This window comes from Chitinophaga sp. 22620, from assembly GCF_052044405.1.
Classification (GTDB): domain Bacteria; phylum Bacteroidota; class Bacteroidia; order Chitinophagales; family Chitinophagaceae; genus Chitinophaga.
Genome location: NZ_JBQEMV010000001.1, coordinates 2190742 through 2306084 on the forward strand (window position 1 = coordinate 2190742; position 115343 = coordinate 2306084).

At 53.1% G+C, this 115343-nt stretch carries 104 protein-coding genes and 2 riboswitches (2 of these 106 only partly in view); of the genes, 64 read left to right on the forward strand and 40 right to left on the reverse strand.

Annotation, left to right across the window (positions count from 1 at the left end; all coding sequences use genetic code 11):
* The 7 genes from murQ to ACTJIK_RS09005 form a co-directional block, all read left to right on the forward strand.
* On the forward strand, positions 1-297 hold the final stretch of the coding sequence (gene murQ, locus ACTJIK_RS08975) for an N-acetylmuramic acid 6-phosphate etherase (RefSeq protein ID WP_440646023.1). 516 nt of this gene lie to the left of the window's left edge; the window shows 297 of its 813 coding nt (coding positions 517-813); the start codon falls outside the window, past its left edge; its stop codon occupies positions 295-297.
* A 20-nt stretch (positions 298-317) separates the two neighbouring features.
* A complete protein-coding gene (locus ACTJIK_RS08980) occupies positions 318-881 on the forward strand; it encodes a hypothetical protein (RefSeq protein ID WP_440646024.1) in 564 nt (187 codons plus the stop codon).
* Between the two features lie 110 nt (positions 882-991).
* The gene (locus ACTJIK_RS08985; protein WP_440646025.1) at positions 992-1678 is read left to right on the forward strand and encodes a succinate dehydrogenase cytochrome b subunit; all 687 of its coding nucleotides are present in this window, start codon (positions 992-994) and stop codon (positions 1676-1678) included.
* A gap of 14 nt (positions 1679-1692) precedes the next feature.
* On the forward strand, positions 1693-3666 hold the full coding sequence (locus ACTJIK_RS08990) for a fumarate reductase/succinate dehydrogenase flavoprotein subunit (RefSeq protein ID WP_440646026.1): 1974 nt from the start codon (positions 1693-1695) through the stop codon (positions 3664-3666).
* 29 nt (positions 3667-3695) lie between these two features.
* Positions 3696-4445, forward strand: a complete 750-nt coding sequence (locus ACTJIK_RS08995; RefSeq protein ID WP_440646027.1) for a succinate dehydrogenase/fumarate reductase iron-sulfur subunit — start codon at positions 3696-3698, stop codon at positions 4443-4445.
* A gap of 227 nt (positions 4446-4672) precedes the next feature.
* Positions 4673-6055, forward strand: a complete 1383-nt coding sequence (locus ACTJIK_RS09000) for a Gfo/Idh/MocA family protein (RefSeq protein ID WP_440646028.1) — start codon at positions 4673-4675, stop codon at positions 6053-6055.
* Positions 6056-6134: 79 nt separating this feature from the next.
* Entirely contained in the window at positions 6135-8264 is a 2130-nt protein-coding gene (locus ACTJIK_RS09005) for a S9 family peptidase (RefSeq protein ID WP_440646029.1), read from the forward strand.
* A gap of 121 nt (positions 8265-8385) precedes the next feature.
* On the opposite strand, the gene ACTJIK_RS09010 is transcribed toward ACTJIK_RS09005, so the two are convergent.
* Entirely contained in the window at positions 8386-8937 is a 552-nt protein-coding gene (locus ACTJIK_RS09010) for an HdeD family acid-resistance protein (protein ID WP_440646030.1), read from the reverse strand.
* Between the two features lie 137 nt (positions 8938-9074).
* Between ACTJIK_RS09010 and ACTJIK_RS09015 the strand changes: the two genes are divergently transcribed.
* Positions 9075-10715 (forward strand): ABC-F family ATP-binding cassette domain-containing protein, encoded by a 1641-nt coding sequence (locus ACTJIK_RS09015; RefSeq protein WP_440646031.1) that lies wholly within the window; start codon positions 9075-9077, stop codon positions 10713-10715.
* Positions 10716-10812: 97 nt separating this feature from the next.
* Here ACTJIK_RS09015 and ACTJIK_RS09020 read toward each other — a convergent pair whose 3' ends face one another.
* Both ACTJIK_RS09020 and ACTJIK_RS09025 read right to left on the reverse strand, forming a co-directional pair.
* Complete coding sequence (locus ACTJIK_RS09020) at positions 10813-11208, reverse strand: response regulator (RefSeq protein ID WP_440646032.1); 396 nt, start codon at positions 11206-11208, stop codon at positions 10813-10815.
* A 264-nt stretch (positions 11209-11472) separates the two neighbouring features.
* Positions 11473-12438 carry a hypothetical protein gene (locus ACTJIK_RS09025; protein ID WP_440646033.1) on the reverse strand — a complete coding sequence of 322 codons (966 nt, stop codon included), beginning with the start codon at positions 12436-12438 and terminating at the stop codon, positions 11473-11475.
* Between the two features lie 101 nt (positions 12439-12539).
* On the opposite strand from ACTJIK_RS09025, the gene ACTJIK_RS09030 reads away from it, so the two are divergent.
* Both ACTJIK_RS09030 and holA read left to right on the forward strand, forming a co-directional pair.
* Positions 12540-13265 (forward strand): 3'-5' exonuclease, encoded by a 726-nt coding sequence (locus ACTJIK_RS09030; protein ID WP_440646034.1) that lies wholly within the window; start codon positions 12540-12542, stop codon positions 13263-13265.
* Positions 13266-13280: 15 nt separating this feature from the next.
* Positions 13281-14279: a DNA polymerase III subunit delta gene (gene holA / locus ACTJIK_RS09035; RefSeq protein WP_440646035.1), complete on the forward strand. Its 999-nt coding sequence runs from the start codon at positions 13281-13283 to the stop codon at positions 14277-14279.
* A gap of 6 nt (positions 14280-14285) precedes the next feature.
* Here holA and ACTJIK_RS09040 read toward each other — a convergent pair whose 3' ends face one another.
* Positions 14286-15218 (reverse strand): bifunctional riboflavin kinase/FAD synthetase, encoded by a 933-nt coding sequence (locus tag ACTJIK_RS09040; RefSeq protein WP_440646036.1) that lies wholly within the window; start codon positions 15216-15218, stop codon positions 14286-14288.
* 98 nt (positions 15219-15316) lie between these two features.
* Here ACTJIK_RS09040 and ACTJIK_RS09045 point away from each other — a divergent pair, with 98 nt between their 5' ends.
* Complete coding sequence (locus ACTJIK_RS09045) at positions 15317-16495, forward strand: AIR synthase related protein (RefSeq protein WP_440646037.1); 1179 nt, start codon at positions 15317-15319, stop codon at positions 16493-16495.
* Positions 16496-16760: 265 nt separating this feature from the next.
* Here the strand turns inward: ACTJIK_RS09045 and ACTJIK_RS09050 are convergent, their stop codons facing one another.
* Together ACTJIK_RS09050 and ACTJIK_RS09055 are read right to left on the reverse strand one after the other, a co-directional pair.
* Complete coding sequence (locus ACTJIK_RS09050; protein ID WP_440646038.1) at positions 16761-18437, reverse strand: TonB family protein; 1677 nt, start codon at positions 18435-18437, stop codon at positions 16761-16763.
* On the reverse strand, positions 18434-18805 hold the full coding sequence (locus ACTJIK_RS09055; protein ID WP_440646039.1) for a BlaI/MecI/CopY family transcriptional regulator: 372 nt from the start codon (positions 18803-18805) through the stop codon (positions 18434-18436). The genes ACTJIK_RS09050 and ACTJIK_RS09055 overlap by 4 nt, the downstream gene beginning before the upstream one ends.
* 149 nt (positions 18806-18954) lie before the next feature.
* On the opposite strand from ACTJIK_RS09055, the gene ACTJIK_RS09060 reads away from it, so the two are divergent.
* From ACTJIK_RS09060 to ACTJIK_RS09070, 3 genes are all read left to right on the forward strand, one after another.
* Positions 18955-19647 (forward strand): cell division ATP-binding protein FtsE, encoded by a 693-nt coding sequence (locus ACTJIK_RS09060; protein ID WP_440646040.1) that lies wholly within the window; start codon positions 18955-18957, stop codon positions 19645-19647.
* A gap of 114 nt (positions 19648-19761) precedes the next feature.
* Positions 19762-20034, forward strand: a complete 273-nt coding sequence (rpsO, locus tag ACTJIK_RS09065) for a 30S ribosomal protein S15 (protein WP_209148380.1) — start codon at positions 19762-19764, stop codon at positions 20032-20034.
* Between the two features lie 87 nt (positions 20035-20121).
* Positions 20122-22455 (forward strand): polyribonucleotide nucleotidyltransferase, encoded by a 2334-nt coding sequence (locus ACTJIK_RS09070; RefSeq protein ID WP_440646041.1) that lies wholly within the window; start codon positions 20122-20124, stop codon positions 22453-22455.
* Between the two features lie 157 nt (positions 22456-22612).
* Here the strand turns inward: ACTJIK_RS09070 and ACTJIK_RS09075 are convergent, their stop codons facing one another.
* Positions 22613-23206 (reverse strand): hypothetical protein, encoded by a 594-nt coding sequence (locus tag ACTJIK_RS09075; protein WP_440646042.1) that lies wholly within the window; start codon positions 23204-23206, stop codon positions 22613-22615.
* Between the two features lie 117 nt (positions 23207-23323).
* On the opposite strand from ACTJIK_RS09075, the gene prmA reads away from it, so the two are divergent.
* The 3 genes from prmA (at position 23324) to ACTJIK_RS09090 (ending at position 25852) form a co-directional block, all read left to right on the forward strand.
* Positions 23324-24145, forward strand: a complete 822-nt coding sequence (gene prmA, locus ACTJIK_RS09080) for a 50S ribosomal protein L11 methyltransferase (RefSeq protein WP_440646043.1) — start codon at positions 23324-23326, stop codon at positions 24143-24145.
* 118 nt (positions 24146-24263) lie between these two features.
* Positions 24264-24917, forward strand: coding sequence for a glycerol-3-phosphate 1-O-acyltransferase PlsY (plsY, locus tag ACTJIK_RS09085; protein WP_440646044.1), 654 nt, complete (start codon positions 24264-24266; stop codon positions 24915-24917).
* A gap of 131 nt (positions 24918-25048) precedes the next feature.
* Positions 25049-25852 carry a M48 family metallopeptidase gene (locus tag ACTJIK_RS09090; protein WP_440646045.1) on the forward strand — a complete coding sequence of 268 codons (804 nt, stop codon included), beginning with the start codon at positions 25049-25051 and terminating at the stop codon, positions 25850-25852.
* Between the two features lie 114 nt (positions 25853-25966).
* Here the strand turns inward: ACTJIK_RS09090 and ACTJIK_RS09095 are convergent, their stop codons facing one another.
* Together ACTJIK_RS09095 and topA are read right to left on the reverse strand one after the other, a co-directional pair.
* On the reverse strand, positions 25967-26836 hold the full coding sequence (locus ACTJIK_RS09095) for a transglutaminase-like domain-containing protein (RefSeq protein ID WP_440646046.1): 870 nt from the start codon (positions 26834-26836) through the stop codon (positions 25967-25969).
* 89 nt (positions 26837-26925) lie between these two features.
* The gene (topA, locus tag ACTJIK_RS09100; protein ID WP_440646047.1) at positions 26926-29274 is read right to left on the reverse strand and encodes a type I DNA topoisomerase; all 2349 of its coding nucleotides are present in this window, start codon (positions 29272-29274) and stop codon (positions 26926-26928) included.
* Between the two features lie 220 nt (positions 29275-29494).
* Between topA and ACTJIK_RS09105 the strand changes: the two genes are divergently transcribed.
* From ACTJIK_RS09105 to ACTJIK_RS09130, 6 genes are all read left to right on the forward strand, one after another.
* Positions 29495-30304: a Rossmann-like and DUF2520 domain-containing protein gene (locus ACTJIK_RS09105; protein WP_440646048.1), complete on the forward strand. Its 810-nt coding sequence runs from the start codon at positions 29495-29497 to the stop codon at positions 30302-30304.
* Positions 30305-30378: 74 nt separating this feature from the next.
* Positions 30379-30900 (forward strand): KdsC family phosphatase, encoded by a 522-nt coding sequence (locus tag ACTJIK_RS09110; RefSeq protein WP_440646049.1) that lies wholly within the window; start codon positions 30379-30381, stop codon positions 30898-30900.
* 23 nt (positions 30901-30923) lie between these two features.
* Entirely contained in the window at positions 30924-31868 is a 945-nt protein-coding gene (locus tag ACTJIK_RS09115; RefSeq protein ID WP_440646050.1) for a geranylgeranylglycerol-phosphate geranylgeranyltransferase, read from the forward strand.
* 1 nt (position 31869) lies between these two features.
* A complete protein-coding gene (locus ACTJIK_RS09120; protein WP_440646051.1) occupies positions 31870-32439 on the forward strand; it encodes a Maf family protein in 570 nt (189 codons plus the stop codon).
* A 138-nt stretch (positions 32440-32577) separates the two neighbouring features.
* Positions 32578-33405, forward strand: a complete 828-nt coding sequence (locus tag ACTJIK_RS09125; protein WP_440646052.1) for a hypothetical protein — start codon at positions 32578-32580, stop codon at positions 33403-33405.
* A 32-nt stretch (positions 33406-33437) separates the two neighbouring features.
* Complete coding sequence (locus ACTJIK_RS09130) at positions 33438-34289, forward strand: hypothetical protein (protein WP_440646053.1); 852 nt, start codon at positions 33438-33440, stop codon at positions 34287-34289.
* A 56-nt stretch (positions 34290-34345) separates the two neighbouring features.
* On the opposite strand, the gene ACTJIK_RS09135 is transcribed toward ACTJIK_RS09130, so the two are convergent.
* Both ACTJIK_RS09135 and ACTJIK_RS09140 read right to left on the reverse strand, forming a co-directional pair.
* Positions 34346-35536: a homoserine dehydrogenase gene (locus tag ACTJIK_RS09135; RefSeq protein WP_440646054.1), complete on the reverse strand. Its 1191-nt coding sequence runs from the start codon at positions 35534-35536 to the stop codon at positions 34346-34348.
* Positions 35537-35539: 3 nt separating this feature from the next.
* The gene (locus ACTJIK_RS09140) at positions 35540-36718 is read right to left on the reverse strand and encodes a trans-sulfuration enzyme family protein (RefSeq protein ID WP_440646055.1); all 1179 of its coding nucleotides are present in this window, start codon (positions 36716-36718) and stop codon (positions 35540-35542) included.
* A 202-nt stretch (positions 36719-36920) separates the two neighbouring features.
* A riboswitch (SAM riboswitch) is annotated at positions 36921-37031 on the reverse strand.
* 118 nt (positions 37032-37149) lie between these two features.
* Between ACTJIK_RS09140 and ACTJIK_RS09145 the strand changes: the two genes are divergently transcribed.
* Complete coding sequence (locus ACTJIK_RS09145; RefSeq protein ID WP_440646056.1) at positions 37150-38520, forward strand: DUF2851 family protein; 1371 nt, start codon at positions 37150-37152, stop codon at positions 38518-38520.
* Positions 38521-38907: 387 nt separating this feature from the next.
* On the opposite strand, the gene ACTJIK_RS09150 is transcribed toward ACTJIK_RS09145, so the two are convergent.
* The gene (locus tag ACTJIK_RS09150) at positions 38908-39315 is read right to left on the reverse strand and encodes an OsmC family protein (RefSeq protein WP_440646057.1); all 408 of its coding nucleotides are present in this window, start codon (positions 39313-39315) and stop codon (positions 38908-38910) included.
* Positions 39316-39509: 194 nt separating this feature from the next.
* Here ACTJIK_RS09150 and ACTJIK_RS09155 point away from each other — a divergent pair, with 194 nt between their 5' ends.
* The 3 genes from ACTJIK_RS09155 to ACTJIK_RS09165 all read left to right on the forward strand — a co-directional run bounded on the left by ACTJIK_RS09155 (position 39510) and on the right by ACTJIK_RS09165 (position 42306).
* On the forward strand, positions 39510-40307 hold the full coding sequence (locus tag ACTJIK_RS09155) for a hypothetical protein (protein ID WP_440646058.1): 798 nt from the start codon (positions 39510-39512) through the stop codon (positions 40305-40307).
* Positions 40308-40334: 27 nt separating this feature from the next.
* A complete protein-coding gene (gene lipA / locus ACTJIK_RS09160; protein ID WP_440646059.1) occupies positions 40335-41228 on the forward strand; it encodes a lipoyl synthase in 894 nt (297 codons plus the stop codon).
* Between the two features lie 145 nt (positions 41229-41373).
* Positions 41374-42306: a phosphodiester glycosidase family protein gene (locus ACTJIK_RS09165; protein ID WP_440646060.1), complete on the forward strand. Its 933-nt coding sequence runs from the start codon at positions 41374-41376 to the stop codon at positions 42304-42306.
* Here the strand turns inward: ACTJIK_RS09165 and ACTJIK_RS09170 are convergent.
* Positions 42290-42595, reverse strand: coding sequence for an SdpI family protein (locus ACTJIK_RS09170; protein WP_440646061.1), 306 nt, complete (start codon positions 42593-42595; stop codon positions 42290-42292). The two genes, ACTJIK_RS09165 and ACTJIK_RS09170, sit on opposite strands and share 17 nt — an antisense overlap.
* Before the next feature lie 149 nt (positions 42596-42744).
* A complete protein-coding gene (locus ACTJIK_RS09175) occupies positions 42745-45456 on the reverse strand; it encodes an AsmA family protein (RefSeq protein WP_440646062.1) in 2712 nt (903 codons plus the stop codon).
* A gap of 87 nt (positions 45457-45543) precedes the next feature.
* Between ACTJIK_RS09175 and ACTJIK_RS09180 the strand changes: the two genes are divergently transcribed.
* From ACTJIK_RS09180 to ACTJIK_RS09190, 3 genes are all read left to right on the forward strand, one after another.
* Positions 45544-46137: a TrmH family RNA methyltransferase gene (locus tag ACTJIK_RS09180; RefSeq protein ID WP_440646063.1), complete on the forward strand. Its 594-nt coding sequence runs from the start codon at positions 45544-45546 to the stop codon at positions 46135-46137.
* Positions 46134-46595 carry a redoxin domain-containing protein gene (locus tag ACTJIK_RS09185; protein WP_440646064.1) on the forward strand — a complete coding sequence of 154 codons (462 nt, stop codon included), beginning with the start codon at positions 46134-46136 and terminating at the stop codon, positions 46593-46595. Before ACTJIK_RS09180 ends, ACTJIK_RS09185 begins: the two co-directional genes overlap by 4 nt.
* A 161-nt stretch (positions 46596-46756) precedes the next feature.
* On the forward strand, positions 46757-47557 hold the full coding sequence (locus tag ACTJIK_RS09190; protein ID WP_440646065.1) for a hypothetical protein: 801 nt from the start codon (positions 46757-46759) through the stop codon (positions 47555-47557).
* Here ACTJIK_RS09190 and rluF read toward each other — a convergent pair whose 3' ends face one another.
* Complete coding sequence (gene rluF / locus ACTJIK_RS09195) at positions 47558-48301, reverse strand: 23S rRNA pseudouridine(2604) synthase RluF (RefSeq protein WP_440646066.1); 744 nt, start codon at positions 48299-48301, stop codon at positions 47558-47560.
* 251 nt (positions 48302-48552) lie between these two features.
* On the opposite strand from rluF, the gene ACTJIK_RS09200 reads away from it, so the two are divergent.
* On the forward strand, positions 48553-48717 hold the full coding sequence (locus ACTJIK_RS09200) for a hypothetical protein (protein ID WP_440646067.1): 165 nt from the start codon (positions 48553-48555) through the stop codon (positions 48715-48717).
* A 51-nt stretch (positions 48718-48768) separates the two neighbouring features.
* On the opposite strand, the gene ACTJIK_RS09205 is transcribed toward ACTJIK_RS09200, so the two are convergent.
* From ACTJIK_RS09205 to ACTJIK_RS09215, 3 genes are all read right to left on the reverse strand, one after another.
* Positions 48769-51144, reverse strand: coding sequence for a ribonucleoside-diphosphate reductase subunit alpha (locus ACTJIK_RS09205; protein WP_440646068.1), 2376 nt, complete (start codon positions 51142-51144; stop codon positions 48769-48771).
* 57 nt (positions 51145-51201) lie between these two features.
* Positions 51202-52173, reverse strand: a complete 972-nt coding sequence (locus ACTJIK_RS09210) for a ribonucleoside-diphosphate reductase small subunit (RefSeq protein ID WP_440646069.1) — start codon at positions 52171-52173, stop codon at positions 51202-51204.
* Between the two features lie 137 nt (positions 52174-52310).
* Positions 52311-52509, reverse strand: a riboswitch (cobalamin riboswitch).
* 323 nt (positions 52510-52832) lie between these two features.
* Positions 52833-54386 (reverse strand): hypothetical protein, encoded by a 1554-nt coding sequence (locus ACTJIK_RS09215; protein WP_440646070.1) that lies wholly within the window; start codon positions 54384-54386, stop codon positions 52833-52835.
* A gap of 159 nt (positions 54387-54545) precedes the next feature.
* Here ACTJIK_RS09215 and leuC point away from each other — a divergent pair, with 159 nt between their 5' ends.
* From leuC to ACTJIK_RS09245, 6 genes are all read left to right on the forward strand, one after another.
* A complete protein-coding gene (gene leuC / locus ACTJIK_RS09220; RefSeq protein ID WP_440646071.1) occupies positions 54546-55943 on the forward strand; it encodes a 3-isopropylmalate dehydratase large subunit in 1398 nt (465 codons plus the stop codon).
* A 9-nt stretch (positions 55944-55952) separates the two neighbouring features.
* Positions 55953-56552, forward strand: coding sequence for a 3-isopropylmalate dehydratase small subunit (gene leuD / locus ACTJIK_RS09225; RefSeq protein WP_440646072.1), 600 nt, complete (start codon positions 55953-55955; stop codon positions 56550-56552).
* A gap of 9 nt (positions 56553-56561) precedes the next feature.
* Positions 56562-57641 carry a 3-isopropylmalate dehydrogenase gene (gene leuB / locus ACTJIK_RS09230; RefSeq protein WP_440646073.1) on the forward strand — a complete coding sequence of 360 codons (1080 nt, stop codon included), beginning with the start codon at positions 56562-56564 and terminating at the stop codon, positions 57639-57641.
* A gap of 17 nt (positions 57642-57658) precedes the next feature.
* Complete coding sequence (locus tag ACTJIK_RS09235) at positions 57659-59164, forward strand: 2-isopropylmalate synthase (RefSeq protein WP_440646074.1); 1506 nt, start codon at positions 57659-57661, stop codon at positions 59162-59164.
* 93 nt (positions 59165-59257) lie between these two features.
* Positions 59258-59584, forward strand: coding sequence for a barstar family protein (locus tag ACTJIK_RS09240; protein ID WP_440646075.1), 327 nt, complete (start codon positions 59258-59260; stop codon positions 59582-59584).
* Between the two features lie 184 nt (positions 59585-59768).
* A complete protein-coding gene (locus ACTJIK_RS09245) occupies positions 59769-61475 on the forward strand; it encodes an HAD-IIB family hydrolase (protein WP_440646076.1) in 1707 nt (568 codons plus the stop codon).
* Position 61476: 1 nt separating this feature from the next.
* Here ACTJIK_RS09245 and ACTJIK_RS09250 read toward each other — a convergent pair whose 3' ends face one another.
* Positions 61477-62316, reverse strand: coding sequence for a 3-keto-disaccharide hydrolase (locus ACTJIK_RS09250; RefSeq protein ID WP_440646077.1), 840 nt, complete (start codon positions 62314-62316; stop codon positions 61477-61479).
* Positions 62317-62353: 37 nt separating this feature from the next.
* The gene (locus tag ACTJIK_RS09255) at positions 62354-63028 is read right to left on the reverse strand and encodes a M15 family metallopeptidase (RefSeq protein WP_440646078.1); all 675 of its coding nucleotides are present in this window, start codon (positions 63026-63028) and stop codon (positions 62354-62356) included.
* A 115-nt stretch (positions 63029-63143) separates the two neighbouring features.
* Between ACTJIK_RS09255 and ACTJIK_RS09260 the strand changes: the two genes are divergently transcribed.
* From ACTJIK_RS09260 to ACTJIK_RS09305, 10 genes are all read left to right on the forward strand, one after another.
* Positions 63144-63926 carry an SDR family NAD(P)-dependent oxidoreductase gene (locus ACTJIK_RS09260; RefSeq protein ID WP_440646079.1) on the forward strand — a complete coding sequence of 261 codons (783 nt, stop codon included), beginning with the start codon at positions 63144-63146 and terminating at the stop codon, positions 63924-63926.
* Positions 63926-64684: a hypothetical protein gene (locus ACTJIK_RS09265; RefSeq protein WP_440646080.1), complete on the forward strand. Its 759-nt coding sequence runs from the start codon at positions 63926-63928 to the stop codon at positions 64682-64684. Before ACTJIK_RS09260 ends, ACTJIK_RS09265 begins: the two co-directional genes overlap by 1 nt.
* A 45-nt stretch (positions 64685-64729) precedes the next feature.
* On the forward strand, positions 64730-65584 hold the full coding sequence (locus ACTJIK_RS09270) for a fumarylacetoacetate hydrolase family protein (RefSeq protein WP_440646081.1): 855 nt from the start codon (positions 64730-64732) through the stop codon (positions 65582-65584).
* Between the two features lie 5 nt (positions 65585-65589).
* Positions 65590-65919: an L-rhamnose mutarotase gene (locus ACTJIK_RS09275; protein ID WP_440646082.1), complete on the forward strand. Its 330-nt coding sequence runs from the start codon at positions 65590-65592 to the stop codon at positions 65917-65919.
* A 21-nt stretch (positions 65920-65940) separates the two neighbouring features.
* Complete coding sequence (locus ACTJIK_RS09280; protein WP_440646083.1) at positions 65941-66771, forward strand: amidohydrolase family protein; 831 nt, start codon at positions 65941-65943, stop codon at positions 66769-66771.
* Between the two features lie 13 nt (positions 66772-66784).
* Complete coding sequence (locus ACTJIK_RS09285) at positions 66785-67567, forward strand: SDR family oxidoreductase (RefSeq protein WP_440646084.1); 783 nt, start codon at positions 66785-66787, stop codon at positions 67565-67567.
* A 52-nt stretch (positions 67568-67619) separates the two neighbouring features.
* Positions 67620-68867, forward strand: coding sequence for an L-fucose:H+ symporter permease (gene fucP, locus ACTJIK_RS09290; RefSeq protein WP_440646085.1), 1248 nt, complete (start codon positions 67620-67622; stop codon positions 68865-68867).
* 88 nt (positions 68868-68955) lie between these two features.
* Positions 68956-69696 (forward strand): MbnP family protein, encoded by a 741-nt coding sequence (locus ACTJIK_RS09295; RefSeq protein ID WP_440646086.1) that lies wholly within the window; start codon positions 68956-68958, stop codon positions 69694-69696.
* Positions 69693-70736, forward strand: a complete 1044-nt coding sequence (locus tag ACTJIK_RS09300) for a cytochrome-c peroxidase (protein WP_440646087.1) — start codon at positions 69693-69695, stop codon at positions 70734-70736. Before ACTJIK_RS09295 ends, ACTJIK_RS09300 begins: the two co-directional genes overlap by 4 nt.
* A 109-nt stretch (positions 70737-70845) precedes the next feature.
* The gene (locus ACTJIK_RS09305; protein ID WP_440646088.1) at positions 70846-71259 is read left to right on the forward strand and encodes a septal ring lytic transglycosylase RlpA family protein; all 414 of its coding nucleotides are present in this window, start codon (positions 70846-70848) and stop codon (positions 71257-71259) included.
* Positions 71260-71335: 76 nt separating this feature from the next.
* On the opposite strand, the gene ACTJIK_RS09310 is transcribed toward ACTJIK_RS09305, so the two are convergent.
* The 5 genes from ACTJIK_RS09310 to ACTJIK_RS09330 all read right to left on the reverse strand — a co-directional run bounded on the left by ACTJIK_RS09310 (position 71336) and on the right by ACTJIK_RS09330 (position 82127).
* The gene (locus ACTJIK_RS09310) at positions 71336-71896 is read right to left on the reverse strand and encodes a DNA-3-methyladenine glycosylase I (protein WP_440646089.1); all 561 of its coding nucleotides are present in this window, start codon (positions 71894-71896) and stop codon (positions 71336-71338) included.
* Positions 71896-74103 (reverse strand): DUF4954 family protein, encoded by a 2208-nt coding sequence (locus tag ACTJIK_RS09315; RefSeq protein WP_440646090.1) that lies wholly within the window; start codon positions 74101-74103, stop codon positions 71896-71898. Before ACTJIK_RS09315 ends, ACTJIK_RS09310 begins: the two co-directional genes overlap by 1 nt.
* A 7-nt stretch (positions 74104-74110) precedes the next feature.
* A complete protein-coding gene (gene glmS, locus ACTJIK_RS09320; RefSeq protein ID WP_440646091.1) occupies positions 74111-75949 on the reverse strand; it encodes a glutamine--fructose-6-phosphate transaminase (isomerizing) in 1839 nt (612 codons plus the stop codon).
* A gap of 101 nt (positions 75950-76050) precedes the next feature.
* A complete protein-coding gene (locus tag ACTJIK_RS09325) occupies positions 76051-79668 on the reverse strand; it encodes a TraB/GumN family protein (RefSeq protein ID WP_440646092.1) in 3618 nt (1205 codons plus the stop codon).
* A gap of 104 nt (positions 79669-79772) precedes the next feature.
* Entirely contained in the window at positions 79773-82127 is a 2355-nt protein-coding gene (locus ACTJIK_RS09330) for a prolyl oligopeptidase family serine peptidase (RefSeq protein WP_440646093.1), read from the reverse strand.
* A 109-nt stretch (positions 82128-82236) separates the two neighbouring features.
* On the opposite strand from ACTJIK_RS09330, the gene ACTJIK_RS09335 reads away from it, so the two are divergent.
* Positions 82237-82779: a histidine phosphatase family protein gene (locus tag ACTJIK_RS09335; protein ID WP_440646094.1), complete on the forward strand. Its 543-nt coding sequence runs from the start codon at positions 82237-82239 to the stop codon at positions 82777-82779.
* 37 nt (positions 82780-82816) lie between these two features.
* Here ACTJIK_RS09335 and mgtE read toward each other — a convergent pair whose 3' ends face one another.
* Positions 82817-84193: a magnesium transporter gene (gene mgtE, locus ACTJIK_RS09340; protein ID WP_440646095.1), complete on the reverse strand. Its 1377-nt coding sequence runs from the start codon at positions 84191-84193 to the stop codon at positions 82817-82819.
* Between the two features lie 31 nt (positions 84194-84224).
* On the reverse strand, positions 84225-85124 hold the full coding sequence (locus ACTJIK_RS09345; protein ID WP_440646096.1) for a bestrophin family protein: 900 nt from the start codon (positions 85122-85124) through the stop codon (positions 84225-84227).
* 64 nt (positions 85125-85188) lie between these two features.
* Here ACTJIK_RS09345 and ACTJIK_RS09350 point away from each other — a divergent pair, with 64 nt between their 5' ends.
* The 8 genes from ACTJIK_RS09350 to ACTJIK_RS09385 all read left to right on the forward strand — a co-directional run bounded on the left by ACTJIK_RS09350 (position 85189) and on the right by ACTJIK_RS09385 (position 93205).
* A complete protein-coding gene (locus tag ACTJIK_RS09350; RefSeq protein ID WP_440646097.1) occupies positions 85189-85578 on the forward strand; it encodes an SET domain-containing protein in 390 nt (129 codons plus the stop codon).
* Between the two features lie 73 nt (positions 85579-85651).
* Entirely contained in the window at positions 85652-86158 is a 507-nt protein-coding gene (locus ACTJIK_RS09355; RefSeq protein ID WP_440646098.1) for a MarR family winged helix-turn-helix transcriptional regulator, read from the forward strand.
* Positions 86155-87723, forward strand: a complete 1569-nt coding sequence (gene hutH / locus ACTJIK_RS09360; protein WP_440646099.1) for a histidine ammonia-lyase — start codon at positions 86155-86157, stop codon at positions 87721-87723. The genes ACTJIK_RS09355 and hutH overlap by 4 nt, the downstream gene beginning before the upstream one ends.
* Positions 87698-89371, forward strand: coding sequence for a urocanate hydratase (gene hutU / locus ACTJIK_RS09365; RefSeq protein ID WP_440646100.1), 1674 nt, complete (start codon positions 87698-87700; stop codon positions 89369-89371). The genes hutH and hutU overlap by 26 nt, the downstream gene beginning before the upstream one ends.
* Before the next feature lie 23 nt (positions 89372-89394).
* A complete protein-coding gene (hutI, locus tag ACTJIK_RS09370) occupies positions 89395-90597 on the forward strand; it encodes an imidazolonepropionase (protein WP_440646101.1) in 1203 nt (400 codons plus the stop codon).
* Between the two features lie 22 nt (positions 90598-90619).
* Complete coding sequence (gene hutG, locus ACTJIK_RS09375; protein WP_440646102.1) at positions 90620-91609, forward strand: formimidoylglutamase; 990 nt, start codon at positions 90620-90622, stop codon at positions 91607-91609.
* A gap of 18 nt (positions 91610-91627) precedes the next feature.
* Positions 91628-92116, forward strand: a complete 489-nt coding sequence (locus ACTJIK_RS09380; protein WP_440646103.1) for a metallophosphoesterase family protein — start codon at positions 91628-91630, stop codon at positions 92114-92116.
* 30 nt (positions 92117-92146) lie between these two features.
* Positions 92147-93205: a DUF4421 domain-containing protein gene (locus ACTJIK_RS09385; RefSeq protein ID WP_440646104.1), complete on the forward strand. Its 1059-nt coding sequence runs from the start codon at positions 92147-92149 to the stop codon at positions 93203-93205.
* Here the strand turns inward: ACTJIK_RS09385 and ACTJIK_RS09390 are convergent, their stop codons facing one another.
* Together ACTJIK_RS09390 and ACTJIK_RS09395 are read right to left on the reverse strand one after the other, a co-directional pair.
* Complete coding sequence (locus tag ACTJIK_RS09390; protein ID WP_440646105.1) at positions 93206-93835, reverse strand: HD domain-containing protein; 630 nt, start codon at positions 93833-93835, stop codon at positions 93206-93208.
* 318 nt (positions 93836-94153) lie between these two features.
* Entirely contained in the window at positions 94154-96430 is a 2277-nt protein-coding gene (locus ACTJIK_RS09395; RefSeq protein ID WP_440646106.1) for an aconitate hydratase, read from the reverse strand.
* A gap of 179 nt (positions 96431-96609) precedes the next feature.
* On the opposite strand from ACTJIK_RS09395, the gene ACTJIK_RS09400 reads away from it, so the two are divergent.
* A complete protein-coding gene (locus tag ACTJIK_RS09400; protein WP_440646107.1) occupies positions 96610-96834 on the forward strand; it encodes a PspC domain-containing protein in 225 nt (74 codons plus the stop codon).
* Between the two features lie 118 nt (positions 96835-96952).
* Positions 96953-97759 carry a DUF4382 domain-containing protein gene (locus ACTJIK_RS09405; RefSeq protein ID WP_440646108.1) on the forward strand — a complete coding sequence of 269 codons (807 nt, stop codon included), beginning with the start codon at positions 96953-96955 and terminating at the stop codon, positions 97757-97759.
* A 58-nt stretch (positions 97760-97817) separates the two neighbouring features.
* Here the strand turns inward: ACTJIK_RS09405 and ACTJIK_RS09410 are convergent, their stop codons facing one another.
* Together ACTJIK_RS09410 and kdsA are read right to left on the reverse strand one after the other, a co-directional pair.
* Positions 97818-98219 (reverse strand): hypothetical protein, encoded by a 402-nt coding sequence (locus ACTJIK_RS09410; RefSeq protein ID WP_440646109.1) that lies wholly within the window; start codon positions 98217-98219, stop codon positions 97818-97820.
* 106 nt (positions 98220-98325) lie between these two features.
* The gene (gene kdsA, locus ACTJIK_RS09415; protein ID WP_440646110.1) at positions 98326-99189 is read right to left on the reverse strand and encodes a 3-deoxy-8-phosphooctulonate synthase; all 864 of its coding nucleotides are present in this window, start codon (positions 99187-99189) and stop codon (positions 98326-98328) included.
* Positions 99190-99420: 231 nt separating this feature from the next.
* Here kdsA and ACTJIK_RS09420 point away from each other — a divergent pair, with 231 nt between their 5' ends.
* Both ACTJIK_RS09420 and ACTJIK_RS09425 read left to right on the forward strand, forming a co-directional pair.
* Entirely contained in the window at positions 99421-100377 is a 957-nt protein-coding gene (locus tag ACTJIK_RS09420; RefSeq protein ID WP_440646111.1) for an NAD-dependent epimerase/dehydratase family protein, read from the forward strand.
* Between the two features lie 97 nt (positions 100378-100474).
* Positions 100475-102079 carry a hypothetical protein gene (locus tag ACTJIK_RS09425; protein WP_440646112.1) on the forward strand — a complete coding sequence of 535 codons (1605 nt, stop codon included), beginning with the start codon at positions 100475-100477 and terminating at the stop codon, positions 102077-102079.
* Between the two features lie 74 nt (positions 102080-102153).
* Here ACTJIK_RS09425 and ACTJIK_RS09430 read toward each other — a convergent pair whose 3' ends face one another.
* The 9 genes from ACTJIK_RS09430 to ACTJIK_RS09470 form a co-directional block, all read right to left on the reverse strand.
* Entirely contained in the window at positions 102154-103398 is a 1245-nt protein-coding gene (locus tag ACTJIK_RS09430) for a sulfate adenylyltransferase subunit 1 (protein ID WP_440646113.1), read from the reverse strand.
* Positions 103399-103421: 23 nt separating this feature from the next.
* On the reverse strand, positions 103422-104327 hold the full coding sequence (gene cysD, locus ACTJIK_RS09435; RefSeq protein ID WP_440646114.1) for a sulfate adenylyltransferase subunit CysD: 906 nt from the start codon (positions 104325-104327) through the stop codon (positions 103422-103424).
* 20 nt (positions 104328-104347) lie between these two features.
* Entirely contained in the window at positions 104348-105037 is a 690-nt protein-coding gene (locus tag ACTJIK_RS09440; protein WP_440646115.1) for a phosphoadenylyl-sulfate reductase, read from the reverse strand.
* A gap of 492 nt (positions 105038-105529) precedes the next feature.
* On the reverse strand, positions 105530-105946 hold the full coding sequence (locus ACTJIK_RS09445; protein WP_440646116.1) for an RrF2 family transcriptional regulator: 417 nt from the start codon (positions 105944-105946) through the stop codon (positions 105530-105532).
* Positions 105947-106041: 95 nt separating this feature from the next.
* Positions 106042-106758, reverse strand: coding sequence for a 4-hydroxy-tetrahydrodipicolinate reductase (gene dapB, locus ACTJIK_RS09450; RefSeq protein WP_440646117.1), 717 nt, complete (start codon positions 106756-106758; stop codon positions 106042-106044).
* A gap of 20 nt (positions 106759-106778) precedes the next feature.
* Positions 106779-107456, reverse strand: coding sequence for a DUF5683 domain-containing protein (locus ACTJIK_RS09455; protein WP_440646118.1), 678 nt, complete (start codon positions 107454-107456; stop codon positions 106779-106781).
* Positions 107446-108360, reverse strand: a complete 915-nt coding sequence (locus tag ACTJIK_RS09460; RefSeq protein WP_440646119.1) for a ParB/RepB/Spo0J family partition protein — start codon at positions 108358-108360, stop codon at positions 107446-107448. Before ACTJIK_RS09460 ends, ACTJIK_RS09455 begins: the two co-directional genes overlap by 11 nt.
* A complete protein-coding gene (locus tag ACTJIK_RS09465; protein WP_440646120.1) occupies positions 108344-109165 on the reverse strand; it encodes a ParA family protein in 822 nt (273 codons plus the stop codon). Before ACTJIK_RS09465 ends, ACTJIK_RS09460 begins: the two co-directional genes overlap by 17 nt.
* Before the next feature lie 45 nt (positions 109166-109210).
* Positions 109211-109891, reverse strand: coding sequence for a metal-dependent hydrolase (locus ACTJIK_RS09470; protein ID WP_440646121.1), 681 nt, complete (start codon positions 109889-109891; stop codon positions 109211-109213).
* Positions 109892-110151: 260 nt separating this feature from the next.
* Here ACTJIK_RS09470 and ACTJIK_RS09475 point away from each other — a divergent pair, with 260 nt between their 5' ends.
* From ACTJIK_RS09475 to lon, 4 genes are all read left to right on the forward strand, one after another.
* Positions 110152-111414, forward strand: a complete 1263-nt coding sequence (locus tag ACTJIK_RS09475) for a metallophosphoesterase (RefSeq protein WP_440646122.1) — start codon at positions 110152-110154, stop codon at positions 111412-111414.
* Between the two features lie 20 nt (positions 111415-111434).
* Positions 111435-112451, forward strand: coding sequence for a hypothetical protein (locus ACTJIK_RS09480; RefSeq protein WP_440646123.1), 1017 nt, complete (start codon positions 111435-111437; stop codon positions 112449-112451).
* A 185-nt stretch (positions 112452-112636) separates the two neighbouring features.
* The gene (locus ACTJIK_RS09485) at positions 112637-113248 is read left to right on the forward strand and encodes a porin family protein (protein ID WP_440646124.1); all 612 of its coding nucleotides are present in this window, start codon (positions 112637-112639) and stop codon (positions 113246-113248) included.
* A 158-nt stretch (positions 113249-113406) separates the two neighbouring features.
* Positions 113407-115343, forward strand: partial view of an endopeptidase La gene (gene lon / locus ACTJIK_RS09490; RefSeq protein ID WP_440646125.1) — the 5' portion only. The gene runs 466 nt beyond the window's last position; only the first 1937 of its 2403 coding nucleotides appear in the window; its start codon is at positions 113407-113409; its stop codon lies beyond the right edge, outside the window.

Sequence of the window (115343 nt, forward strand, 5' to 3'; positions counted from 1 at the left end):
CATGCGGACTTTCCCGTGGAAGTTGTGGTAGGCCCCGAATTCGTAACCGGCAGCACCCGCATGAAAAGCGGCACTGCGCAGAAGCTCGTGCTGAATATGATCTCCACCACCGTGATGATCCAGCTGGGAAGGGTGGAAGACAATAAAATGGTGAACATGCAGCTGAGCAACGACAAGCTGGTGGACAGGGGCGTGAAAATGGTGATGGAACAGCTGCAGCTGACGGACTACAGCGCCGCCAGGGAACTGCTGCTGGAATTTGGCAGCGTGAAGAAAGCGGTGGAAAGCCGGAAGTAAAAAATTATTAAATTGCCGTCATGCATGAGATAGAACCATTCTATAACTGGCGGCACCTGTACACAGCTGAAGAAGATGAGCTGTCGCCGTTCTATGGACGTGAATATAGCGAGTTTGAATTCTCCAATACGGTTTATAACTACTACATTCATCCCCAGTGGGATGACTTTGGCGCTCCCAATCTTTATATGAAGATCCTTTTCGCCGATTACCAGTTCAATTACGCGATCATTGAACTAATAGGCGAGTGGAACGATGCCGTGGAAAATAACATCATGACCCTGAAAAGGGACATCATCGACGTGCTGATCGGCCAGGGCATTTATAAATTCATCCTCATCGGCGAGAACGTGCTGAACTACTATTCCTCAGACGATTGTTATTACGAGGAATGGTGGGAAGACATCCGTGATGAGGGCGGCTGGATCGTGCTGCTGAACCTCCCTGTACAAACGCGGCAGGAATTTGAACGCTCCCGCCTGGAGCACTACGTAAACCTCCTCGATGAGCCTAAATGGAGAACTTTTCTCCCCCAGCACTTGTTTAATCTCGTGGATAACTGGATGATGCGGCGCCTGGAATAGGCCTTTTTCGTGATAAATATCATTTGGTTTTAATTTTTCATGTTATAAATTTGCCCGACATTTCACTTATTCTTATTTATTCATACTAAAGGAAGCTTAGAACGTATCTTATGAAATGGTCGCAATTCTTTAATACCTCCATTGGTAAAAAATTGCTGGTAGGCGCTACCGGTCTGTTCCTGTGCTCATTCGTGATCGTGCACCTGGCCGGTAACCTTGCATTACTGAAAGAGGACGGGGGAGAGGCTTTTAACACGTATGCCGCCTTCATGGGGCATAACGGTCTGATCCAGTTCATCGCCTGGGGGTTAAAAATCGTGATCCTTATCCACCTGGTAATCGCTCTCCAGCTCACTTTCCGGAACAGGGCAGCCCGTCCTGTCAAATACGCGGTGCATCCCGGCAACAAAACATCCTCCTGGTTCAGCCGGCAGATGGCCATCATGGGCAGCGTTCTCTTCATTTTTATCGTTATTCACCTCTCCCAGTTCTGGTGGGCCATGCACTACGGTGAGATCGGCAAGGTTAGCTACGGCGCTGTTACCGAAGTAGGCAACCTCTATGAAGTGGTATGGTTTGCATTCAAGGAACTCTGGATCGTAGCGCTTTACGTGCTCGGGATGGTAGCGCTTTCGTTCCACCTGATCCATGGCTTCAAGAGCGCCTGCCAGACCTTCGGCCTCAACCATCCAAAGTACAACGGGCTGATCAGCTTTATCGGGGTATGGTTCTTCGGGATCATCATTCCTGTTGGTTTTGCTGTGATACCGGTTGTTATTTACATTAAACAAATCTGATAAAGCAAGGATATATGTTGAACGCAAAGATTCCTGCCGGCCCCATCGAACAAAAGTGGAGCAAATATAAAAGCACCGTAAAGCTGGTGAACCCGGCCAACAAGCGGAAGCTGGAAGTGATCGTGATAGGGACCGGCCTGGCCGGCGCCTCCGCAGCCGCTTCACTCGGCGAACTGGGCTATAAAGTGAAAGCGTTTTGCTTTCAGGATAGCGCCCGCCGAGCGCACTCCATTGCTGCGCAGGGCGGCATCAACGCTGCAAAGAACTACCAGAACGACGGCGACTCCGTGTTCCGTCTCTTCTACGATACCGTTAAAGGGGGCGACTACCGCGCGCGTGAAGGCAACGTTTACCGTCTTGCCGAAGTGAGCGGCGCCATCATCGACCAGTGCGTGGCACAGGGTGTTCCCTTTGCCCGTGAATACGGCGGCCTGCTGAGCAACCGCTCATTCGGCGGTACGCAGGTACAGCGTACTTTCTACGCCGCCGGCCAAACCGGCCAGCAGTTGCTGCTGGGCGCCTATTCAGCCCTCCAGCGCCAGGTTTCCCTCGGCAACGTTAAGATGTACAACCGCCACGAAATGCTCGACATCGTGAAGATCGACGGCAAAGCGCGCGGCATTATTGCCCGCGACCTCGTTAGCGGAAAGCTGGAAAGGCATTTCGGCCACGCCGTGCTCATCTGCAGCGGCGGCTACGGCAACGTGTTCTTCCTCTCCACCAACGCCATGGGATCTAATGTAACGGCAGCCTGGAAAGCCCACAAACAGGGCGCTTACTTCGGTAACCCCTGCTTTACGCAGATCCACCCCACCTGCATCCCCGTTTCCGGCGACCACCAGAGCAAGCTCACGCTCATGTCCGAATCGCTCCGTAACGACGGCCGCATCTGGGTACCCAAAAAGAAAGACGATAACCGCAAGGCTACCGATATACCCGAAGAAGAAAGGGATTATTACCTCGAAAGAAGGTACCCCGCCTTCGGTAACCTCGTTCCCCGCGACGTGGCTTCCCGCGCGGCCAAAGAAAGATGCGACGCCGGCTATGGCGTAGGCGCTTCCAAAATGGCCGTATACCTCGATTATGCGGACGCGATCATGCGTTACGGTAAGATCGAGGCCAGCAAAAAAGGGCAGGACCATGCCAGCCAGGAAGAGATCATTGCCATGGGTAAAGAAGTCGTAAAAGAAAAATACGGCAACCTCTTCGACATGTACGCCAAGATCACCGGCGAAAACCCGTATGAAACCCCGATGCGCATTTACCCCGCGGTGCACTACACCATGGGCGGCCTGTGGGTGGATTACGAGCTGATGACCACCGTGCCTGGCCTGTACGCCCTCGGTGAGGCCAACTTCTCCGACCACGGCGCCAACCGCCTCGGCGCTTCCGCGCTGATGCAGGGCCTGGCAGACGGTTACTTTGTAATTCCCTACACCATCGGTAACTACCTGGCAGACGAGATACACACCAAAGCTGTTCCCCTCGACGATCCTGCTTTCGTAGCGGCGGAAAAAGCCGTGCAGGACCAGCTGGACAGGCTGATGAACATCAAAGGCAAACATTCCGTAGACCACTTCCACAAAGCCCTCGGCAAGATCATGTGGGATAAGTGCGGCATGGCCCGGAATGAAAAAGGCCTCCGGGAAGCGATCGCGGAGATACAGGCTTTAAGGGAAGAATTCTGGAGGGACGTGCGCATCCCCGGCCAGCAGAACGAGTTCAACCCCGAGCTGGAGAAAGCCGGCCGTGTGGCGGACTTCCTGGAGCTGGGCGAGCTGATGTGCAAAGACGCGCTGAACAGGAGGGAATCCTGCGGCGGCCATTTCCGTGAAGAGTCACAGGATAAGGACGGTGAAGCGCAACGTATAGACGAAGAGTTCTCTTACGTAGCGGCCTGGGAATACAAAGGCCCGAGCAGTTCCGAATTGCACAAGGAACCGCTTACGTTCGAAATCGTTCATCCTACGCAGCGTAGCTACAAATAAGTTGATAAGGGACATATAAATCTAAAATTATGAAGCTCACATTAAAAGTTTGGCGCCAACAGAACCCCCAGGATAAAGGACGTTTCGAAACCTACCAGGTTTCGGATGTTTCCAAGGATATGTCTTTCCTGGAGCTGTTCGACGTACTGAATGAGCGTTTGATCAACGAAGGCAAAGACCCGATTGCATTTGACCACGATTGCCGCGAAGGCATCTGTGGCGCTTGCTCCATGTATATAAACGGCCGCGCACATGGCCCCTGGCACGAAACAACCACCTGCCAGCTGCACATGCGCGCTTACAACGATGGCGATACCATCGTGGTGGAACCCTGGAGGGCCAAGGCTTTCCCGGTGATCAAAGACCTCGCGGTAGACCGCAGCGCTTTTGACCGCATCATCCAGGCCGGCGGTTTTATTTCCGTGAACACCGGTAATGCCGTAGACGCAAACGCTATACCCATCGATAAAACAGATGCAGACGCCGCGTTTGCCGCTGCTGCCTGTATTGGTTGCGGCGCCTGCGTAGCCGCCTGTAAGAACTCTTCCGCGATGTTGTTCACTTCCGCGAAAGTGTCGCAGCTGTCGTTGCTGCCGCAGGGCCTGCCCGAGCACAAACAACGCGCTGAAGACATGGTGGCGCAGATGGACAAGGAAGGCTTCGGCAGCTGCACCAACACCGGCGCCTGCGAAGCGGAATGCCCCAAAGGCATCTCCATCTCCAACATCGCCCGCCTCAACCGCGAGTTCATCGGCGCAGGGTTCACTTCCAAGGCATAATTTGTACTACAAGACGATACGTAAGCAACAGCCGGCCGTTTGGCCGGCTTTGTTGTTTTATGCTGGTTCTGATGCACGCCGGCGCCGTGTAAGTGTTTCGTCTGCATTTTACCTTTCATATCAGTCCCCGCGCTGCTAAAACAAGCGCAGCAAGGGTTTGGCAGCCATCTTCCCCCGCTCATACAAACCCCGTTGCATTTTCGACCCTGCTTTATTATCTTGGGCTTATGTCTACAAATTCCCGTCGCAAATTCATTAAGCAACTGGGCAGCACCGCAGCATTGCTGGGAGCAGCGCCCCTCAGCGGCCTGGCAGCAGACCCGGCCATTATCCTGCAACCCGAAAAACGCATCAGCCCGAACGACAAGATCCGCATCGCCGGCATCGGCATGGGCATCATGGGCTTCGGCGATGTGAACACCGCTTTGAAAGTTCCGGGCGTAGAGCTCGTAGCCGTGGCCGACCTGTACGAAGGCCACCTCGAAAAAGCGAAATCCGTTTATGGCAGCCAGGTATTTACCACCCGCGATTACCGGGAGATACTGGAAAGAAAAGATATAGACGCGGTGGTGATCGCCACCCCGGACCACTGGCACGACACGATCTCCATTGCCTCTATGGAAAAAGGTAAGCACGTGTATTGCGAAAAACCGATGGTGCAGCAGATAGCGGAAGGCCACCAGGTGATCGCCGCCCAGCAGAGGACCAAAAAGGTATTCCAGGTGGGCAGCCAGCGCGTGAGCAGCGTGGCCCTCGCGGAAGCAAGGAAACGTTACCTCGCGGGCGACATCGGCCGGCTGAACCTCGTGGAAGCCAAGATAGACCGCCATAGTGCGCTGGGCGCATGGCAATATTCTATCCCCACCGATGCCTCTCCAAAAACAATAGACTGGGACGCATTCCTGAAAGACACCGCGAAGATGCCCTTCGATCCCGTGCGTTTCTTCCGCTGGAGGAATTACCAGGCCTACGGTACCGGCGTTCCCGGCGACCTTTTTGTGCATCTCATTACCGGCCTGCATTTCATGATCGGTTCCAAAGGCCCCAGCCGCATTTACAGCACCGGCAACCTGGTGCAGTGGAACGACGGCCGCGACGTGCCGGACGTGATGGTAGCCATCTTCGAGTATCCTGAAACAAAAGAACATCCTGCTTTCCAGATGCAGCTGCGCGTGAACTTCGCGGACGGCGGCGGCGGCTCAGAATTCACCCGCCTGATAGGCACAGAAGGTGTGATGGAACTGGGCTGGAATGATTTTAAGATCAAACGCCACAAGCTGCCGAAAGCCCCGGGCTATGGCGGATGGGATACTTTCAACACCTTCACCAAAGCCCAGCAGGAAGCCTTTATCAAAGACTATAACGCCAAATACAGCGAGGCGGACCGCGCCCAGGTGAAAGCAGAAGAATCCGCCTACAAAGCGCCGGCAGGTTACGACGACCGCCTGGACCATTTCGCGAATTTCTTCGAGTCCATCCGCACCGGCAAACCCGTGATAGAAGACGCTTCCTTCGGCCTCCGTGCCGCAGGGCCGGCCCTGGCTGCGAATGAAAGTTATTTCCAGAAAAAACTGATAGACTGGGATCCGGAGAACATGAAGATCCGCTAAATAATTATACGACCGGGGCCACTGGCCCCGGTTTTTTTAGCCCTATATTCCTTACATTTATTAAGCCTAAACCTGTATTATGAAATCCAATACCCTCCCCTTGCTGGCCTTAGTGATACTAACAGCCTGTAACAGTAAAACAGAAAAAAAGACCGAGAAAATGAACGTGACACCACCAGTGGCAGAAAAGATCAGGAAAGAACTCGCGATCCACGGCGATACCCGGGTCGATAATTATTACTGGCTCAACGAAAGGGACAATCCCAAAGTGATTGCTTACCTGGAGGCCGAGAATAAGTATACCGATACCGTGCTCAGCCCCGTGAAAAAGCTGCGCGAAGACCTGTTCGGAGAGCTGAAAGGAAGGATCAAGGAAAAAGACGAAAGCGTGCCCGTGCTCACCAACGGCTACGTGTACTATACCCGTTACGAGGAAGGGAAGGAGTATCCCATCTACTGCCGTAAAAAAGGCTCCGAATCAGCGCCCGAAGAAATATACCTGAATGTGAACGACCTGGCGCAGGGGCATGAATATTTCCAGGTGGCGGGCACGGCCGTGAGCTTCGACAACAAGCTGCTGGTATACGGTGTGGACACCGTAAGCCGCCGCCAGTACGATCTTTATGTGAAAAACCTGGAAACAGGCGAAGTATACCCGGATGTGATCAAAAACACGACCGGCGGCGCCGTTTGGGCGAAAGACAACAAGACTTTCTTCTACACCTTCAAAAACGCCACCACACTGCGTTCTGAAAAGATATTCCGCCATACCCTGGGTACGCCGGCAGACAAAGACGCGCTGATCTTCCATGAAAAGGACGAAACGTATTCCACTTACGTGGGCCGCACCAAATCTAAAGACTACATCCTGATCGGAAGCGGCAGCACCTTGTCTTCGGAATTCCGCTACCTCAGGGCCGACGATCCGAACGGTACCTTTAAAGTGTTCCACCCGCGTGAGAAAGATATGTTGTACGACATCGATCACCGCGGCAATACCTGGTACATCGTGACCAATTACGAGGCAAAGAACTTCCGCCTGATGACCGCCCCGCAGGATAAGACCGCGAAATCCGGCTGGACCGAACTGATCGCCCACAGGCCCGACGTGCTCGTGGAAGGTATCGACCTGTTCAAGGATTTCCTCGTGGTGTCTGAACGGAAAGGCGGCCTTACCCAGCTGCGTATCATCAACGACGTCACGCACCAGGAGCATTACCTCGATTTCGGCGAACCTGCGTATGTAGCCTACAGCACGAGCAATCCCGAAATGGACACCAAGAACCTCCGTTATTCCTACACTTCGCTCACCACGCCCAATTCCACCTACGATTACAACATGGATACCAAAGCGAAAGAGCTGAAGAAGCAGCAGGAAGTGATCGGCGGATACGACGCGAAAAACTATGTGACGGAACGCATCTTCGCCAAGGCGAAAGACGGCACGATGGTGCCTATCAGCCTGGTGTACAAAAAAGGTTTTGAAAAGAACGGCAAGGCGCCGCTGCTGCTGTATGGCTATGGTTCCTACGGCGCCAGCATGGACCCGTATTTCAGTTCCAACCGCATCAGCCTGCTGGACCGCGGTTTCTGCTACGCTATCGCTCACATCCGCGGCGGGCAGGAGCTGGGAAGGCAGTGGTATGAAGACGGGAAGATGTTCAAGAAGAAAAATACCTTCACCGATTTTATTGATTGCGCGGAGTTCCTGATCGCGAACAAATACACCGTTAAAGAGCACCTCTACGCCATGGGCGGCAGCGCAGGCGGCCTGCTGATGGGCGCTGTGGTGAATATGCGGCCGGAACTGTTCAAGGGCGTGATTGCCGCTGTGCCTTTCGTGGACGTGGTAACCACCATGCTCGACGAAAGCATCCCGCTTACCACCGGGGAATTCGACGAATGGGGCAATCCCAAGAACAAGGATTCCTACGAATACATGAAGTCTTATTCCCCGTACGACAACGTGGAAGCCAAAGAATACCCCAACATGCTGGTTACCACCGGCCTGCACGATTCCCAGGTACAATATTTCGAGCCGGCCAAATGGGTGGCCAAGCTGCGCGAGCTGAAAAAAGGAGACCAGGTACTGCTGATGGAAACAAACATGGAAGCGGGCCACGGCGGCGCCAGCGGGCGTTTCAAGGCACTGAAGGACGTTGCCCTGCAATATGCCTTCCTGTTCTACCTGGAAGGGATTGAGAAATAACAAGAGCCTTCAACATAAGCAAGGGCTGCTCCACGGAGCAGCCCTTCTTTTTCAATCATAAGCATAATTCAGAAATTCGTCGAACTTCCGGGCCGTTTAGACGGTGGCCTGAACGAGAAGTTTAAGTATGTTTAAATTCTTTGGCAACCTTTTTCAGCCTGAAACCCACGGATATCAGGAATATTCCCAGGAAAAGCGCGTAAATCCCTAACCACCAGGATATCACCACCACTCCTGCCACCGGCTGCATGAACAGCAATATCCCGAATACCACCGAAAATATCCCCGCCACGATCAGCATCCATTCCCCCGTGATCTCCTTCCGCAGGCGGATGGCGATGATGATCTCCAGGATGCCCGTTACCACAGACCACAGGGCCACCAGCGTAACAAGGAACAGGGCCGTGACGCCCGGCATAAACAGGGCAATGAGCCCGGCCGCAATACCCGCCAGCCCTACCAGCAGGAATCCCCACCAGCTGCTGTCCGTTTTCATAACCCTGAACCCGTGAACCATGGCGAAAATGCCGTCCACAAAAAGGTAAGCCCCCAGGAAAATGACCAGGATAGACAGCGTAATGGCGGGCCAGATGAAGGCCATTGCGGCGAAAAGCACGGCCAGTACGCCCCTGAGCACCACCAGCCACCAGTATTTCGCAAGTTCATGGATCATGTGGGTTATTTTTGGTTGTAATTGATAACAGTACATATCGGAAAATTGTTCAATAATGGTTGTTAAATGCCGGGCAGGAATAGATGGAGTTATGCCCGGGATTTCGTAACTTTGCGGCTTCAAATTCACAGCCAGGTATGATCAGTGTTAAAAACGTCACGCTTTCTTTCGGCAAACGGGTGTTGTTCGATGAAGTAAATCTCAACTTTACAAAAGGGAACTGCTATGGTGTTATCGGCGCCAACGGGGCAGGTAAATCCACTTTCCTGAAGATCCTTTCCGGCGAAATAGAGCCGAACAAGGGAACCGTGGAGATCACCCCCGGCGAACGCATGTCCGTTCTGAAGCAGAACCACTATGAGTTCGACGAGGTGACCGTGCTCAATACGGTGCTCATGGGCAATAAAAAGCTCTGGGAGATCGCGCATGAAAGGGACTCCATTTATGCGAAAGAAGACTTCACCGAAGATGACGGTATGCGCGCGGGCGAACTGGAAGCGGAATACGGCGAAATGGGCGGCTACACGGCCGAAAGCGACGCCGGTGTGCTGCTGGGAGACCTGGGTGTGAAAGAAGACCTGCACCAGACGCTGATGAAAGACCTGAGCGGCGCCCTCAAAGTAAGGGTACTGCTGGCACAGGCCCTCTTCGGCAATCCTGATATACTGCTGCTGGACGAACCGACGAACCACCTTGATGTGGAAACCATCGGGTGGCTGGAGAACTTCCTGGCTGACTATGAGAACATCGTGATCGTGGTGAGCCACGACCGTCACTTCCTGGACGCTGTTTGTACCCACGTGGCAGACGTAGACCGTGCCAAGATCAAGATCTTTACCGGTAACTACACCTTCTGGTACGAATCAAGCCAGTTGATCGCCCGCCAGATCAGCGATAAGAACAAAAAGATGGAAGACAAACGTAAAGACCTTATGGACTTTATCGCCCGCTTCTCCGCGAACGCTTCCAAATCCAAACAGGCTACTTCCCGTAAGAAAGCCCTTGAAAAACTGGTGATCGAAGATATCGAGCCCTCCAGCCGCAAATACCCGGGCATCATCTTCAAACAGCTCCGCGAAGTAGGCAACCAGATACTGAACGTGGAGAAACTGGAAAAATCCATCGACGGCCGCAAGCTCTTCAGCGACGTGACCTTCTCCGTGAACAAGGGAGACAAGATCGCGTTCCTGTCTAAAGACCACCTGGCCCTCAGCACCTTCTTCGATATTATTAACGGCGACCAGCAGCAGGACGGCGGTAAGCTGGAATGGGGCACCACCGTTACCAAGGCATACCTGCCGGACGATAACGCCAAGTTCTTCACCGGCAACCTCAACCTGATGGACTGGCTGCGCCAGTACGTTCCCCCGCATGTAACCGATGTGGACGAGCCTTTCCTGCGCGGGTTCCTCGGTAAGATGCTGTTCAGCGGCGACGAGATCATGAAAAAGACCTCCGTACTGAGCGGTGGGGAAAAAGTGCGTTGTATGGTGAGCCGCATGATGCTCCAGGACCCGAACGTCGTGATCCTGGACGAGCCTACCAACCACCTGGACCTCGAATCCATCCAGAGCTTCAACGAAAGCATGAAAGATTTCAAAGGCATTGTGCTCTTCACCACGCATGACCATACCTTCATGCAATCAGTGGCCAACCGTATCATCGAGATCACGCCCAGCGGTATTATCGACCGCCTGAGCACTTTCGACGAATACCTGGACGACGAGCGCGTGAAAACCCTCCGTGCCGAAATGTACGGCGAGGCAGTATCTGCTTAGAAAATGAAGAATAATAGAACAAAAAGAGCGGACCAGGTGTCCGCTCTTTTTTTATGGGTTACTTTTTTGGGTATTAGCTCTCTTTTGCAGAGATATTTTAAAGATACTTTTCGATCTCTTTCATTTTCGACCGGTCCAGCGGCTTGGTGATGTAAGCCATCAGCTCCGGCGTTTTATGCACTTTTTCCAGGTCCTGTATGTTCATGGAAGAAGAGCACATGATAATGGGCACATCCTGCGGCAACCTGTTCTTGAACCCCCTGAAAGCTTCTATAAAGTCCCATCCGTTCATCCGCTGCATGTTCATATCCAGGATGATGAGGCAGGGGAGGTTGCTGGCGGCAAACGTGGTCAGGTCTTCGATCGCGTCCTCAGCGGAAAGAAAAGAATTCACGCTGACGTCCCATCCCTGCAATCCAAACATCTTCTTTACAATAAAGTGGAAAATCTCATCGTCGTCGATCACATAAACTACTTTATTTGTGTGTTCCATGTCGTGTATATTATCGGATAGCTCCATAATTTTTCAGGCCTTTTTCTCCCGGTTCCCCGGGCTTCCAAAGCATCGTTCCCGATTAGATCCTCATTTTTTTGTGTCCGGTAAGCTGTCTCGTAAATTCTTCGCAAAGAAAGTTAAATTTATTTTATTTTCATATATATTTTAATTCCAATAACTATCGCTTAACAAACTCAAAAAAACAAAAAGGGCGCAGCTGTCGCTACGCCCTTTGGACTATGAATGTTGGATTGTTATTCGTTAGTTGAACAGGCCGCCTTTCTTCAGGTTCACTTTGCCTGCGCCGATCTTGAAACCGCCCTGGTAAATTTCCACGGTGTAATCGCCGGGTTTGAAATCGGAGTTCTGTTTCCAGTCCATGCTCACGGGAGTGGAGCCGCCTGCTTCATAAGAAACCACTTTCTTCACGGTGTACAGTTTTTCTGTTCCGTCCTCAAGGGTAAAGCGGCCGCTGCCCAGTGCTTCTACTGCCAGGGGTGAGCCGTCGGGCGCTGTGATGGAAACGAAGATCTCTTTGTCGCCGGATTGCGCGATGCGGTTATCCAGGTCGAAAGACACTCTCATCATGTCTGCGCGTTTGGCTTTGGTAGTCACTTCTTCCTTGCCGTTGCGTTTAACGTTGATCGGCGCCAGCTTGATGTTGGATGCATGCAGCACGGAACCGAGGTCCACGCGTTTGCCGAGGCTGTCTTTCACAGTGGTCACGGAATCGCGTTCTTTACGGGCAACGTCGCGCTCGCCGGTGATGATGATCTTTTCGCCTTCCAGCCTTTCGATGGTAGCTACGTAATTTTCGGTGTTGCTCTTGAGCTGTTCGATCAGCCTGCGCGCTTCAGCCAGTTCGGCGGCAGTTGCATTCTTGTTGCCGAGAATGCTCGTGATGCGGCCTTTCATGTCCGCTATTTCTTTATCCTTGCTTTTCACGAGGCTGTCCATACGGGAGTTCTGGGAGATCAGATCGTCCAGGCGTGCCTGGGCGGCGTCATATTCTGATTGCAGCTCATTCCTGGAGGTGGTCAGGGTGTCCAGCTGGTTTTCTTTTGTCACAAGTTCTTTGCTGGTCTGGCTCTTGTCGTAAAACATGTACCCCCATGTTCCCACCAGGGCGGCAATGAGAACGCCGTAAATAATCCCGTTTTTGTTGCTTTTTGGTCTTTCAGGTCCGGAAGTACTGGGCGTACCAGTATTAAAGGTGTTTTCCGCCATAGTGTTCTTTTTTATTTAATTGATTGTTATATGGGTAAAATTTTTTCTAAAAACCGAAACGTTAATTTTTACTTAAATTACACGTTTTAAATCCTTTGGCTGTGCTCAATAACGTTGCTCTCGATCAATTACTCCTCTTCGACATAGAAACTACACCCCTCTTTGCATCATTTAATCACCTTCCAGACGAGCTTCAGCGCCTCTGGGAGGAAAAAATTACAAAAACTGCGCCAGATTCTGAAAACCCCGCCGGGACGTTTGGGGAAAGGGCCGGCCTCTATGCCGAATTCGGGAAGATCGTTTGTATTTCCGTCGGGCTCTTTTTTACAGAAAACGGTCAGTATCAATTACGTATAAAATCCTTTTACGGGCACAACGAAAAAGAACTGCTCGCGGGGTTCACAGACCTGGTGGAAAAATTTTCCGCGAAAAACCCGCGCTTTCAGTTTGCCGGGCATAACATCAAGGAATTTGATATTCCCTATATTTGCCGCCGCGCTGTGATCAACAGCCTGCCGCTGCCCGTGCCCTTGCAGATCCACCAGTACAAACCCTGGGAGCTTCCCCTGCTGGATACGCTCCAGCTCTGGCGTTTCGGGGATTTTAAGAATTACACCTCCCTGAAGCTGCTGGCCGCCGTGCTGGGCATACCCACGCCCAAAGACGATATAGACGGCAGCATGGTAGGACAGGTGTACTGGAACGAGCAGGACCTGCCCAGGATCGTGGAGTATTGCCAGAAAGATGTGCTGACGGTGGGCCAGCTGCTGCTGCGCTTTAAGGGGCTGCCGCTGATGGAAAAGGAAAGCGTGTCCGTCGTGAACTAAAAAGGAGAGGAAAACATGGATTACCAGGATATTATCAAAGATTGGAAGAATAATAAGTTCCGCTCGCTCTACTGGCTGGAGGGAGAGGAGGATTTTTTTATTGACCAGGTGGTGAACTACGCGGAACATCACCTGCTCAGCGAGGCCGATAAAGGCTTCAACCTCACCGTGTTCTACGGTAAGGATACCGATTGGACCACCGTGATCAACGCCTGCCGCCGGTACCCCATGTTCGCCGAACGCCAGGTGGTGATCCTCAAAGAAGCCCAGGCCATGCGCGATCTCCTGAAACTGGAACCTTACATCGATAAGCCGCTGGACTCCACCGTGTTCGTGGTAGCCCACAAGCAGGGGAAGATAGACGGGCGCAGCAAAATGGCCAAGCTCATCAAAGACAGGGGCGTGATGCTGTCCACCAAAAAGCTCTACGACAACCAGCTGCCTTCCTGGGCTGAAACCTATGTGCGCACGCAGGGACTGGCTATTTCAGAGAAAGCCTGCATCCTGCTGGCGGACCATATCGGCAACGACCTTTCACGCATTGCCAACGAAATAGACAAGCTGCTGGTGAACCTGCCCGAAGGCAAGAAGATCGATGAAAGCGATATCGAAAAATATGTAGGCATCAGCAAGGAATACAACGTATTTGAATTGCAGAACGCCATCGGTCAGATGGATATGGTGAAGGTGATGCGCATTGTAAAATATTTCACCGCCAACCCCAAAGCCGCGCCCATCCAGATGCTCATCCCGGCTTTATATAATTATTTTTCCAAAATGAACCTGCTTTTCGGCATCAAGGGCGGGGAGAAGGAAATGGCCGCCGCATTGGGTGTGCACCCGTTTTTCCTGAAAGATTACACTGCCGCCGCGCGCAAGTTCGGGCCTGAAGGCACGGAACGCGCCATTTTGCTGCTGCACCAGTATAACCTGCGCAGCATCGGGATAGGAGACAGCGGGAATGAAGACGGGGAGTTGCTGAAGGAGCTGGTGTACCGCATCATGCGGCCCTGAGGCGTTTTATGCCCTTGAAGTGATCTCACGGGCCTGCAGCACATCATCTTTCATCTGCTGCACGAGCGCTTCCACAGAATCAAACTTTTTATCGGAGCGGATGTATTCCAGGAAATCGACCCGGATGGCCGCATCGTAAATGTCCTGGTCAAAATCCAGGATAAACACCTCTATGCGCAGCTCCGTGCCGTTGAAAGTGGGGCGGGTGCCGATATTGAGCGCGCCTTTGTACCAGTTGCCGGCAACATTTACCGTAACCGCATATACGCCCTGCGCGGGGATCAGCTTGCGCGGGTCGTTCAGCGCGATATTGGCCGTGGGGAAGCCCAGCTTGCGGCCCATTTTGTCGCCATGCACCACCGTGCCGTTAATGAAATACGGGTAGCCCAGCAGCTCGTCCGCCAGCTGGATGGCGCCTTCCTGCAGGCTTTTGCGGATCTTGGTGGAGCTTACGGTGAGATCGTGCACTACCTGCTGCGGGATCTCCAGCAGCCGGAAGCCGTATTGCTGTTGTTCCGCTTCCAGCAGCTCCAGCCCGCCTTCGCGGTTGTGGCCGAAGCGGTGGTCGTAGCCGATGATGATGGTATGGGGACGGAAAGTACTGATGAGGAAATCTTCCAGGTAAGCCCTGGCAGACAATTCAGAGAAAGCTTTGGTGAACGGGACTACCACCAGATGGTGGATGCCGAATTTTTCCAGCAGGTGTATCTTCTCGTCCAGCGTGGTGAGCAGCCGCACGTTTTTGTCGTGCGGGGCCAGCACTTCCCGCGGGTGCGGGTCGAATGTAATGATCACCGTTTCGCCCTGGCAGGCGGCCGCAGCTTCCTGCAATTGCTGGAGGATGTACTGGTGGCCGGTATGCACCCCGTCGAAAGTGCCGATCGTGATCACGGCATTCCTGAAAGCGGGCAAATGATGTAAATCTCTGTGAACCTGCATGCTTAGATGATCATATTTTCAAAAACGCCGTGCAAATCTAAATGTTTTGGACGGATTACGATACTTTTGCACTTTAATACAGCTAATTCAGGACAATCGTGGATCAAAACCTTTACGCCAAAAGAGGCGTTTCAGCCGGTAAGGAGGATGTGCACAATGCCATCCGCAATATTGACAAAGGGTTATTCCCCCGCGCATTCTGCAAGATCATACCGGATATACTGGGCGGCGATGCGGACTGGTGCAATATCATGCATGCAGACGGCGCCGGCACCAAATCTTCCCTGGCCTATGCCTACTGGAAAGAAACAGGCGACCTCGGCGTGTGGCGCGGCATTGCGCAGGACGCTATTATCATGAATACGGACGACCTGCTGTGCGTGGGCGCTGTGGACAATATCCTGCTTTCCTCCACCATTGGCCGCAATAAGAACCTTGTGCCCGGCGATGTGATCGCCGCCATCATCAACGGCACCGAAGAAATACTGGAAGAGCTGCGCAGCTACGGCATGGACATTTACAGCACCGGCGGCGAAACCGCGGATGTGGGCGACCTGGTGCGCACCATTATCGTGGATTCCACCGTTACCTGCCGCATGAAACGCGCCGACGTGATCTCCAACGACCGCATCAAAGCGGGCGACGTGGTGGTGGGGCTTTCCTCTTACGGGCAGGCTACCTACGAAAGGGAATACAACGGCGGCATGGGCAGCAATGGCCTTACTTCCGCCCGCCACGATGTGTTCAATAAAGCGGTGGCGGAGAAATTCCCGGAGAGCTACGATCCCGGCATTCCTAAAGAACTGGTGTTCAGCGGCAAAAAAGCCCTGACCGATATGATAGACATTCCCGGCTTTGCGCCGGTGACCGCGGGCAAGCTGGTGCTGAGCCCCACGCGTACCTATGCCCCGGTGATCCGCCAGGTGCTGGATCATTTCAGGGCGGAAGTACATGGCATGGTGCATTGCAGCGGCGGCGCGCAAACCAAGGTGCTGCATTTCATCGACAAGCTGCATGTGATCAAGGACAACCTTTTCCCTGTTCCGCCGCTTTTCAGCCTGATACAGGAGCAATCCGGCACCAGCTGGAGGGAAATGTACCAGGTGTTCAACATGGGGCACCGGATGGAGTTGTATGTACCTGAGCATATCGCGGAAGACATCATCCGCATCAGCCAGACATACAACATCGATGCGCAGGTGGTAGGCCGGGTAACGGACAGCCCTGAGAAGAAGGTGACTGTGAAAAGTGTGCATGGCGAGTTTGAATACGCGTAACAAGCTATTTATGAATATAAAAAGCCGGGAACAGCATCCCGGCTTTTTACATTTATTGCCTTTAATATCTTTATGCTCTCTCCGTCTCTCCCTGTACTCATCCCCCACCTAAACCCGTGGATAAAGCATGGATAAGGCGTGTTTAATACGTGTCCGTATCACTTTTGATACAGGGATGTACAAAATTGATACGCCATAGGGTCCCATCTCATAAAAAAAGCCCTGAGCGGATGCTCAGGGCCTTATCTGTTATATATTTAAGTGTTTAGCTTTGAAAAACGAACTGTATCGGCAAGTTGAACCGCACGGGCACGTTCTTTCCTTCATGTCTGCCCGGGGTCCAGCCAGGCATGCCTTCCACCACGCGCAAGGCTTCTTCTTCCAGCCCGCCGCCTTTCTTTGCTCCTACGGTTTTGATGTCTTTCAGAACGCCATTTTCGTCTACAATGAAGCTGACAAATATAGTGCCCTGGATACCCTTGTCGATAGCCTGCCTCGGGTAGCGGATATTTTGAGAAAGATATTTATTGAGCGCATCGTCGCCGCCCTTGAAACTGGGGGGCGCGTCCACGAAAGTATATACTCCGCTTTTGTCCGGTCCTCCCTTGCCTTTGCCGGGTGAGGGCGGCGGGGGCGGTGCGAGCGTGAAGCGGATAGGCAGGTTAAATTGTACGTTCACATTCCGGTTGTTCTGTTTGCCGGGTTTCCATTTGGGCATGAGCTTTACCACGCGGATCGCTTCTTCTTCGAGCCCTCCGCCTTTCGGGTCGCCGACGGATTTAACGGACATTACCTGGCCGTCGTTCATTACGATAAATGATACGAACACGGTGCCGCCTATCTTTTTTTCCAGTGCCGCTTTCGGGTAACGGATGTTGTCGCCCAGGAATCCGTTGAGCGCCGAGTCGCCACCGGGAAATGTGGGCGGCTGTTCCACGAACGTGAATATCTCTTCTTTTGCTACCACCGGGGGAGGAAGCGTGTCTGCGGCAGGGATGGCGGAAGCGGTCTGTGTTTCGGTTTGCGGCATGGGGATATTCAGGTTCTCGCTGAGGCGGTCTATTTTTTCGTCGGTCACAAACGCAAGCGAGCTGAATATCAGTAATGCCACCGGTACGATCAGCGCCCTGCGGAGGATGCTGAACCTGAACCGGCGTGATTGTGTAAGCATAAGGATTCTTCTTTTGATAGGTTGATGGGAGAAGTTATTCGTCAGTTTAAAAGCAGGACCGGCCTGCAATGCGGCGTGCAGGATAGTTTGCGCGTAGGCGGCCACATCACCGTTCTCCACCGAACGTTTGTCTGCAATGAATTCGTGCACCAGCGAAAGTTCCCGTTTAACAAGGTGGAAGAAGGGATTGATCCAGCAAACGGCCGTCACGATCTCCATAAAAAGTTTATCCGTGCTATGGTTCTCCTGCAAATGCACGATCTCGTGCCGCAGCATCTGCCGCCCTTCCGGCGTGGAGGCGCTCATGCCGCTGTTCCAGAAAATAAAACGGAAAAAAGAGAACGGCGCGGCGATCTGTTGCGAAAGTACGAGCCGGTATGGCAGCAAAGGCTCTATGCGGCTGTTGCGCACGAGCTGTAATATTTTGAAATACCCCCAGCCGATGCGCGCCGCAAAGAGCAGGATCACCGTTCCATACAGCAGCGCGGTAAGATTGAACTGCTGCACCGCGGGCGTTTGCGATACGGTGAACACCTGTTCGCGCAGCGTTACTACCTGCGACGTATACACGTAAATACCAGTGGCTTCCGTGCCGGTAAACGGCAGCGGGATGCGCAGCAGCGGCACGGCCAGGCTCAGGATGGTAATGCCCAGCAGGTAAAACCGGTTCCACTGGTGGAAGCGGTTGTTGCGCAGGGCCAGGTGGTAATAGGCGTAGAGGATGCCTGAGCAAATGATCACTTTAACGAGGTAGGCGAGAAAAGGTGTCATTTTTCATTGTTTTTGGCTTGCTTGATCTGTTGCAGGAGCTTTTCGAGATCGCTCACGCTCATGTCTTTTTCTTTCACGAAGAAGGAGACCATATTGCTGAAAGACCCTTCGAAATACCCTTTCACAAGGTTCTTCACCGTTTTATGGCTGTATTCCTCCTTGGTGATAAGGGCGTAATACTGGTGGCTTTTGCCGTAAGCCTTGAAGCTTACAAAACCTTTCTCCACCAGTATTTTTACGAGCGTGGAAATGGTATTGTAGTGCGGCCGCGGCTCGGGCATTTCTTCTATCATGTCTTTCACAAAAGAAGGCCCCAGTTTCCATAATACCTGCATGATCTGTTCTTCTGCTTTGGTCAGCGTTTTCATGTTCTTTATTGTTGGTGGAAGGAGTATTGCTAGTCTCCATTCAAATGTAAAACTATTATTTTAGTTTTCAAACTAATTTTATAGTTTTTCTTCAAGTTGCATCACTTACAAGTAATTGGTTATTTTTGGATTTCAAAAAGGAAATATAGATGGTGGACCAACCCATAGTTCAACTGACGAATGTAAATGTATACCAGGGCAATTCCCTGATCTTATCGGATGTGAACATCACGGTGAACAGGGGAGAGTTTGTGTACCTGATCGGGAAGACGGGCACGGGCAAATCCAGCTTGCTGAAAACGCTGTATGGCGACCTGCAGCTGCGTGAAGGCAACGGCCAGGTGGCGGGGTTCGATCTCACGAAAATGGACTGGAAGAAGGTGCCTTACCTCCGCCGGAACCTCGGGGTGGTGTTCCAGGATTTCCAGTTGCTGACGGACCGTACGGTGCACGATAACCTGAAATTTGCGCTGAAGGCCACCGGTTGGGCGGATCAGTCGCAGATAGAAGAGAAGATAAAGGATGTGCTGGAAAAGGTGGGCCTGGGCACCAAAGGCTTTAAAATGCCTTACGAGCTGAGCGGCGGGGAGCAGCAGCGGGTGGATATTGCCCGGGCGTTGCTGAACAGCCCGAAGCTGATCCTGGCAGACGAGCCTACGGGCAACCTGGACCCGGAGACCTCCGACGGCATCATGCAACTGTTGTTCCGCATCTGCCGGGAAGATGGAACGGCTTTGATCATGGCAACCCACGACTACATTGTATTGCAGAAGTTTCCCAGCCGGGTGCTCCGCACGGAGAACGGGCAGGTGACAGACAATGCAGCGGTAAATTTTGTATAAGTAAAGCATTGGTTATCAGTAGGCGTACTTTCCAAATTCAATTTGGAACTTGCCATATTACTTCTTACCTTTGCACCGGAAAAATAGCGAGTTAAAAAATTATTATTATCAAAGATGTCTTACTTAACTGTAGAAAAGAAAGCTAATATTTTCAAAGAATTCGGTGGCAGCGAAAAGAATACCGGTTCTGTGGAAGCACAAATTGCCCTGGTAACGGAGCGTATCAACAGCATATCCGCTCACCTGAAGCAAAATAAAAAAGACTTCTCCACGCACCGCGGTCTTATGAAAATGGTAGGGCAAAGAAAGCGTTTGCTGTCTTACCTGGCGAAAACCAACCTCTCCGGCTACCGTGCCCTCATTGAGAAGTTAGGTATCAGAAAGTAATCTGAAACTATTTATAGCGCTATTCCCAACTTATTATAGTTGGGAATAGTTTTTTTGTATGTGTACCTTATTAATCCTCACACAAGTATGAATCTCACACCTACTTCGGTTAAATTTGATATAGGCGGAGGCCGCGAGGTGACGATAGAAACAGGCAAAATGGCCCGACAGGCCGATGGCGCTGTGACTGTCCGCCTGGGCAACTGTATTCTGCTGGCTACCGTGGTGGCTAACCAAAAGCCTAAAGAAGGCCAGTCCTTTTTCCCCTTAACCGTAGATTATCAGGAGAAATTTGCTTCAGCCGGCCGTATCCCGGGTTCTTTCTTCAAACGCGAAGGCAAGCTGAGCGACTATGAAGTGCTGGTTTCCCGCCTGATCGACCGTGCCCTGCGCCCTTTGTTCCCCGACGACTATTTATGTGATGTACAGGTTCTGGTAACCCTCGTTTCCTCCGACACGGAAGTAATGCCCGACGCACTGGCAGCCCTCGCGGCTTCAGCAGCGCTCGCAGTATCCGATGTGCCCATCCAGGAGATCATCTCCGAGGTGCGCGTTGCACGTGTAGCCGGCGAATTCGTCATCAACCCCACCCGCAGCCAGCTGGCCACCGCCGACATGGACTTTATAGTAGCCGCTACTGCAAAGAACATTATGATGGTGGAAGGCGAGAGCAAGGAATGCCAGGAAGAAGACCTGATCAAAGCCATCGAGCTTGGCCACGACGCTATCCGCGTACAGGTAAAAGCCCAGGAAGAACTCCGCGCGCTGGTAGGCAACCCTGCCAAACGCGAATACAATAAACCCCACCAGAATGAAGAGCTGAAAGCTAAGATAGCCGCTTTCGCACAAGCCCGCATCCTGGAGGTTTCCAAATCCGCCCTCGGCAAACACGACCGTTCCGAAGCTTTCAAAAAGATAGAAGAAGAACTCGTGGAATCCCTCGGCGAACTGCCTGAAGAAGACGCAGCCCTGGTAGGCGACTATTTCCACGACCTGGAAAAAGAAACCGTCCGCAACATGATCCTGGACGAAAGCATCCGCCTCGACGGCCGCGTGCTGGACCAGGTGCGCCCCCTGGCCATGGAAGTGGACCTGCTGCCTTCCCCGCACGGCTCCGCCCTGTTCACCCGCGGCGAAACACAGTCCCTCACCACCGTTACCCTCGGTACGCCTGATGACGAACTGCTGATCGAAAGCGCCGCCACCTCCAACTACGTTAAGTTTATCCTGCACTATAACTTCCCCCCATTCTCCACCGGTGAGGTGAAAATGATGCGCGGCCCCGGCCGCCGTGAAGTTGGGCACGGTAACCTTGCCCTGCGCTCCCTGAAACAAATGATGCCCGGCAGCGATTACGCTTATACCGTGCGCGTTGTGTCAGACATCCTTGAATCAAACGGTTCCTCTTCCATGGCCACCGTTTGCGCCGGCTCGCTGGCACTGATGGACGCAGGCGTTCCCATCCCGAAACACGTTTCCGGTATCGCCATGGGCCTCATTTCCCGCGCAAGCGACGGTAAATGGGCCGTACTGAGCGACATCCTCGGCGACGAAGATCACCTCGGCGATATGGACTTCAAAGTAACCGGTACCCGCGATGGTATCTGCGGCGTGCAGATGGACATTAAGGTAGACGGCCTCAGCATGGACGTAATGCGCAAAGCGCTCGCCCAGGCACGCCAGGGCCGCCTGCATATCCTCGAAGCGATGTACAGCACTATCGACAATGCCCGTCCTGAACCGAAACCGCATGCTCCGCGCATGGAAAAACTGATCATCGACCGTGAATACATCGGCGCAGTGATCGGACCCGGCGGTAAAGTGATACAGGAGATCCAACGCGAAACCGGCACCACCATCAACATCGAAGAAGTGGGACAGACCGGTGAAGTATCCATCTTCGCAGTACAGAAAGAAAACCTCGATAAAGCCCTCAGCTGGATCAAAGGCATCGTAGCCGTTCCTGAAGTGGGTGAAGTATACGATTCAACCGTTAAAAGCGTAATGCCTTACGGCGCATTCGTGGAATTCCTCCCCGGCAAACAGGGCCTGCTCCACATCTCTGAAGTTTCCTGGAAACGACTGGAGAATATGGAAGGCGTACTGAGCGAAGGCGAGAAAGTGAAAGTGAAACTCGTGGGCACCGATCCGAAAACCGGCAAGTTCAAGCTCAGCCGCAAAGTGCTGATGCCGAAACCTGAAGGTTACGTGGAAAGGCCTGAACGCGAAGACCGTGGCGAACGTGGCGACCGTGGCGACCGCAGAGGCGGTGACCGCGGAGACCGCAGGGGCGGCGACCGTGGTGGTGACCGCAGAGGCGGCGGCGACCGTTTTGACCGTGGTAGTGACCGTGGCCCGCGCCCTTCACAATCCGAGCAGTCTGAAGGTCCTGAACTGGGCCCCGTATTTGACGAACAATAGTCACTGTTAAAATACCTGAGAACGCCCTGGCTACCCGCCAGGGCGTTTTTTTTTGCCCGTAAAAAAAGAATGTCCCGCCGATACAGCGGGACATTCTTTACCAGGTATACATCTTGCATATAAAATTGACGGCGAAAACGTTTAACCGTTCGCGTTATTACCGCTGAACATTGTGCATCTGCTCCAGGAAGATCTCGCTTTCACGCAGCATCAGCTTGCCGATATCCCTGTTGTTGACCTTGTCGAACCGGAAGATGCGGAAGGTTTTCAGATCGATGTCTTCATAGTCGATCCTGAACTGCTTCACCCTTTTGCTGGTGGAGCGCTCCACTACCTGCACCCAGCCCTGCTCCAGCAGTTCCGGCAGGATCTCGTCCAGGTAAGGCATAAGGATTGTTTCCGTATCGTTCCAGAAAAGCGAGATGCGGTCAGTGGAATACGTCATGGGATTGCCTTTGGACGCTGCCCAGAACTTGCTGACCATGCCGTAGTGCCGCTGCACTTCTTCTTCCGTGAGATGGGCGAACTGGATGTTGCGGAACACCTTTTTATCGTATTTGCGCTGTACGAGGATCGTGTCCAGCCCTTTGAAATAATCCTCCACATGCTGCTTGTCGAAAATGAACACGGCATTTTCCACCTGGTACACAATAGAATCTTTCATCGGGATGTCGAACGGTTTAACGATCGTTTGCGCTGACGCACAAACATGGCTGGCCAGAACGGCCGCCAGCAGAATGAGCTTTTTCATAGGATAAGGTTATATTATTATAATTCAAATATAATGCAGGCCTGCCTTCCTGCAAAGGAAATTTTAAAATCGTCATTTCCGCGTTGGGGCTGAGGAATTTGTAATTATCTTGCGCCCATGTCACATATCGCGATCACCATATCCGCGCCTTCCGAAATAAAAGATATACTGATTGCCCAGCTGGCAGATGTCGGGTACGAAGGGTTTGAAGAAGCGGGAGAGCAGCTCATTGCATATATCCCCGCGGAGCAGTTCGACGAAAATATCATTACCGGCATGCTGGGTTCCCACGGACTGGACTATACGAAAGAGACGATTGAACAGGCCAACTGGAATGCCGTTTGGGAAAGCAATTTCCAGCCGGTGCTGGTGGGGGCCTTCTGCGGTATCCGCGCGGGTTTCCACGATTCCCTGCAAGGGCAGGTGGACCATGAGATCGTGATCACGCCGAAGATGTCTTTCGGTACCGGCCACCATGCCACCACTTATTCGGTGATCAGGCTGATGGAGGAGACCGATTTCAGGGATAAGCGCGTATTCGATTTCGGCACCGGCACGGGCATCCTGGCGATACTGGCAGATAAGCTGGGCGCGGCACAGACCGATGCGATAGACAACGACAGCTGGGCGGTGGACAATGCGCTGGAAAACGCCGAAACCAACCATGCAGCGGTGCGCATCTGGAAAGAAGACCAGCTGGATACGCTGGAAGCAGGCAGTTATGATGTCGTGCTGGCGAATATCAACCGTAATATATTGCTGGCCAACATGAAGAACATGAAAAGAATTCTCAAAAATCACGGAATATTGATTTTGAGTGGTATATTGCAGGAAGACGAACCTGCAATCGTTAAGGCCGCCGGGGAAAATGGACTAGCCCTGGAAAAGAAGGCGGAGAAAGAGCACTGGCTGGCGCTTTCATTCAAAGCCCATAGCTAATATCGAAAAAATTATATATTTTAAATGCTGATTTACGAGTAATTGTCTTAACATTGCTATTAAATTTGTATCCTTATTAACACTTAATTTACTATCTTAGCAACTCTAACTTATTGTGATGACAGAATTATTGCTTTTGATCGGCGCCTATCTGATAGGCTCTTTTGCCACTGCCGTCTGGGTAAGCAAGGGAGTTTTCGGTATCGATATCCGCGAGCATGGTTCCGGTAACGCCGGCGCCACGAATACCTTCAGGGTACTCGGCCCTAAAGCCGGTACTTTCGTGATGGTAGTGGATATGCTGAAGGGCGTTCTTGCAGTGAGGCTTTCTTACCTTATCCCGGCTTATGATTCACCCGAACAGCTTATCAATTTACAGGTGGGCCTTGGCCTGGCAGCCGTAGTGGGCCACATCTTCCCGATATGGGCCGGTTTCCGCGGCGGTAAGGGTATTGCCACCCTCTTCGGCATGGTGCTGGCCATCCAGCCGCTCGTGGCCCTGTGCTGCGTAGGCGTATTCCTCATGATCCTTTTCCTGACCAGATATGTTTCGCTGAGCTCCATCATAGCCAGCATCGCTTTTCCTGTACTGATCCTCTTTATTTTCAGGGAGCAGGAAGTGTTTTACCGCATCTTCGCCATAGCAGTGGCTTTGATGGTGGTGCTCACTCACCAGAAGAACATCGTGCGGCTCTTCCGCGGAAACGAGTCTAAAGTTCCCATCTTCAAGAACCGTAAAGGCAAAGACGGGGAAAATAACCCGACTTACTAGCCGCGGTCTATTTTCCTGTTGTTCAAATCCGGCACAACGATTGCACTATTTCCGGAAAATGGTAAATTCGCCGCAGCAATCAGCGCCGTGCGCCGGTTAGCGGAACCATCTATTCTTCTAAATATTAACCGATGAAAAAAGTCGCATTGTTATTCATTGCCGGGTCGGGGCTGCTGTTCGCTTGTTCGAGAGTGCCCATTACCGGAAGAAGCCAGTTAAACCTCATTCCCGAAGCCACCATGCAGAGCATGGCGGTGCAGGAATACCAGTCTTTCCTCTCCCAGAACAAGGCGATATCACCCAATTCCAGCAAAGATGCTGAAATGGTACAGCGCGTTGGCGGTCGTATTGCGCGCGCCGTAACCACCTACATGAACCAGCAGGGGATGGGCAACGATATTGCCAGCTACAAATGGGAATTCAATCTCGTGAACGACAAAGCGGTGAACGCATGGTGTATGCCCGGTGGTAAAGTAGTGGTGTACACCGGCCTGTTGCCCGTTACGCAGAATGAGACTGCACTGGCCGTAGTAATGGGGCACGAAGTGGCGCATGCCATTGCCCGCCATGGCAACGAAAGGATGAGCCAGGGCCTGGTTGCCCAGGGCATCCAGATCGCCGGGGCGGTAGCGCTCAACAAGAACCCGCAGGCGCAGAATGTATTCCAGCAGGCTGTGGGCATCGGCGGGCCGCTTGGTTTGATGGCCTATGGCCGCCAGAACGAGCTGGAAGCGGATCACCTCGGCCTGATATTTATGGCCATGGCAGGTTACAATCCGCAGGAAGCCGTACCTTTCTGGACGCGCATGGCCAATGCCGGCGGCGGACAGAAACCACCGGAACTGCTCAGCACCCACCCGAGCGACGAACGCCGCATCCAGCAGCTGCAAAAGCTCATGCCGGAAGCAATGAAATATTATTCTACGCAGAAATAATCCACCGACTGTAACAGTAACCAGTATACAGTTGTGATCTTGCAACTGTTGTGATTTGCAACTAAAAAGGGGCTGCCTTCCATGAAGACAGCCCCTTTCTTTATTTCAGAAGTTTTATTCCAGTATCTGTGACAGGTTCATCAGCTCATCGTACTTGTACTGTTCCTTATCGTTGCGGAAACATTTCGCCATTTCCTCCATCAAGAACTGGATGATGCGCTGGTTGCTCTGCGGTTTGTAATACGCGGGCAGGGCGGGCACGTTCACGCGTTTGAAATAGGTTTCCACATCCTGCTGGGTATAGATCTGCCCCTGTATGGGATCGATGAAAAAGAGGATGCGGTAATCGCCCGGGTCTGCCGGCTCGGTGAAATCGTAGAACGTATCGAAGTAAGCGAGAATGAACTGGCGCGGGATGTTGACGGCGTACACCGGCAGGTCGAGCATGGCGCAGAGGGCCTGGTAAATGATGCCGTTGGTAACGGGATTTCCTTTTTTGGCTTCGATCACCTGGTTGATGAAGAACTGGTTCTTGCGCTGGTAAGAAACCTCTTCGCCCTTGAGCCCGAAATAATTATAGATCATGCTGTTGAGCACATTGATCTGCTCCAGCGGCGTGAGGTAATTATTCAGCTCCAGCCATATGTTGCGCTTGATGCGGTCTATCTCGGTATTCACCTGTGTGGCGGACAGATCGGGGTATTGGTACCTGGCAGCCAGAATGGCGCCCTGCATCAACTCCTGCGACCCGTTCTTCCCCCAGATGCGTACAGCCTCCTGAAGGTCCTGGTAATGCACACGGTGAATGAGCAGCTCTATCCGCTCCTGGATGGATTCGTCGTAAGTGGTTTCCCAGAGATGCTCCAGGTTGGGAATGATATCTTTCCCGAAAAGGAGGATCTTGCTGGCCACGGTATCAAATACTTCCTGGTCAGGATCGTCCAGCAAATGGAACAACGCGTTTATTTCCCTCGTTTCGTGCAATGGATTCGGTTAGGTTTATTGACGATCAATTTACGACTGTAACCTGATAATCAACGTTTGAAATTTTTCAAAAAAATGTTTATATTCTCTTACGCTTTCTTTTTGCGCGGAGGCGCTTTTTTCTTCGGCGGGTTGGCTTTCAGCTCCTCTATGATGGCTTTGGCTTCTTCCACTGTAATATCTGCCGCAGTTTCCTGCTTGTCTTTCGGCAGCTTGTAATTCCGCAGGCCCACTTTCAGGTAAGGACCATAAGGCCCTCTCAGCACCTGTATCTTTTCCTTCTCAAACACCTTGATGGTCCGCTCGTCTTTCGCCGTGCGTTTTTCCACGATCAGCGGCGCCACTTCTTCCAGCTCTACGGTATACGGGTCCATTTCCTTTTTGAGGGAATAGAATTTTTTGTCGTGCTGTGCATAAGGGCCGAACCGGCCGATGTTCACCGTCACGTCGGTGCCTTCGAACAGGCCCAGGTTGCGGGGCAGGCGGAACAGGTCCATGGCTTCTTCCATGGAAATGGTCTCGATGCTCTGCGTTTGTTTAAGCTTGGCGAAGCGCGGTTTCTCCTCGTCTTCCACGGTCCCGATCTGCACCATCGGTCCAAACCGGCCCATGCGCGCGCTTACGGGCTTGCCGGTTGCGGGATCCTGTCCCAGCAGGCGTTCGCCTTTCACGCGCTCTGCTTTTTCCAGCGTTTCTTCCACGTTCTGGTGGAAGGGGTCATAGAAGTCGTGGAGCATGTTGTTCCATTTCTTCTTGCCATTGGCTATTTCATCGAACTCTTCTTCGATCTTGGCGGTGAACCCGTAGTCCATTACGCGTTCGAAGTATTGTTTCAGGAAGTCCGTTACCAGCATGCCAAGGTCCGTCGGGAACAGCTTGGATTTTTCAGCGCCGGTGTTCTCCTGCTCTGTCACTTTGCTGATCTGGTCGTTCTTCAGGCTGAGGATGCGGAAGTCCCTTTTCACGCCTTCTTTATCGCGTTTCTCCACATATCCGCGTTTCTGGATGGTGGTAATGGTGGGCGCGTAGGTAGACGGGCGGCCGATGCCCAGCTCTTCGAGCTTTTTCACCAGGCTGGCCTCCGTGTAGCGGGGCGCGGCGCGGCTGAAGCGCTCGGTGGCTTTCATTTCCTTCATTTCCAGCACCTGCTTCACCGTGAGCGGGGGCAGCACGCCTTCCTGTTCTTCGTCGCTTTCATCTTCCTCGTCGCGGCTTTCCATGTATACTTTCAGGAAGCCGTCGAACTTCAGCACTTCGCCGCTGGCGGTCAGCTCCTCGTTGTTGGTGGAGATCCCGATCTTGGCGATGGTCTTTTCCAGCTCCGCATCCGCCATCTGGCTGGCGATGGTGCGTTTCCAGATCAGCTCGTACAGGCGTTTGAGGTCCGAATCGTCTACCGTAGGGTTCTCCATATAAGTAGGGCGGATGGCCTCATGCGCTTCCTGCGCGCTTTCGTTCTTATTCTTGTATTTACGGCTCTGGAAGTACTTTTCGCCGTAATTGGTATTGATCGCTTTACTGATGTCCGCCATCGCTGTGTCAGACAGGTTCACGGAGTCTGTACGCATGTAGGTGATCTGCCCGCTTTCATACAGTTTTTGCGCCAGCAGCATGGTTTTGGACACGCTGTAGCCCAGCTTCCGGCTGGCTTCCTGCTGAAGGGTGGAGGTGGTGAACGGCGCGGCGGGCGATTTTTTGCCCGGTTTCACCGTGATATCTTTTACCGTATAGGCGGCGCCGACACATTGCTGCAGGAATTTCTCGGCGTCTTCGGCGGTTTTGAAGCGGGAGGGGCCTTCTGCCTTGAAGGTGATGGTGCGGCCCTGGATGTCTTTGGCCAGGAAAAACGCTTCCACCTTAAAGCTGCTGGTAACGGCAAATGAGTTGATCTCGCGTTCGCGCTCAACGATCAGCCTTACTGCCACGGATTGCACGCGGCCGGCTGAGAGTGAGTTGCGCATGCTCATCTTTCTCCACAAAACCGGGCTCAGCTCGAAACCCACGATGCGGTCCAGGATGCGGCGGGCCTGCTGGGCGTTCACAAGGTTCATATCAAGCAGGCGGGGCTCCCGTACGGCTCTTTCGATGGCAGGTTTGGTAATTTCGTGAAAAACAATGCGTTTGGTGGTTTTCGGGTCGAGGCCCAAAACCTCGGCGAGGTGCCAGGATATGGCTTCCCCTTCCCGGTCCTCATCCGTTGCCAGCCAAACCTCGTCGGAGTCTTTCGCTACTTTTTTGAGTTCCTTTACAACTTTTTCCTTGTCTTCCGGTATTATATACTTGGGTTTAAAGTTGTTCTGGATGTCGATACCCATATCGTCCTTTTCAAGATCGCGGATATGACCAAAACAAGATTTAACCTCAAAGTCTTTACCTAGTATTTTTTCGATAGTTTTTGCCTTTGCCGGGGACTCAACAATCACGAGATTTTTAGCCATGAACGCCTGCTTTTATTTCGATAATTACGCAAAAATTTGCACAAAAGTTATAAATCCGATTTGTGCAAGTATATAAAAGTAGGTTGATATAAAAAATAGAATCCGTTAAATACTTGATATCCAGCAGGGAACGACGGCGTATTAATTATAATTACCTCCCATTGGCGGAAAGACAGTAATATTACATGTCAAAAATAAACCATGTTTTTTGCCGGTTGGCATGGAATTGGGGCCTCAATGGCCCCCCGGGGGAATCAAAAATTGTATCATGGACATAGTTATTATAGGAGCGGGCAATGTGGCGCATTGTTTCGGTCACCTGATGAAACTGCACGGGCATCATGTAAAGCAGGTGATCAGCCGCAGCAAGGCGCATGCCCGGGACCTGGCCGAGCAGCTGCATGCGGACCCGTCGGACGACCTGATGGATATAGATATGGAGGCGGATGTGTACCTGCTGGCTGTGGGAGACGATGTGATCGCCGAGCTGAACGACCAGCTAAGGCTGGGCCGGCGCATCGTGGTGCATACCGCCGGGGCTGTTTCTATAGAGGCCATTTCCCGCATTTCCGTGAATACGGGGGTGATGTATCCGCTCCAGAGCATACGGAAAGAAACCAAGAACTACCCGGAGATACCTTTGCTGGTAGAGGCCGCGAACGAGGAAGTGCTGAAGCGCCTTTTGGCCCTGGGGCAGAGCATCAGTGCGTCCATATCCGTGATGAGCTCCCGCGAGCGCCTGCAAATGCACCTGGGCGCCGTTTTCTGCAACAACTTCACCAACCACCTCATAGCCCTCGCCAAGTTCTATTGCGAGCAGGAGGGGAGAGACTTCTCGCTGCTGACCCCCCTTATCAGGGAAACTTTCCAGCGGCTGGACCGCTACCCGCCGGAAAGCGTGCAAACCGGCCCCGCCATCCGCAACGACGAGCGCACCATGGCCCTGCACCGGTCCCTGCTGGCCAATTACCCTTCCATGGAGCAGATCTACCCGCTGCTGAGCGAAAGTATCCACCAGTTCCATAAATGATTGGCGGTGTCGTTAATTACAGATATTTTTGCGCACAACGGCCATAAACCAGCCGGTATGCAGAAACAACAGCCATGAACGTTTTGGAACTATTCACCCGCATCCGCACTTTTGTATTTGATGTGGACGGCGTATTGACGGACGGTACCGTGCAGCTGCTACCCAACGGGGAGCAGAGCCGCAAAATGAACATCCGCGACGGCTACGCCCTTCAGCTGGCTGTAAAAATGGGCTACCGGGTGGCCATCATTTCCGGGGGAAGATCCGAAAGCGTGATCAGCCGCCTCAACGGCCTGGGCATCAAAGACGTTTACACCGGCATTGCCGATAAAACGGACAAGCTGGAAGAATACGCGATGATCCACGGCCTGAAATGGGACGAGGTGCTGTACATGGGAGACGATATACCCGATTACCGCGTGATGCAGCTCACCGGCCTGCCTGCCTGCCCGGCGGACGCTGCGCCGGAGATCAAAAGCATCAGCCGTTACATTTCTCCTGAAAAAGGCGGCAACGGCTGCGTGCGCGATGTCATCGAAAAAGTACTGAAGCTGAACGGCCACTGGTTGCTGGACGAAGGCGTGCCTTCCAGATAATTAATGATCACCTATTTTAACTTATGAGTTTATTCGCGGCATTTTTCAGAATGGTCCGGTATCCTAACCTGATCTACATTGCACTTACGCAATTCCTGCTGCAATACTGCGTAGTGGAGCCCCTGCTGCAAAACAGCGGGGCCGTGCCTTCGCTTTCATTCCCGCACTTTCTCATGCTGTGCTTTTCCACCGTGCTGGTGGCGGCCGGTGGTTATATCATCAATGATTATTTCGACATCAATATCGACCTGGTGAACAAGCCGGACAAGATGGTGGTGGACAAGATCATCAACCGGCGCTGGGCCATGGCATGGCATACCATATTAAATATGACCGGGGTATCCCTGGGCTTCCTGGTGGCTTTCCAGATCGGGCAGTTCTACCTCGGGTTCGTACAGGTATTCTGCACCCTGCTGCTGTGGTTCTATTCCACCTCGTTCAAGCGGCAGGTGCTTATCGGAAACGTGGTGATCTCTTTACTGACCGCGCTGAGCGTGGTTGTGGTGGGCTTTTACGAGAAACAGATCTATGAGAGCTTTGCCGCCATCCTGTCTTACGCCGGCCGCCGGCTGATCCAGATCATCGGCATTTATGCGCTCTTTGCCTTTTTGCTGTCCATGATCCGGGAGATCGTGAAAGACATGGAAGACATGATCGGCGACAGCAAGGATGGTTGCCGCACCATCCCGATCGTATGGGGTGTGAAGCGGGCCAAACGTTTCACCATGATGCTCATAATTGGGCTCCAGGCGTTGCTGGTAGTGATCATGATCGCGACCGCCGTCAAGGGATGGTATGCAGCCGCGGCGTATATCGCCCTTTTCGTGCTGCTGCCGCTTACGCTCAAAGTGCAAATGCCTCTCACCGGCGCTTTCCAGCCGGAACAATACCATAAGATCAGCACCTGGATCAAGATCGTGATGCTTACCGGCATCCTTTCCATGATCTTTTTCAAAATCATGTTATAGAATGTATACAGGCAAACCCGTTATACTGGCTTCCCAAAGCCCGCGCAGGCGTCAATTGCTGGAGCAGGCCGGCATCCCGTTCCAGGTGAAGGTGAGCGAAGCGGAAGAGACCTTCCCGGAAGGCATGCCCACCGCAGAAGTGCCGGTGCATATCGCGCGGCAAAAAGCATTAGCCGTAAAGGCTTTGTACGCTGAAAATGAAGTGATCGTAGCCGCGGACACCATCGTGGTGCTGGACGGGCGGATCATCGGCAAACCGGCGGACCGGGAAGATGCGATCCGCATCCTCACGGACCTCAGCGGCCGCATCCATGAAGTGATCACCGGCGTCGTGATATTGTATAACGGCACCGAACAGGCTTTCAGCCAGACCACCGAAGTGCATTTCAAATCCCTGACGGCAGAGCAGATCGCGTATTACGTGGACCATTACCAGCCTTACGATAAGGCCGGGGCTTACGCTATCCAGGAATGGATCGGCGCGGTGGGGATAGACCGGATCAACGGCTGCTTTTACAATGTGATGGGGCTTCCGGTGAGCCAGGTGGCGGAAAAGCTTTCCTTGTTATAAATTGTTATACATTATACATTATTTGTTTATATTTGCGTGTGTAATGCAATATTGTTGACCGTATACCCATACCTGTTACCAGGAGAAACGGAACATTGCCATTTCGGATTTTAAACGGAAACTTCAATCCCGCAAACCATGAAAAAAGCGCTCCTGGGCATTGCGCTCCTGAACTTGCTGTGTGCCTGTTCCAAAAAAAGCGATGAACGTACTACACCGGAATTACCGCCAGAGAAGATCATATTGACCCGCATACTGGACGGGAACGATTCCCTTGTTCTGAAATATGACGGGAGAGGTATTGTAACCCGCGTTGCGGACTGGACCGGCAATGCGGCTGATTCTTTTGAAGTGATCTACGACACGAAGGGCTTTTCCGAGTTCCAGTTCTTCGCATTCGGCCAAAAACGCACAGACCGCAGGTTCGTTTACGATGGCAACTGGCTTGTTGCGGTGAATTATTACAACATGGGCACCAACGGCGAGCCGGTGATCACGGACAAGGATTCGCTGGTATATAAAAACGCCAAGCTCGCGGAATATCATGAAATATCAGGCGGCGTGCGCGGCGGCGTACACAAGCTCACCTGGCAGGGCGATGATGTGAGCAAGGTGGAATATTTCCTGGTGAACGGCGGCACGGAGATACCCGTGAGCGTAAACACCTATACCTACACTAACAAACTCGGCTACCAGCATGCATTCCGCGCCGATTTCCTGCTTTATCATGAGGTATACAACCGTGAGCACAAATTCTCCCACCTGAGCGCCAGCGCTCTTATAAAGGACGAACAAAAAGCTGCGGGCAGCGGCGTGCTGATCTATACAGCGAACTATACGCCGTCCTACAACGAAGAAGGGCTGCTGTGGGGGCTGCCGAAACAAGTGGTAATTGTGAAGGATGATAAGCAGAGTAATGAAATCACCACTTCGACCTTGAAGCTGGAGTATGAGACATACAAATGAGATATAAATACACTTATCAATAGCAACAACCTATGAAGAAAACCCTGTTATACCTCATGGCCATCGCCATGCTCGCATCCTGCTCCGACAACGACAACCCTGCACCCGAACCCGAAGCGCCTGGCGAAAAATGGGCCTTTACCGGCTGGGATCTCAGGTACTCAGATGAAGACCCTGGCGATTCAAGCTTCTTCCGCGTTACCTATAATGCAGACAGCACGGTAAAAGAAACGAAAGAGTGGGATAAAGGCGGAACTGATACGCTTTTCAGCTATTTCACCTACTTCGAAGGCAAAATGACCCGTTATGAAACGAAGGAAGGATCGCGTGAGAAGCAGTTGAACACAAGCTACTTCTACAAAGACGGTAAGCTGGCGCGCATCACCCGTCACGACGATTATGCACCCGGTGATGCGGTTCTGAGCTATGATACCCTTATTTATAACACAGGCGGCAAGCTGGTGCAGGTGAACTACATTTCACCAGTGCAGCCAGAGTATAACAACAAAAAATATTTCATTACCTGGACCGGTGAGAACATCTCCAAAGTGGAAATGCACCGGAATAACAACGGCGCTTATTCCCTGTCGGAAACGGAAGTATACACCGTGGACAATAAGCCGAACATCGTTAGCAAAATGCTGAAGGATGATTATCTCTTCAAGGTGGACGGCATCAGCTATGAATATTTCTGCGCCAACAACGTTGTGAAAGTCGAGATGACTGAAACCGGAACTGAATGGCGCAAGGTGCGCACTGCAACCATTACCTACAATGAAAGAGGGCAGGTAAATAAGTTCATCAACCTGAACGAATCATTCAGCGGCACTACGCTGAACAGCTCCTACACTTCGGATCTGCTGTTCAGATATATCAGGCAATAATGGGTTAAAACAAATAAGACAAAAAAAGGTGGCCAGTATTTCTGACCACCTTTTTTTTAATCTTCATGCTCCAGTACGAGCAGGTTCACTTCTTTATTTTTCAGCCATTCCGCATCCTTCAGCTTCTCCAGGTTGATGGTGCCTACTACATAACGGCAATCGGGCGATTCGTATTTCTCCACGATGTTGTAAAACTCCGTGAGGTCCACCTGGTCCGGCGTTTTATAACGCACGTATACTTTCAGCTGCACGTCGTTGGTGAAAGTCGGCTGGTTGGATTGTTTGATCTTTTTGTATTCGTAGCGGTAATTGTACAGCAGCGCGGAAATGTCGCTGAGCACGGCGCTGCCGGTAGCGGTGCCGCCCGCGCCTTTGCCTACGAAGAATTGTTTATCTGTGAACGCGCTTTCCAGCAGCACGCCGTTATACTCATTATACACGTCGTACAGCAGGTTGTGCTCGCGGATGAGGTGCGGCAGCACATAGGCGTTCACCGAGCCGTTCTGGCGGCGGCAGTTGCCGATGAGCTTGATGGTGCAGTTGCGCTGGCGGGCGAACTGGATATCGAAATCGTTCAGGTGATTGATGCCGAAGTTGAATACGTCTTCCGGTTTTACGAAAGTGCCGAAGGCATGCAGCAGCAGGATCACGATCTTGAATTTCGGGTCGTAGCCTTCCACGTCGAGCGTGGGATCGGTTTCGGCGAAGCCAAGGTCCTGCGCCTGGCGCAGCGCGGTTTCGAAGCTGAGGTTCTCTTCGAATATTTTGGTGAGGATGTAGTTGGTAGAACCGTTGCAGATGCCTTCCACGGCGTTCAGCAGGTCGTTGTCATAATACTCCTCCAGGTTGCGGATGATGGGAATGCTGGCGCAGCTGGACGCCTCGTAGAGGAACGGCACTTTATTGTCCACCTGCAGCTGGTAAAGCGCGGGCAGGTTTTCGGCGATCATTCGTTTGCTGGCGCTTACTACGGCCTTGCCGTTTTTCAGCGCGGTGCTTACGATGCGGAAAGCGGCTTCCGTGTCGTTGATCAGTTCCACCACCACGTCGATGGTAGGATCGTTGAGGATATCGTTCGGGTCCGTCGTGAAATAGCTCATGTCTATCGGACGGGGCTTGTTCGGGTCTTTAATGCAGATTTTTTTGATCCTTGCGTTGATACCTTTGGTGCGGTTCAGCACTTCGTAAAGGCCCTGGCCCACACAGCCAAAACCGAAGATGCCGAGATTGATGTTCTTCTTTTCCATAGTTTATTGCAGTACAGTAATTTGTTTGCCGATAGGCTGGTTAAGTTTATCCAATGCTTGTTTCAGGTCGTTGATCAGGTCTTCCGCATCTTCGATGCCAACGGAAAGGCGGATGCAGGAATCCTGCAGGCCGGCCTTGCGGCGGAAATCTTCGGGAATATTGCGGTGCGTCATGGTCACGGGGTGGGCGAGCATGCTTTTCACGCCGCCGAAGCTTTCCGCCAGCTTGAACAGCTTGGTAGTATTCACGATGCGGATGGCGTTTTTGATCTGGTCTTCCTTCAGCGAAAAGCTCACCATGCCGCCGTATGATTTCTGTTGCTTGCGCGCGATGTGATGATTTTTATGGGTGGCCAGGCCGGGATAAAAAACTTTATCCACGGCGGGATGGTCCGCCAGCCATGCCGCGATGGCCATGGCATTGCTGCATTGTTTTTCCAGCCGGAGGCAAAGCGTTTCGATGCCGCGGATGGTGAGCCAGGCTTCGAAGGGGCTGAGGATGCTGCCGGAAATGTTCTGGTTGAACTTCAGCTGGTCCGCCAGGGTTTTGGAATTCACCACCACCAGGCCCGCGATCACGTCGGTATGGCCGGAAAGGTATTTGGAGGCGGAATGAATAACAACGTCTGCCCCGAGCGGGATGGGCTTTTGAAGCAAGGGAGTGCTGAAGGTATTGTCTACCACCAGCAGGATATTATGCTGTTTGGCGATCTTGCTGATGGATTTGATGTCGGAGATCTTCAGCGTGGGATTGGTAGGCGATTCCAGCCAGATGATCTTTGTTTTTGGCGTGATCTTTTCCAGCACCTTGTCCGTATCGCTCATATCCACGAAGTTCACCTTGATGCCGAAGCGTTCGAACATGCTGTTGAAAATGGAGAAGATGCCGCCGTATGTATCTTCCACCGCCATGATCTCATCCCCGGTTTTCAGCAGCTTCAGCACGGCGTCTATGGCGCTCATGCCGCTGGCGAAGGCGAAACCGGCATATCCTTCCTCCAGGCTGCAGATCAGGTCTTCCAGCACTTTCCGCGTGGGATTGTTGGCCCGCGAAAATTCAAACCCTTTGTTGATCCCCGGGCTTTCCTGCACAAACGTAGACGTTTGGTAGATGGGCACGGAAATGGCCCCGGTGAGCTCATCTATCGGAATGCTGTGGATCAGTTGTGTAGATGGTTTCATGTTTTCTTTTTTTCAAATCAGATGTAACGCGTCGCTTAATGGCTGATCAATGATCTACGGAACGGGCACACCGCTGCGGTTCACTGTAAACAAATGTGATCCAAAAATCTCAGCTTATGTCAGATAGGAAATAAAAAAAGCCCTTCCGGGGTTGGAAGAGCCTTCGCAATATGTTGATGCTTGCAAAATGTATACCTCTGCCAACTTATCTTTCCCCTTCCGGGGCCGGAATTAGCACCTTTTCCCGAAAATGAACCCGGGATGGTTGCTAAGGCTTCGCAGGGCCAGTACCCTCTGCCTTTCTGGATAAGTGATGTTTAAGAACTGGCGCAAAGGTAATGGCAGAAACGTCAATTTTCCAAATACCTCCGGTGAATTTCGATTTTTACTAATTTTTATAGTAATTTATTAACCGAAAGTAATACTTTTTTATGTTGTCTGTTAACCCGCTCTGCTCGGAAGCGTTGCTCCAGTATATCTGGCTGTCCGGGCAATTCGACCGCCTCCGCCTTCAAACGGTCACCGGCGAAGCCGTTTCCATTCTCAGTCCCGGCCACCTCAACCGCGATGGCGGACCTGACTTTACCGCCGCCCGCCTGCGTATAGGCGGCATGGAATGGGCCGGCAATGTGGAGCTGCACTACCGCACTTCAGACTGGCGGCGGCACGGCCACCAGCACAATCCGAAGTACCATAACGTGATCCTTCATGTGGTCTTTGAGCACGACCTGCCCGAGCCTGACGGAGGGAAGCCATTGCCCTGGCAGGTGCCCGAGCCCCGCATTCCCGTGCTGGAATTGCAGCACCGCATCCCGAAGATCCTGCTCCGCCGCTACCGGCACCTGATGGCCCATACGGCCTTCGTGCCCTGCGCCCCGCTGCTGCACCGCGTGCCGGAGGCAACCTGGGAAAAATGGACACCCCGGCTCATCGAGGAAAGGCTCGCCCGCAAAACGGCGGTGTACCGTAACTGGCTGGAACAAACACGCTTTAACTGGGAAGAAGTATGCACACGCGCCATCGCTCAGAGCTATGGCATGCCGGTGAACACCAGCGCTTTCCTGGAACTTGTACAATCCATCCCTTTCATGCTGCTGGCCCGCATCCGTCAGTACCGCTCCCGCCTCGAAGCCCTGCTTTTCGGCCAGGCCGGCATGCTGGAAACCGCTTTCAACGACCCATACCCTAAAGAACTCCAGGCAGAATACCGCTTCCTGCAGCACAAACACGGTTTGCAGCCCATGCCCCCGCACCGCTGGCAATGGCTGAGGATGCGTCCCACTTCATTTCCCAGCCTCCGCATCGCTCATTTCGCTGCCGTGCTGCACAACACCCCGCACTTCTTTTCCCGCCTGCTGGATACACAGGGCGCCCCGGCGCTGGAGAACCTGCTGCATGCCGAACCGTCGGCATACTGGCAATACCACTACCGGCTGGACATCCCGTCCGTGCGCACCGCCGCCCCCGGCAAACACATCCTGCAGCACGTGATGATCAACGCCGTTGTGCCCCTGCTGTACCTCTACGGCAAACACATGCGCCTCCCGCAGCACCAGCAGCGCGCCCTGGACCTGCTGGACAGCCTGCCCGCCGAAAATAACCACATCATCCGCGGCTGGGCCCACGAAAAAGTTCCGTCCATCACCGCCACCGATTCTCAAAGCCTGCTGCAGCTCAAACAATACTATTGTGATGCAAAAAGGTGCCTCGAGTGCCAGGTCGGGAAAAGCGTGCTGGGAGACAGTATTAACGAATGCAGAGAAGAAGACGAAGACACCCTCTGGGGGGCGGAAGCCTATTGAAATTTTTTTAAAAAAAGAAACTGGGACCGGGTTATTCCGGGCCTGTGGGCTCAGCTTTTTTTTAAAAAATTTCAATAGGCTTCCTTGGCGGTAAAAAATACGTTTGAATGTAGCTGTGTCTCCGGGAAATGAGGATAAAGGGGAGAGGTTGTGATTGTAGAATTTATCAAACAGTAACAATGTTTGCAGTTGCTGCGTTTCAGTGAAGGTGATGGCCGGGATATCCGGAATAATTCGTGAAGGGGTTATGGGTCTGAGGCTTGACAAGCCATGCATTTACAGAAAAATCCGGGTGCAAAAATTTTCTTGAAAAAAGCTGAGCCCACAGCCCCGAAAGCCCACAGCCCAGTTCTTTTTTCAAGAAAATTTTTGTACCCGGATGCCCGATTACCAGTTGAAGGTGACGTTCTGTTTGATATCCTGATGAATGCTTTCCGCCACAGGGCAGGTATACGCTGCGTTCTCAAGGATTTTACGGTCTTTATCTTCCAGGCCGTGGCCGGCGGGGAAATCGAAAACGATATTGACGCCGGTGATGCGGCGGGGCTCTGTGCCCATGATCTTTTCAACGCTTACTTTGGTGCCGTCGATGTTCCAGCCTTTGTCCCGGGCTTTGATGCCCATGATGGTGAGCATGCAGGAGCCGAGGGCCGTGGCTACCAGGTCGGTGGGGGAAAACCGCTCGCCTTTGCCGTTGTTGTCTACCGGGGCGTCAGTATTGATTTCCGTCCCTGAGCGGATGTGCGTGGCCGTTGTTCTTAGTTCGCCGTTATAAATGATCGATGCAGTTTCCATGATGATTGATTTTGCATGTAAAATAAGTGTATTTTTAGTAAATCGTCCTGCCCGGCGGCAGGCGACGGGGCAGCCAACTACCAACTTATTTCTGTATGTTTGTATAGAAATAAAACATAAATCATAATCAGGCGTTTAATAAATTATAATTGCGCAACACGGTGAAAAAAATCAATGTACTCTTACTGCTCTTGATGGCTTCCATGACACTCTATGCCCAGAATACCAAACCTTCCAAAAAAGAGGAAAGGGAACAAAAAAGGCTGCGGAAGATCTCGCTTTTCAGGGAAATAGAGGAAGGGGATAACCTCTTCAACAGGGAATTCTCCGGCGGCGCACGCCTCAATACCGATGGCTGGACAGGTTTCCTGGAAATGGGATTCCGGAAGACCGCCAGCAAGATCAATTATTTTCAACTCGAATTTTCTGAGAAAAGAGACCCCAAGCAGGACCGTTCGTCGCGGATGATCCCTGCCGGGGGAGGATTCTATATCAGCAGCACCCCCTTCGTGTACGGTAAAATGAACAACTTTTACCAGGCCAAGCTGGGCATCGGCCAAAAAAGGCTGATCGGCGGCAAAGGCAACAAAAACGGGGTGGAAGTGAACTTCCTGTACTACGGCGGCTTGTCTGCCGGGCTGATCAAACCTTATTACCTGGAGCTCACCAACGACTCCGGCGACCCGAACAACCGGAGGATCGTGAAATACTCCGATGAGGTGAGAGACGACTTCCTGAACCGCGACCATATTTACGGGGCAGGCGGTTTCGGCAAGGGCTGGGGCGAAATGAGCATCACCCCGGGCGTGCATGCCAAAACCGGCTTCCGGTTCGACTGGGCCCGTTTCAATGACGTGATATCCGCCCTTGAAGTAGGCATCAACGCTGAATACTATACCAAAAAGGTACCCATTATGGTCGATCAGGAGGGTAAGTCGTTCTTTTTCAACGCATATGTAGGAATACAGTTGGGGAAACGCTGGAATAAGTAACTTTGTACCTTAAAGAAAGGATTTGCGATGCAAGAACTACCCGTAATCGCGGCCGAACCGGCTGCGCAGAGAGTGAAAAAGCCCGACTGGCTTCGTGTTAAACTGCCGATCGGAGAGAATTACAGACAGGTAAGGAACCTGGTAGATACCCATAAACTTCATACCATCTGTGAAAGCGGCAATTGCCCCAATATGGGCGAATGCTGGGGAGCCGGAACGGCCACTTTCATGATCCTTGGAAATATATGTACCCGCAGCTGCGGATTTTGCGCCGTAGCCACCGGAAGGCCCGAAGCCGTGGACTGGGACGAACCCCAGCGCGTGGCCGAAGCCATTTACCTGATGAAGGTGAAACATGCGGTCATTACTTCTGTAGACAGGGATGAACTGAAAGACGGCGGCTCCATCATCTGGGCCAACACCATCAAAGCCGTACGCGCCCTCAATCCTGAAACAACCATGGAAACCCTCATCCCCGATTTCAGGGGTATCTGGGAAAACCTGGAAAGGGTGATCGAAGTGGCGCCTGAAGTGGTGAGCCACAACCTGGAAACCGTGGAAAGGATGACCAAACAGGTGCGCATCCAGGCCAAATACCACCGGAGCCTCGAAGTGATCCGCCGGCTGAAAGAAGGCGGCATGCGTACCAAAAGCGGTATCATGCTGGGCCTCGGCGAAACCAAGGAAGAAGTGGTGCAGGCCATGCAGGACCTTTACGACAACGGCTGCGACGTTGTGACCCTCGGCCAGTACCTTCAACCCACTCCCAAACACCTCCCCGTTATCCGCTTTGTGCATCCCGACGAGTTTGCAGAGCTGCGCGAGATCGGCTACGGCATGGGACTGGATTATGTGGAAGCAGGCCCGCTGGTGCGCTCGTCTTACCACGCTGAAAAACACATTTTCAGCGGCAGGAAATAATTTCTACACAACTTGTTTATTAAATACAGCCCCGGGAACTTCGCCCGGGGCTTTTTATATGGCGTTCTCTGTAGTTTCCCTTCACGGCAGCGCTTCACGCAATAATAACCTGAAACTCTCCCGGCTATTTTCTATTTTTCTGCCCATGAAACGTTTATTGATCATGCTGGCCCTGCTGCCCGCCGCGGCCCATGCGCAGCTCCGCTGGCAACCTTCTGCAGCGCACAACGAAGGCCTTCCCGCCAGTATGCGGGTCTTTGAAACGAAAGATTCACTGGATGGCAAACCCTTCCGCGCTTTTTACCTGGAATTTGATCCTTCCGACCCGCAGATCGAAGCAGTGATCCGCACCGGCAACGGCAAACGCCTCACGCCCGCGCAATACGACAGCATCGAAGGCCCATCTGTGCTGGCGGTCGTCAACACCACCTTCTTTTCTTTCCAAACCAACCGGAGCCTCAATATCGTAATGCACAACGGCAAGGTCATCGACGTAAACCCCAAGTCGATACCAACCCCCCGCCGCACCATATACACCACCCGCGGCGCTTTTGGGCTCAGTAAAAGGAACCGGCCGGACATTGCCTGGGTATACAACGTGGGTGAAAAGAACCGCCCCTATGCATATGACGTGCCCGTTACCCCGGAGATCAACGGTACGGACACGGTTTACCATCAGCCCGGGAAAAAATACCCGCGTGGCGCGCATCGCTGGAAAATGAAGGAAGCGGCCGGCGGCGGCCCGGTGCTGGTGCAGAACGGCAAAGTGCATGTAACGATGAACGAAGAACGCATGGGCGGTGTGAAGGACTTCCATCCAAGGTCTGCCGTAGGCTACAGGGCCGACGGTAAAGTGATCCTGCTGGTGGTGGAAGGAAGGAACAAAGGCGTAGCCGAAGGCGCGACCTTATCGCAGCTGGCAGAGATATTTACGAGCCTCCAATGCGTGGAAGCCCTCAACCTGGACGGCGGCGGATCATCCGCCCTGTACGTGAACCATCTCAACACCATCAAACCCTCTGATGCAGCGGGGCAGCGGCCTGTGCCCGCCGTGCTGGTGATCAGGCGGAAGGGGTAGACTTTTTCCCGGGTTTGCCGCTGCGTTTGTTCCCGTCTTCGTCAAACTTTTGCAGCAGGTGCCATTCGGTAAGACCGGTGAGCAGCAACGCGCAAAAAATAACGGGTGTGATGGTTAAGTACAGGAAAACGTCCGTCTGCGTCTTGAAGATCAATGCCATCAGCAAGCCGAAAGGGATCAGGATGTACGCCATGCAACGTGAAAGATAAGCAGCATACTGGTTGGCTTCATGCCAGGTATCTTTGTTGATCATGGAAGAGAAAGTGCGGTAACCGTACCATGTTTTCATGCTGCGTGGCGGGTATTTCCGGATCATGAATCCCATAAACAGGAAAAGCAATCCGGCTAACAAACTGGCATTACAAAAGGGGCTGTATATAATGCTGTCCATAAAAAAAGCGTGGTACAATAGTACCACGCTTTATATTACAAATGACCTCAGTGTTTTGTTGTGTCCGCTGCGGTGTTTTTGCGTTTGTTCAATAATCCTTTCAGCGTATTGTTCAATGTTTTTTCCGCCGCTTTGCCGGCATCTTTGATATTACCGGAACCGGTGCTGTCCTTGCCGCCGAGCAGTTTATTCTTCAGCTCGTCCTTCACCGCGGAAACGGCCTGGTTCTTCACCTGCGCCAGGGAATCTTTCACCGTCTGCTTTGCCGAATCCACCTTGTTCTTTATCATGGCGGTGGCCTGGTCTTTCAGGTTTTCTGCCGCTTTGCCCGCCGCTTCTTTCAGGTCCGTTTTCACGGAAGGTTTCATGATGTTGCCGCCCAGCAATACGTTCAGGTAAACGGTGTCGCTGAGCTGCACGGGAATACCTTTGCTGGTGGCCTGCGACACGAGGTTGTTCACCAGCGCATTACCTTTCTGCCCCAGCAGCGCGCGCGGAAGCGCCAGCTGCATGGTGTAGTCCATGCTCTGGTCAAAACCATGGCTGCCGCCTATCAGCATGTTCATGTTCGGCAGCTTCACACGGAAAGGATTCACGGTCATCCGGCCGTTCTGGAAGGCGAAGTAGTTTTTAATATCCCTTATTGAAATGTCCTGCAGAGCGGAAACGTTCAGCTGGTTGGCCAGCTGGTCCAGCGGGGCGAATTTTTTCAGGAAACCCTGGATGAGCAGCAGGTTGCCGTCTCCGGAGAGGGTATTGATCTGCGGGCTCATATCCTTGCCCAGCTTGCCTTTTACGGTTAGCTGCGAGCTGAGCTTGCCGCTGAGGAACTGCCCGATGGGCATCAGCTTCTGCACGGTGTTGAAGGCTTTGAAGGTCTGCTGCACGTCCAGTTCTTTTACGTCGTAGGCAAGACTGATATCGGGATGGTTCTTGTCGTTTTTGGTGGAGTAAGTGCCGTCGATCTTCATGCTGCCCTGCAGGGCATTGGCTTTGATGTCTTTCATCGTCACCGTTTCATCTTTGATCAGCAATGAACCGGAGAGATTGTTCAGGTCCACTTTGTCGTAATGCACTTTGTCTGCCTGCGCCTGCACGGTAAAGTCCAGGTTGTTGGGCACGGCGAACGGCACGGCTGCGGCGGTATCCGCAGGTTTGGAGGATGTTTCGCCGCTGCTGCCGGTGGCCATCCATTTATCCAGGTTGATCTGGTCCGCTTTCAGCGCCAGCCTGCCGTTGAGCGCTTCGTTGCGGAGCACGTAGGCCAGCAGGTTGTTCACTTCGCCGTTGGCGGAGAAATTGGTGCCGAGGTATTGGCCGTTGAAGTCGGAGATGGTAACGTTCTTCGGGTTGAACGCCATATGCAGGGAAGAGACTTTCACGCCTTCGGGATAATCCTTGCTTTTATACAGCAGGTTGTTCACGGAAAGATTGCCGGCTGCGTGAAAGGCCTCATATTGTTGTTTTTCGATGGCGCTCATGTAGCCGCGTGCCTGGAGATCCGCATTCAGCAAGCCTGCCAGCTGGGTGCCTTTTTCAAATTTCACGAACTGGCCCACTTTGCCGAGGTCCAGTTTGCCTTTGGCGGCAGCGTCTATATAAAGGTCCGATACCGGTGTTTTCACCATCAGCCGCATATCTATCGGGCTGTCGTCCATTTCAAGATGCGCCTGCGGCATATCCACGATCGTATGGTCCGGCACACCGTCGGGATTGCTTACGTTCACCGCCAGCTGTATGTTCTTCACGGGCTTAGGCAGGTCCGGGTACTGGAAGAAACCGTTCTTCACGCCGAGGTGCAGCTGGTAAGCAGGCATCTGCACGTCCGAATACGTACCTTTTACGAAACCGGAGAAAGTGGCGTTGCCGCTGGTTTTGATGCTGGCAAAATCCTTCGAGTATACGGCCGGTATGAGGGAAAGAATGTCTTTGAAATCGGTGGACTGCGAGGCGAACTGCACGTCCATTTTGTAGGTGCTGTCGTTCAGCAGCTGCACGAAACCTTCGGTGGATAGTTTCAGGTTGTTGATGGAAATTTTGTCCGTTTTGAAGGCATAAGTGCTTGTCTTGTTATCGATCTTAATATCAGCCGCGATCTCGGCCTTCGTGTCGAGCAAATAGGGGATAAACCCATAAGCGAAGCTGAGCGATTCGGTAGTAGTGGAGGTTTGCAGCACAAACTCATCTTGTGTGAAGTCGCCTTTGCCTTTGTGGTTCAGGGCGTCGATCTTCAGGTGCATATGGCCCTGGAGGTCGTCGTACTTAATGGTGGCATTCTCTATACTGTACTGTTGCAGGCTGAAGGCGAATTCGCTGGCGGCAGTGTCTCCCGGCGCAGCGGCGGCAGTGTCCGTATCGGGTTTTGCGATATCCCAGTTGGCGCGGCCCTCTTCGTCCACCACAGCGTATATGCGTGGCTGTTGCAGCACTACATTGTACACGTCGATCTTTTCCCCCCTGATGGCGCTCATCAGGTTCATGGCAATGTCCAGCCTTTTAACGGCCAGCAGCGTGTCGCCGTTGAAATGGTCCACACCGGTGATCGCCAGCTCTTCCAGCGCTACGGCCAGCCTGGGAAATCTGCGGAAAAGACTGATATCCACATCTTTGAACTCTACCCTGGCATTAAGGTTCTTGTTCAGTTCCGTTTTGATCTTGGCCATGATCTGGCCTTTAAACAGGTAAGGAATCGCGATCAGCAGGGCGATCAGAACGATCAGCCCTATCCCGATACCTTTCAGTACCTTTTTTAACTTCATAGGATCCGTTTTTTTATAACACGCTAAAGATAGTAAATCGTATTACTGAAACTAATTTCTGTTAATTTTACATATAAAATTAACAGCATGACACCGGAGCGAAGAGAAAGGCTTTTGACATTATTGCATAACCGCCAGTGCAACCTGACCGTGGTGCTGGAGAATGTGGAAGACCCCCATAATGTGTCTGCCGTGCTGCGTACCTGCGATGCCGTTGGCATACAGGATGTGTATGTGCTCACCACCAAGGCGCCGCGGGTAAAGCGATGGGGCGTAAAAAGCTCATCCAGCGCGGCCCAGTGGCTCACTGTTCATCAATATACGGATGTGAAGGAACTGGTGGCCGAACTGAGAAAAAAGTACGACAGGATCTATACCACTCACCTCGCATCAGGCGCGGTGAGCTTATATGATATTGATTTTAACGGCTCTGTGGCGCTTGCATTCGGTAACGAGCAGAACGGCGTGAGCGATGAGCTGCGGGAACTGGCGGACGGGAATTTTCTTATCCCCATGATGGGCATCATCCGTTCCCTGAATATTTCGGTGGCCTGCGCCGTAAGCATTTACGAAGCCATGCGCCAGAAGAAGAATGCAGGGCACTATGCACAACCGTCCCTTCCGGAAGCCCGGCGCGCCGCGCTTTTAGCGGAATGGGGATTTAAAGAAGAAGACTTATGAGAATCCTGCTGATCCTTTTATTGTTTACAGTTTCTGCCCGCGCACAACAGGTGCAGCCTGTCAGTCCCGCCGGGCTGGAGCAGCTGATGCGCGAAGGCGATTCCGTGATGGTGGTGAACCTCTGGGCCACCTGGTGCGTGCCCTGCATCAAAGAGCTGCCTTATTTCGAAAAACAATCGAAGCTGAACCCTTCCGTAAAATTCATATATGTAAGTCTGGACCTGGATGAAGCCTATCCTTCGAAGATCAGGCAATTTATCCGCCAGCGCAAGATCAGCGGGAAAGTGTACTGGATGGAGGAAACGAACGCCAATAAATACGCCCGCATTATAGACCCGCGTTGGGAAGGAAGTATTCCCGCCACCATCATCATCAATCCCGCCAAAGCTTACCGTAAATTCATCGAAGGCGTAATGGAGGAGGAGCAGCTGCAATGGGAGCTGAGCCGGGCGAAATAATTTTTTTAACCCCTTGATAACCAGCAATAGTTTGGTAGTCTCGCAATTAATCTCTAATTTGAATAAAGATTAATCCCAGATACATCTGCATTTACAGTTGTCACCTCAGACAGGTTTTTTTACTGCTATTTACTGAACCCCAAACCCTTCAAAATTATTTTATGTCAATTGAATTCTTAAACCCCGAAACCAGCGTGGTATTTTCCGCCCCGAAAGACCTTCCGAAGGATGGTAAATTCGCCGATGCGCTGAAGAACGTCACCCGCGAGATCCCCACTTCAGACAAGCTCACCGGCATTGAGCTGCGCCTGCTGCCGCCTTTCGTGAAAGACAACAATACGGAGCCGTTCCTGGTATTTAAAGGTTTTGCGAAATTGTATTGCCTCACTATCGTGGTGAGCGACATCAACAACCAGCTGCTCGGCGGCATCGACCTGCAGGGCTTTCCGAGGATCGGCGACAACGAGCATCTGCCCATCAACAAGACCATCTTTTACTGGCAGCAGAATGAGACGGACAAGCTGCCGCCCAAGCAGATCCACACTATGTGCGCGGTGATCAAAAGCAAAAAGGACCTGCGCGAAACAGGCAAGGTGATGGCGGACCTGAAGAACGATGAAGAGTACAAGTCGTTGCTGGGAACCGTCACCGGCATCGTTTCCAATGCCAGCCCGGCGGGCGTGGCGCTGGACGTCATCAACCAGGTGGCGGGCATTGTGGGCAGGTATCTTGGCAATGTGGAAGACAAGCCGGTGGGCACTATCATCAACAGTTTTACGGACATCCGCGGCGATTTTGACCACGAAGGCGTACGCAAGCAGGCTTTCGAAACGAAGAAGGTGAATTTTGAAATGGAGGTGATCGTAAGGGCGCAACGCCATGCGGAGAGAGGCACACGTGCACGTTCGCTGGAGAACGGGCACGACGAGCAGGTGGAAGTACAGCTGGAGCCGCTCTGGTAGTTATTCGTCCATGCCGCCCAGGTCGGATTTATCCGCCGTTTTGCTGCTGTTCGCCACCATTTCGTTCATCAGGGCAATTTCGTCTTTGGTGAAGTACCGCCATTTGCCCGGCGGGATGTCTTTCAGCGTAATGCCCATGATGCGCGTTCGTTTCAGGGTGGTGACCTTATACCCCAACGCCTCGCACATCCTGCGTATCTGGCGGTTGAGGCCCTGTGTGAGGATGATCCTGAAACGGTTAGGTCCTTCCTGCTGCACGAAACACTTTTTGGTGAATACGCCCAGGATGCGTACGCCGCTGCGCATGGTCTTGATGAACTCCAGGGTGACAGGCTTGTCTACCGTTACGATATATTCTTTTTCGTGCTGGTTGCCCGCGCGCAGTATTTTATTGACGATATCGCCGTCGTTCGTGAGGAAGATGAGCCCTTCGGAAAGCTTGTCCAGCCGGCCGATGGGGAAGATGCGGGACTTGTAGCCCACGTAGTCGATGATATTGGTCTTGTCTTTCAGGTCGGTAGTGCAGGTAACGCCTTTGGGCTTGTACAGCGCGATATAGACCGGTGCTTTCTTTTTCTTCAGTGGTTCGCCGTCAATTTCCACCACATCTCCTTCTTCCACGCGGTTGCCTTTGGACGCAATGTTGTCATTGATGGTCACACGGCCCTGTTCGATGTATTTATCTGCCTCCCTGCGGCTGCAAAAGCCGGTTTCTGCAATGTATTTATTGATGCTGATGTCCATACCGGGAGCAAATTTAAGGGAAAAATGGCTGGTTGGGGAAAATTGCGGGGTGGTCGAAATTTGCGACCACCTTTGCTTCTTTACCTGCATTGATTTTTACATTAAATTTACCATTGAACTGACACCGATCACTCTTCCATCGTGTTCGATTGATGACATTGTTCAGTTAACCCGGAAATTATTGCTGACCCATAGAAGAGCCTTGGTTCTCTCACTTCTCAAAATATCATTGCACTGGTAAATTATTAGTAATGGTAAAAGTCAAAAAGCAGGCGCCATCCAAACAGCATCTGGGCGGGCATTTGCCACTTGCTTTCACTGAGCATGGCGTGCTAATGCTTGCATACCTGGAACAATTGATCGATCCGCCCCAGGAGCCCCGGGCGGAAATGGGTTTCAAAAAACACCGTCCATAAAAAAGCCCGGGAATTCTCCCGGGCCTTGTATAAAAAATCAATAACAGTCTATCATGCGCTGCAGGTCACGCAACCTTCTTCCATGGTGCAAACCGCGCCTACAGGAACGCCCAGCTCGTCTGCGGCGCTTTCTGCCGGGATAACGGGTATCATGTTCTGGCCGCCTTGTTTTTCGACGGTGAACTGAACGGCCTGTGATGCGGCCTGTGTACGCAGGTAATACATGCCGGTCTTCAGGCCTTTTTTCCAGGCGTAGAAGTGCATGGAGGTGAGCTTGGAAGCGGAAGGCGTGTCCACGAACAGGTTCAGGCTCTGGCTCTGGCAGATGAATGCGCCACGGTCCGCCGCCATATCGATGATCGTACGTTGTTTGATCTCCCAAACGGTTTTGTACAGTTCCTTGATATTGCCGGGGATCTCGTCTATCTGCTGGATAGAGCCGTTGGCCGCGATGATCTTGTTCTTCATGTCGCTGTCCCAAAGGCCCAGTTCCACGAGGTCTTTCAGCAGGTGTTTGTTCACCACCACGAACTCTCCGCTCAGTACGCGGCGGGTGTAGATGTTGGAAGTGTACGGCTCAAAGCACTCGTTGTTGCCAAGTATCTGCGAGGTGGATGCGGTGGGCATCGGCGCCAGCAGCAGGGAGTTGCGGATGCCGTGTGTTTTGATCTCAGCTTTGAGGGCTGCCCAGTTCCAGCGGTCGGAGGGCGTAACGCCCCACATATCGTATTGCAGGATGCCTTTGCTGGCAGGAGAGCCTTCGTAGGTCTCATATGCGCCGTTTTTCTTCGCCAGGTCGTTGGAGGCGGTGAGAGAGGCGAAATAGATGGTTTCGAAGATGTCTTTATTCAGTTGCTGCGCCTGCTCGCTTTCGAAGGGGTAACGCAGCAGGAAGAATGCGTCTGCCAGGCCCTGTACGCCGAGGCCGATGGGGCGGTGGCGCAGGTTGGAGCGGCGGGCTTCTTCAACCGGGTAATAGTTTTCGTCGATGATCTTGTTCAGGTTCAGTGTAGCCTGGTAAGTTACTTCGAAGAGCTTCTGGTGGTCGAATTTGCCGTCTATCACGAAGCGCGGTAGCGCCAGCGATGCGAGGTTACATACGGCCACTTCTTCGGGAGACGTATATTCGATGATCTCTGTGCAGAGGTTGGAACTTTTGATGGTGCCCAGGTTCTGCTGGTTGGATTTGCGGTTGGCGGAATCTTTATACAGCAGGTAGGGGGTACCGGTCTCGATCTGTGCGTCCAGGATGGCGAACCAGAGGTCCTGCGCTTTTACGGTTTTGCGCTGGCGGCCTTCGGCTTCATATTTTTCGTACAGTTTTTCGAATTCTTCACCCCAGCAATCTGCCAGCCCGGGTGCTTCGTGGGGGCAGAACAGGCTCCATTCGCCATTGCTTTCCACGCGTTTCATGAACAGGTCGGGCATCCAGAGGGCGTAGAAGAGGTCGCGGGCGCGCATTTCTTCTTTACCGTGGTTCTTGCGCAGGTCCAGGAACTCGAACACGTCGGCGTGCCAGGGCTCCAGGTAAATGGCGAACGCGCCTTTGCGTTTGCCGCCGCCCTGGTCCACATAACGCGCGGTGTCGTTGAACACGCGCAGCATGGGGATGATGCCGTTGGAAGTGCCGTTGGTGCCGCTGATGTATGAACCGGTAGCGCGGATGTTATGAATGCTGAGACCGATGCCGCCTGCGCTCTGGGAGATCTTGGCGGTCTGTTTCAGGGTGTCGTAGATACCGTCGATGCTGTCTCCCTGCATGGTCAGCAAAAAGCAGCTGCTCATCTGGGGTTTGGGCGTACCGGCGTTGAAGAGGGTGGGCGTGGCGTGGGTGAACCAGCGCTCGCTCATCAGGTTGTATGTTTTGATGGCGGAGTCGATATCCTCTTTGTGGATACCAACGGCTACGCGCATGAACATGTGCTGGGGGCGTTCGGCGATCTTGCCGTCGATCTTCAGCAGGTAAGAGCGTTCCAGCGTTTTGAAACCGAAATAATCGAAAGCGAAGTCGCGGTCGTAAATGATAGTGGAATCCAGGATGTCTGCATTCTTGCGGATCACGTCCCATACTTCATCGCTCAGCAGGCCGGCGGGTTTGCCGGTCTTCGGGTCGATGTATTCGTAAAGTTTCTTCATCGTCTGGGAAAACGACTTCACGGTATTTTTATGCAGGTTGCTCACCGCGATGCGGGAAGCGAGCTGCGCATAGTCCGGGTGCTTGGTGGTGAGGGAAGCGGCGGTTTCCGCAGCCAGGTTGTCCAGCTCGGTGGTGGTAACGCCGTCGTACAGGCCCTGGATCACTTTCTTCGCTACGTCTATCGAATCTACATATTCCGGCGCCAATCCGTAACACAGCTTTTCTACTCTTGCCGTAATCTTGTCAAATTTGACAGATTCCTTCCTTCCGTCTCTTTTTATAACGAACATAGTGTGATGAATTTAACTGGGTGAGTAAATATATTGTTAGGTGTATTGTTGTTGAGTCTAAAAGTCTTCGTCCAGGCTGAAAGTCTGCGTCTCTTTATTTCCCATTACGCCGGATTTCTGGTAATCGCCCACGCGTTTTTCGAAGAAGTTGGTTTTGCCCTGCAGCGAGATCATTTCCATGAAATCGAAGGGGTTGGTGCTGTTGAACATTTTGCTGCAACCCAGCGCCTGCAGCCAGCGGTCTGCCACAAACTCGATGTATTGTTTCATCAGGTCCGCATTCATGCCGATGAGGGCGGCGGGCAATGCGTCTGTGATGAATTCTTTTTCGATGGACACGGCGTCGCCGATGATCTCATGCACTTCTTTTTCGCTGAGCTTGCCGTTCAGCATGCTGTACAGCAGGCAGGCAAACTCGCAGTGCAGCCCTTCGTCGCGGCTGATAAGCTCGTTGGAGAAGGTGAGGCCGGGCATGAGGCCGCGTTTTTTCAGCCAGAAAATGGAGCAGAAGCTGCCACTGAAGAAGATGCCTTCCACTGCCGCAAACGCCACGAGACGCTGTGCGAAGGTGCCGCCTTCGATCCAGCGAAGGGCCCATTCTGCTTTTTTTCTCACCGCGGGAACGGTGTCGATGGCGTGGAAAAGGCGGTCTTTCTCCACCGGGTCTTTCACATACGTATCGATCAGCAAAGCATAAGTTTCGGAGTGGATGTTTTCCATCATGATCTGGAAGCCGTAGAAACAACGCGCTTCGGGTATCTGTACTTCGCTCATGAAGTTCACCGCCAGATTCTCGTTCACAATCCCGTCAGACGCCGCAAAAAAGGCCAGTACATGCGAAATGAAGTGGCGCTCGCCATCGTTCAGCTTCGCCCAGTCCGCCAGGTCACCGCTGAGGTCGATCTCTTCAGCGGTCCAGAAGCTGGCTTCATGGCGTTTGTATTGTTCCCAGATAGCGGGGTAATTGATCGGCAGCAGCACGAACCTGTCCTTGTTGTCTTTCAATAAGATCTCATTCTCGTTACTCATTAGTAATTTTTTATACGGTTAACTATCCATAGTTAAGTTCATTGCGATTCGCGGAGTGGGGAGACGGGAGCGCGTTATCCTAAGAGGAGGTACATCCTGGGGTCGGGCTCGCCATAACCTTATTTCGCGAAGGTTTTGACAATTACGTTGTTCTGGCAGGTCTCCTGGCTTTCCCTTGCCGGGCGCGCCTTCCCGTCCCTTCCGGAACAGTGGCGTATCTAAAAGCATCCGGCATATAGGGGATCACAGTAGCGCGTCTGCTCGTGAATTCCACACGATTCCCTATTAATTCTCCACGTTTAAGAAACGTTTGAAGCCAGCACAACGAAGTCAAGAACTGTTGCAAATGTAATGATCTAACTACCCCGTCAAAGTGATAAGTTTCCCCCATATGTGGATAAAGAATGTGGACTTTTTGGGATCGCAGAAGGGGCGTACAATTCAAGTTATTCACATCTAAAAGCAGGTAATTGGTATGATAGAAAAACAGAATGTATTGGAAATCTGGCACATATTAGAACACACTAAATGTGTGGCGAAAATTGCCCTGAAATACAAGCGTTTGAAAAATGCCGCGCTCCACGAAAAAACGCCGGGAATGTGCATCTCCCGGCGTCCTGGTATTAAGCCTGCGTTGTCTTTTTGTTAATGGGCATTAACTAAATGCGCGGCACCTTGTTGATAAACTTCTTCCTGATCACATCCTGCACAGGTACCCCGTCTATCTTGCTTTCCAGCCAGCTCACAATGTCCAGGTACAGGTAGCTCCTGCGCTCGTAAGGATTTTTCGCGATCACTTCCAGCCTGCCTTTCAGATCTTTGAACGCCGTGCGTAAAGCCTTGGGGTTGGCGTACATATTCTTGCGCAGGAATTTCAGGATCTCTTCCATCACCAGGCTCAGGTCTTTGTTCTTCGCAATGAAGTGATACACGGATTTGATCAGGTATTCCACCAGGCTGTAGTTCTCCAGCTCGTAATGCGCGATCAGGTGAAGGATGCGCGCGAAACATTGTATGTCCGCCCGCAGGTTGCCTATCCGCAGCTGGATGATCTTGTTCAGGTAAACGATCGCATTGTTATTGTCGCCGCTTCCGAAATAAAGGCAGGCGATCTTGTAATAAAATACCAGCACGCGGTGCTGGTCCACCGTGAGCTGGTGCTCTGATATCTTGCACTCCACTTCGCCCACCAGCTTCAGCCCCTCGGAAAAAGTGCCGTCCAGGAAGTGCCGGTTGATCTTCCCGGTATAGAGGTACACGAACGCGGACGTACGTGTGTTCTCATTCATGCTCTCTTCTTTATCGGTAATGAACTGTTCCATTTCCGACAGCACCTCGGTGAATTTATCGTGGTTCATCGTGTGGAAATGCGCCGTGAGCAGGTTGTGCATCGCTTTGATGTACAGGTCCACATCGGTATCGCGCAGGCCGGGATATTCGGTGAACAGGTCCACCCACTTCTGGGTATACCGGTAATACATCACGAAATCCTGCAGGATATAGTAGTACCAGCAGTAAGCCTGGTAAAGGTAAATGCGTTCATAAAAGCTCATGCTGCCCTGCTGCACGGCCGGCAGGTTGGCCTCGAAGAAGGACTTCAGCATCAGCGAATCCTTCTCATCGCGCGCATGCCCCAGCTTGAGGTACATGCCGTACATCCTTAGCGCCAGGGTGCTCAGCTTGCTTACATTGTTCAGTTGCTCGTTGATGATCCGGCTTTCGTCGCTCAGCTCTTCCGCCCGGTTGTCCAGGCTGCGGGTAATGTGCCTGCTTTCGATGAGCTTTTCAAATTCCACGATCTCGAAATACAGCATCACTTCCTCCTGCTCCCGCGCGCTGGTTTTGGCCTTAGCCAGTATCTTGAGGCTCTGGTTGTACAGCCCCTTGTTGTACAGCACCCGGGCATAGTCCAGCTGCTCCCGCAGCTCTATCAGGGGATCTTTTGTTTTATATAACAGCCGTAAGGTGGTGAGAAGATGTTTGTACAGGTGGGCCTTTACATTGCTCAACTGCTGTTTCCTGATGTCCGGAACCCGCTTCAGTATCTGCTCTTCGTCGTATTCCTTCATTTTGTCCAGTGTGTTGAACAATTGTATGAAAAGCACGTCTTCTTTCGTATTATCCCGGTTGAAGGCAAGCTGGAAGTTCCTCTTTTCAGCTTTTGTGAGCGTTTTTATTAATATGAACAAGGCATCATTCTGCGTGTTGGGCATCGTTGTTACTGGATTGTAAATTATTGACCTTCAATAGGTTAATAGTTATATATCGCCTTTGCGAATCGTAATAATGACAAATTTAACGATCTGTGGTTTAAATGTGTCAATTAGATTTGAAGGAGTAAATAGGAAGGAAAGCAAATTTAAGGAGAAAATATGGGGAAAACATTATTTGACAAGATCTGGGACAGCCATATCGTAACCAGCAGGCCGGGGTTCCCGGATGCGGTGTACATCAACACCCATTTCATTCACGAAGTGACCAGCCCGCAGGCTTTTGACGGGCTCCGCAAGCGGAACATTCCCGTGTTCAGGCCTGGAAAGACCCGTGCCACGGCAGACCATAACGTACCTACCCTCAACCAGCACCTCCCCATCAAAGAGGCCCTGAGCCGCAAGCAGGTGGAGATGCTGACGAAAAATACCGCCGAATTCGGTGTGGAGCTGTACGGCCTCGGCCATCCTTACCAGGGCATTGTGCATGTGATAGGGCCGGAGCTGGGTATTACCCTGCCGGGCATGACCATCGTGTGCGGCGACAGTCACACCTCCACCCACGGCGCTTTCGGGGCGGTGGCCTTCGGCATCGGCACCTCGGAAGTGGAGCAGGTGCTGGCTACCCAGTGCATCCTGCAATACAAGCCCAAAAGGATGAAGATCGAAGTGAAAGGGCAGCTGAAAAAAGGAGTGGTGTCCAAAGACATCATTTTATATATCATTTCGCAGATCTCCGCATCGGGCGCTACGGGTTATTTCGTGGAATACGCGGGCGAGGCCATCCGCAGCCTGAGCATGGAAGCGCGCATGACCATCTGCAACATGAGCATCGAAATGGGCGCCAGGGGCGGGCTGATTGCGCCGGACCAGGTTACCTTCGATTATATCAAAGGCCGCGAGTTTGCACCCAAAGGCGCGGACTGGGACAAGGCGGTGGCCTACTGGCAAACCCTGCACACCGATGCGGACGCACAGTTCGACAAAGTGCTGGAATTTGACGCGGCGGATATTGAGCCGCAGATCACCTACGGCACCAATCCCGGCATGGGCATGGGCGTAACCCGCCACATTCCCGCCCTGGCGGAGATCGACGAGAAAGAGCAGCCATCTTTCTCCAAATCCCTCCAGTACATGGACCTCCAGCCGGGCAGCCGCCTGCTGGGCAAAAAAGTGGACTACGTGTTCATCGGTTCCTGCACCAATTCCAGGATCGAGGACCTGCGGATGGTGGCAGAATTTGTAAGGGGGAAGAAAAAGGCGGACGATGTGACCGTCTGGATCGTGCCCGGTTCCAAACAGGTGGAGGCGCAGGCCATTGCAGAAGGGATAGACAAGGTATTTGAAGAAGCGGGCTTCCAGCTGCGCCAGCCGGGCTGCAGCGCCTGCCTTGCCATGAACGAGGACAAAATTCCCGCCGGCAAATACTGTATTGCCACCAGCAACCGTAACTTTGAAGGAAGGCAGGGGCCCAATGCCCGTACTTTCCTGGCCAGCCCGCTCACCGCGGCGGCGGCCGCCATCACCGGTAATGTGACCGACGTTAGAGAACTGATATAATTATTGACAATGGACAAAAAATTTGCTAACCTGTCGTCTTCAGTGGTACCGTTACCGATAGAGAACATAGACACAGACCAGATCATCCCCGCACGATTCCTGAAAGCGACCACACGCGACGGGTTTGGTGAAAACCTGTTCAGGGACTGGCGGTACGACGAACAGAACGCACCCAGGAAAGATTTTGTGCTGAACAATCCGCTCTACAAAGGCAGCATCCTCGTAGCCGGCAAGAACTTCGGCTGCGGCTCCTCCCGCGAGCACGCCGCATGGTCGCTGGCCGACTATGGATTTAAAGTTGTAGTGAGCAGCTTTTTTGCGGATATCTTTAAGAATAATGCGCTCAATAACTTCATCCTGCCCGTGCAGGTGAGCGACGGGTTCCTGCGGAAGATATTCAACGCTGTGGAGAAAGACCCCGCCGCGCAGGTGGAAGTGAACCTGGAAGAACAGTTCATCCGCATCAGCGCCACCGGCGAACAGGAAAAATTTGACATCAACCCGTATAAAAAGACCTGCCTGCTGAACGGGTACGACGATATCGACTATCTGCTCAGCCTCAGCAAGGAGATCAACGCATACGAAGCTACTAGACCTTTTAATTTCTAATACAATCTAATGGGAGTTACGAAGAAAATACTGGTTATACCCGGAGACGGGATCGGGCAGGAAGTGACCGCGTGGGGGAAGAAAGTACTGGAGACGATCGCTGCCAACTACAAGCACACCTTCACTTTCGATGAAGGCATTATGGGCCACGTGGCCATTGAAGCCACCGGCGATCCGCTGCCGGACAGCACGCTGGAGAAAGCGCGTCAGAGCGACGCCATCCTTTTCGGCGCTATCGGTCATGCCAAATACGACAACGATCCCACGCTGAAAGTGCGCCCCGAGCAAGGCCTGCTCAAGATACGCAAAGAGCTGGGCCTGTATGCCAACCTCCGCCCCATCAAACTGTTCGACGACCTGTTGCAGGCCTCCAGCATTAAGCCGGAGATACTACAGGGCGCGGACATCCTGTTTTTTCGCGAGCTTACCGGCGATGTGTATTTTGGAGAAAAAACAAGAAGTGAAGACCGTACTTCCGCTTCGGACCTGATGATATATCACAAATACGAAGTGGAGCGCATTGCCCGCAAAGCCTTCGAAGCTGCGCGCACCCGCAAAAAGAAACTCTGCTCCGTAGATAAGGCCAATGTGCTGGAAGCTTCCCGCCTCTGGCGTGAAGTGGTGCAGAGCCTGGAGAAAGAATACCCGGATGTTGCAACCGAGCATATGTTCATAGATAATGCCGCGATGCAGCTCATCAAAGACCCGAAACGTTTTGACGTGGTGGTGACCGGCAACCTGTTTGGAGACATCCTCACCGATGAAGCCAGCCAGATAGCAGGTTCCATGGGCATGCTGGCTTCTGCTTCCATCGGCGATTCCGTTGGCTTCTACGAGCCTATCCACGGTTCCGCCCACGACATTGCAGGCAAAGGCATCGCCAACCCACTGGCCTCCATCCTGAGCGCCGCCCTGCTGCTGGACATTTCCTTCGGTCTTAAAGAAGAATCCCAGCGCGTGATCCGTGCCGTGGATGCCACCCTGCGCCAGGGTTTCCGTACAATGGACATTGCGAACAAACATACACCCAACGACTTCGTGCTGGGCACCGACGCCATGGGCACGCAGGTACTGAAAAACCTTAACTAACCTACAAACAGATTGTCATGGATAATAACCGTGTTTACGTTTTTGATACCACCCTCCGCGACGGCGAGCAAGTGCCGGGCTGCCAGCTCACCACCGTCGAGAAGATCATTGTCGCCAAAGAGCTGGAAGCCCTTGGCGTGGACGTGATCGAAGCAGGGTTCCCCATTTCCAGCCCCGGCGATTTCCAGAGCGTGGTGGAGATATCCAAAGCAGTATCCGAGCCAGTGATCTGCGCGCTCACCCGCGCCAACACTGCAGACATCGATGCGGCCGCCGCAGCGCTGAAATACGCCAAACGCAAGCGCATCCACACCGGTATCGGTTCGTCGGACATGCACATCAAATACAAATTTAACTCCACCCGCGAAGCCATCCTGGAACGCGCCGTGGAAGCCGTGAAATATGCCCGCAGGTTCGTGGACGATATTGAATTTTACGCCGAAGACGCCGGCCGTGCGGACAATGCATACCTCGCGCAAATGATCGAAGCGGTGATCGCCGCGGGCGCCACCGTAGTGAACATCCCCGATACCAACGGCTACTGCCTGCCCGAACAATACGGCGCGAAGATCAAATACCTGATGGACCATGTGTCCAACATCGACAAAGCGATCATTTCCGTGCACTGCCACAACGACCTTGGCCTGGCCACTGCCAACACCATTGCCGGCGTGATGAACGGCGCGCGCCAGGTGGAGTGTACCATCAACGGCATCGGCGAAAGGGCCGGCAATACTTCCCTCGAAGAAGTGGCCATGATCCTCAAAACGCACCATGCGCTGGGTTATACCACCGGCATCAACAGCAAAAAAATATACGAGATCAGCAACCTCGTGTCTAACATGATGCGCATGCCCGTGCAGCCCAATAAAGCGATCGTGGGCCGCAACGCTTTCGCGCACAGCTCCGGCATCCACCAGGACGGAGTGCTGAAGCACCGCGAGAACTACGAGATATTGAATCCCGAAGACATCGGCCTGCAATCCAATTCCATCATCCTCACCGCCCGCAGCGGCCGCCACGCGCTCAAACATCACCTCGAGCGCCTGGGTTACAAGATCGATAAGATCAATCTCGACGAAGTGTATGCCCGTTTCCTCGAAATGGCCGACACCAAAAAAGAGATCACCGACCACGACCTGCTGACGCTGATGGGAGACGGAGACGCCAACCACTACGACGATAAAGGCATCAAGGTAACGCTGCTGCAGGTAGTTTGCGGCGACCCGCTCCGCCCGATGGCCACGGTAAAGCTGCGCATCAACGGCGAAGAAAAAGAAGCCAGCTCCGCGGGCAACGGCCCGGTGAACGCCACCATCAACGCCATCCACAACATCATCCAGGACGATATCACCATCGATGAATTCAGCATCCAGGCGATGCGCGGCGGCAGCGAAGACGTGAGCAAGGTGAACATGCGCGTGCACCACGGCGGCAAATCCTACTACGGCTTCGGCTATTCCACAGACATCGTGAACGCCAGCGTGCATGCTTATGTGGATGCGCTGAACAAGATCTATTAAGAAGAGTTTTTTGTCTGTATAAAGGGCCGTTCCTGCAAGGGACGGCCCTTTTTTCTTGCCCTTTTCCACCACCTTTCGTATCTTGCCGCCATTATGAAAGCGACTTACAACGCCACCATCAAGGGTAAGAACTGTATCGAAATAGACGGCTTCTACGATGAGATCTCCCGCGCATTCCGCTTCCCTGATTATTTCGGGCGCAACCTGGATGCTTTGTACGACTGCCTTACCGAACTGCATGGCACGGAAGAGAATTACCTGCTTACCATCACCGACTTCGAATATTTCCTCGCGGAAGAAAGTGAAGAGACCCGCAACAAAGTGATCGACATCCTGCAGGATGTTTCCCGCGAATGGGAAGATGTGCCTGTAACAGAAATCACCCGTCCCAAATCGACATTGACCATCATCGTGCAATAAGATCTGATTTTCTTTTTTTAACAAGCCTGCTCTCATACACGGCTTTCAATACTGAAGCCGCACAGCACCGGGAGAAACATGCCCGTTACGGGAATTCCCGCCCCAAATACTTCCCATGCGGCTGTATTACGATAATTTAACATTGCCCGCCCAGTATGGTATAATTCATGTGTTACAGGGTAACATGAGATACCGTGTATTAGCTACCGATTATGACGGCACCATTGCGCACCACGGCGTTGTGCCGGACGAAGTGGTCGAATCACTGAAAACGTTAAAGGCCAGCGGGCGTGTGCTGCTGCTGGTAACCGGCCGCGAGCTGGATGAGCTGAAAGCCCTGTTCCCTCAGCATATCCTGTTCGACCTGGTAGTAGCCGAGAATGGAGCCTTGCTGTACGACCCGGCTACGCTGAAAGAAACCAGGCTGGGAGACCCGCCCCCGCCGGCATTTATCAAAGAGCTGGCGCAACGCGGAGTGCAACCATTGTCTGCGGGGCGTGTAATTGTCGCCACCTGGGAACCTCACCAGGCTACGGTGCTTGAAGTGATCAAAAAATTCGGGATAGAACGGCAGATCATTTTTAACAAGGGCGCCGTAATGATACTGCCGCCGGGCATTAATAAATCGAAAGGGCTGGAAGCGGCCCTGGACGCCCTGGGCTATTCCCTTCACAATTGTGTAGCAGTAGGCGACGCGGAAAATGACACAGCTCTGCTGCAATCGGCCGAATGTGCCGTAAGCGTCGCCAATGCCCTGCCGGCGCTGCGGAAGATCAGCGACTGGGTAACGCCGGCAGATCACGGGGCCGGCGTGATGCAACTGGTTGACCGCATCCGGGAAGATGACCTGCTGACGCTTGACCCGCAGCTGAAACGGCATTATATCCCGCTGGGAGACCGCTTTGATAACACCCCCTTCGAGCTGAGCCCATATGGCAGTAGCATCGTAGTGGCAGGTACCAGTGGTGGTGGAAAAACCACACTTACTGCCGCGTTTATGGAAGTATTGCTACAACACGGATACCAGTTTTGTATGGTAGACCCGGAAGGCGATTACCTGGAAATGCAGGGGATCGTGGCTATCGGCGACGCACATCAGCCTCCGTCTATCGAAGCGCTGATGCAATTGCTGGAACAGCCCCGGCAAAGTGTTATTGCCTGTACACTGGCCCTGTCTATGACTGAAAAACCCAAGTTCCTGCAGCAATTGCTGGTGGCCATTCACGAACTGCAACAGCGTAAAAGCCGGCCACACTGGCTGCTGCTGGACGAAGCCCATCACCTGGCGCCTGAAGCGGCGGATCCGAATACCTTCGCCATGCTAAACACCCTTTGCAACTTCATGGCTATTACCACAAGGGTTGAACTGTTGCATAAACCGCTGCTGGAACGGGCAACCACTGTTATCGCACTTGGAGAGGATCCCAATGCCACCCTTCTCAGCTTTGCCGGCATTACAGGTGATGCCATCCCTCCAATCCCCGGCACCATCCTGCAAAAAGGAGAAGCAATGGTATGGAGCAGGCATTCGGGAGAAGCTCCCTTCCTGGTAAGAACAATGGTACCGGGTCAGGTATTGCAGCGGCATAAAAGGAAATACTCTACCGGCGATATGGGACCGGACAGCTTTATTTTTACAGGGCCTGAAAACAAATTAAAGCTTAAGGCCAACAATCTGCAAAGCTTTACAGAACTGGCGCAAGGTGTGGATGATGATACCTGGATGTACCATCTGAAAAGACATGATTTTTCGGGCTGGATAAGAAACAGTGTGAACGACGACGCGCTGGCTGAGCAGGTTGAAAAGATAGAAAACGCGGAACCGGACCCTATCCGGTCCCGCGCTGAAATTACCAAATTGGTGCAATTACATTATACAGGGCCGGGATAACTTATTTCCGCTGCTGCAATTCCTTTATCTTCTGCGCCAGCTTCCTTTTATCCTTCATATACGGCGCCAGGTCGAACAGCTCTACCTTCCTGTATTCTACAGGATGGCTCTCGCTCTGCAAAGCAATATAACCTTCGCTCAGCAGCTTGCCGTTCTGCATCAGCGCAGGATCGTTGCCGCCTACGTTGCCGCCGCCGATCTGCGGTTTTTCATATACCAGCACGGTATCTTTTTCAACGATGTGTTTTACGATGGAATCGCCCAGCACCAGCACTTCCGCATGCACCCACTGGTCGCCGTTATAGGTTTTGCTGGTGGAATTTATACAATGCGCGGTAATGAGCTTGTTGTTCATCACCACGTTCGTACCGGGCGTGCAAAGATTGGCAGTGGTGCGGTTGCCTTTGCCCAGCCCGCCCAGCAGCTGTACTTCAATGGAGATCGGGAAGTCCTGGTTCACGCCCATCGTTTTGGCCGACTGCGAATGTATCATGGCGCCGCTGTTGCGGGTTGCCCAGCCGGGACCGCCTTTCACCTGTTCGCCCACGAAACGGTATTCCATCACGAGCAGGTAAGCGGAAAACTTCCGCTTGTGAAATATGTGGCCGTATTGTTCCTTGAATTCGTCGTAGTTCTCGTAAGACACTGCCAGGTTGCCGTTCTGCACCCGGAAAGTATTGCCGTTGTTGTCGTTCAGCTGGTGGCCGTTGATCTTGATGTCCCAGTCCTTCAGGTCTTTCCCGTTGAACAGGCTGAACCAGCCGCTCTTCGCTTTCTGGGCGGAGCATGCGCCGCAAAAAAGGGCCAGCCCCAACGTCATCATTAATTTGATATTTCGCATAGACGTGTAAGTAATTTGAACCGTTAAGCTATAAAAATTATTTAAGCTCCTCAAACCCAATATCCATAAGCGGGTATTTTTGCGGGTCTTTGAGATAATAATGCCACCATTCCGTTTCCAGCGCTACAAACCCGTGCGCTTCCATGAGCGTGCGCAGCAGCAGGCGGTTCTCTTTCACTTCGTCGCTCAGGTCCTGGTATTCGTGGTGGGCTTTTTCGGTGAAGTCGTCATAAGGCGTGGGCATAGGCATTTCCTGGCCTGTTTTCAGGTAAATGAGCGTAAGGTCTACCGCCACGCCGCGGTTATGGCCGGAACCTTTTTTAGGATCGGCGGCGTAACGGTCGTCCGGCACTATTTCCCACATTTTTTCCGTTACCCGGTAGGGGCGGTATCCGTCATAGATCTTAATGCCCAGGCCCAGCGGTTCCAGGTATTCCTGCAGGCGCAGCAGGGCCTCGTAAGCGGGGCGGCGGAGGAACACCGCGGGGAAAGGATAAAGCACGGTTTTGGTGAAATTATCTTTGGTGGCATACCGCACGTCCATCGCAAAATCCGTTGTGCGCACCAGCGCCTGCTGCGGGTCCGTCCGCACAATTTCGTTGTACAGCGAGAGGCTGTTCACCACGGGCAACCCGTATTTATTAAGTGGTATTTGTTGGCTGTAGCTTTGGAAGGAAACGATTAATAAGCTCAGGATGAATATATTTTTCACTGGTATCGATTTAGATGGCTTTAAAAATAGTGAAGAAAGTACATAATCAGGGTAAAAAAGAATTGCAATAAGGCATAATATTGAGGTATTTTAGAACCCTTAAAATAAGTAAAAGATGAGTTTTTTCCGACTAGATGGAAAAGTGGCTGTAGTGACCGGCGCCGGCAGCGGGATCGGCCAGGCCATTGCGCGGTGTTTTGCCGCCAGTGGCGCCACCGTTCACGTATTGGAGCTGAATGAAGAAGCAGGGCAGGGTACCGTCAATGAAATTACCGCCGCAGGCGGCAAGGCGCAGGCGCATGCGGTGAACGTGGCAGACCAGGCGGCTGTTACCACCGTTATGAAACATGTAGCCGGCATTTCCGGTAAGCTGGACATCCTTGTGAACTGCGCCGGCGTTGCCCACGTTGGCAAGCTGGAAACCACATCGGAGCAGGATTTCGACAGGGTGTTCTCCGTAAACGTAAAAGGAACGTACAATTGCATGTACGCCGTGATAGAACAGATGAAAAAACAAGGCGGCGGCGTGATCCTCAACATCGCGTCCATCGCTTCCAGCGTGGGTATACCGGACCGTTTCGCTTATTCCATGAGCAAGGGCGCGGTGCTTACCATGACGCTCTCTGTCGCGAAAGATTACCTCGCCGATAATATCCGTGTGAACAGCGTATCGCCTGCGCGCGTGCATACACCGTTCGTAGACGGATTCATCGCAAAAAATTATCCCGGTAAAGAAGCGGAGATGTTCGACAAGCTTTCCAAAACGCAGCCCATCGGCCGCATGGCAAAGCCCGACGAAGTGGGATACCTGGCCCTGTACCTCTGCTCTGATGAAGCAGGTTTCATCACCGGCTGCGACTACCCGATAGATGGCGGCTTCATTAAACTCAACAACTAATGCAACGCCTTTTACTGCCTTTCGCGCTGCTGCTCGCTTTCACCGCCTGCAACAACAGCGCTACCGAAAATAAAGGAGAAGAATCCTCGAATGAAGAATCTCCGGTGATCCCGGCCAAGCCGGGCGGTACTTTCACCGTTACCATCCTGGACCGCGACGAGGATACTTCCTCCATCCGTTTCAACTTCACTCTGGATACGCTGAAGTATGAAAGAACTTATAACGACGTGCCGCTGATCAAGGGATATCCCGATTCAGCGGTCTATAAAGTTTTCTGGGACGCGCCCAACAGCGTTTGGGTGGGCTTCATCAAACCCAACAGGGATACAAGATATTACCATGGCTCGCAGGATAAAGCTTCGCTGAAGATCCTCTGGGTGCCTTCGCCGCCGAAGCGCATTTACCAGTACATGGAAAAATACGTTGGCCTGGGCGACGCCATCCGCCAGCAGGAAATGGTGCAGGAATATGACAAGGAGATCAAATCCGGCCAGATCATCGCGCACTTCATCGTGAGGCTGAAAGCGTTAAAGGAGCCTGACAAAAAAGGCGTATACCTCGAATTCGGCGGCATCAAACGGGAGCTGGAACTGCCCGTGCCGCAGGGCGCGAAGCCTTATATCCAGGTGGTGTCTGAAGACCACTGCGTGGTAGGGCTGCAGATGCCTGACGGCGAAAAAGAAGATTATTACGAAGTGAAAGTGGTGAACGGCCGCATCGGCTACAAACAGGTGCAAACGGCTTTGAACATAAAATGATCATCCGCTTGTTTATACAAATAATTACTAGATAAATAATAACAAATGAAACTTATCAGGTTCGGATTGTTGGGAGAAGAAAAACCTGGCGTAGTAACAGAAGCCGGGATGTTTGATGTATCTGCTTTCGGGGAAGATTTCGGGGAGCGTTTTTTTGAAACTGACGGGCTGGCGCGCCTGGCCAAATGGTGGGCCGCCAACGGCGCCGGTTGTCCTAAAGTGCCGGAAGGCACAAGGCTTGGCTCCTGTGTGCAGCGCCCTTCCAAGATCATCTGCATCGGCCTGAACTATGCCGATCATGCGCGCGAAACAAACGCCGCCATTCCCACAGAACCGATCGTGTTCTTTAAATCGACCTCCTCCCTCGTGGGACCGAACGATAACCTGGTAATTCCCCGCAACAGCGAGAAGACCGACTGGGAGGTGGAACTGGCCGTTATCATCGGCAAAAAGACCAGTTATGTGGACGAAAGCGAGGCCATGGACTACGTAGCCGGTTACGCCCTTCACAACGACTACAGCGAACGCGCCTTCCAGCTGGAAAGGAACGGGCAATGGGTGAAAGGCAAAAGTGCCGATACCTTCGCGCCGCTGGGCCCCTGGATGGTAACGAAAGATGAGATCAAAGACGTTCACAACCTGCGCCTGTGGCTTACCGTAAACGGCAAAAAGATGCAGGACGGCAATACATCCAATTTCATTTTCAACATTCCCTACGTCGTATCCTATCTCAGCCAGTTCATGACCCTGCTGCCGGGCGACGTGATCTCCACCGGCACGCCCGCAGGCGTGGGCCTGGGCTTCAACCCGCAGATATACCTGAAAGCGGGCGACGTGATAGAACTGGGAATTGACGGATTAGGCACTTCCAGGCAGGAAGCAGTGGCCTGGAAAAAATAAACGTTATGCAAAGACACGTTCTCGCGCTGGATCTGAAAGATGATCCCAAACTGATAGAAGAATACTTAACGATCCATAAGGCCGTATGGCCCGAAATACTGGAAAGCATCCGCGAAGCGGGCATTACCGCCTGCGACATGTACCGCGCCGGCACCCGTATGGTGATGATCCTCGAAGTGGACGATACTTTTTCCTTCGAGCGGAAAACCGCCATGGACGAGGCCAGCCCGATCGTGCAAAAATGGGAAGCGTTCATGTGGACCTTCCAGCAAGCCATTCCCGCCGCCAAACCGGGCGAGAAGTGGGTCGTGATGGACCAGTTTTTTTCTTTATAGCTATTTAGACTTTTCAACGTTATGATCATAGACGCTCATCAGCATTTCTGGCAATTCGATCCCGTGCGCGACGCATGGATCACCGAAGAAATGCAAGTGATCCGGAAGGATTTTTTACCCGCAGACCTTGAGCCTGTGCTGAAAGCGAGCGGGGTACAGGGCTGCGTGGCCGTTCAGGCGGACCAGAGTGAAGCCGAAACGGAATTCCTGCTGCAGCTCGCCCGGGAGAACAGTTTCGTTAAAGGTGTGGTGGGCTGGGTGGACCTCAGGGCCGCCAATATCAAAAGCAGGCTGGAATATTTTACGCAGTTCCCGGCATTGAAAGGTTTCCGCCACATCGTACAAGGCGAGCCCGATAAAAATTTCCTGCTGCGCGACGATTTCGGCAAAGGCATTGCCGCGCTCGCGGAATATGATTTCACTTACGACATCCTCGTGTACCCGCACCAGCTGCCAGCTGTGGCCGGCTTCGTGAAAAAGTTCAGCGAACATCCGCTGGTGATAGACCATCTCGCAAAACCTGATTTCGAAACCGGCGAGCTGAAAGGATGGGAACAGCACATCCGCGACATTGCCCGATATAAAAATGTGTATTGCAAGCTCAGCGGCATGGTGACAGAAGCAGACATGCAGAACTGGAAACAGGAAGACTTCACGCCTTTCCTGGAAGTAGCGCTGGAAGCCTTCGGGCCGGACAGGCTGATGTTCGGCTCAGACTGGCCGGTATGCCTTCTTGCAGCGGAATACGAAGAAGTGCTCGGCATCGTGCAGAACTTTGTAAGCAGATTGTCCGCCGCAGAACAGCAGCAGATCATGGGAGGCAATGCCGTGGAATTTTATAAACTCAATTAAACCGTACATCAACATGAACCTCGGGTTACAGGATAAAGTAGTGATCGTTACCGGCGGCGCCAAAGGTATTGGCGAAGCCATTGCAAAACTCGTTGCGGCCGAAGGCGCCATTGCCGTGATCGCGGGCCGTAAGGCGGAAGACAATGAAAAAGCCGTTGCCGCTATCCGCCAGCAGGGAGGCAAGGCATTGGGCGTACAAGCTGAGCTGGGCAAAGTGGAAGACTGCAAAAAAGTGATAGACGTTACCGTGAAAGAATTCGGCAAAATTGACGGCCTGATCAACAACGCGGGCGCCAACGACGGTGTGGGACTGGAAAGCGGCAGCCCTGAGAAATTCATGGCTTCACTACAGAACAATCTCAGCCACTACTACAACCTGGCGCATTACGCGCTGCCTTACCTGAAAGCCACCAAAGGAAATATCGTGAACATCGGCTCCAAAGTAGCCAGCACCGGGCAGGGCAACACATCCGGCTACGCCGCTTCCAAAGGCGCCATCAATGCGCTTACGCGCGAATGGGCCGTGGAGCTGCTGCCTTTTTCCGTTAGGGTGAACACGGTGATACCCGCCGAAGTATGGACGCCGCTGTACGAAACCTGGATCAATTCCCTGCCCAACCCGGAGGAGAAGCTGAAATCCATCGTTTCAAAAATTCCGCTGGAACACAGGATGACCACTTCGGAGGAGATCGCCGCCATGACGGTGTTCCTGCTGAGCGGGCTTTCATCGCACACTACCGGCCAGATCGTGTATGTGGACGGTGGTTATACCCACCTGGACCGTTCTATCAGCTGATCAAACCTGCTACAAATTCCACATTATAATCATTCATCTAAAACGCAATAACATGGCAGGCGGCGCAGCTTCCACAACCAGTTATACTACCGCAGGGCCCAGGAACGGCCAGAAATATCTTTTTCCCTTCATCCTGGTGACCAGCCTCTTTTTTATGTGGGGCCTGGCTTACGGCCTGCTGGACGTGCTGAACAAACATTTCCAGAACGCATTGTCCATCGACAAGGCGCGATCCACTTATTTACAGGCTGCCTACTTCGGCGCTTATTTTTTAATGGCATTGCCGGCCGGTTTGCTGATGAAACGTTTCGGGTACAAGTCCGGCATCATATTCGGGTTGTTGTTGTACGCAATTGGCGCGGCGTTGTTTTATCCTTCCGCGCATTTTGCCAACTTCAACTTCTTCCTGCTGGCGCTCTTCATACTGGCTTCGGGGCTTACCTTCCTTGAAACCGCCGCCAATCCTTATGTAACCGTGCTGGGCGATAAATCCACTTCCGAGCAGCGGTTGAACCTGAGCCAGTGCTTCAACGGGCTGGGTTCTTTCCTGGGTCCTATCATCGGCATGCAATTGTTCTTCCATGGGGAAGAGGCAGGCACTGCCAGTTCAGACCTGGGTTCTGTTCAGATGGTGTATATCGTAATGGCTTTGGTGGTGTTGCTGATCGCATTCCTTTTTTACCGCACCACCTTGCCGGAGATTGCTACCGCGGAAGACGGGAAAGGCGCAGCGGGCGTAGCAGGTAAAGGACTTTTCCAGCATAAGCATTTTGTATTCGGCGTTGTCGCCCAGTTCTTTTATGTAGCTGCGCAGGTAGGTATCGGCGCGTTGTTCATCAACTACGTAACGGAACATATGGAAGGCAGCACGGACGATAAGGGCGCCCTGCTGCTGAGCGTTGCCCTCGCGCTGTTTACCGCGGGCCGCTTCGCCGGAACGGCCATCATGCGGAAAGTAGCGCCCAATGTGCTGCTCACCGCTTACGCGCTTATCAACATCCTGCTCTGCGCAGTAGTGATCATGGGGCATGGCGTGATTGCCGTAGCCGCATTGGTGGCTATTTTCTTCTTCATGTCCATCATGTTCCCGACCATTTTTGCGTTGGGCGTGAAAGACCTGGGGCCGCATACCAAAACGGGTTCCTCGTTCATCATCATGTCTATCGTAGGCGGCGCGCTGGTGCCCATCGTGATGGGCATTCTCGCGAGGAACTATTCCACCGCTTTCTCTTTCATCGTTCCGCTGATCTGTTTCGTGATCGTGCTGTTCTATGGCTGGAGGGGTTACCGGACCAACTAACTGATAAGCATTAAATCTCATAAAACGCTGCATGGCCGCCCGGTTTTGCAGCGTTTTTTATGTAACTTTAGTAGCATAACTCCGGACCATGAAGCCATATTATCTCCTGACCGCGCTCTTTTTGCTATGCATCGCCTGTAAAAAGGACAAACAGGAGCAGGGCAACATCCAGGTAACTTTCGCCCATGTCGTGAACGGTGCGCCCCTTTCCCTCGGAATTGCCCCCTACACCAACGCCTCCGGCGAGATATTTACCGTCAGCGCTTTTAAATATTACATCACCAATATTTCCCTCGTAAAAATGGATAATACCGTGCAGCGCATCGCCGATACCTACTTTCTGATCGACGAAAGCGTGGCCGCTTCCAAAACGATCACATTCCCGGCGCCTAAAGGCGAATACAGGGGCATATCTTTCAAAATAGGGGTAGACAGTTTGCGGAACGTGAGCGGCGCGCAAACGGGCGCGCTGGACCCTGTAAACGGCATGTTCTGGAGCTGGAACAGCGGGTACATTATGGCGAAGATGGAAGGTAACAGTCCATCATCCGCCGCGCCCGGCCAGGCGCTCACTTATCATATCGGCGGCTTCAAAGGCAACTATAATGCCGTGCAGGACGTACAACTGGTCAGCCCGATCAGCCTGAGCGTGGCATCGGAACGAAAACCGTCGCTTACCATCACGGCGGACCTGTATAAATGGTTCACCGGCATGAACCTTGTGAAATTCAGCGACAACGCCACCATACACGTGCCAGGCGAGCTGGCCTGGAAGATATCCAACAATTACCGCGCTATGTTCAGGATCACCGATGTAACTGACCTTTGAAAAAATATCTCATATACGCAGGCTGCCTGTTCCTGCTCATTTGGGGCTGCAGGAAAACCCGGGATGCGAGGCCCGGCCCGACGCCGTATTCCCTCAGCCTGCCGTCCAATTTCCCTGCGCCGGTGTACGACATGGGCGGCAACCCGCTCACCGAAGAAGGCATTGCCCTGGGCCGCCGTTTGTTCTACGATCCCCGTCTTTCCCGCGACAGCACCATTTCCTGCGGTTTCTGCCACCAGCAGTTCGCCGCCTTCGCCCATTTCGACCATCCGTTGAGCCATGGTATAGACAACCGTACCGGCCTGCGTTCCGTTCCCGGCTTGTTTAACCTCATCTGGCAAAAGGATTTTATGTGGGACGGCGGCGTGAACCACCTCGAAGTGCAGCCGCTTACGCCCATCACAGATCCCAATGAAATGGGAGAGGACCTTGCCCGCCTGATCAACCGCCTGAACGGCGACCAGAAATACCGGAACTTATTCAGCGATGCATTCGGCGAAGGGGAGATCAATTCGCAGAAATTGTTCAAAGCCCTGGCGCAGTTCATGGCCACGATGAATTCCTTCAACTCCAAATACGACAGCGTGATGCGCGGCGCGCCCGGCGTGCAGTTCACCGCCGAGGAAGCGGGCGGCTACGCCACCTTCAAGGCCAAATGCGCATCCTGCCATAAAGAGCCCCTGTTCACAGACGGCTCTTTCCGCAACAACGGCCTTCCCTACAACCCCTACCTCCACGATGCCGGTCGCATGCGCATTACAAACAGCACGGGCGATTATCTGAAGTTTAAAGTGCCTTCCCTGCGCAATGTGATCAAGAGCCCGCCCTATATGCACGACGGCAGGTTTTATGACCTGTTTGACGTATTTTTGCATTATTCGGACAGTATAGTGCAAACCCCTACTATAGACCCGTTAGTAAAGAACCGGATACCACTCAGCACCCAGGAGAAAAGAGAGCTTTACTTTTTCCTGAATACGCTCACAGACCCGGGGTTTATCAACAGTAAGGCACTCAGTGAAATCCTTATAACTGATTGATAATTAGTGATATATCTCTTTTAACAGATAACAAACATATCTTTAACCATTTCTGGCAGGAATTTTGCCAATTCCCCATGTCATGTTAAAAAATGTATTAAATAAAATAGTGAAGTGTACAGCGGTAGCGCTGTTGGTTATTTCCATCGGAGCCGTTCCCGCAATGGCCCAGAAGAAAGTGTCCAATACGCCCGCCACGGGAATTGCGAGCTATTACGCCCAGAAATTCCATGGCAGGAAGACCGCCAGCGGGGAGATATTTGATAATACCGCTATGACGGCAGCGCATAATTCGCTTCCGCTCGGCACTATGATCAAGGTGACCAATATACGGAACAACCGTTGGGTGATCGTGAAAGTAACGGACCGCCTCCATCATGCCAACCGCAGGATCGTGGACCTCACACAGGCCGCTGCAAAACAGCTGGGCTTCATTCACTGGGGCCTCACGAAGGTGAAAGTGGAAGTGGTGACCAAAGAGTTTGTAAACAGCCTTCCTTTCTGGGAAATGGCGCTGAATTAAGTACGTTCAAATAAAATGTCAATGGCCGGGATCCGCTTATAAGGCGGGTCCCGGCCATTTTTACAGGCATCATTAATTAAGCCTGGTACTTCCAGCAGCCCTGTATATGGTCGTTCACCATACCGGTGGCCTGCATATAAGCGTAACAAATAGTGGAGCCCACGAATTTGAAACCCCTCTTCAGCAGGTCTTTGCTCATCGCATCGGACGTTGCTGTTTTGGCGGGCACCTGGCTCATGCTTTTAAAGCGGTTGAGAACGGGTTGATGGCCCACGAACTGCCAGATGTACCTGTCGAAGCTGCCGAATTCCTTTTGCACAGCCAGGAAGGCTTTAGCATTGGAAATACAGGCGCGTATCTTCAGCTGGTTGCGGATAATACCGGGGTCCTGCAGAAGCTTTTCTACTTTCTTTTCTGTGTATTTCGCGATCTTTTGCGCATCCCAGTTGTCGAACGCTTTGCGGTAGTTCTCTCTTTTGGTGAGCACGGTATACCAGCTGAGGCCGGCCTGCGCGCCTTCCAGGCAAAGCATTTCGAATAATTTCGTGTCGTCGTGGCAGGGCGTGCCCCATTCATTGTCATGGTAATCCATGTACAACTGGTCTTTTGTGCTCCAGCCGCATCGTTGTTTTTCCATTACAGTTCCCACTTTTTGATAAGCTCCTTTACCTGCTTTTTATATGTTTTCAGCATGGCAATGGTCTGCTGGATAAAGCTGTTGTCTTCCAGGCGGCCTACCACTGCTTCCATTTCTTCGGTGCTTTCGTAGGTCATCTGGCGGAAAGGATTGAGGTAATCCTTTTCGCGGGAATGGTAAATGCCTTCGGTGATCATGCCATAGGTGTATACGGACTGGTCGAGGAATTGTTTGAACTGCGCGGCAGTGAGATCTTTCGGGCTGAGCTGGTGCAGGTGAAGCAGGCAGGCCAGGGCATGCTGCAGCTTGTCTTCATTGTATTTCCCGCCCAGCTGGCGGTATACCTCGTGCAGCTGCGGCCAGCTGCCGATCTTTCCTTTGCGGATACGCTGTTTTACGTCTTCCAGGTCTTCCGTTCTAATAAGCTGCCCGCCCACATTGCTCCAGGAACCTCTTTTGCATTGTTTCAGGTAAGCCTGCAAGGCAGGGAACGAATGAATATTGAGTTCTGCCGCCTGCTGCAATAAATTTTTCACGGCATACAGTACGATCAGCTCACGGAAAAGGGGATACGCTTTATGCACCTTCAGCAGCTGCACTTTGCGGGTAGAGTTCTCTATCTGCTCGCCCAGTATTTCCATACGGGCCACTTTGGCGTTCTCTTCCAGCAGCAGTTTTTTACCGGCCTGCTGGATGGATTTTTTCCCTGCTTTATCTTTTTCTTTTTCCTGTAAAGCAGCCTTGCCCACGGCCAGTTCCATCAGCTCCAGCGCTTCCAGCAGCTCTTCGGCCGAATCGGGCGCCAGGTAATCGTATTCGATGTGCTGGGTTTTGTCTGTGCGTTTATCGCGGTCCACGTATTTCCAGGAATTGCGCGCCAGTGCGTACATATTGTGCAGGAACCAGTAGCCGGGCATGATGCGCAGGCTGTCGTCGTGCTCGTCGTTTACGACAAGACTGAAAGGGAAAGGGATGCGCAGCTCGCTCATGTAGTTGCCTTTGGCGATGAGCGTGAAGCTGGCGAATTTGGAATTGTGTTTCAGCGTAACGCTCAGTCCCGGCCAGAAACCGCGCCCGGCGATGATCTCGCCGTCCGCGCCGCGGGAATTGTGGTTGCTGCCGATGGTAGCCCCCGCGGCCATATTGCTTTGCCCCATGATGAGCGCGGCGCAGAGGAATGAATTGTTGTGGTGCTGTTCGTGCGCGGGAAATATGAGTGAATTCAGTACTTCGCAGCAGGAGATAGTCGCGTTGTTGCCAAGATAGGAGTTGATCAGGCGCGCGCCGTACTTCAGCTGGGAATGCGAGGCCATCACAAAACGCACAGCCTTCACGCCATAGAACACCCTGCATCCCAGGCCGACGATGCCGTTCACCAGCTCGCAGCCTTCGCCGATCTGCGAATGGGCGCCGGGTTCGCTGTTGATGGTGAGGTTCTTGAGTTTGTTGGCGCCTTTAATATAAGCGTCAGACCCGATGGTCACATCTTTGATGATGTTGCAGTGTTTGATCACAGTGCGGTCGCCCACCATGCCATAATACCCGCGCCGTTTATCGAACTGTTTTTCGGTGAATGCCTTGAACTGGTCCATCAGCGCCTGGTCGTTGCGGTTGCGCGTCCAGAGCCAGGCGTCGCCGGGCAGCATACCGTCGAACGGCATTACGTTGCGGCCGCCGTTCTCATTGCAAAGCTCCAGCCAGATGCGCACGCTCTCGGGCTCTCCTTCTTTTACGATCCCGTTCCCGAATTTGGCGTGATCGGTCACGGCCATTTCGTTCACATTGGCGATGATCACTTCGTTGCCGATAATGTAGTGGGAAAGGAAGTTCACGTTATGGACCACCACGTTGTCCCCGAAGTCGCAGGACGCGATGGTGCTGTTATACAAACCTACAGGCAGGCGCAGGTTGTGGAATTCGAGGAAATACGGCTCCAGCTTGCCAATGCGCACCATGCCGAAAAAATGGCAGTGTTGCACAAGGTTGGGGTCGAAATCGTTGTCCACGAAAATATTGTTCCAGTCGTCCGAAGTATTGTCGTTGCGCACCAGCGTTTCAATCTCACCGGCTTTCAGCTTGCGGTGAACGGTTTCTTTGCCGCGTTGCTGGTCGCGGAGGTAGTATTCGTTCTTTCCTGCAGGAAGGTAACGTTCGTCAACGAACTGGTACCCCAGCTGGCTGAGCGGTTTCTTTTCTATATGGTTCATACGGATACTATTCTACGGTTACAGACTTGGCGAGGTTACGCGGTTTGTCCACATCGTAACCTTTGGACACGCCGATGTGATAAGCCAGCAATTGCAACGGGATCACTGAAATGATCGGCGCTACCAGCTCGTCTGCTTCAGGCACCACGATCACATCGTCCGCCATGCCGGGTATCACCTGGTCGCCTTCGGTGGTAATGGCGATCACCTTGCCTTTACGCGCTTTGATCTCCTGGATGTTGGACACGATCTTTTCATAATAGCTGTCCTTCGTAGCCACGAACACCACGGGCAGGTTCTCGTCCACCAGCGCGATGGGCCCGTGCTTCATTTCTGCGGCGGGGTAACCTTCGGCGTGGATGTAGGAGATCTCTTTCAGCTTGAGGGCTCCTTCCAGCGCGATCGGGAAGTTGTAGCCGCGGCCCAGGTAGAGGAAATCGCGGGCGTCTTTATATTTTTCTGCAATGGCTTTCACCTGGTCGTTCAGCTTGAGGGCGGTGGCCACTTTTTCTGAAACGTCGTCCAGCTCGTCCAGCAGGTGCTGGAAACGCTGGGCGGTAATGGTGCCTTTGGCTTCTGCGATCTTAAGGCCGATGAGGCTCAATACAGCCAGCTGCGCGGTGAATGCTTTGGTGCTGGCCACGCCTATCTCGGGACCCGCATGCGTGTATACGCCGCCGTTAGACAGGCGCGCGATGGACGAACCCACCACGTTGCATACGCCGAGAATGATCGCACCTTTTTCTTTGGCGCTTTCCATGGCCACCAGCGTGTCCGCCGTTTCGCCGGACTGCGATACGGCGATGATCACGTCGCCCTTGCCCACCACGGGGTTGCGGTACCTGAACTCGGAAGCGTATTCCACTTCCACGGGTATGCGGCACAGCTCTTCGATCATGTATTCAGCCACCAGGCCGGCATGCCAGCTGGTGCCGCAGGCCACGATAATGATGCGGCGCGCTTCCTTCAGCATGTCCATATGCTCGCGTAGGCCGCCCAGCGTGAGCTTCCCGGCTTTGGCGTCCAGCCTTCCCCTCAGGCTGTCGAAAATGGTTTGCGGCTGTTCGAACACTTCCTTGAGCATGAAGTGGTCGTAACCGCCTTTTTCGATGGCTGCCAGTTCGATATCCAGCTTTTGTATGTAAGGGGTTTGTATTTCGTTGGAAATATTTTTCAGGATAAGTTCATCGGCCCGGAGTATCGCAATTTCATAATCGTTCACATACACCACTTCTTTGGTGTATTCCACAATGGGCGACGCATCAGACGCGAGGAAGTGCTCGCCTTTGCCCACGCCTATCACGAGCGGGCTGCCTTTGCGCGCGGCAATCAGCGTGTCCGGTTTATCCTGGTCCACTATTACGATCACATAAGCGCCCACCACCCTTTTCAGCGCAATGCGCACGGCTTCTTCCGTGGAGCAGTCGTTGGATCGTTTGATCTCCCCGATAAAATGTATCAGTACTTCAGTATCGGTGTCGCTGGTGAAGTGATGGCCTTTGTTGACCAGTTCCTGCTTCAGCTGTGCATAGTTTTCGATGATGCCGTTGTGCACCATGGCCAGCTTGCCGTCTTCGCTCAGGTGGGGGTGCGCATTCCTGTCGCTGGGCTCGCCGTGCGTTGCCCAGCGCGTATGGCCGATAGCGATATGGCTTTTGAGGTCTTTGCCCAGCACATAGTCTTCCAGCTCGGATACTTTACCTTTTTTCTTATAAACTTTGAGGTCTCCGCCGTTCAGCAAAGCGACGCCCGCACTGTCATAACCCCGGTACTCAAGGCGTTTCAGGCCTTTTAATACGACAGGATATGCTTCCCGCTGGCCGATATAGGCTACTATTCCACACATGGATACAATAAGGTTTTTTTAAGGTTAAAAATGAGAACAGGGGCTCAAAGTAAGACTTCTGCGGCAAATAAAAAAAGAGGCTGCGCCGGCAGCCTCTTTCCTTAATCCATATCATACGACTGGTTTCCAGGCCCCCAGCCGTACCGGTTGCCGTATTTTACATGCCTCACCGCTTTGGCGAACTGCTCCTGCCAGGGCTTGTCAGCCAGGAAAGGCAGCTCTGTGAGCTGTGTGAGCGCGTCTTCGGCGCTCAGGTCTTTCCCGTTATCAGGCTGCATACCGCTCACGGCCAGCAGCCAGCGGTCGTTGTCTTTTTTGCGGTATTTGTAAAGGTAAACGGTACCCTTGCGGAAGCGGTGCGTGGCCTGGTGTTTGGCCAGCAGCACAAGGGTGTCTATCATGGTGTCATAACTTTCTGTATTATACAGCACGCTGCGGGCAATGGATTCCTGCCTGGCGTATTTCGCGGGGAATTTGTCCGTCATGCCGATCTTTTCCAGGGCTTCCCAAAGTTTGACGCGGTATTTTTCCCGGCCGGCAATGTCTTCCAGCAGGCTGTCTGCCACAGGCAGCTTGTTGCGCAGGTACAGCTGCGCGCGCAATATCTGCTGGCTGCTGCTTTTCATGGTTTCGTAGCGGGCAAAGAAACGTTCCGCATTCTTGTTGGTGTTCCGGTAGGGCAGCAGCATCACCGCGAAATTGTGCAGCGGGTAATTTTCATAATTGGCTGCTTCTATGGACAGTTCGGTTTCCACGTCGTTGCCGCTGGCCTCCTGCTCGCGCGACAATTGTTTTTGCAGGTGCACGCGTGCGTCGAAGGCGATCTGGTTGATCTGCTCTTTGTATACATCGGGGCTGATGTAACCGCTGTCCGTTAATTCGGAGAGCAGGGTATACACCTGGCTCTTGTAATCCGTAAGGGCGGTGAATTGCAGCAGGTCCGGAAACAGGGCGGCGCTGAGCCGGAGGGAATCGTAGAGCGGGGTGAACAGGCCTGAGGGCTGGTTCATTTCGCCGAAAACGGGTATTTCCTTCAGCACCAGTTCCCTGAACACATCATGCGCGTCGCGGGTTTGCTGGTGCAGCAAAGCGGTGAGTATGCTGAATTGCAGGGAAGAGGTATCGTTCGCCGCCTGGTAAGCCTGGCGCAGGAACGGCAGTATGTCCGGGTGTTTGATGGTGCCGAGCTGCTCTATCAGGTCGTTCTTTACTTCAAAATAATTCTTTTCGGAAGCGCTCCAGCCCTTGATCATCCTGATCAGCGCGGGCGCGTCCTCATCCCGGTAATTCACATTCACGACAGAGTGGCGGGCCTGCTTGCGGAAAATGCTGTCTTTGCTGTAAAAATCCTCCAGCAGCAGCGGCGTTTTGCTGCGGTAGATGGAAGTGCCGGCCAGCGTGTCTTCCGGCGTAAAAGTGTCGTAAAAAGTGGTGACGAAGGCCGAAGGCCCGCTGATATTGTCTGTGATGGACGACAGGGTGTAAACGGCGCCTTTGCGCACGAACACCTTGTACATGAAATTTTTCGTGCTGTTGGTATCGCGCATCTGGTAAAGGCAGCTTTCCCAGCCCGGCAGCTTTTCATATTTTTTCGCGTACACCAGCAGGTCGCCGTTGTTGGAAAGGCTCTTCTCTTTGTCTTTCCAGTATTCCGCGCTGTCTTTCACGCTGTAATACCGGTGTATCTTCTGGAAGCTGACGAGGATGGCTTCGCCTGTGCTGTCCGACTGGAATTTCTGTTCTTTGGTGCTGTAGAGGTAATCTGTATATTCTTCTTCATCGTCCCCGTTGGCATTTCCCGCGAGGTCTTCGGCAATGTCCCTGTCTTCCCCTTTCACGGCGGTTTGTACGGAGAAATACAAAGCAGTGTCTTTGTGTGTGCTGAAGTTTTTGTACTGCGGGTTGTGCAGGGTGAAGGTGTTAAAGAATTCCTGTGCGGCCTTTTTGTCTTGCTGGTAGCGGGCAGACAGCACGTAATAATTCGCGCCCTGCAGCAGGAAGCGGGTTTGCGTGAAGCTGTTGTCCGTATTCTGGTTCACGACCTCCAGGCAGGGGTGGCCCAGCCAGGTGAACAGTTTCCGGCTTTTCTGCTGTTTGATGAACTGCGATTGCTGGAAGCTTTCTTCTGCGAAGCTCAGTTCCACGGTGTCTTCTTCGAGGATGCTGTAATCCTGTATGTTCTTACGGATGATGAGGAAGCTGTTGCCTGTTTTTTTATCGAGCGCTTCGTATTCCTGCCGTTTGCTCATGGAGCGGAGTGCTACGTTGTTGGAATGAACAGGCTGATGGGGAAGCTTCACGGAAAAGCTGCCTTCTGAAGGCCGGTAAACGGTCCATTCGGGCGTAGGCATAGGTTTGAGACGGATGGATGCAAAGAAGCGGTCAGCCTCTTCGCCTGCCGCATATTCCCCGTTGCCGCTGATCTTGAAAATAAATATCTCGAAAGGTGTGGCGAAGATATTGTAACGCTGAAGGTCCCCGCGGCGGGTGCGGTTGCGGATATCAAAACCGGTGTAGCCGCTGTTTTTGATCTGCTGCCGTGAAATGATCTTGCCGGGGATGTTCTCGTACAGCAGGCTGTCTATCTTTTGCAGCACGTCCTGTTCAGACTGCCCCAGGCTGAGCGCATTGGTCTTGATGCGGCTCACCAGGTAATACGCCCCGTTCGCAAGGTCCGCATATTGCAGCTGCTGCAGCATGGTGAGATTGCTGAAGTTGTAAAGCTTGCCGGGCAGTTCGGCGCGTATCCAGCCATCGTCTGAAGCATAAGGCCGGAATACGACGGGCGCTTTGATCTTCTCCAGCTGGTCCTTCTGCTCGCTGTCCCGGTTCGCAATGCTGATGGGCCTCACGGTGTAACCCGCTTTGCGAAGCATGTATATCAATCCTCTTTCCCCCGGCAGGTGCGCAGCGCCCACGCCGGCGAACAGGCTCGATTTCCGGATAATGGAATCGATCACTTTGAACATGTTCTCGTTGCGCTTGTACAGGAATTTTTCCAGGAAAGCGGGAGAGCTGTTCCGCTTGTTGGAGAGGGAGTCCAGCAGGTCCAGGTCGCCGCGGCGGTAGGCGTCGTTTAGGAGGTTGCGCGTTTCAGCGGGGTTAATATCGTAGGAGGAAGTATTGTTCTTCCTGGTTTTCGCTTCTTTGGCCGCATCGCGGTAGGCCTCCAGCATCAGCCGTTCCGATTCTTCAAAACTTTCCACGCCGGTGGCCCTTTTGCCGAGCTTGCTGCCTACCTGGTAAATGTACATGTCCAGGAAAGTATCTTCTTCGAAATCTTCCTGCGAGCTGAAGGAGCGGTACAGCAGGTGGTTGATCATTTCAGGCCGGTAAGTGAGGCCGTTGCGCACGAGGTCGCCGTACGGGCTGATGGTGAATGCGTCTTTGGGCATCAGCGAGCGGCGGCTCAGCGCGGTCATGTAGCTGCTGCTGAGCATGAGCATCTTGCTTTTTGAAAAATCTTCCTGCAATTGCTGCGGGTCCGTTTCGAGCGACACCACGTCCGCATTGCGGATGCAGTGGTAAAAGGAATCGCTGAGGTGGAAAGCAAGCTTGTTGCTCACATGCATGGTGCCGAAAAGGTAAGAAGGCTTCGGCAGGTTATTGCCGGTTATTTCCCAGAGGAGGCCCTGGTATTTTTGGCCGTTTTGCGCAAACCCGGCACTGCACATGGCCAGGAGCAGGCACACCAGTACGCTTCTTTGCAAGTATTTCATGATAGGACCCTGGGGATGATGATGCTTTCAAATATACTGAAAAAAAGATTGCAGTGCCCGGAAAGGCACTGCAATACTGGTATTTTGAGGGGCAGGGGCCCGGTTTATTTCTGTAAAAGCACCCCGTTGAAGAGGCGGAGGATGCGTTTGTATTCGTCGGTCCAGCTGGCGGGCTCGGTAAACGCATGGTCTTCGACGGGATAAACGGCCAGTTCCCAGTTGTTTTTCCCCAGCTCTATCAGCCGCTGCGAAAGGCGCACAATGTCCTGGAAATGAACGTTGGTATCCACCATGCCATGGCACATCAGCAGGTGGCCTTTGAGGCCTTCGGCGAAGTAGATGGGGGAGGAACGGCGGAACGCGATGCTGTCTGTATATGGTTCGTTGAGGATGTTGGAGGTATACCCGTGATTGTAATGCGCCCAGTCTGTAACGGACCGCAGGGCCGCTCCCGCCGCGAAATCGTCTGGCGTGGTGAACAGGGCCATGAGCGTAATGAAACCGCCGTAGCTGCCGCCGTAAATGCCGATGCGTTTGGGATCCACGCCATGCTGCTGCGCGAGGTAACGCGCGCCGTCCACCTGGTCGGTAAGGTCTTTGCCGCCCATGTGCCGGTAAATGCCGGTGCGCCAATCCCTGCCGTAACCGGCGCTGCCGCGGTAGTCTATGTCCAGCACGGTATAACCCAGGTCTGTAAGCAGGTTGTGGAACATGTATTCGCGGTAATACTGGCTCCACCATTTGTGGGCGTTCTGCAGGTAACCCGCGCCATGCACGAAGATCACTGCCGCGCCATTGCGTTTGGTGGCGTCGGGAGTGTAGAGGCGGGCATGAACAACCTGGTTGTCGCGGGCTTTAAAGGTCACCACGTTCGCCTCGCGCCAGGGATATGCTTTGAACTCGTCCGTCATGGCCAGGTTGGTGACCTGGACGGGTTTTGCGCCGGCTTTGTTTTCCTGGAGATACATTTCCCAGGGCTTGTTGGAAGCAGAGTAACGGTATGCGATCCATTTTTCATCGGGCGAAATGCTCACGGTATGCGCGCCGGTCAAGGAAGTGATGCGCTCTGCCTTGCCCCCGCTCACCGGCAGGCGGTAGAACTGTTTTTCACCGGGATGCGCTTCGTTGGTGGTGATGTAAAAGTATTGTTTGTTGACGGACAGCTCTGCTTCCTGTACTTCGTAGTTACCCTGCGTGAGCGCTTTCTTCTGGCCGGTGGCGACATTGAAGGTATAGAGATGCGAATAGCCGGTGGCTTCGCTCTGGAACCAGCAGGTGTTCTCGTCTATCCACCCGGTGCTTCCCCAGCTGATGCCGGGCCCGCCCACCCAGGCTTCGTCGCGCTGCCGGTCGATGGGTTTCAGTGTGCCGGTAGCCGCGTCCAGCAGCATGATCCAGCGGTCTTTGTTGTCCTGCGAACGGATGTTGACGATACCATGCGTGCCTTTTTCAGACCAGTAAGGCCCGTTGATGATCACGCCGCGCGGAGCCCTTTTCGCGGTGTCTTTGCCGGGATAATCCTTCAGGTAACCGGGCTTGTCGCTGATGCCGGGGATCACGGAGGTTTTCACGGCGATCACGGTATCTTTCAGGCGGTCGAATACGAAAGACTCGAACGAGGGCTGGGGTGTGCCTACTTTGGCATTGGTGCGCAGCTCGCCGGTGAAACCGCTTTCTGTTACGAAATTGGGTACCATGGCGCCTTTGCCGGCGCCGCTTTCGCGGAATACGCGGTATACGACGAAGCGCCCGTCGGGACTGACGCGGGCGTCGCTGAGGGAACGGTCGTCCAGGTAAAGGCTGCGCAACTGCTCACTTTTGGGCAGGCTTTTGTTGAAAGCGGTCGCCGCGTCGGACTTTGCCTTTTTATCTTTGATGGCCTGGAACAGTTCCTGTTGCTGGTCTTTCAGGAATTGATCCTGTGCGTTCAGGCGCTCGGAACGTTCGGCGGGTTTGGCGCCGGCCACGAAATCGGTGAGCTGTTCTGTCAGGCCGGTCTGTATTTCCCAGCTGAAAATATTGCGGTTGCGGCGGAAGAGGATGCGGCTGTCGTGAAACCCGAATTCCGCGCCGCTTTCCAGCTCCGCCGTGCGGGTGATGCGCGTTTCCTTCCCGGAAGCAATGTCGCGCAGGAGCACGTCGCCCTGCCAGGTATACACCATTTGCGTGCGGGGAATGTTATAGCTGGCATTGGCCATCACCTGGATGTGCTGGCGTTCCGCGGGCAAGGTTTTACGGGGCTGCCGGTCTGTGAGGCTGATACTGTAGAGCGAATCCGCTGCGGCTTTTTCAGGGTTCCAGGAAAAGTATACCGTTTTGCCGTCTGCGGCCCAAAAGAGATTATCCGGCGAAGTGCCGATCCATTTTGGGTCGCGCATGATCTTTTCAACGGTCAGCGTTTGGGCATAGGAGGCGGCGGAAAGGAGGAGGACCGCGACCTGGAGTAAAATTCGTTTCATCCGTTCTTGTTATTTTTTACGGGCCGGATAGAACCTCGCTGTTTCAGTGGCCGGTAGTGAATATTTTTTTATAATTTGTTGCCACAAGATAATAACAAACACCAGCACGATGATGCGTATTATGATGGCCGGTATGATACTGGCGGGCGTAATGGCTGCATGCGGCCAGTCTAAAAAGCCGGAGCGGGTTGTTACACCGGTGGCGGAAGACAGCACTTTCCTGACGGGCACTTTTTTCCTGGTGCGGCATGCGGAAAAAAATCCAGGCCGCGATTCCACGCTCACGGAAGAGGGAAGGCTGCGGGCGGGGAGGCTGTACCGTTTGCTGAAAGATTCGTCCATCAGCCGGATTTACTCCACACCGTTCAAACGCACGGTGCAAACGGGCGATTCGCTGCGCATCCTGGGCGGGGTAGACACTGCCTTTTACCAGCCCGACTCCACGGGAGAATCGCTGTTGTACGAGATCAGCCGCCGCGGCGACTGGGGCAAGCGCATCCTCGTGATCGGCCACAGCAACACGCTCATCCCGCTGCTTAAAAGTTTCAATACAAAACCAAAGATGGATTCTATTGCCGATAAGGATTACGGTAACCTCTTCATTATCCGTAAAGGGGTGCAAAAGGCGGAACTGGCAGAGAAACGGTATTGAAAGGAATCGTTTTGCAGTGAACGATCCGGGTTAACCGCTATAATAAGATCCCTTTCAGGAAAACATACGCCACGGTGAAATAGATCAGCAACCCCGTAACGTCCACCAGCGTGGCCACAAAGGGCGCGGAAGAGCTGGCCGGGTCGGCGCCTGCGCGTTTCAGTATCAAAGGCAGCATGGAGCCCGAAAGCGTGCCCCACAGCACTACACCGATCAGGGAAACCCCGAGCGTAAGCCCGATCAGGATGGTATGGTCGCCATAAGTATGAAAGAAAGAATTCCAGACCAGGATGCGGATAAAACCGATCAGCCCCAGCACGCTGCCCAGCATAATGCCAGATAGCAGCTCACGCCGCATCACCCGCCACCAGTCGCTGATGGTAAGCTCCCCGAGGGCCATGGCCTGTATAATGAGCGTGGAAGCCTGTGAGCCGCTATTGCCCCCGCTGGAAATAATAAGCGGGATGAACAGGGCCAGCACCACGGCTTTGGCGATCTCGTCCTCGAAATAGGTCATCACGGAGGCAGTCAGCATTTCCCCGATAAACAATATCACCAGCCAGCCCACGCGCTTTTTGATGAGGCGCATCAGGGGCATGTCCAGGTAAGGTTCGTCCAGCGCTTCGGTACCGCCGATCTTCTGTATGTCTTCTGTATGTTCTTCATTGGCGATCCAGAGGATGTCATCTATCGTCACAATGCCGAGCATCACGCCGTTATCGTCCGTTACGGGCAGGGCCACACGATTTTCGAGCCTGAACACCTGGATGGCCTCTTCCTGGTCGTCGTTCACCTGCAGCGCCACAAAACGGTCGTCCATGAGCGTTTGCACCACGGTGTCGGGCTGCACGAGCAGGAATTCGCGGATCCGGAAGTCGTCCAGCAGCTTGCCTTCATCGTCGATGATATAGATCACGTCGATGGTTTCTGAATCACGGCCGTACATCCGGATATGGCTCAGTACCTGCGATACGGTCCAGTGGCCTTTGGCGGCAATGTAGTCCGGCGTCATGATGCGGCCTACGCTGTTCTCCTTGTAGCCCAGGAGGGAGAGGGTCACTTTCCTTTCTTCGGGGTCCAGCAGTTTGATGAGCTCCTGCACGGCCTGGCTGGGCAGTTCCTGGAGGAAGGAGGTACGGTCGTCAGGCGGCAGCTCGTTGAGCAGCTCGGCTATTTTATGAGCGGGCAGGGCGCGGATGATGTCTTCCTGGGTGGGGAATTCCAATATCCTGAAAGCGGCGGCCGCGCGGCTGAGGGTGAGATGATTGATGATCTCCACCGCGTCGTCGGGCAGTTCATAGATGAGCTCCGCAATGTCTGTAATGAGCTGGTCGTCCAGGAAAGCTTTCAGCTCCCGGTGGTCCTGCTCCTTCATCAATTGTTCAAACCTTTCCAGTAATGCGGTGTTTTCCATAATCTCCTGACTCTTGGGCGAAAATAGGCAATTACAATATCTCCTGTACGTGCTTGCGGATATTGGCGCTGATAGTTTCAGTGGGCAGGTCGTTGGCGTCCTTGCCGAACGGGTCTTCAATTTCTTCGGCGATCAGCTCAAGACTGGCCAGCACGTAGAAGATGAACACCACCATGGGCACCACGAGGTAACCCAGGCCGAACACATATCCCATGGGCAGCGTCATCACATAAAAAAAGATGAACTTCTTCAGGAACACGCTGTAAGAGAAAGGAATAGGCGTATTCTTGATCCGCTCGCAGGCACCGCAGATGTCTGTGAACGATTCCAGCTGTGCGTTGATAACGATCAGCTGTTCGCCGGAGATCACCTGCTGCCGGTACAGTTCATTGGCTTTCTTAAGTATCAGGGTGGCAATATAGTTCGGTATGTGAATGCCCGTGGCCAGCTTTTTTTTGTCTTCCTCGCCCAGGCCTTCCATTTTGCCGGGATGATGTTCTCCCCGCAGATGGTCTTTCATGGCATAGGCATAGTTGGGGATCATGTTGCGGAAAAAAGCCACGGCGGGGTGGCCGGCGGGCAACATCGCCTGGATCTTAATGGCCAGGTTACGGCTGTTGTTCACCAGCAGGCCCCATTGCCTGCGGCCTTCCCACCAGCGGTCGTAAGCCGTATTGGTGCGGAACACCAGCAGCAGCGAGATCACGAAGCCCAGCAGCCCATGCATACTGGTGATATTTTTGATGTGGTCCTTTTCGGAGAGTTTGAATACTTCCAGTTCCAGCCAGGCAATGGCAGTAGAGTAGAGGGCAATGGCAATGAACATCGGGAACAGCTTCTTTACCGTATCTGCCTTATGGATGCGAAAAATAAAGGTGAACCAGTCGCGCGGGTTATAGTTGATCATACCTGCAAAAATAATATCATTCATCGTTATTTTGATAACTGGCAGTATTAGTGTTATTTTACGCCTTCTTTATTATTTAGTGAGTTTTATGATCAAGCCGTACTTGTACATTCAGAAGACCAAAGAAAAAGGCCGTGGTGTTTTCACCAACGAACCCATCCCTGCTGGCACCGTCATCGAAGTTTCCCCCGTGCTCGTATTATCCAATTCGGATACCGGCATCGTGGACAAAACAAAGCTTCACAACTATATCTTCCTGTGGGGTGTAAGGGAAACCCGCTCCTGTATTGCTCTTGGCTTCTGCTCCATCTACAACCACGCCTACGAGCCGAATTGCGAGTATGAAATGGATTTTGACGCCGAAACCATGGCCATCAAAACCCGCCGCGATATCAAAAAGGGCGAGGAGCTCTCCATCAATTACAATGGAGACGTGGAAGACAAATCCGACGTTTGGTTCGATGTTAAGAAAAAATAAACCCTGAAAAATCCGGGCGGTATGTGCCGGATTTCTTAATATTGTAAATTATATAAGCACTTATATAATTTACATGAGCTTCTATCCAAAACTCGGTTACCTGATATTCGGCAGCCGGCTCAGGCGCCTGAGCGAATACTTCCTCGCAGAGGTCAACAAGGTATACGCACAGGCCGGCATCGCCTTCGACGCCAGCTGGTTCCCGCTGTTCTACCTGTTGCAAAGCAAAAGCCAGCTCACCCTCATGGATATTTCCAACGAGCTGGAAGTATCCCACTCCGCCGTCAGCCAGCTGATCACCAATCTCAAAAAGAAAGGGCTGGTAAAGACCAGCCGTTGTGAAGAAGACGGCCGCCGCCAGTGGGTAGTGCTCACCAAAAAAGGCGCCGAGCTGTTGCAGGAAGTGCTGCCCGTATGGAAAGGGATAGAAGCGGCCATGGAAGAGCTCGTATCGGAAAACAAACAAAGCAGTAAAATACTGGAAGCAATAGGCGCGCTGGAACGGGCGGTGGAAAACGATCCGCTGGCCGGGCGCATCATGCGCGCCATGCCCGTCCACACCAAAACAATCCATTCATGAGCCAGGTATTCAAATACGGCGAAGACCGCCTGACGGTAGCCACCGCCCTGGATATAGCAGCAGGGCGCATCCGCGGGGTCATTTCCCCCGCCGTGATGCAGCGCATCAACACCAGCCATGCGTACGTGCAGGCCATTGTGCAGGAGCACAGAACGGTGTATGGTATCAACACGGGCTTCGGGCCTTTGTGCGACACGAAGATATCCGAACAAGACACGCGCGCGCTGCAATACAATATCCTTCAAAGCCATAGCGTAGGCGTGGGCGCGCCCATCCCCGAAGAAGTGGCGCGGCTGATGCTTATTACCAAGGTGCAGGCGCTCGCGCAGGGTTATTCCGGCGTGAACCCCGTTACAATGGAGCGTATCATCTGGCATATCGACGAGCGTATTACGCCGCTGGTGCCGGAGAAGGGAAGCGTAGGCGCTTCGGGCGACCTTGCCCCGCTGTCGCATCTCTTCCTGCCGCTTATCGGCCTGGGAGACGTGTATTACAAAGGCCGCGTATTGCCCATGGCAGAAGTGTTGCAGCTGGAACAAAAGCAGCCGGTGGTGCTGGGCCCGAAGGAAGGGCTCGCGCTGATCAACGGCACACAGTTCATTTTGTCCTTTGCCGTTACGGCCGTGGCCAAGCTGCACAATGCACTGGAAGCGGCGGACATTATCGGCGCGCTTTCGCTGGAAGGGCTCATGGGCACCGCCAAACCCTTCGACCCGCGGCTGCATGCCATACGGCCTTACGCTGGCAACCAGCTCGTAGCCCGGCGGCTGGAAACATTGCTGAAAGGTTCCGAGATCATGGCCTCGCATGCGGATTGCGGCCGCGTTCAGGACCCGTACTCCCTGCGCTGCATCCCGCAGGTGCATGGCGCATCCCGCACCGCCTGGAAGCACCTGCTGGACCTGACTACCATCGAGCTGAACGCGGTAACGGACAATCCTATTATCTTCTCCGAAACAGACACCATCAGCGGCGGAAACTTCCACGGCCAGCCCCTCGCCATTCCCCTGGATTACGCCGCAGTAGCGGCTGCGGAACTGGGCAATATTTCTGACCGGCGCTGTTACATGATGATCGAAGGGCGGTTTGGACTGCCGAAATTACTGATCGAAGATGCGGGCCTGAACTCCGGTTTTATGATCCCGCAATACACTACCGCCGCGCTGGTAACGGAGAACAAAACGTTGTGTTTCCCCGCCAGCGCAGACAGCGTGCCCACTTCGCTGGGGCAGGAAGATCACGTGTCCATGGGTTCCATCAGCGGGCGCAAGCTGGTGCAGATCATTGGCAATCTCGAATACATCCTTGCCATCGAATTGCTGTATGCCACGCAGGCCATAGATTTCAGGAGACCGCTGAAATCCGCACCGGTGCTGGAAGCCTGCCAGCAGTTTGTGCGCAGCAGGGTAAGCTTTGCGCGGAAAGACCGCATCTTCGCCAACGATATCAACGTATTACATAAGGTCGTTGCAGACCAGTCATTTGTACGCGCGGCCAACGATGCCGCTGCGGCTCACCAGATCAATTTAAACGGTTCGTATGAAGAACAATTCCGACTTTCTTAACACCTATGCGGCCCACCCGCATTATAAAGCCCCGCGCGGCACACAGCTGCATGCGCGCAGCTGGCAGACAGAAGCGCCACTGCGCATGCTGCTCAACAACCTGGACCACGAAGTAGCCGAAAACCCGGACGAGCTGGTGGTATACGGCGGCATCGGCCAGGCGGCGCGCAACCGGGAGGCACTACAGCAGATCATTCAAAGCCTGCTCACGCTGGATGAAGAACATTCGCTTTTAGTGCAGTCAGGCAAGCCGGTGGGTATCGTGCGCACACATCCGCAGGCCCCTCGTGTGCTGCTGGCGAACAGCAACCTGGTGCCCAAATGGGCCACCTGGGAACATTTCAACGAACTGCGCGCCAAAGGATTGATGATGTATGGGCAGATGACCGCGGGCAGCTGGATCTACATCGGCACGCAGGGTATTTTGCAGGGCACCTACGAAACCTTTGTGGAATGCGGCCGCCAGCATTTCAACGGCGATCTGAAAGGCAAGCTGCTCGTTACCGCGGGCATCGGCGGGATGGGCGGCGCACAGCCGCTGGCAGCCACCATGGCCGGGGCAACATTCCTCGGCGCGGATGTGGATCCTTCACGTTTGCAGAAACGCATAGATACGAAGTACCTGGACCGGATGACACATTCCTACGAAGAAGCCGTGCAGTGGATCAACGACGCGCAGGCGAAAGGCGAAGCGATCTCGGTGGGCCTGGTGAGCGATGCGGGCGATATGCTGGAAAGGCTGCTGGCAGATAATATCATACCGGACATTCTTACAGACCAGACCTCCGCGCACGACCCGCTTAATGGTTATGTGCCGAACGGCCTCGGTCTTGCCGAAGCCGCGGCGATCCGCAAAAACGATCCTGCGCGATACAAGGAACTGTCACTCAAAAGCATGGCCCGCCACGTAAGATTCATGCTCGAACTGCAAAAGCGCGGCTCCGTTACATTCGACTACGGCAACAACCTGCGCGAGTTTGCAAAGGAAGGAGGGGAAAGCCATGCGTTCGATTTCCCCGGCTTCACGCCCGCCTACATCCGCCCGCTGTTCTGCGAAGGCAAAGGACCGTTCAGATGGGTGGCCCTTTCCGGCGATCCTGAAGATATTTATACAACAGACCGTGCGCTGATGGAAGCTTTTCCTGACAACAAGCCGCTACACAACTGGCTGCAGAAAGCGCAGGAGCGAGTCGCCTTCCAGGGGTTACCCGCCCGCATCTGCTGGCTGGGTATGGGCGAAAGAGAAAAGGCCGGGCTGATCTTCAACGAACTGGTGCGCAGCGGCAAAGTAAAAGCGCCCATCGTGATCGGCCGCGATCACCTGGACTGTGGCTCAGTGGCCTCGCCCAACCGGGAAACGGAAGCTATGAAAGACGGGTCCGACGCGGTTTCCGACTGGACGTTGCTCAACCTCATGAGCAACACGGCCGGCGGCGCCACCTGGGTGTCGTTCCACCACGGCGGCGGCGTGGGCATGGGATATTCGCAACATGCGGGCATGGTGGTGCTGGCGGACGGCACAGACCGTGCGGCCGCCTGCCTGAAACGCGTGCTATACAACGATCCCGCGATGGGGATCTTCCGCCATGCGGACGCCGGTTACGAAAAGGCCCTGGAAGTACGGGATCAGTTCGGGCTGGGGTTATAATGTCAACCTGAAATAACAAGCATATGAAGCTCATAGGCCCATTCATACAGGCGTTACCGTTATCAGGCCTGCCGCTCAAAGGCCCCCTGCAGGATGAAATGCTGGAAGTAGTTGAAGATGCGGGCGTATTGGTGCAGGACGGAAAGCTGCATGCTTACGGCAATTTCAACGAACTGCGCAAGCAGCATCCCGGCGCAGACCTCGAGTTCATGGACGAGCCGCTGGTGCTGCTGCCCGGGTTTACGGACTGCCATACCCACATCTGCTTTGCCGGCAACAGGAGCCGCGACTACGCCATGCGCATCGCCGGTAAATCTTACCTGGACATTGCGCGCGCAGGCGGCGGCATCTGGGATTCCGTTACCAGGACCCGCGGGGCGGACATTACCGAGCTGATTGAAAACACCGTGGCACGGGCCAACCGCCTCATCAAAGACGGGGTGACCACCATTGAAATAAAAAGCGGGTACGGCCTCAACCTTGACACCGAGCTGAACATGCTGCGCGCCATCCGCCAGGCCGGCCTGCACACAAAAGCTTCGCTGGTAAGTACCTGCCTGGCCGCACATATCCGTCCCCGTGACTTTGACGGCGACGAAAAAGCTTACCTGCAATGGATATTGCGCGAGCTGCTGCCTGCCGTGCAGGAAGAGCATTTATGCGAAAGAGTGGATATTTTTATTGAAGAAACGGCCTTCTCCGTAGCCGCTTCCCGGTCGTTCCTGAAAGAAGCCGTGGCAAAAGGTTTCCTGGTTACGGTGCATGCGGACCAGTTCAGCAGCGGCGGTTCGGGCGTTGCGGTGGAAGCGGGGGCTTTATCGGCGGATCATCTGGAAGCTTCTACGGAGCAGGATATACGGCGGCTGGCAGCTTCAGATACCGTAGCCGTTGTATTGCCGGGCGCCTCGCTGGGCCTGGGTATGCATTATGCGCCCGCCCGCAGGCTGCTGGATGCGGGCGCCTGCCTGGCCATTGCCAGCGACTGGAACCCCGGTTCCGCGCCCATGGGCGATCTGCTGATGCAGGCGGCAGTGATGAGCGCGGCGGAAAAATTATCCACCGCCGAAGTGTTCGCGGCGCTTACTTCCCGTGCGGACAAAGCGCTGGGCATTACCCGTAGCGGCGCGGACTTACAGGCTTACCCCTGCCGCGATTACCGCGACGTCCTGTATTACCAGGGAAGAATGAAGCCCGCTTTTGTGTGGAAAGACGGAGAGATAGTGTAACAACTCAAAAAAACAAGCACCTATGACATTGGTATGTTATCAGCCGCCGGCGCCGGGCAGCTGGCAGGGAAGAGTGGATGGGGAGGAGCCGGGCCTGCTTCGCTGGCACCAGGCCGTACAGCCTGCAGACCTGAGCCGGAACCCTTTGCCGCCGCTGGCCGCGGGGCAGAAGGGCATTGCATTCCTGGGCTTCGCTTCAGATGAAGGCGTGCGCAGGAACAAGGGCAGAACCGGCGCGGCAGACGGGCCGGCCGCTTTACGGAAGGCCTGTTCCAGCTTTCCCGTGCACTTCAGCGGGCATATTCTGGCCGATGCGGGAACCATTACCTGCGAAGACGGCCAGCTCGAAATGTCGCAGGAAGCGTTGGCAGCCACGGTGAATCATATACTGGAAGCCGGTTACCTGCCGGTGGTCTTCGGCGGCGGGCACGAAGTGGCATATGGGCACGAAAAAGGCATCCGCCGTTTTTTCAACGGCCAGCAGACCGGCATTATCAACTTCGACGCGCATTTCGATATAAGGGAGCCTGATGAGAACGGCCCCAGCTCCGGTACCGGCTTCTGGCAAATAGCGCAGGAGCGCCATGGGGAGGGAATTCCCTTTCATTACCTCGCGTTGGGCATCCAGCGGAACAGTAACACGCCGAAGCTGTTCCAGGCCGCGGAAAGTTTTGGCGCGGATCACCTGCCCGCCTCGTTGTTCCAGCAGAAGTACCACGACCAGCTGACCGGCGCCATCCAGGCGTTCATCCAACGGACGGACCGCATCTACCTCACCACCTGCCTCGACGTATTTGCCGCGCCCTATGCGCCCGGCGTAAGCGCCACCGCCTACAACGGCCTCGTGCCCGACGCGCTTTTCCTGGACTGTTTCAGAACCGTGTTGCGGAGCGGCAAGCTGGCCGGCACAGACATCGCCGAACTGAACCCTTCCCTGGACCAGGACCAGCGTACGGCAAAGCTCGCGGCGTCGCTGGTGTTCGAGGTGGTGATGAACTATTTTACAAGATAGTTTTTCTACATTCGCAGGATGAAGATCGGTTTGATGTCTGACACGCATGGGTACCTCCATCCGAAAGTGTTCCATTATTTTGAAAACGTAGACCAGGTATGGCATGCCGGCGATATCGGCAACACCGAGCTGGCGGACCAGCTGGAGGCCTTTAAGCCTTTCAGGGCCGTGTACGGCAATATCGACGGGCATGAGCTGAGAGCGCGCTATCCCGAACATGCGCTGTTCGTTTGTGAAGGCGTGAGGGTGTGGATGACACATATCGGGGGATATCCTCCCAGGTACACGCCCGAAATAAAACCATACATCCGGCAGAAGCAGCCGAAACTCTTTATCAGCGGGCATTCCCATATTCTCAAAGTAATTCCCGATCCGGCATTACAATTGTTACATATTAATCCCGGCGCCTGCGGGAAGCAGGGCTGGCATAAAGTAAAAACGCTCGTGCGCTTCGACCTGCTGAACGGAGACATCAAGAATCTTGAAGTGATCGAATTGCCGGACTGATCGTATATTTAAAGGACCTACAGACTGTTTATGAAATTACCCGTATTTGCATCGATAGGGATCCTATTGTTCTGTTCAGGCGCCGTGAAGGCCCAGGACCATCCTATTCTTGAATGGCTGCGTACGGACAATGACAGCAATTACGTGGAGGACCATGCGAACGACCTCACCGTGAGGCTGCTGGGCTCCCGCAAATACACTTACTGGAACATACGGGACAAAGAAATCGACGAAGTGGTGCATTACCGCCCCAATGCCAACAACAACGTGGGTTTCGGTTTTAATTACAAATGGCTGGGAGTCAATTTCGCCTTTAACCTTCCTTTCATTAACGATGATGATGATAAATACGGCAAAACAAAATTCCTGGATCTTCAGTCGCACCTATACCTGCGCAAGCTGGCTGTGGATTTCTACGGGCAGTACTACGAAGGGTTTTACGAGGCTGAGGCGGCTAAGAGAGTGAGCAACGCCATTGCCCAACGGGCGCTTTCCTTCCGGCCGGACATCATTAACCGCGACCTCGGCCTGAATGTGCAGTACATTTTCAACGACAAACGTTTCTCTTACCGCGCCGCATTTCTTCAGAACGAATACCAGAAAAAAAGCGCCGGCTCTTTCCTTGCAGGCGCTGAAATATTCATATGGGAAATGCGGGGGGATTCCGCCCTGGCGCCCCCAGAGGCATTGGCAGACGGCTTTTACGACGGTCTTCCCTTCACCCGCACCTCACAATTAAGCCTTGCCGTAAACGCCGGTTACGCCTACACGCTGGTGATCGCGAAACATTTCTTCGTGACGGCTTCACTGACCGGCAGCGCCGGCGCCAACCGTACCGTTTTCCGCTTCAACGGCGCCCGTCCCCGTGAAAGCGGTTTCAACTGGCAGCTCAATAACACGGTAAGGTTTGCCGCAGGGTATAATTCCAGCTATTATTATTTCGGTGTGCATTATACGGATATGGCTACACTCGGAGGAACGCCCGTGCCCCGCACCAACCAGACGTTCGGGACAGGCAACCTGCGCCTCAGCATTGTAAAGCGTTTCAAATTAAAGAAAACCATTCTGCCTGGGATTTTCGGCCGCTGATCAAAGCGACTCCAGCTCTCTTTCAAGGTTCTCCCTTGCCTTTAATTCATACTTTTCGCGGAAAATGGAAGTGCGGTAAATGCCCGGCTGCGCCAGGAAGTGCTGCAATACTCTTTTGCGCCCCCTGCGGTACATGAAGCCGGGATAGATGTCGAATTCTTTCCTGATCTGTTTCGTATAGGCGTCATAGCGGTCCGGCAGCGCGCCAAGGATGTGCAGGTCGAAGTCCAGCAGGAAATCCAGGTCGGGATCCGCCAGCGGGTTCTGGTGGCCTGCGGTGGCGAGAATGAAGCGGTAGACCTTCTGTGTTTTATCTTCCGGGTAACCGATCTTCGTGAGGTAGGCGGCGGCTTCTTCGGCGCTTTTCAGTTCATTGTCCTTCCGCGTTACCCGGTATATGAGGTCATGGAAATAAATGGCGTAGATCATACTGTCGTTGTCCATGATCATGGGCGCGTATTGTTGTTGGAAGCAGATAAGATCGCTGAGATGCCCGGTGTTATGGTAGTAACGGCCGCTGGCGCCGTATTGACGGATGATCCTGTCAATAGCGGGCCCGGATGTATTGTAATCCGCTGTGCTGCGCTCAGAAAGCAGCATCCAGTAGTTTTTGATCTCGTCTATCTGCATACTGGCACAATGGGGATGAAGGTGAGCGTATAGGGAATGATTTTGCAAATAGTGGGCCAGAGAAGGGATTTACAGCGCTGTTCCCGAGAGACTTTAACATATGATTATGATAAAGAAGTTATCCCGGCGGGCGGTATGGTTGCTCCATGGTTATTTGGCTGGAAGTCCCGTTCCTGCTGTTTTTTTACCATATTATCCCGAGCCTTATTACCTGCAATTACCAGTCCATTGCCAAATTCAGGAAGTAACGGTACCGTACAAACGAAAACAGGCCGTTCCTTACGGAACAGCCTGTTTCAATATCTGAATTAAATCTGCTTAATTCTGTTTTGCAGCTGCAAACTGGGCGCGGATCACGTTGAGCGCACCGCCTGCTTTGAACCATTCGATCTGTTGTTCATTGTAGGTGTGGTTCACGGTGATAGCGTCCTGCGTGCCGTTCTTGTGGTTCAGCACCACGGTGAGCGGCTTGCCGGGAACGAATTCGGTGAGGCCCAGGATGTCGACGCTGTCATCTTCCTGGATCTTTTCGTAATCGTCCTTATCGTTGAAAGTGAGCGCCAGCATACCCTGTTTTTTCAGGTTGGTTTCGTGGATACGTGCGAAAGATTTCACCAGTATCGCGCGAACGCCGAGGTGGCGGGGCTCCATAGCTGCGTGTTCGCGGCTGGATCCTTCACCGTAGTTCTCATCGCCCACTACCACAGAACCGATGCCCGCGGCTTTGTAATCGCGCTGTGTGGCGGGAACGGCGCCGTATTCGCCGGTCAGCTGGTTCTTAACGGTATCTGTTTTGTCGTTGTACGCGTTCACCGCGCCAATGAGCATGTTGTTGGAGATATTGTCCAGGTGGCCGCGGTATTTCAGCCAGGGGCCTGCCATGGAAATGTGGTCCGTGGTGCACTTGCCTTTTGCTTTGATGAGCAGTTTCAGGCCTTTCAGGTCAACGCCTTCCCATGCAGAGAACGGCGCCAGCAGCTGCAGGCGGTCTGAAGTGGGCGATACGATCACCTGTACGCCGCTGCCGTCTTCAGCAGGAGCCTGGTAACCGGCATCTTTCACGTCGAAACCTTTGGGAGGAAGTTCAAAACCGGTGGGTTCATCCAGCTTCACATCTTCTCCGTTCACGTTCTTCAGCGTGTCCGTCAGCGGGTTGAAGGACAGGCTGCCGGCGATAGCCAGCGCGGTCACGATCTCGGGAGAGGCAACAAACGCGTGGGTAGAGGCGAGGCCGTCGTTACGTTTGGCGAAGTTGCGGTTGAAAGAGGTGATGATGGAGTTCTTGCGGTTGGGATCGTCGATGTGACGGGCCCATTGACCGATACAGGGGCCGCAGGCGTTTGCCAGCACCACACCGCCGATCTGGTCGAATGTATCCAGCAGCCCGTCTCTTTCGATGGTATAACGTACCAGCTCAGAACCGGGAGTGATGGTGAATTCTGACTGAACCTTCAGTTGTTTATCGATCGCCTGTTTGGCCAGGGAGGCTGAACGGCTGATGTCTTCGTAAGAGGAGTTGGTGCAGGAACCGATCAGGGCTACCTCCAGCTTTTCGGGCCAGTTGTTTTCCTTTACTGCCTGCGCGAATTTGGAGATCGGCCAAGCCAGGTCCGGCGTAAAAGGACCGTTCACATAAGGCTCCAGTTCGTCCAGGTTGATCTCGATCACCTGGTCGTAGAATTTGGAGGGATCTGCGTATACGGCTTCGTCAGGACGGAGGTGTTCCCTTACGCCATCTGCCAGGGCGGCTACTTCCGCACGGCTGGTGATCTTCAGGTAGTCGCTCATCTTGGTGTCGTAAGCAAATACAGAGCAGGTAGCGCCGATCTCGGCACCCATGTTACAGATGGTGCCTTTACCGGTGGCGCTCAGGTTGTCTGCCCCTTCGCCGAAGTATTCCACGATGCAGCCTGTACCGCCTTTAACGGTGAGGATGCCCGCTACGCGGAGGATCACGTCTTTGGCAGAAGCCCATCCGCTGAGCTTGCCGGTCAGCTTCACACCGATCAGCTTGGGCATTTTCAGTTCCCATGCCAGGCCGGCCATTACGTCTACCGCGTCCGCGCCGCCCACACCGATGGCAAGCATGCCCAGACCGCCCGCGTTGGGGGTATGGGAGTCCGTACCGATCATCAGGCCGCCGGGGAACGCATAGTTCTCCAGCACCACCTGGTGAATGATACCCGCGCCGGGTTTCCAGAAACCGATGCCGTATTTATCAGAAATTGAAGCGAGAAAATCGTAAACTTCCTTGTTGGTGTCGATAGCGGTAGCAAGGTCCTCAGCAGCGCCCGTTTTCGCCTGGATCAGGTGATCGCAGTGAACGGTAGAAGGAACCGCCACGGATGCGCGGCCGCAGGTCATGAATTGCAAAAGGGCCATCTGCGCTGTCGCATCCTGCATGGCAACACGGTCCGGGGCAAATTCCACGTAGGATTTGCCTCTTTCAAAAGATGTAGCGGCAGGAGCGTACAGGTGAGCATATAAGATCTTTTCAGCCAGTGTAAGCGGGCGACCTAACAGTTTACGGGTAGCTTCCACTTTACCCGGCAGTGCCGCATACAATTTTTTAATCATGTCGATATCAAACACCATGGAAATAAATAATTTAAGAGCTATTACGTTAAAAATTGCACGGCGAAGTTAATCATTTTCGTAAAGTTTTTAAAGTTAAGCCTGAGGCCCAAAGCGTAGAATTGTTTTGTTATTTACCCAGATTTGGAATAAATTTGACATATGAGACTGAGCATGCGAGGTCTCCCTGCAAATAACGAATGATGAACAAGATCAAAGACTTTGTGGAATGGAAGGCTTTCGGCGTTTGTACCGCCCTGGGAAATAAACTCGGCATCGCAACCTCACGGATCCGGATATTTTTCATTTATGCCACTTTTCTCGCGATGGGTTCCCCCCTCATCGTGTATATGATCCTTGCATTCTGGATGAACATCAAGAATTATATTATGAACGCACGCCGCAATCCCCTGCGTTATCTCTAACGGTGCCAGCTACTTATACACATTTTTAGAAAAAATAATCTGTTCATTAAACTTTTCATGGAAGTCCCCATCTAACTTGTAAGTGCGTGCACGAGAAATGCAAACCATAAACAAGTATATGATGACAATCAAATTGAAAAACCTGGCCCTGGGCGCAGTTGTGCTCGGGAGTCTTGCAAGCTTTTCATCCTGCAACAAGAACGATGGCAACGGTTCAGAAACAGCCCGGCTGCAAATTGCATTGACCGACGATCCGGGAGACTACAAAGAAGTATGGATCGATGTAAAAGAGATCCGGTTCAACATTTCCGATGCGGATGACCAGAACTGGACGCCCCTGGCGGGCGTAAAAGCCGGCATGTACAACCTGCTGGACCTGGTGAACGACAAAGATACGCTGCTGGCGGATGCCGAGATTCCTTCCGGCAAACTGAGCCAGATCCGCCTGGTGTTGGGAGACAACAATTACATTATTACCAATCGCGGGGAAAAACTGATGCTGACCACTCCCAGCGCACAGCAGTCCGGCCTCAAGCTGAACATCCACCAGCCTGTTGTAGGCGGTATTATCAACAAGCTCACGCTCGATTTTGATGTGGCCAAATCCATTGTAGAAGCGGGGAACAGCGGCAAATACATCCTGAAACCGGTGATCCGCACCGTGTTGACGGCGGTAGGCGGCAACCTCAAAGGATTTGTGCTGCCCGATTCGGTGCAGACGGCTGTGATAGCCATCCAGGGGCCGGATACGATTGCCAGCACCTATACGGCTGCCGGCGGTTATACCATCCGCGGGCTGGAAGCAGGTACTTACTCCCTGCATTATATTCCTACTGATACACTGTTCAAAAAGTTCGTGAAAGACGGGGTGACCGTTTCCCTTGGTCAGGTGACCACCGTGGATACGATCAGGTTGCAGAAGTGATTGATTTCCGGTTAGAAAAAAAGCCGTCCTGGTATCCGGGGCGGCTTTTTAATTCGTTTTATTCAAGATGAAAGAGCGTCATGCCCTGGTAGTGATTCTGCAGTTCATGCACCATTAAGCTGCCCGCGATGTTCCGGGTCTCGTCCCGGTAATGGAGGATGGTATGAGGTTGTTCCCCGTCCTGCAGCAGCACAGTGAAAGGGCCGCGTACCCACGCCTGGCCGCTGCCGTTGATGGGCGCTTCTTCCGTTTTTTTGAACTTGAGCTTCTCGAGCTGTTCATCCGTGAGGGGGATGGGGAAAAGGTCTTCAGGGCCGTACCAGTTATCCTGGCCCGCCTGGTTCAATACACATGCCTGGTTTGCCGGAAGGTCCAGCTCCAGTACTTTGCCTTCGGACAATTGTTCTTCGAACTTCGCCAGCACAATATCACCTGCTTTTAATTGATGCAAATTAATCATGGTGCTATTTTTAGTGTGGTATGAATTTACTGGAAAATCGTCAGATTTAAAAACGCAAAAAGGCAGAACCATTGCTGGTCCTGCCTTGTTATGAATGCATTTTTCCTTATTGTTTCACCACTACTTCGCGGATGCGCACCAGCTGTTCCAGCAAGGGTTCCAGCAGGTCCAGCTGCAGCATGTTGGCGCCGTCGGACTTCGCGCAGGAAGGGTCCGGATGGGTTTCTATGAACAAACCATCCGCGCCGGTAGCAATGGCCGCCTTGGCGATGGTGCCGATCATTTTGGGATTGCCTCCGGTAACGCCGCCGGGCTGGTTGGGTTGCTGCAGCGAGTGCGTGCAGTCCATCACCACGGGCACATTGTGGCCTTTCATGATGGGAATGTTGCGGTAGTCCACCACCAGGTCCTGGTAACCGAAAGTGGTGCCCCTTTCCGTCAGCAGCACATGTTTGTTGCCCGCCTGCTGTATTTTTTCAACGGCAAACTTCATGGATTCGCCGCTGAGGAACTGTCCTTTTTTCACATTCACAAATTTGCCGGTATCCGCGGCGGCCACCAGGATGTCCGTTTGGCGGCAGAGGAATGCGGGGATCTGCAGCACATCCACGTAAGCGGCAGCCATAGCGGCTTCCGCGGCAGAGTGGATATCGGAGGTAACAGGGAGGTTGAAGGTTTGCCCGACCTTTTGCAGGAGGTCCAGCCCTTCCACGTCGCCGATGCCGGTGAAGGAATTAACGCTGGTACGGTTGGCCTTGCGGTACGATGCTTTGAATACGTAAGGAATATTAAGCCTTTTGCAGATCGCGGAAACTTTTTCCGCTATGCCCATCACCAGGTCTTCGTCTTCGATCACGCAGGGGCCTGCGATAAGAAAGAAGTTTTCAGGATTGTATTGTTCTTTGAACAGTGCTTTTAAAGTATTAGCCATCAGTGCTGTTTTGTCTTTTTTGTTTGTCGGATAACCCATGATCCGGGGTTTATTTGTTCCCTGCCGGCCCTTTTTATTCACCGGGTAGAACCCGTTCCAGGTTTTTATGGCGCAAAATTAGCGTATTTCCGGTTAAGGCTGATGGGCAGGTTACGAATCCGAACAGCAATGGGTTCAAATTGTTATTGTATTGTCATTGTTTGCAGTGGCAATTCAGGTAATATTGCGACTTGAAATTAAATTTGAGCACAAATCTATACAACCTCCCATATGAAGAAAGATAAGATCCTGGTAATTGGCGCATGCGGACAGATAGGCGTGGAACTGACGCTCGCCCTGCGTAAAATGTATGGCGATAACAATGTAGTTGCATCAGACCTCCGCGAGGAGCACGAGCTGCTGAAAGGCACCGGCCCCTATGTGTCGCTGGATGTGATGAACAAGGAAATGCTGCATGTGCTCGTGATCCGCCACAACATTACCCAGGTCTATCTCCTGGCCGCCATCCTGAGCGCCACCGGCGAAAAGAACCCGCTGCTGGCCTGGCATATCAATATGGCCAGCTTGCTGAATGTGCTGGATATCGCGAAGGAAGAAGGGCTGGACAAGATCTACTGGCCCAGCTCCATCGCCGTATTCGGACCCAACAGCCCCCGCCAGGAAACGCCCCAGCACACGATCATCGAGCCCACCACCATTTACGGGATCAGCAAGTTCGCCGGCGAGCGCTGGTGCGAATATTATAACACCCGCTATGGCATAGACGTACGCAGCCTGCGTTACCCCGGCCTCATCAGCTACAAGTCGGCCCCGGGCGGCGGTACAACGGACTATGCGGTGGAGATCTACCACGATGCGCTGGAAGAAGGGTCCTACAAATGTTTCCTGAAAGAAGATACCTATCTGCCCATGATGTACATGCCCGACGCCATCCGTGCCACCATCGAGCTGATGGAGGCAGACAGCGCGCGCATCAAGGTACGTTCCGCTTATAATCTTTCCGGTATGAGCTTCTCCCCGAAAGAGATCGCCGCTGCCATCAAAGAACATATCCCCACTTTCACCATCAGCTACGAACCGGATTACCGCCAGCAGATCGCGGACGGATGGCCGCAAAGCATTGATGATGAGCTCGCAGGGCAGGACTGGGGCTGGAAACCCGAGTTCGATCTGCCGAAAATGACGGCAGATATGCTCAAAAACCTGAAAACGCAGAAAGGGATGTGATATCAACTTCTTTTTATACCAAAGCCTTCCCAACCGGAAGGCTTTTTTTATATCAAATGTATGGTGATTTTTATATATATTTACAGCATACATCCCTATGAAACCGATGAGAAAAACCACTATCCTGTACCTCCTGGCATGGTTCGCCATTCCCGCGCATGCCCAGTTTACCACCGTGGCCGAAAGCCCGGCGTTCCAGGAGCCGGAAGACGGTTCCGCCCGCATCCTCCAGCTGAAGAACGGCAATACGCTATTCCTGCATTACACCGCCCGCCAGGGCCTCGCCATACAGCTATTCGATTCTGCCCACCGGCGGATAGATACGCTGCCTTCCGTCATCAATTGGGCCTCTTATAAAAATGGCAACCTCGACGCTGCTTTTGAAGCCGGTGGCAACGCAGCCCTGTTCATCAGCGACCGTACGCAGAAACATCCCGTTATGCGGCGGCTCACCGTCAACGGACATACCGGGCAGTTGCAGGAAGATTCGGTGATCGCCGACCTGGACAAGGTGAATCTTCGTAAAAAGAAAGTGAACACGGCCTCGGACTTCCTCGTCATCAAAGACCCCTGGAGCGAAAGTTATGCCGTGTGGATGTATTTTAATACGGACGAAGAAGCGGACGGCGGCTACCAGATCGTGCATTTCGGGGCGGGGCACCGCGAGATCAGCCGCGCGCGGTTCCGGAATTTTGACAATGAAGTGCCTTTCCAATATTGGGATATGGCGGTGATCGGCGAGGAGCAGCTTTGCATATTGGGCATGGAAGAACATAGAACCGTGGATAAGGACAGTACGGTGATGAAGCTCGCCACCCTCGAAAAAGGGAAGATATTCTTTTCTTTCCACGACCTGAAATTCCCGAAAGGTTTGAATACGGTGGGCGGATTCATCAAATACAACCCGCATACGGGCCAGCTTTTACTGATGCAGGCGGTAAAGGACGATGAAAAGAAAACTTCCAGGACCACCACCTACCTGGCCACCGTGAAGCTGCACAGCATGAATGTTTCTTATTCAAAAGAGATCTATCTCGATAAAGTGAACCGCAAAAGCCTGGAAGTATTCGGCCCGAAGGAAGAATACGCCGGCGTGCCGCAGAATATTTTCATCAAGCACGACGGGTCTTATGCCATCGTATTCGAGGAGCTGGACAACCACGTGCGCATGATGAACAACACGCCCACCGTGGTGAGCACCGTGCTGGCCAATGTGGCGGTGGTGGATTTTAACGCGGAAGGCAAGGAGCTGAACAGCTGGATGATCCCCAAGCGGCAGATCAACCAGGGCGTGATCATGAAACCTTTTTACCTGAAGAACCGCGAGAACGTGCAGGAAAAGCTGAACTGGAACGACCGGTATAAATTTTTCACCTACATCCCGGGTTACATCCTTATCAACGACCTGGACGAGAAACACAAGCTGCTGGAACGCGGCAAACAGCCTGCCATCAGGGAGATCAGCAACTGTCAGGGGTATTTTTACCAGCTGGAAGGAGAGGAGACCATCCCCGGGCGCAACCTGGTGTTTGCGCCGGAAGACAGGCAGGTGGCCATGTTTTCCATTGCAGACTACGATGCGGGGAAACGCAGGCTGGTAACGCTGAAGCGCATACCGGAAAGCAGGAAGGATGTGAAGCTGGTGTGGCTGGACGTTGCAGAGCCGGAGAAACCTGAAACCCGTATGGCCAAGGGGAATTGACTTTACAGGCGATGTAAAAAAGTAAAGCCGGGCAATGCTGCACCGGCTTTTTTATTTTAGTTGACAGATGGTCCTTAATCTATGAATCCAACGGCTACGGTGGCGTTGCTGAATTCGTCCACCAGGATGAACGTGCCGTTAGCCGGGTTTATTGCGTACGGGTCCGCAAACACAGGCTGGGCGGTCTTCAGCGAAATGCGCCCGATGTCGTTCAGGCCCATGTCCGCTTTTTCTTCCGTACGGTTGGTGGTTACCTCGGTTACGCCCAGTATCTGCTGCACTTTCGCTTTAATGCGGTTGGCGCCGTGCTGGAGCAGGTAGGTTTTCCCGGGCGTCAGTTTCTGCTGGTCCATCCAGCATATTTGCGCGATGAAGTCCTTGCGGCCTTCGGGAACCCTGCCTGGCGTGGCGAGTATGTTTCCGCGGCTGATATCGATCTCGTCTTCCAGCGTGATCACCACACTGTCTCCGGCATGCGCCGCAGGCAGCTGCTGCTCAAACTTTTCGATGCTTTTTATTTTACTGCGCTGGCCGTTGTGCAGGGAAACGATCTCTTCGCCTACGTGTAAGCTGCCGCTGGCAACTTTACCTGCAAAGCCGCGGAAGTCGTGGTACTGCTCGGTTTTCGGGCGGATCACGTATTGCACGGGGAAACGCGCGGGATGCTGGCGGTCGTCTTCATCGAAAGTGATCTTCTCAAGGTATTCCAGCAGGGGCAGGCCTTTGTACCAGCTGATCTTTTCGGTGCTGGTCACCACGTTTTCGCCGTACAGGCTGCTCATGGGAACGATCTTCACTTCTTTTCCCTCGTAGAAAGAACCTTTCAGCAGCTGCTGGAAATCTTCCGTGATCTGGTTGTAACGCGCTTCGTCGTAATCCACCAGGTCCATTTTATTGATGCACACCACCAGGTGCGGGATGCGCAGCATGCAGGCGATGAAGAAGTGGCGATAGGTTTGCTCCACGATACCTTTGCGCGCATCGATGAGGATGAGCGAAACCTGGGAGGTGGAAGCGCCGGTCACCATGTTGCGGGTGTATTCAAAGTGGCCGGGCGTATCGGCGATGATGTATTTGCGGTTGGGCGTGGAAAAATAGATATGCGCCACGTCGATGGTGATGCCTTGCTCGCGTTCGGCGATCAGGCCGTCGGTGAGCAGGGAGAGATCGGTGAAATCAAGCCCCTTGCGTTTGCTGGCCGCGGTGAGCGCTTCCATTTTATCCTGGGTGATGGATTTGGTGTCGAACAGGAGGCGCCCGATGAGGGTGCTTTTTCCATCATCTACACTACCGGAGGTGGTTATACGTAAAACGTCCATGTTGTCAAAAAAATTCGTGGTGATTAAAAGTATCCGGCCTGTTTGCGTTTTTCCATCGCGGCTTCGGAACGTTTGTCGTCTATCCTCGCGCCCCTTTCGGATATCTTGGCGGCAAGTATTTCCGTGATAATGTCTTCCAGCTTGTCTGCTTCAGACAATACGGCAGCGGTACAGGTCATGTCGCCCACGGTGCGGAAGCGTACTTTGGTGCGGAAGGGCACTTCTTCTTCGGTCGTGTTCAGGAATTCTGAATAAGGCCAGTACATCCCGTCGCGCTCAATGATCTCACGCTCGTGGGAGAAATAGATGGAAGGGATGGCAAGTTCTTCTTCGCGGATATAATTCCACACATCCAGCTCTGTCCAGTTGGAAATGGGGAATACACGCACGTTTTCGCCGATATTGATCTTCCCGTTCAGGTGGTCGAACAGTTCGGGGCGTTGTATTTTGGCGTTCCACTGGCCAAATTCGTCGCGCACGGAAAAGATCCTTTCCTTGGCGCGGGCTTTTTCTTCATCGCGCCTTGCGCCGCCGATGCAGGCGTCGAACTTCAGCTCTTCGATAGCATCCAGCAGGGTAACGGTTTGAAGCGCGTTGCGGGAGGCGTATTTGCCGGTTTCTTCCTTTACTTTTCCCTGGTTGATGCTGTCCTGCACATTCCGTACGATCAGCTCCAGGCCGAGGGATTCCACGAGCCAGTCGCGGAACTGGATGGTTTCGGGGAAGTTATGGCCGGTGTCTACATGCAGCAGGGGAAAGGGGATCTTTCCCGGGTGAAAGGCTTTCTGGGCCAGGCGTACGAGGGTGATAGAGTCTTTGCCGCCGGAAAAAAGGATGGCGGGCTTTTCAAACTGCGCAGCGGTTTCGCGGAGGATGTAGATGGCCTCATCTTCCAGGGCCCGCGGGAATTGCCATTGAATACTACTCATTATCTTGCTATTATACTTGATCAACTACTGTGTAAGCCGCATTCTTTTTTCGATGTTTCCCACCACCAGCGGCCGGCGCGGGGATGTTCCCCCGGTTCTATGGCACGGGTGCAGGGTGCGCAGCCGATGCTGATAAAACCTTTGTCGTGCAGTTTGTTGTACGGCACATTGTGTTCTTTCAGGTATGCCATCATTTCATCGAAGGTCCAGTGGATGAGCGGGTTGTATTTCCACAACTGCCTGCTTTCATCCCACTCCAGCGCGGGCATATCCTGGCGGTTCTCGCTCTGTTCGGCGCGCAGGCCGGTGATCCAGACCTTTGTGCCTTGCAGGGCGCGGTTGAGGGGAACTACTTTACGGATGTGGCAGCATTCCTTGCGGTTTTCCACCGATTCGTAAAAGCTGTTAGGGCCTTTTTCCTTTACCAGGGCTTCTACGGCCGCGGTTTCCGGGAAGTACACCTCGAAATGTTGTTTGTAGCGGGCGAGGGTGAGGTCCATCAGGTCATAGGTTTCCTGGAAGAGGCGGCCGGTGTCCAGCGTGAACACGCGCACCGGCAGCTGGTTGCGCCAGATGATGTCTGCCAGCACCTGGTCTTCCTGACCGAATGAAGTGGAAAAAGCGACTGCGCCGGGGAATTCTTCTGTTAATATGCGTATTCCTGCTGCAATATCCTTTTGTTGGGCCACCAGCCCTGCTAAATCTTTCATAAAACTTCCTCTCGTTGCCTGACAGCAAAAATACATAAAACCTATAAAAAAGATGGACTAAAATAAGCGTGTGGGGAAAATTATTGGAGAAGCGAAAAAACGGGGAAGGTACAAATTGAAAACCAGGCTGTTAGCAGGCAGTTGTAAAAAGAAGAGCCCCGGATCCGGGGCTCTTGCAACTTTCCTGGGGAACGTTATCATCAAACTCTCTGAAATGCGATTTTAAAAAAAGTATACGCGTTAACAAGGGTAGGGGCCGGGCCGCTATTTCCTGTGCAACAGGTATACCTGGTAAGGTGATTTTCCAGGTGTATCAGTACCTAGTACGTTGGTAGACACAAAGTTATGGGAGTTGAAACCGCTTTACAATACCTAGTTATAAGTATTTTTAAAACGGGCTCCATTAACATTTGACGAGGTTTGGAAACCTTCATTAACAAAAAAAGGGAAAGACCCATGGCCTTTCCCTGCTTATAAACCCATATAACGATGTTAATCCCTGGTCAGAATGTCTTTAAGGGATTTGTTTTCCAGTAATTTAAGGGTGGCGTCCCTTACCCTGCTCATCACTTCGTGAAGGCCGCAAACCGCTTCGTCTTTACAGTTCTCGCAGCGTTCGTAGTAGTTGAGGCTCACGCACGGCAGCAGGGCGATAGGACCGTCCAGCAGGCGGATGATGCGCGCCAGCGGGATCTCCTTCGGCGTGCGCATGAGGTAATAACCGCCTCCCTTGCCTTTTTTGCTTCCTAAAATACCGGCGTTCTTCAATTCAAGCAGTATATTTTCCAGGAATTTAATGGAAATGCTCTTCTCAGCCGCGATCTCAGAGATCAGGATAGGGCCTTTGTCAACATTTTCCGCCAGGTAAATTAATGCGTGGAACGCATATTGTGTTTTTTTAGACAACATAGTCGTTGATGCTCCTTATTTTTTGCACTCCCAAAACACAAATATAACAAAAAGCTGCCGTTTTGAGGCGGGCCCGGCAACCGCTATACGAACCTTTACAGGCTCAGCACGTCTTTCATGGTGAAAATGCCCTTCTTGCCCTTCAGCCACTCGGCAGCCGTAACGGCGCCGGCAGCAAAGCCTTCGCGGGAATGGGCGGTGTGAATGATGGTAATATCGTCGATCGGGGAGTGGTAGTTGATGATGTGCGTGCCCGGCGCGGGATCCACCCTGCGGGATTCGATGTACAGCTCTTCGGGGTTGCTGGAATGTTCGTTCACCCAGGCTTTTTTGCCTGGAAGCAGCTCCACGATCTGCTCCGCCAGGGTAATGGCGGTGCCGCTGGGCGCGTCCTTCTTCTGGGTGTGGTGGATCTCTTCCATGTGCACGTTGTACTGGGGCTGGGTAGCCATCAGCTCGGCCAGGCGGCGGTTCAGCTCAAAAAAGATGTTCACGCCGATGCTGAAATTGCTGGCGTACAGGAATGCCTGGTGTTTTTCAAGGCATTCGGCCTTCACCTGCGGCAGTTTATCCAGCCAGCCGGTGGTGCCGCACACTACGGGCACATTGGCGTCGAAGCATTTGAGGATATTGTGGTAGGCGGTTTCGGGGGTGGTGAACTCAATGGCCACGTCTGCCTGGGAAAGCTGTTCTTTTTCCAGCAGCTGCGGGCTGTTGATGTCTATGCGGTGAACGATCTCGTGTCCGCGGCTCTGGGCGATGGCTTCAATGGCTTTGCCCATTTTACCGTATCCGATCAATGCTATTTTCATATCTGTGTAAATAAGGTGATTTATCTGAGTGCAAGGCCTTTCAGCTTGTTCCTGCGGGGGCTGAGGGAAATATTGATCCCGACGCCGAGGGTGCGGTTGTTGATCAGGCGGGGCCCTATGCGCATGCTAAGGTCCTCGCTGATATCAAACTGCCGCAGGTGCGCAAACACGGTGGCGTCCACGATGTTGAGCGCATAAGCGGCCACGAACACGAGCACGGAATAGTCCACGTACTGGCGGTATGCGTCGCGGAGGTAGCGCAGGTCGCTGTCTGTATAAAGGCCTTCGTATTTATCGTTGAAATCCGGGTTGTCCTGGTTGGCTATCCGTATACGGTAAGCGTCCCTGAACTCCTTGTATTTGTCCATGTTCCAGATGAATACCCCAGTGCTGACGCCAAGGGCGGCGTATACGAGGGGTACTTTCCAATACTGGCGGTTGTAGATCTGGCCCAGCCCGGGCAGTACGGCTGAATAAAAAGCGGCTTTGCGGGGGCTGTGCAGGGCTTTGTAATTGGCCAGCAGGGTATCGGTAACGGAAACCGGGCTCAGGGTGTCCTTTCCCGAGGCACGGAGGCTTGCGGCCGAATCCTTCAGCTGCCGGGTGATGAGCGTATCCCTTTGTGCCTGGCTGTTGATCGCGGGTAGGAGGAACAGGCACAAGAGGGTCAATACCAGGTACCCTGTTCTATTTTTCACCGTATAATGATAATTTTTCCAGGATTGCGTCCAGCTCTTCGTCTGAGTAAAATTCAATGTTGATGCTGCCTTTACCGGTCTTGCTCCGGTCCAGGTGTACCTTGGTGGAGAAGTGAGTGGCCAGGTTGTCCTGGATCTTCTGGTAAGCGGGCGGCAGGCTGCTTTTGACGGGTTTTTTATTCCCTTTGTCTATATGGTTCACTTTCCGTACCAGTTCTTCCGTCTGGCGTACGGAAAGCCCGTTCTTCATGATCTCGCCGAAAATGTAGAGTTGTTTTTCCACGTTCTCCACGCCAATGAGGGTACGGGCATGGCCCATGCTCAGCTTGTTGTTGCGCACGGCCACCTGGATGTCCGGCGGGAGTTTGAGGAGGCGGATGTAGTTGGTAACGGTGCTGCGTTCTTTGCCCATGCGCTCGGCTACCTGCTCCTGGGTGAGGCTCACCTCTTCCATGAGGCGTTTGTAGCTGAGGCCGATCTCGATCGCGTTGAGATTTTCGCGCTGGAGGTTCTCCAGCAGGGCCAGTTCCAGCAGCTCCTGGTCGTTGGCCTGGCGAACGTATGCGGGGATGTCCTTCAGTCCGGCCATCTTACTGGCGCGGAAGCGGCGTTCGCCCGCGATGAGCTGGTATTTTTTGCCGATGCGGGAAACCGTGATCGGCTGGATGATATCGTGCAGTTTGATGGACTGGCTCAGCTCCTGTAAAGCCTGCTCGTCAAAATCCCGGCGCGGCTGCTTGGGATTGATCTCAATCTGGTCCAGCGGGATCCGCTCAATGCCGGTAGCCTGGGCCACCACCTGTTCGCCCAAAGCGTTGGTGGTTTGCTTCAGGTCTGTGTCTATGTTCTGTAGCAGCGAGCGGATGCCTTTCCCCAACGCCTCTTTCTTACTCGGATTGGTCATCGTTTATTGCAAGGATTTTATCTTCTGATTTGATCTTGGTAAAGTTATGCTTTTGCAGTATTTCCTTTGCCAGGTTCAGGTAATTGATCGCGCCGGTGCTCATGGCATCGTACATGATCACGGATTTGCCGAAGCTCGGCGCCTCGCCCAGCTTGGTGTTGCGGTGAATGATGGTATTGAACACGCTTTCCTCGAAATGCTGTTTCACCTCGTCCACCACCTGGTTGCTGAGGCGCAGGCGCCCGTCGTACATCGTCATCAGGATGCCTTCAATTTCCAGGTCCGTATTCAGCCTGCTCTGCACGATCTTGATGGTGTTGAGCAGCTTGCCCAGACCTTCAAGGGCGAAGAATTCGCATTGCACGGGGATGATCACGGAATGGGAAGCCACGAGGGCGTTCACGGTGATCAGGCCCAGGGAGGGAGAGCAGTCCACGATAATGAAATCGTACTCGTCCTTGATAGGATCGATCACCTGCTTCATCACCCGTTCCCGGTTGGGGTGGTTGATGAGCTCCAGTTCCGCGCCTACCAGGTCTATATGGGAGGGAAGCACTTTCAGGTTGGGCGTGTCGGACTCCAGTACCACGTCGCGCGCCTGCACGTCGTTTACCATACAGTCGTACAGGCTCTGCTGGATATTACGCAGGTCGAAGCCCAGCCCCGTGGTGCTGTTGGCCTGCGGATCCGCGTCTACAAGCAGTGTTTTGTACTCCAATACGGCCAGGCTGCTGGCGAGGTTGATAGCGCTGGTGGTTTTACCCACGCCTCCTTTCTGATTGGCGATTGCGATGATTCTTGCCATTGTTCTTTCTTAAAATTCTAAGGTTGAATAGGATAATAGGAATAATTAAACGTCAATAGTTTCTCCGATCGCCGGCAGCAGCAGGGTAAGCCCCGCCGCCTCAAACTGGCGTACCGCATCCGCTTTGTCTATCGTGATATAACCAAAGGTGTCGTAATGTACGCCGATGATCTTGCTGCATTCTATGAACTCCGCCGCTATTACCGCATCCTCCACGCCCATCGTAAAGTTGTCGCCAATAGGCAGGATGGCATAGTTTAATTTCGCCCAGCGGGGGATCAGCTCCATATCGAACGTGAGCGCGGTATCGCCGCTGTAATGGAAATTACCTTCGTCCGTGATGAAAATGAAGCCCATCGGGTTGCCGCCGTAGCTGCCGTCGGGCAGGCCGCTGCTGTGATGCGCCACGGTGCATTTCACCGTCCCGAAATCGAAGGCCCATTTGCCGCCGGTGTTCAGCGGGTGAACTTTCTCATGCCCCTGCTTCTTTACCCATTCCGTAACCTCAAAAGCCGCCACTACGGTGGCGCCGGTACGTTTTGCCAGGTCCATCAGGTCCGCCACATGATCCGCATGCCCGTGCGATACAAAAATGTAATCCGCTTCAATACGACTTACATCTATTGAACGGGCCAGCTCGTTGTGCGTGATAAAGGGGTCGAATACGATCTTTTTGCCCTTGATTTCCACCGCAAAGCTGGAATGGCCGTAATAGGTGAATTTCATATTGTAATAATATATTATAATAACCTAATCGGACAAAAATACAACCAATCTCCTAAATACCGGCCAAGCCCCTGATTTATTTATTCACACCACCACAGTGGGGAAAAGTAGCCTTTTTTGCCCCGTTTTGCAATTTTTCAGTCACATGATCGTCTCCCTAACATAAAGGAGCCCCTAACCGGCCCCTTTGTGGTAAATTTGCCGTTCGATTTTTCAAAACCTTTGACTGATAGCTATTTATGAGAGCCGGACCTAATTTAATGTCTTCCATTATTTTGGTGCTGATCATGGCCGGTATGGACACCTACGTGTTCATGGCCCTCCGCACCCTCCTCGTGAACCTTTCCCCCAGGTGGAAGACGCTGATATTCAGTTTATACTGGCTGACCTCCGCCATCGTAATATCTTCTATCGTCTTCTATTCCAGCATTCCCTGGGAAAAGTTCATGGAAGCCCGCTCTTATTACCTCACCTTCGCCTTCGGGCTGTTTTTCGCCAAAGCGCTGATCGTGCTCTTCCTCCTGGCAGACGATGGCCGCCGGGCCATCGTGTGGGTCTATGAAAAGTTCCGCTCCGCCCCGGAAGTGGCCGCGGCGGTAGACGGCAACCGCGAAACGGAAGGCATCAGCCGGTCCCAGTTCCTCATGAAAACCGGCTTCCTCATCGGCGGTACCATGCTGGGCACCCTGCTGTACGGGCTCAGTAACAAGTACAATTACCACGTCCGCAAGATCCGCCTCACTTTCAATAATTTACCCACCGCTTTTAAAGGGCTCAAGATCGTGCAGATATCGGACGTTCACTCCGGCAGCTTTACCGATAAGGCAGCCGTGCAGAAAGGCATAGACCTGATAAAGTCCCAGAAGCCGGACCTGATCCTGTTCACCGGCGACCTCGTGAACGACAAGGCCGATGAAATGAACGATTACCTCGCCGTTTTCAACCAGCTGCAGGCGCCGATGGGCGTTTATTCCACGCTGGGGAACCACGACTATGGGGATTATTACCCATGGCCTGATTACGATGCGGACCGCCGGAGCAGGATGAAAGTGGCCAACCTGGAACGCCTCAAGGCCATGCATGGCGAGATGGGCTGGAAGCTGCTGATGAACGAGCACACCGTGCTGGAAAAGGACGGCGACAAAATAGCCCTGCTGGGCGTGGAGAACTGGAGCGCCAACCCGCGGTTCCCCCGCAAGGGCGACCTGGCCGCCGCATACGCCGGCAGCGAAAGCATTCCCTTCAAAATACTCCTTTCGCACGACCCCACCCATTGGGACGGGCAGGTGCGCTCCAATTACCAGGACATCGACCTCATGCTGGCCGGCCATACCCATGGCATGCAGTTCGGCGTGGAAATACCTTTCTTCAAATGGAGCCCGGCGCAATACATTTATAAACAATGGGCCGGCCTGTACCAGGACGGAAAACAGCGGCTGTATGTGAACCGTGGTTTCGGCTTCCTCGGTTACCCGGGCAGGGTGGGCATCTTGCCGGAGATCACCGTGATTGAACTGGTCTGATTTTAGCTATATTGCAGGTGATGAAAAGCCATTTCCTCGTTATGCTGGCTATACTGCTCTCCGTCCTGAAAGTGGCGGGACAAAGCGCCGCGGACCTGCAAACGCTGGCCGACCTGGAAAGGCAGCTGGACTCGCTGCTCAACCGTAAACCGAAGAACGAATGGGTGATCGGGCTGGGGTTCGGGAATAACCCCGCCTACGGTGGAAAGACCACCGATGCTTTCAGGCCGGTGAACATGAAATCCTTTTTATCGCCCAATGTTTCCTACAATCATAAGAGCGGGCTCTACGCATCCACATACGCCTATTACCTGCTGGGCGCCACACAAAGGCCCTGGTTCGAGCTGGACCTTTCTGCCGGTTACGACTACACGAAGAGTTGTGATTTTTTAGCGGGCGCATCCTACACCAGGTATTTTTACCGCGACTCCACCGACGTGCCGCCCACGCCCATCACCAACGAATTATTCGCCTATTTCTTCTGGCGCAAATGGTGGCTGGAACCCGGTATCAGCCTCGATTTCGGCTGGGGAAAATATAAGGAATCCGATGGCGTGAACAACCTCAGCATAAAAGGCAACGATTTTAATGTCATTCTCGATGTGCGGCACCCTTTCCTTTTCCTGGACGTGCTTAAAAAAGACGACGCCATATTAGTCATGCCGGTAGCCTCGCTTACCACCGGCACCGCAAAATATTTCAGTAACCTCAAAGGTTTCCGCTACGCAAACCGCTCCAGCATTGTAGAAAAGCAGGAGAAAAAAGAAATGGGGAATGGAAATGGAAGAGGGAGAGGAAGGGGAAGAGGGCGGCCCGGCCCGAACCCGGCCCCGGGTACAGGTGTGGAAGAACACTTTGAGACCGTGCTGAGCGACGGCAGCGCGTTCAAGCCACGCGCAGTGGATTTCGGCCTGAGAGCTTCATACATCATCGGCAGAGTGGCGATATCGCCTTCCTATACTGTGTTCAAGCTGCTCCAGGGCGAAGACACTTCCATCACCGGCTACTTCACCGCCAGCGTGAGCGTTACCCTTTAGTTTCCAAGTAAAACATTTTTGAAAGCCCCCGAACTAATCTCCGCATATCCGCGTTATTCCCGGGAAAAGGTATTTAGCATGACTTTTGTATTAACTGTAGGGGTCTGTGTTTTTTCCTGCGTCTTATGAATGGCAATGTACTCATTATCAAGATAAATAGAGCTTAACACTAAACAAATCAATGTATGAAAAAACTGTTTTTCGCCTTAGCAGTCATCACATGTGTAACCGTATCCACTGCCAACGCACAGCAAAAATTATTACGCTTCGGTATCAAAGGTGGCGCCAACCTTGGTAAATTAGACGGGACCGGTTATGATGATGCATTTAAACTGGGCTACCACTTAGGCGCATTCGCCCAGATCAACCTGATGAAAGGTTTCGGCATACAACCTGAATTGATCTTTTCTTCTACCAAAACAGAAGTGACCTCCGATTTTGATGATGTTTATGACATCGACCAGCTGAAAGAGGACAAACCAAAACTCAACTACCTCAGCATTCCCGTTCTGGCGAATATAGACCTGGGCTCTCCCCGTTTCAAATTACAGGTAGGCCCGCAGTTCGGCATTATGACCAGCAAAAAGACCAGCGTATTCGAAGAAGGGAAATCCGCTTTCAAATCCGGTGAATTTTCCGCGGTAGGCGGCCTGTGGCTGCAATTGCCCATCGTGAACATCAGCGCCCGTTACGTGATCGGTATTTCCGACGTGAACGACGTTACTTTCGAAAACACCACTTCCCCCGAAAAATGGAGGAATCAGTCTATTCAATTGGGCGTAGGTATTACATTATAAAAAGTATACCTACAACTGAACGAGACCGCACCCGCAAGGGGCGGTCTTTTTTGTTATCTTCATCATGGCACCAAAGTTGACTATATAGGTATACTCTTTAAATGGGGGCATTTTGAGGAGGTAGACTGACAATATGTCCCGGTACTTAAAACTGACAGATGAACACATTTTTTTTAGGCAATACAGAAGAGGAAATGGAGTTTATGCCCATTATTCCTTTGAACGAAGACGGCGAAGGGCAGGAGGATGACAAGATCCCGGAGGAACTGGCATTGCTGCCCCTGCGCAATACCGTGCTGTTCCCGGGCGTGGTGCTGCCCATTACGGTGGGGAGAGACAAGAGCATTAAGGCGGTGAACGATGCGTACAAGACTGACAAAATGATTGGGGTGGTGGCGCAAAAAGACAGTAATATCGAAGAACCTGGTATTACCGATCTTTCCGATGTGGGCACCGTGGCCAAGATCGTGAAGCTGATCAAAATGCCGGATGGCGGCACTACCATCATCATCCAGGGGCGCAAGCGCTTCAGGATAAAGAGCATTCTCACCGAAGACCCGTACTTCAAAGCCAGCTACGACCTGATGCCCGACGAGATGGAGGAGAACGATTCCGAGTTCGACGCGTATGTGTCTTCCATCAAAGACCTTGCGGCGCAGATCATACAGCTGTCGCCGAATATCCCTTCAGAAGCCAGCATCATTCTCAAGAACATCGAGAACGCGCCTTTCCTGATCCATTTCGTGAGCAGCAACCTGAACAGCGATGTAAAAGACAAGCAGCAGCTGCTGGAGATCAACAACCTGCGCGTGCGCGCCGAGCTGCTGATGAAGCTGCTGCAGGTGGAATTGCAGCTGGCCGAGCTGAAGAACAAGATCAACAACAAGACCAAGGCAGACCTGGACAAGCAGCAGCGGGAATACTTCCTGCAGCAGCAGATGAAAAGCATCAAGGAAGAGCTGGGCGGCGATTCCAACGACCGCGAGGTGAAGGAAATGCAGCGCAAGGCCGAGCTGAAACAGTGGCCTGATGCGGCGAAAGAGCTTTTCACCAAAGGCATCGAAAAGCTGGAACGTATGCATCCCAGCACGCCGGATTACTCCGTGGTGTATAACCACCTGGACCTGATGCTGGACCTTCCCTGGAACGAATACACCAAAGACAGCTATGACCTGAAAAAGGCCAAGAAGGTGCTGGATAACGACCACTACGGCATGGACCGGATCAAGGAGCGCATCCTCGAATACCTCGCCGTGCTGAAGTTGAAAGGCGACATGAAATCGCCCATCCTTTGCTTCGTAGGCCCTCCGGGTATCGGTAAAACTTCGCTGGGGCGCTCTATAGCTAACGCGATCGGCCGCAAATACGCCAGGCTGAGCCTGGGCGGGCTGCACGACGAAAGCGAGATCCGCGGTCACCGTAAAACCTATATCGGCGCCATGGCCGGCCGCATCCTGCAGACCATCCGCAAGGTGAAATCCGGCAACCCCGTGATGATCCTGGACGAGATAGACAAGATCGGCAACGACTTCCGCGGAGACCCTGCCAGCGCCCTGCTGGAAGTGCTGGACCCTGAACAGAACAGCACCTTCTACGACAACTACCTGGAGATGGAATACGACCTCAGCAAAGTGCTGTTCATTGCCACGGCGAACAACATCAACGCCATTCCCATCGCGCTGCGCGACAGGCTGGAGATCATAGACCTGAGCGGTTATTCCATCGAAGAAAAAGTAGAGATCGCCAAAAGGCACCTGCTGCCCAAACAGAAAGCCGCGCACGGGCTGGATGCATACAAATTCACTTTCGCCAACAAGGTGATCGAAAAAGTGATTGCAGATTACACGCGTGAAAGCGGGGTGCGGGAACTGGACAGGCAATTTGCCGCCATCATGCGCTCCCTGGCCAAAGACGTGGCGATGGGCACCAAGCTCAAAGACACCATTTCCGAAGAAAGGGTGATCAAAGCGCTGGGCAAACAGAAATACAGTAACGAAATATACAAGACCGGCAACCCGAGCGGCGTGGCCGTGGGCCTCGCCTGGACGTACGTAGGCGGCGACATCCTCTTCATCGAATCCAGCCTCAGCGAAGG

Excerpts from the sequence above, each read along its gene's own strand:
- ACTJIK_RS09000 (WP_440646028.1), top strand. The coding sequence starts at position 4,673 with ATGTCTACAAATTCCCGTCGCAAATTCATTAAGCAACTGGGCAGCACC.
- ACTJIK_RS09200 (WP_440646067.1), top strand. The coding sequence starts at position 48,553 with ATGGTAAAAGTCAAAAAGCAGGCGCCATCCAAACAGCATCTGGGCGGG.
- rpsO (WP_209148380.1), top strand. The coding sequence starts at position 19,762 with ATGTCTTACTTAACTGTAGAAAAGAAAGCTAATATTTTCAAAGAATTC.
- ACTJIK_RS09120 (WP_440646051.1), top strand. The coding sequence starts at position 31,870 with ATGTATACAGGCAAACCCGTTATACTGGCTTCCCAAAGCCCGCGCAGG.
- ACTJIK_RS09330 (WP_440646093.1), bottom strand. The coding sequence starts at position 82,127 with ATGAAACGAATTTTACTCCAGGTCGCGGTCCTCCTCCTTTCCGCCGCC.
- ACTJIK_RS09155 (WP_440646058.1), top strand. The coding sequence starts at position 39,510 with ATGGCTTCCATGACACTCTATGCCCAGAATACCAAACCTTCCAAAAAA.
- ACTJIK_RS09135 (WP_440646054.1), bottom strand. The coding sequence starts at position 35,536 with ATGGAAAAGAAGAACATCAATCTCGGCATCTTCGGTTTTGGCTGTGTG.
- ACTJIK_RS09395 (WP_440646106.1), bottom strand. The coding sequence starts at position 96,430 with ATGGTGTTTGATATCGACATGATTAAAAAATTGTATGCGGCACTGCCG.
- ACTJIK_RS09140 (WP_440646055.1), bottom strand. The coding sequence starts at position 36,718 with ATGAAACCATCTACACAACTGATCCACAGCATTCCGATAGATGAGCTC.
- ACTJIK_RS09210 (WP_440646069.1), bottom strand. The coding sequence starts at position 52,173 with ATGAGTAACGAGAATGAGATCTTATTGAAAGACAACAAGGACAGGTTC.
- ACTJIK_RS09245 (WP_440646076.1), top strand. The coding sequence starts at position 59,769 with ATGAGATACCGTGTATTAGCTACCGATTATGACGGCACCATTGCGCAC.
- ACTJIK_RS09380 (WP_440646103.1), top strand. The coding sequence starts at position 91,628 with ATGAAGATCGGTTTGATGTCTGACACGCATGGGTACCTCCATCCGAAA.
- ACTJIK_RS09050 (WP_440646038.1), bottom strand. The coding sequence starts at position 18,437 with ATGACACCTTTTCTCGCCTACCTCGTTAAAGTGATCATTTGCTCAGGC.
- mgtE (WP_440646095.1), bottom strand. The coding sequence starts at position 84,193 with ATGGAAAACACCGCATTACTGGAAAGGTTTGAACAATTGATGAAGGAG.
- glmS (WP_440646091.1), bottom strand. The coding sequence starts at position 75,949 with ATGTGTGGAATAGTAGCCTATATCGGCCAGCGGGAAGCATATCCTGTC.
- ACTJIK_RS09325 (WP_440646092.1), bottom strand. The coding sequence starts at position 79,668 with ATGAAATACTTGCAAAGAAGCGTACTGGTGTGCCTGCTCCTGGCCATG.
- ACTJIK_RS09115 (WP_440646050.1), top strand. The coding sequence starts at position 30,924 with ATGAGTTTATTCGCGGCATTTTTCAGAATGGTCCGGTATCCTAACCTG.
- ACTJIK_RS09465 (WP_440646120.1), bottom strand. The coding sequence starts at position 109,165 with ATGGCAAGAATCATCGCAATCGCCAATCAGAAAGGAGGCGTGGGTAAA.
- ACTJIK_RS09165 (WP_440646060.1), top strand. The coding sequence starts at position 41,374 with ATGAAACGTTTATTGATCATGCTGGCCCTGCTGCCCGCCGCGGCCCAT.
- ACTJIK_RS09420 (WP_440646111.1), top strand. The coding sequence starts at position 99,421 with ATGAAGAAAGATAAGATCCTGGTAATTGGCGCATGCGGACAGATAGGC.
- plsY (WP_440646044.1), top strand. The coding sequence starts at position 24,264 with ATGACAGAATTATTGCTTTTGATCGGCGCCTATCTGATAGGCTCTTTT.
- ACTJIK_RS09400 (WP_440646107.1), top strand. The coding sequence starts at position 96,610 with ATGATGAACAAGATCAAAGACTTTGTGGAATGGAAGGCTTTCGGCGTT.
- holA (WP_440646035.1), top strand. The coding sequence starts at position 13,281 with ATGGATTACCAGGATATTATCAAAGATTGGAAGAATAATAAGTTCCGC.
- ACTJIK_RS09060 (WP_440646040.1), top strand. The coding sequence starts at position 18,955 with ATGGTGGACCAACCCATAGTTCAACTGACGAATGTAAATGTATACCAG.
- ACTJIK_RS09205 (WP_440646068.1), bottom strand. The coding sequence starts at position 51,144 with ATGTTCGTTATAAAAAGAGACGGAAGGAAGGAATCTGTCAAATTTGAC.
- rluF (WP_440646066.1), bottom strand. The coding sequence starts at position 48,301 with ATGGACATCAGCATCAATAAATACATTGCAGAAACCGGCTTTTGCAGC.
- ACTJIK_RS09410 (WP_440646109.1), bottom strand. The coding sequence starts at position 98,219 with ATGATTAATTTGCATCAATTAAAAGCAGGTGATATTGTGCTGGCGAAG.
- ACTJIK_RS09265 (WP_440646080.1), top strand. The coding sequence starts at position 63,926 with ATGCAACGCCTTTTACTGCCTTTCGCGCTGCTGCTCGCTTTCACCGCC.
- ACTJIK_RS09280 (WP_440646083.1), top strand. The coding sequence starts at position 65,941 with ATGATCATAGACGCTCATCAGCATTTCTGGCAATTCGATCCCGTGCGC.
- ACTJIK_RS09425 (WP_440646112.1), top strand. The coding sequence starts at position 100,475 with ATGAAACCGATGAGAAAAACCACTATCCTGTACCTCCTGGCATGGTTC.
- prmA (WP_440646043.1), top strand. The coding sequence starts at position 23,324 with ATGTCACATATCGCGATCACCATATCCGCGCCTTCCGAAATAAAAGAT.
- ACTJIK_RS09460 (WP_440646119.1), bottom strand. The coding sequence starts at position 108,360 with ATGACCAATCCGAGTAAGAAAGAGGCGTTGGGGAAAGGCATCCGCTCG.
- ACTJIK_RS09150 (WP_440646057.1), bottom strand. The coding sequence starts at position 39,315 with ATGGAAACTGCATCGATCATTTATAACGGCGAACTAAGAACAACGGCC.
- ACTJIK_RS09430 (WP_440646113.1), bottom strand. The coding sequence starts at position 103,398 with ATGGACGTTTTACGTATAACCACCTCCGGTAGTGTAGATGATGGAAAA.
- hutI (WP_440646101.1), top strand. The coding sequence starts at position 89,395 with ATGAAGCTCATAGGCCCATTCATACAGGCGTTACCGTTATCAGGCCTG.
- ACTJIK_RS09090 (WP_440646045.1), top strand. The coding sequence starts at position 25,049 with ATGAAAAAAGTCGCATTGTTATTCATTGCCGGGTCGGGGCTGCTGTTC.
- dapB (WP_440646117.1), bottom strand. The coding sequence starts at position 106,758 with ATGAAAATAGCATTGATCGGATACGGTAAAATGGGCAAAGCCATTGAA.
- ACTJIK_RS08990 (WP_440646026.1), top strand. The coding sequence starts at position 1,693 with ATGTTGAACGCAAAGATTCCTGCCGGCCCCATCGAACAAAAGTGGAGC.
- ACTJIK_RS09055 (WP_440646039.1), bottom strand. The coding sequence starts at position 18,805 with ATGAAAACGCTGACCAAAGCAGAAGAACAGATCATGCAGGTATTATGG.
- ACTJIK_RS09190 (WP_440646065.1), top strand. The coding sequence starts at position 46,757 with ATGTCAATTGAATTCTTAAACCCCGAAACCAGCGTGGTATTTTCCGCC.
- ACTJIK_RS09235 (WP_440646074.1), top strand. The coding sequence starts at position 57,659 with ATGGATAATAACCGTGTTTACGTTTTTGATACCACCCTCCGCGACGGC.
- ACTJIK_RS09240 (WP_440646075.1), top strand. The coding sequence starts at position 59,258 with ATGAAAGCGACTTACAACGCCACCATCAAGGGTAAGAACTGTATCGAA.
- ACTJIK_RS09345 (WP_440646096.1), bottom strand. The coding sequence starts at position 85,124 with ATGAATGATATTATTTTTGCAGGTATGATCAACTATAACCCGCGCGAC.
- ACTJIK_RS09015 (WP_440646031.1), top strand. The coding sequence starts at position 9,075 with ATGATCAGTGTTAAAAACGTCACGCTTTCTTTCGGCAAACGGGTGTTG.
- ACTJIK_RS09485 (WP_440646124.1), top strand. The coding sequence starts at position 112,637 with ATGAAAAAACTGTTTTTCGCCTTAGCAGTCATCACATGTGTAACCGTA.
- ACTJIK_RS09070 (WP_440646041.1), top strand. The coding sequence starts at position 20,122 with ATGAATCTCACACCTACTTCGGTTAAATTTGATATAGGCGGAGGCCGC.
- ACTJIK_RS09175 (WP_440646062.1), bottom strand. The coding sequence starts at position 45,456 with ATGAAGTTAAAAAAGGTACTGAAAGGTATCGGGATAGGGCTGATCGTT.
- ACTJIK_RS09170 (WP_440646061.1), bottom strand. The coding sequence starts at position 42,595 with ATGAAAACATGGTACGGTTACCGCACTTTCTCTTCCATGATCAACAAA.
- ACTJIK_RS09285 (WP_440646084.1), top strand. The coding sequence starts at position 66,785 with ATGAACCTCGGGTTACAGGATAAAGTAGTGATCGTTACCGGCGGCGCC.
- ACTJIK_RS08985 (WP_440646025.1), top strand. The coding sequence starts at position 992 with ATGAAATGGTCGCAATTCTTTAATACCTCCATTGGTAAAAAATTGCTG.
- ACTJIK_RS09110 (WP_440646049.1), top strand. The coding sequence starts at position 30,379 with ATGAACGTTTTGGAACTATTCACCCGCATCCGCACTTTTGTATTTGAT.
- leuD (WP_440646072.1), top strand. The coding sequence starts at position 55,953 with ATGGACAAAAAATTTGCTAACCTGTCGTCTTCAGTGGTACCGTTACCG.
- hutU (WP_440646100.1), top strand. The coding sequence starts at position 87,698 with ATGAAGAACAATTCCGACTTTCTTAACACCTATGCGGCCCACCCGCAT.
- ACTJIK_RS09315 (WP_440646090.1), bottom strand. The coding sequence starts at position 74,103 with ATGAACCATATAGAAAAGAAACCGCTCAGCCAGCTGGGGTACCAGTTC.
- ACTJIK_RS09130 (WP_440646053.1), top strand. The coding sequence starts at position 33,438 with ATGAAGAAAACCCTGTTATACCTCATGGCCATCGCCATGCTCGCATCC.
- topA (WP_440646047.1), bottom strand. The coding sequence starts at position 29,274 with ATGGCTAAAAATCTCGTGATTGTTGAGTCCCCGGCAAAGGCAAAAACT.
- ACTJIK_RS09440 (WP_440646115.1), bottom strand. The coding sequence starts at position 105,037 with ATGAAAGATTTAGCAGGGCTGGTGGCCCAACAAAAGGATATTGCAGCA.
- ACTJIK_RS09010 (WP_440646030.1), bottom strand. The coding sequence starts at position 8,937 with ATGATCCATGAACTTGCGAAATACTGGTGGCTGGTGGTGCTCAGGGGC.
- ACTJIK_RS09185 (WP_440646064.1), top strand. The coding sequence starts at position 46,134 with ATGAGAATCCTGCTGATCCTTTTATTGTTTACAGTTTCTGCCCGCGCA.
- ACTJIK_RS09260 (WP_440646079.1), top strand. The coding sequence starts at position 63,144 with ATGAGTTTTTTCCGACTAGATGGAAAAGTGGCTGTAGTGACCGGCGCC.
- lipA (WP_440646059.1), top strand. The coding sequence starts at position 40,335 with ATGCAAGAACTACCCGTAATCGCGGCCGAACCGGCTGCGCAGAGAGTG.
- ACTJIK_RS09310 (WP_440646089.1), bottom strand. The coding sequence starts at position 71,896 with ATGGAAAAACAACGATGCGGCTGGAGCACAAAAGACCAGTTGTACATG.
- ACTJIK_RS09470 (WP_440646121.1), bottom strand. The coding sequence starts at position 109,891 with ATGAAATTCACCTATTACGGCCATTCCAGCTTTGCGGTGGAAATCAAG.
- ACTJIK_RS09295 (WP_440646086.1), top strand. The coding sequence starts at position 68,956 with ATGAAGCCATATTATCTCCTGACCGCGCTCTTTTTGCTATGCATCGCC.
- ACTJIK_RS09355 (WP_440646098.1), top strand. The coding sequence starts at position 85,652 with ATGAGCTTCTATCCAAAACTCGGTTACCTGATATTCGGCAGCCGGCTC.
- cysD (WP_440646114.1), bottom strand. The coding sequence starts at position 104,327 with ATGAGTAGTATTCAATGGCAATTCCCGCGGGCCCTGGAAGATGAGGCC.
- ACTJIK_RS08995 (WP_440646027.1), top strand. The coding sequence starts at position 3,696 with ATGAAGCTCACATTAAAAGTTTGGCGCCAACAGAACCCCCAGGATAAA.
- ACTJIK_RS09480 (WP_440646123.1), top strand. The coding sequence starts at position 111,435 with ATGAAAAGCCATTTCCTCGTTATGCTGGCTATACTGCTCTCCGTCCTG.
- ACTJIK_RS09105 (WP_440646048.1), top strand. The coding sequence starts at position 29,495 with ATGGAATTGGGGCCTCAATGGCCCCCCGGGGGAATCAAAAATTGTATC.
- ACTJIK_RS09270 (WP_440646081.1), top strand. The coding sequence starts at position 64,730 with ATGAAACTTATCAGGTTCGGATTGTTGGGAGAAGAAAAACCTGGCGTA.
- ACTJIK_RS09445 (WP_440646116.1), bottom strand. The coding sequence starts at position 105,946 with ATGTTGTCTAAAAAAACACAATATGCGTTCCACGCATTAATTTACCTG.
- ACTJIK_RS09275 (WP_440646082.1), top strand. The coding sequence starts at position 65,590 with ATGCAAAGACACGTTCTCGCGCTGGATCTGAAAGATGATCCCAAACTG.
- ACTJIK_RS09020 (WP_440646032.1), bottom strand. The coding sequence starts at position 11,208 with ATGGAACACACAAATAAAGTAGTTTATGTGATCGACGACGATGAGATT.
- ACTJIK_RS08980 (WP_440646024.1), top strand. The coding sequence starts at position 318 with ATGCATGAGATAGAACCATTCTATAACTGGCGGCACCTGTACACAGCT.
- ACTJIK_RS09390 (WP_440646105.1), bottom strand. The coding sequence starts at position 93,835 with ATGCAGATAGACGAGATCAAAAACTACTGGATGCTGCTTTCTGAGCGC.
- kdsA (WP_440646110.1), bottom strand. The coding sequence starts at position 99,189 with ATGGGTTATCCGACAAACAAAAAAGACAAAACAGCACTGATGGCTAAT.
- leuC (WP_440646071.1), top strand. The coding sequence starts at position 54,546 with ATGGGGAAAACATTATTTGACAAGATCTGGGACAGCCATATCGTAACC.
- ACTJIK_RS09405 (WP_440646108.1), top strand. The coding sequence starts at position 96,953 with ATGATGACAATCAAATTGAAAAACCTGGCCCTGGGCGCAGTTGTGCTC.
- ACTJIK_RS09025 (WP_440646033.1), bottom strand. The coding sequence starts at position 12,438 with ATGGCGGAAAACACCTTTAATACTGGTACGCCCAGTACTTCCGGACCT.
- ACTJIK_RS09215 (WP_440646070.1), bottom strand. The coding sequence starts at position 54,386 with ATGCCCAACACGCAGAATGATGCCTTGTTCATATTAATAAAAACGCTC.
- ACTJIK_RS09180 (WP_440646063.1), top strand. The coding sequence starts at position 45,544 with ATGACACCGGAGCGAAGAGAAAGGCTTTTGACATTATTGCATAACCGC.
- hutH (WP_440646099.1), top strand. The coding sequence starts at position 86,155 with ATGAGCCAGGTATTCAAATACGGCGAAGACCGCCTGACGGTAGCCACC.
- ACTJIK_RS09145 (WP_440646056.1), top strand. The coding sequence starts at position 37,150 with ATGTTGTCTGTTAACCCGCTCTGCTCGGAAGCGTTGCTCCAGTATATC.
- ACTJIK_RS09335 (WP_440646094.1), top strand. The coding sequence starts at position 82,237 with ATGATGCGTATTATGATGGCCGGTATGATACTGGCGGGCGTAATGGCT.
- hutG (WP_440646102.1), top strand. The coding sequence starts at position 90,620 with ATGACATTGGTATGTTATCAGCCGCCGGCGCCGGGCAGCTGGCAGGGA.
- ACTJIK_RS09040 (WP_440646036.1), bottom strand. The coding sequence starts at position 15,218 with ATGCAGGTTCACAGAGATTTACATCATTTGCCCGCTTTCAGGAATGCC.
- ACTJIK_RS09475 (WP_440646122.1), top strand. The coding sequence starts at position 110,152 with ATGTCTTCCATTATTTTGGTGCTGATCATGGCCGGTATGGACACCTAC.
- ACTJIK_RS09125 (WP_440646052.1), top strand. The coding sequence starts at position 32,578 with ATGAAAAAAGCGCTCCTGGGCATTGCGCTCCTGAACTTGCTGTGTGCC.
- ACTJIK_RS09005 (WP_440646029.1), top strand. The coding sequence starts at position 6,135 with ATGAAATCCAATACCCTCCCCTTGCTGGCCTTAGTGATACTAACAGCC.
- leuB (WP_440646073.1), top strand. The coding sequence starts at position 56,562 with ATGGGAGTTACGAAGAAAATACTGGTTATACCCGGAGACGGGATCGGG.
- ACTJIK_RS09385 (WP_440646104.1), top strand. The coding sequence starts at position 92,147 with ATGAAATTACCCGTATTTGCATCGATAGGGATCCTATTGTTCTGTTCA.
- ACTJIK_RS09250 (WP_440646077.1), bottom strand. The coding sequence starts at position 62,316 with ATGCGAAATATCAAATTAATGATGACGTTGGGGCTGGCCCTTTTTTGC.
- ACTJIK_RS09350 (WP_440646097.1), top strand. The coding sequence starts at position 85,189 with ATGATCAAGCCGTACTTGTACATTCAGAAGACCAAAGAAAAAGGCCGT.
- fucP (WP_440646085.1), top strand. The coding sequence starts at position 67,620 with ATGGCAGGCGGCGCAGCTTCCACAACCAGTTATACTACCGCAGGGCCC.
- ACTJIK_RS09075 (WP_440646042.1), bottom strand. The coding sequence starts at position 23,206 with ATGAAAAAGCTCATTCTGCTGGCGGCCGTTCTGGCCAGCCATGTTTGT.